The sequence below is a fragment of the Pseudomonas sp. 2FE genome, from assembly GCF_005503735.1.
Classification (GTDB): Bacteria; Pseudomonadota; Gammaproteobacteria; order Pseudomonadales; family Pseudomonadaceae; genus Aquipseudomonas.
This window is the reverse complement of record NZ_SCMO01000001.1, coordinates 681,469-795,425: the sequence shown is the minus strand read 5'-3', so window position 1 is coordinate 795,425 and position 113,957 is coordinate 681,469. Positions and strand designations below refer to the sequence as shown.

Below are 113,957 nucleotides of genomic sequence, written 5' to 3'. Positions count from 1 at the left end.
GTACGCCGCATCGTCCTGCCGGCCGCTATCCCGATGATCTTCACCGGCCTGCGCCTGTCGCTGGCCACCGGCTGGATGGTGCTGATCGCCGCCGAGATGCTGGCGCAGAACCCGGGCCTGGGGAAATTCATCTGGGACGAGTTCCAGAACGGCAGCTCCAACTCGCTGGGGCGGATCATGGTCGCCGTGATTGTCATTGGCCTGATCGGCTTCGTCCTCGACCGTCTCATGCTCATGCTCCAGCGCCACGTCAGCTGGGATAAGAACGCAGACCTGCGCTAAGCGACCATTATTCAGGAGTCCGTCATGAACAATGCACACCTTGAACTGACCGGCGTCGGCATCAGCTTTCCCTCCGACAAGGGCCTGTACTGCGCCCTGCAGAACGTCAATCTGAAAATCGCCAAGGGCGAATTCGTCTCGCTGATCGGCCATTCCGGCTGCGGCAAGTCGACCGTGCTGAATATAGTCGCCGGTCTCTACCAGGCCAGCACCGGCGGGGTGATACTCGACGGCCGCGAGGTCAACTCACCCGGCCCGGAGCGCGCCGTGGTGTTCCAGAACCACAGCCTGCTGCCCTGGCTGAGCTGCTACCAGAACATCGAACTGGCCGTGCGCCAGGTCTTCCAGGGCAAGAAGTCGAAGGCGCAAATGCGCGAGTGGATCGAGCACAACCTCAACCTGGTGCACATGAGCCATGCCCGCGACAAGCGTCCCAGCGAAATTTCCGGCGGCATGAAGCAGCGCATTGGTATCGCCCGTGCGCTGGCCATGCGCCCCAAGGTGCTGCTGATGGACGAACCCTTCGGCGCCCTGGATGCCCTGACCCGCGCGCACCTGCAGGACTCGCTGATGGAGATCCACGCCGAGCTGCGCAACACGGTGATCATGATCACCCACGACGTCGACGAAGCCGTGCTGCTGTCCGACCGCATCGTGATGATGAGCAACGGCCCGGCGGCCACCATCGGCGACATCCTCGAGGTCGAGCTACCACGCCCGCGCGACCGCATGGCACTGGCCCACGACGGGCGCTACCACGAATACCGCGCCGCGGTGCTGGAGTTCCTCTACCAGCGCCAGCAGCGGCCGGCGGCATAAAGGGCTTGACCCGAATGGCCATAAAACCCGGTAACCACAGGCCGGGTTTTATGGGGCAAGCATCAACGGTTCAGCGCAGCCACGGTTTTGAGCGCAGGATCAGGGGCGGGCGCGGCAGTATTCAGGGCATGGATAGTCTGTAGAGCGCAAAGCAAAGGCGCGTAAAATCGCACCTTCGTCCCTCGCACCCGGTAGTTGCCATGGCCCGCCTGACCCTCGACTTTCCCGAAGACCAGTACTGCTACTCCACCCACCTGACCGTACGAGTGACCGATATCAATGCCGCCAACCACCTGGCCAACGACTCGATGATCTCGATGATTTCCGAGGCGCGGGCGCGCTTTCTGTTCGAGTTCGGCATTGCCGAAACCGAGGCCAACGGCACCGGCATCATAGTCACCGACCTCGCCACCACCTACAAAGCCGAGGCCCATGCGCGCGACCAGCTGCTGTTCGAAGTCGGCGTGATGGACTTCAACAAGTATGGCGGCGACATCATCTTCCGCATCAGTCGCCCCGCCGACGGCACGCAGGTGGCCATGGCCAAGTCCGGCTTCGTGTTCTTCAACTACCAGCAGTCGAAGGTGGTGCCGATGCCAGAGGCGCTGCGCAGCAGCTTCCCGCAGGTCAACTGGCTCGACTGAACCTTGCGCACCACAAGCAGGCGCTATGCCGCTAGCGCGCCCCGTTATGCACCACAGAAAACCCAGCACCCCCGACAAACCCGCGCCAAACCGGCACCGAGTAACTTGGCCCAACGCTTGCATTCAAGTAAGCACCGGTAACCAAAGGCGGTTACCTACTCACGACAAAGGCGTCGCCTCTTCCTGCTCCGGCAGTGTTGAGGCGACGCCTTTGTCGTTTCCGCCCCACCGACCGGGGCGGGTGGGTGAGCCGCGATCCGGGCACCCGCCTTGCACCCTTATTGCTCCTGACGTGGCGTTTGCCACATGCGCCGGTCACAAGCCAGCGTTTCCCGGTCACTGGTGGCGGCTTGTCCACGACCAGGCTCAAACCCGTGACCGGGTTCTTTCACAGCCGGTTACGAGGTGTCTGATGAATACAAGTTTCTGGAAAGCTGGCCACGCTCCGACGCTGTTCGCCGCCTTTCTCTATTTCGACCTGAGCTTCATGATCTGGTACGTCCTCGGTCCGCTCGGTGTGCAGATCGCCACCGACCTCGGTTTGACCACTCAGCAGCGCGCCATGATGGTCGCCACGCCCATCCTCGCCGGTGCGGTGCTACGTTTTCTGATGGGCCTGCTGGCCGACCGCACCTCGCCCAAGAGCGCCGGGCTGATCGGTCAGGTCATCGTCATCGGCGCCCTGACCGTCGCCTGGCTGCATGGCGTGCACAGCTATGAACAGGCGCTGCTGCTCGGCCTATTCCTCGGCTTCGCCGGCGCCTCCTTCGCCGTCGCCCTGCCGCTGGCTTCGCAGTGGTACCCGCCGCAGCACCAGGGCAAGGCCATGGGCATCGCCGGCGCGGGCAACTCCGGCACGGTGCTGGCGGCGTTGTTCGCCCCGGTGCTGGCGGCCAGTTTCGGCTGGAGCAATGTGTTCGGCCTGGCGCTGATTCCGCTGCTGCTGACCCTGATCATCTTCGCCGGCGTCGCCCGCAACGCCCCGGAACGTCCGGCGCCCAAGTCCATGGCCGACTATTTAAAGGCCCTGGGTGACCGCGACAGCTGGTGGTTCATGTTCTTCTACAGCGTGACCTTCGGCGGCTTCCTCGGCCTGGCCAGTACCCTGCCCGGCTACTTCCACGACCAGTACGGCTTCGACCCAGTGAAGGCCGGCTACTACACCGCCGCCTGCGTGTTCGCCGGCAGCCTGATGCGCCCACTGGGCGGCGCCCTGGCCGACCGCATAGGCGGCATCCGCTCGCTGCTGGTGGTCTACACCCTCGCCTCGCTGTGCATCGCCGCCGTCGGCTTCAACCTGCCCAGCTCGACGGCCGCCCTGGCTCTGTTCGTGCTCGCCATGCTCAGCCTCGGTGCCGGCAACGGCGCGGTGTTCCAGCTGGTGCCGCAGCGCTTTCGCAAGGAGATCGGCGTGATGACCGGGCTGATCGGCATGGCCGGCGGCATCGGCGGATTCCTGCTGACGGCCGGGCTTGGCGCCATCAAGCAATCGACCGGCGAATACCAACTGGGCTTGTGGCTGTTCGCCAGTCTCGGCATCCTCGCCTGGGTCGGCCTGTATGGTGTGAAGCTGCGCTGGAGAACCACCTGGGGCTCGGCAGCAATGACCGCCGCCCGGGTCTGAACCTACGCCAGTGAAGAGCACTCAATGAGCCTGCGACTAACCTTCGGCGAAGCCACTGCCACCGGCCCCCGGGCGGAAAACCAGGATGCCATCCGCGTGGTCACCCCGGCGCCCGCCCTCGCGACGAGCAAGGGTTACCTGTTCGCCCTCGCCGATGGCGTCAGCCAGTGCGCCGATGGCGGGCTTGCCGCGCGCACCACGCTGCAAGCTCTGGCACTGGACTACTACTCCACCCCGGAAACCTGGGCCGTGGCGCACTCGCTGGATCGCCTGCTGATTGCCCACAACCGCTGGCTGCAAGCCAATGGCGGCGGCCAGCCGCTGCTCACCACCCTCAGCGCCCTGGTCATGCGCGGTCGCCGCTTCACCCTCGCCCATGTCGGCGACTGCCGCGCCTATCGCTGGCATGGCGGGCAACTGGAGCGCCTCAGCGAGGACCATGTCTGGGAGCAACCCGGCATGCAGCATGTGCTCAAGCGCGCGCTGGGGCTCGACCAGCATCTGGTGGTGGACTACCTCGACGGCGAACTGCAACGGGGCGAGAGCTTCCTGCTGCTGACCGATGGCGTCTGGGCCACGCTCGGCGATGCCGGCATCCTGCGCATCCTGCACGACGAACAGGAGCCGACCGCCGCCTGCCAGGCGCTGGTCAGCGCCGCGCACCTGGCCGGCAGCCAGGATAATGCCAGCGCCCTGTTGGTGCGGGTGGAACAGCTGGCGCAGGGTGACCTGGCGGACACCCTGGCCCAACTCAAGCACTGGCCGCTGCCGCCGCGGCTGCGCGAAGGGCAACACTTCGAAGGCTGGGAGGTCGAGCGCCTGCTCGGCGAAACCCGCCAGTCGCTGCTCTATCGCGTGCGCGACTCCCAGGACCGCCGCTGGCTGCTGAAAACCCTGCCACCCAGCCGTCACGACGAACCGCTCGCGGGCCCGGCACTGCTGCAGGAAGAGTGGTTCCTGCGCCGCGTGGCCAGTCGCCACTTTCCGGAAATCCACCCGCAGCCGCAGCGCCAGCACCTCTACTACGTGATGCGCGAATACGCCGGCGAAACCCTCGCCGAGCACCTCCAGCAGAGCGGCCCGCTGGGCCTGTCGGCGTGGCTGGAGTTGGCCCCGCGCCTACTCAAGGCACTCGGCGTGCTGCACCGGCGCAATATCCTGCACCGTGACATCAAGCCGGAGAATCTGCTGTGGGGCGACGACGGCGAGCTGCGCCTGCTCGACTTCGGCCTGGCCTATTGCCCGGGGTTATCCCAGGACACCGCCCACGAACTGCCGGGCACCCCCAGCTATATCGCCCCGGAAGCCTTCGCCGGCGTCGTTCCGGATGCCCGTCAGGACCTCTATGCCGCCGGCGTCACCCTCTATCATCTGCTGACCGGGCACTACCCCTATGGCGAGATCGAGCCGTTCCAGCACCCACGCTTCGGTGCGCCGACGCCGGCCAGCCGCTACCGCCCCGACCTGCCAGGCTGGCTCGACGAACTGCTGCTCAAGGCCGTCGCCAGCGACCCCGGCCAACGCTTCGAAACCGCCGAGGAGTGGCTGCTGGTGCTGGAACAGGGCGAACGCCAGACGCTCAAGGTGCGCCCGCGCCCGCTGCTAGAGCGCGAGCCGCTGAAGGTCTGGCGCACGGTGGCCCTGCTGTCCCTGCTCTTCAATCTGGCGCTGCTGGTGCTCAGCTTTAAATCCTGAGCGGCCCCTAGCAGGCAGTCGCCCCTGCCTGACGAGGCAATGCACCAGAACAGCGCAAACCGCCTCAAAGAGGGGCGCCACTCATCCCTCAGGCCGTTCGAAAATCGCCTAAAACCTTATAAAAATCAGCCATTTGAAAAATTGGCACGGCATCTGCTTTAGCTAACCTAACAATACATAAGAGTGCAGCCCTCAGCGTGGAGAGCGGCACTTCCCGGCAGATCGGGACAAGGACAAAGGCGTCCTCGCTAGGTAACTGGCGGGACGCCTTTTTTGTTTTCCGACTTTCGGTATCCGTGACGGAGAGGAACCATGAAAAAACTCAAACTGGTAATGGTCGGCAATGGCATGGCCGGGGTAAGGACCCTGGAGGAGCTGCTCAAGCTCGCCCCCGATCTCTACGACATCACCGTCTTCGGTGCCGAACCGCACCCGAACTACAACCGCATCCTGCTCTCCCCGGTACTGGCCGGGGAGCAGAAGTTCGAAGAGATCGTGCTCAACGACCTGAACTGGTACAGCGAAAACGGCATCCAGTTGATGCTCAACCGCAAGGTGGTGCAGATCGACCGGATCAAGCGCCGGGTGATCGCCGATGACGGCAGCGAAGCCGAGTACGACCGCCTGCTGATCGCCACCGGCTCCAACCCCTTCGTGCTGCCGATCCCTGGTAACAAGCTCGAGGGCGTGATCGGCTACCGCGACATCGCCGACACCCAGGCGATGATCGACACCGCGCAGACCCACAGCCACGCGGTGGTGATCGGCGGCGGCCTGCTCGGCCTGGAGGCCGCCAACGGCCTCAAACTGCGCGGCATGGATGTAACCGTGGTGCATCTCGGCGACTGGCTGATGGAACGCCAGCTCGACCCCACCGCCGGCAAACTGCTGCAAACCGCCCTGGAAGCCCGCGGCCTGAAGTTCAAGCTGCCCAAGCACACCGCGGAACTGATCGGCAATGAAGACGGCCGCGTCTGCGCCGTGCGCTTCGCCGACGACGAAGTGATACCGGCGGATCTGGTGGTGATGGCGGCCGGCATCCGGCCCAACAGCGAGCTGGCGGAAAAGTCCGGTATCCCCTGCAACCGCGGGATTCTGGTCAACGACACCATGCAGACCTTTGATCCGCGCATCTACTCGGTCGGCGAATGCGCCAACCACCGCGGCATCGCCTACGGCCTGGTGGCGCCCCTGTTCGAGCAAGCCAAGGTCTGCGCCAACCATCTGGCCCAGCTGGGCTTCGCCCGCTATCAAGGTTCGGTGACCTCGACCAAGCTGAAGGTCACCGGCATCGACCTGTTCTCCGCCGGCGAGTTCATGGGCGGCGAAGGCACCGAGACGATCACCCTCTCCGACCCCATCGGCGGCGTGTACAAGAAGCTGGTGATCAAGGACGACATCCTGGTCGGCGCCTGCCTCTATGGCGATACCGCCGACGGCGGCTGGTACTTCCGCCAAGTGCGCGAGAACCACAACGTCGCGCAAATCCGCGACCACCTGATGTTCGGCGAAAACGCCATCGGCGACGTCGGCCACCAGGGCCAGGACAAGACCGCGAGCATGCCAGACAGCGCCGAGATCTGCGGTTGCAACGGCGTGTGCAAGGGCACCATCGTCAAGGCGATCCAGGAAAACGGCCTGTTCAGCGTCGACGAGGTGAAGAAGCACACCAAGGCCGCCAGCTCCTGCGGCTCCTGCGCCGGCCTGGTCGAGCAGATCCTGATCAGCACCGTCGGCGGCGCCGCCGATGTGAAGCCCAAGAGCGAGAAGGCCATCTGCGGCTGCAGCGATCTCAACCATGGGCAGATCCGCGCGGCGATCCGCGAGCAGCACCTGATCAGCATCGCCGACACCCTGCGCGCGCTGCACTGGACCACCCCGAACGGCTGCGCCACCTGCCGCCCGGCGCTGAACTACTACCTGCTCTCGACCTGGCCGGGCGAAGCCAAGGACGACCCGCAGTCGCGCCTGATCAACGAACGCGCCCACGCCAATATCCAGAAGGACGGCACCTACTCGGTGGTCCCGCGGATGTGGGGCGGCGTGACCAACCCGTCCGAGCTGCGGCGCATCGCCGACGTGGCGGACAAGTACAACGTGCCCATGGTCAAGGTCACCGGCGGCCAGCGCATCGACCTGCTGGGGATCAAGAAGGAAGACCTGCCGGCCGTCTGGAAAGAACTGGATATGCCCTCCGGCCACGCCTACGGCAAATCCATCCGCACCGTGAAGACCTGCGTCGGCAGCGAGTTCTGCCGCTTCGGCACACAGAATTCGACCCAGTTGGGCATCGATCTGGAGCACGATCTGTTCAACATGTGGTCGCCGCACAAGGTCAAGCTGGCGGTCTCCGGCTGCCCGCGCAACTGCGCCGAGGCCGGGATCAAGGACGTCGGCGTGATCGGCGTCGACTCCGGCTGGGAGATGTATATCGGCGGCAACGGCGGGATCAAAACCGAGGTCGCGGAGTTCTTCGTCAAGGTGAAAACCGCCGATGAGGTGCGCGAATACAACGGCGCCTTCCTCCAGCTGTATCGTGAGGAAGCCTTCTACCTCGAACGCACCGTGCATTACCTGCAACGGGTCGGCATGGACTACATCAAGCAAGCCGTGGTCGAGGACGCCGAAAATCGCCAGGCGTTGAATGCGCGCCTGCAGTTCTCGCTGTCCTTCGAGCAAGACCCGTGGAAAGAGCGGATCGAGCAGCCGCAATTGAAGAAAGAGTTCGACCGCATTCCGGTAGCAGCCATCTAACGCATTTGCCCCTCTCCCTCCGGGAGAGGGGTCAGGGGTGAGGGAAACACTCACCCCTCTTAAGTAAACAATGCCCGCAGTTTCCCTCATCCGGCCTGCGGCCACCTTCTCCCAGAGGGAGAAGGGAAAAACATGCAGGAGAACGATTTATGAATTGGTTAGATATCTGCGCCCTGGAAGAGATCAACGTGCTCGGCTCGCGCATAGTCGCCGGACCGAAAGGCGATATCGCCATCTTCCGCGCCGCCGACGATGAGGTGTTCGCCCTCGACGACCGCTGCCCGCACAAGGGCGGCCCGCTATCCCAGGGCTTGATCTACGGCAAGCGCGTGGCCTGCCCGCTGCATAACTGGCAGATCGATCTGGAAAACGGCGAAGCCCTGGCCCCGGATATCGGTTGCGCCCACAAACATGCGGCCAAGGTCGAGAACGGTCGTGTGTTTCTGGCGCTGAAGGAAGCAGCGCCATGCGTCTAAATACTGAAACTCAAGTCACCGCATCCACCTGCTGCTACTGCGGCGTCGGCTGCGGCGTGCTGATCGAGCACGACGGTGAGCGTGTGCTGGGGGTAAGCGGCGACCCAGCCCACCCCGCCAACCTCGGCAAACTCTGCAGCAAAGGCGCGACCCTGCACCTGACCGGCGACCTGGCTGCCCGCGCGCAGCACCCGGAACTGCGCCTGGGTAAAGCCCTGGCCCGTTCGCGCACTAACTGGGATTCGGCGCTGGATCACGCGGCCAAGGTATTTGCCGAGACCATCCGCGAACACGGCCCGGACAGCGTGGCCTTCTATGTCTCCGGTCAGTTGCTGACCGAGGACTACTACGCCTTCAACAAGCTCGCCCGCGCCTTGGTCGGCACCAACAACATCGATAGCAACTCACGGCTGTGCATGTCCTCGGCCGTGGTTGGTTACAAACGCAGCCTCGGCGCCGATGCGCCACCCTGCAACTACGAAGACCTCGAGCAGAGCGATTGCGTGCTGATCGTCGGCAGCAATATGGCCTTCGCGCATCCCGTGCTCTTTCGCCGCTTGGAAGAAGCCAAGGCCAAGCGCCCGGACATGCAGGTCATAGTGGTCGACCCGCGACACACCGACACCTGCGAGCTGGCCGACCTGCACCTGGCGATCCAGCCGGGCACCGACGTCGCGCTGTTCCACGGCCTCCTGCATATCCTGATGTGGGAAGGCTGGCTCGACCGGCGCTTTATCGATGCGCACACCGAAGGCTTCGAGGCCCTGAAGACCCTGGTGCGCGACTACAGCCCGCAGATGGTCAGCGAGCTGTGCGGCATCAGCCAGGAGAACCTGCAAGCCTGCGCCAAGCTCATCGGCCAGGCGCCGAGCTTTCTCTCGCTGTGGTGCATGGGGCTGAACCAATCGAGCGCCGGCAGCGCGAAAAATAGCGCGCTGATCAACCTGCACCTGGCCACCGGGCAGATCGGCCGCCCGGGTGCCGGCCCCTTCTCGCTCACCGGCCAGCCGAACGCCATGGGCGGCCGCGAAACCGGCAGCCTGGCCAACCTGCTGCCCGGCCACCGCGAGGCGGCGAATGCCGAACACCGCGCCGAAGTGGCCAGCGCCTGGGGCGTCGATGCCCTGCCGGAAAGCCCCGGCCTGACCGCCATCGAACTCTTCGATGCGGTGCATGCCGGCAAGATCAAGGCCCTGTGGATCGCCTGCACCAACCCGGCCCAATCGCTGCCGGATCAGACCAAGATTCACCAAGCGCTGAGCGCCTGCCCCTTCGTGGTGGTGCAGGAAGCCTTTTTCACCACCGAAACCTGCCGCTTCGCCGACCTGCTGCTGCCCGCCGCCAGCTGGGGCGAGAAGGAAGGCACGGTGACCAATTCCGAGCGGCGGGTTTCCCATGTCCGCCGCGCCGTGCCAGCGCCCGCAGAGGCGCGGCCGGATTGGGCGATCACCGTGGATTTCGCCCGCCGCCTGGAACACCTGCTACGCCCCGGCCTGCCCAGCCTGTTTGCCTTCGACAGCCCGCAAGCGCTGTTCGATGAGTACAAGACACTGACTGCCCAGCGCGACCTGGACCTTTCCGGCCTCAGCTACGCGATTCTGGATGACCAAGGTCCACAGCAATGGCCCTTTCCGGCCGGTGCTAGCGCTGGCACCCCACGCCTCTACGGCAACGGGATTTTCCCCAGCGCGTCCGGACGAGCGAGCTTTATCGCCGAGCCCTATCGCGCGCCGAAAGAAAAACGTGATGCGCGCTTCCCCCTGACCCTGAACACCGGCCGCCTGCGCGACCAGTGGCACGGCATGAGCCGCACCGGCACGGCCGCGCAACTCTTCGGTCATGTCGAGGCCGCCGTGCTCAGCCTGCACCCCGACGAACTGCGGCGCCGGCGCCTGCAAGCCGGCGATCTGGTGAAACTGAAAAGCCGCCGTGGCAGCCTGATTCTGCCGGTGCAGAGCGATGAAGGCGTGCGCTCCGGTCAGGCGTTCTTACCGATGCACTGGGGTGATCGCTTTCTCAAGGGGCTGGGCTGCAACGTGCTGACCCTACCGGCGTTCGATCCGCTGTCGAAACAGCCGGAGCTGAAACACGCCGGCGTCGAGGTGCAAAAGGTCGAGTTGCCCTGGCAACTGTTCGCCCTGGTCGAAGGCGAGGTGCAAACGCGCTTCGAGGCTTTGCGCCCGCTGTGTGAAAGCTTCGACTACGCCAGCCTCGGCCTGGCCGGCCGCGAGCGCCCAGCCCTGCTGATTCGTGCGGCAGCCACCGAGGCCCCCGCCCCCGAACTGCTGGCCCAGATCGATCGCCTACTCGGGCTGCATGAAGGCCCGGTGCTCGCCTATGACGATCCGCGTCGGGCGGTCGGCAAGCGCGTACGCATCGAGCAAGGCCGCATCACGGCGATCCGCCTGGCCGGCGAAACTGCCGCGCGCGACTGGCTCAAGGGCCTCTGGCTGAGCGGTGAAACCGACGCCGACCTGCGCCGCTGGCTGCTGGCACCGATCAGCACGCCGCCCGGCAGCGCTGGCGCCAGCACACTCGGCAACAAAACCCTGTGCAACTGCATGAATGTCAGCGAAGCCGCGGTCTGCGCCGGCATCGCTCGCGGGCTGGACTTGCAAGAGCTGAAACAAACCCTGGGTTGCGGCACTCAGTGCGGCTCCTGCGTCCCGGAAATCAAACGGCTACTGGCGGCACAAGCCCTGCCAGTGGCGGTGAATCAGTGAGGTGCTGACGATGAGTGGAAAAGTCTGGCTGGTGGGTGCAGGCCCTGGTGACCCGGAACTGCTGACACTTAAAGCTGTGCGGGCGCTGCATGAAGCGCACATCGTGATGATCGACGATCTGGTCAATCCCGCCGTGCTTGAACACTGCCCAGCTGCGCGGATAGTCCCAGTGGGTAAACGCGGCGGCTGCCGCTCGACACCCCAGGAATTCATTCATCGACTGATGCTGCGCTACGCCCGTCAGGGTAAATGCGTGGTGCGCCTCAAAGGTGGCGATCCGTGCATCTTCGGTCGTGGCGGCGAAGAAGCCGAGTGGCTAAGCGCCCGTGGCGTAGAGGTTGAGCTGGTCAATGGCATCACCGCCGGTCTGGCCGGTGCGACCAACTGCGGCATCCCACTGACGTTACGCGGCGTCAGCCGTGGCGTGACGCTGGTCACCGCTCACACCCAGGACGACAGCAGCCTCAACTGGCAGGCGCTGGCCCAAAGCGGCAGCACTCTGGTGGTCTACATGGGCGTGGCCAAGCTCGGCGAGATCCGTGACAGCCTGCTGGCCAGCGGTATGTCGGCAAATATGCCGGTCGCCATGATCGAAAACGCCTCCTTGCCGCAGCAACGCGAATGCCGCAGCTCCCTCGGCGAGATGCAACAGGACGCGCTGGCCTTCCAGCTGAAAAGCCCGGCGATTCTGGTGATCGGCGAAGTGGCCGCCAGCGCACAAGCCTTGCCTCTGGCTGCCAGCGCCTAGCCGTTAGCCCTGTGGAGTAAGGCCTTGCTCCGCCTTCGAGCTGGCTTTCTTCAGGCACAGAAAATTTTAGGCAAAGAAAAACCCGGCCGGAGCCGGGTTTTTCTTTGGAGCTAAACCCATTACTTGGCTTGAGCTTCCACTTCAGCTTCTACGCGACGGTTAACCGCGCGACCAGCGTCGGTAGCGTTATCCGCAACCGGCTTGGACTCGCCATAACCAACCGCGTTAACACGCTCACCGCCTACACCGTACTGGTTAACCAGCACGTCACGCACGGCGCTTGCACGACGCTCGGACAACTTCTGGTTGTAAGCGTCAGTACCGACGGAGTCGGTGTGACCTTCAACAGTGGTGGCAGTGGCTGGGTACTGGTTCATGAAGTCAGCCAGGTTCTTGATGTCGCCGTAGCTTTCTTCTTTGACTTTCGACTTGTCGAAATCGAATTTCACGTCCAGCTCAACGCGGACCACCTCGGCAACAGCCGGGCAGCCATCGGCGTCAACGGTGACGTTGGCCGGGGTATCCGGGCACTTGTCGACGTTGTCGCACACGCCATCGTTGTCGCTGTCGGCGCACACTTCAGCCGGAGCTGGAACTGGAGCAGCAGCAGGCTTGGAGCCGCCACCAAAGTTCATGCCGATACCGACGCTTGGAGCCCACTCGGTGTCGCCCTGGTCGATGTTGTACTGAGCTTCAACGCCAGCACGAGCATAGAAGTTTTCGGTGAAGTAGAGCTTGGCACCGCCGCCAACGTTGGCGAAGGTGGAGCCGTTACGACCGCTGCGGCCGGTTTGACCGATGCTCTGGTCCGAGAAACCTGCGGAGACGTACGGACGCAGCGTGTCGCCTGGGTTGTTGAAGTGGTACAGAGCATCCAGGGCGGTGTTCGAGCCCTTGATGTTGCGACCGTCTTCGCCACGAGCGTTGTGCACTTCGTCGTAGCCCAGACGCAATTCAACGTCGTCGGTCAGGAAGTAGCCAATCGAGCCGCCGAACAGGTTGCCGTTGTTTTTGAAGTCACGAGCACTGTCGAACATTTCCTTCTTGGCGAAGCCTTCCACTTCAACCGCACCTTGGCCTTGAGCCAGCGCTTGAAAAGAGGAAGAAGCGATCAGCGAGCCAATGACAACGCCTAAGGTGTTTTTGAATTTCATCCGTAAATCCCTATCTTGGTGGTCAGTAAGTTGTCTGACAAACGCAAGACAACTCAGCCGGCGATTCTAACAGAACTCACCCGCACTGGTTGGAGGTATTTCACCCAACTAAGTTTCGGTAACGCCCGAAAATTTTTCACGCAAGCGGTCAAGAGCACGCTTATAACGCATTTTCGTCGCACTAAGTCCCATGTGCATGATGTCGGCTATCTCTTGGAACTCTAGCTCTGCAACGAATCGCAACACTAAAATTTCACGATCAATCGGGTTCACATGCACCAGCCAACGATCCAGCCCACCTGGCTCAAGCAAGGCCGGGGCCTTCTCCTCCGAGGCCTCCTCTAATGGATCCAAACTAAGTGCATCCATTAAGCGGCGCTTTCTACGCTCTTTACGGTACTGCGTGATGCACTCGTTATAAGTGATGCTATATAGCCATGTTTTGAACTTTGACTTGCCTTCGAAGTTCTTCAAACCATATAGAACCTTGAGCATAACTTCTTGACACACATCATCTGCGTCGCGCTCGTTACCCAAATAACGGGCACAGACGTTAAATAAAGTGCGCTGATAGCGGCGCATCAGCTCTTCATAGGCACGGGTAATGTGAAACAACTCGGCGTGCGCGCGCGCCACCAGCTCTTCGTCCGAGAGCTCGCGGGGGTCGTAACGCGAAGATAGCGATTGGGCTTTATTCAAAACGAGTCGGGCCGACAGTCAGGTGAATAGCCGCCACTGCCCAGAGCATCGGGCGTATTGGGATGGCGGCATACATTAGCAGGGATTGGCGCGTTAGCGACTGCTCACCCGTTGTTCGAGAAGAATACGATTGGCCACCGACACCAGCTCGCCCTCGTCTGTCAGCAGCGTAGTCTTGACCGTGCCAATTTCCTCGATCTGCCCTTCGACATCACCCACCTGAACGTGTTGCCCAACCTGGTACAACTCACGCACATAAATACCGGCAAGGATCTGCCCGGCGATGTCGCGACTGCCCAGGCCCAAGGCCAAGGCCGCAGCCAGGCCAACGGAAATCAGTACGATGGCGATCACGTTGTTCAGCAGGTCGGTCTTCACTTCCAATTGACCGATGGCTACCGAGATACTGATGATGATCACCAAGCCTTGGGCGATACGCCCCAGGCCGCTGGCATAGTCCAGCCCCACCCCTTCGGCGGCACCGCGCACCAGGCCACTGACCAACTGTGCCAAGAGTACGCCGGCGAGCAGCACTAGAGCTGCGCCAAAGACTTTTGGCAGGTACAAGGCGAGCACATCGAGGGTCGCCGAGACCCGCTCCAAGCCCAGCGACTCAGCCGCCGAAACCAGGAAGATCAACAAGACGAACCAATAGACGATCTTGCCGATCAAGGTTGAGACCGGCACTTGAATGCCCGCCCGGCTTAACAGTTTGGTCAAACCTGTGCCGGCCATCAGTCGGTCCAGACCGACTTTACCCAGCAATTTGGAGAGCAAGGTGTCGAGCAATTTGGCTACGACAAAACCCAGCAGCACCAAAATCAGCGCGACAAACAGGTTAGGGATGAAGCCGGCGACCTTAGTCCACAGGGCAGTCATCGCACTCACCAGGCTTTGGGTCCAGGGGTCGAGTTCCATTTCAATCAGCCTTATCAAGAGAGCGAGCGGAAGAAGTACGGCGAGATACCGGCGCGACATGGGCCGAACCGTTACTCAGGGCGATCATCAGCGCTTCGAGCCAATGGCCCATCAGGCTGAACAGATCGCCAGCACCGACTTGGCGGTTGGCAGTCTTCAGTACGCGCCCCAGGCAAGCATCATCGTCATGGTTGGTCGACGAAGACTTGAGCAGGTCACGCAGGGATTCTTCGAATGGATCGTGCATGCGCACCTCAGGGGATCTGTCGGCTAGACGAGGCGAAAGCTCGACAAGTCACATCAAACCCAGCGTAGGCGGCGAAAAAGCCACCACTGAGTGAAGGCCACGCCAGCCAAGATCAGGCAGGCGATCAGAAAGCCGTACGGGCTTTCCGAGCCCGGAATACCGCCGACATTGACCCCCAGCAAGCCGGTCAGGAAAGTCATCGGCAGAAAGACCCCGGTGATAATCCCAAAGCGGTACATGATGCGGTTCATCCGCTCACTCATCCGCCGATGCTCGGACTCGAGCACCAGGCCGACCCGCTCACGAATCAACTCCAGTTCCTCCAGATAGCGCGTCAAACGGTTGTTCAACTCGTTCCAGTAGTCACTCTCGTCATCGGCAAACCAGGGCAGTTTGTTGCGCGTCAGCTGAGCGTAGATATCGCGCTGCGGAGCCAGAAAGCGCCGCAAGCCCGCTGCACGACGGCGGACGTGCAGCATCTGGCCGTGCTCCGGCGCATAACGCTCATCGGCGTCCATCCGCTCTTCCTGGGCATCGACTTGCTCGGAGAGCTCGCCGACCAGGCCATCGACCTTGCCGGTCAGGTGCTGCGCCAAATACAGCATCAGCTCGGACGAGGTCTTCGGGCCCTCTCCCTCGTCCAGCTCGGCAAGCAATTCCTCGGTCGCGCGTAGCGGCCGCAAGCGCAGTGAAATGACCCGCTGAGGCGTGGCAAAGATGCGCACCGAAACCATGTCCTCCGGCTCGGCACCCGGATTGAGATTGACGCCGCGCAGGAACAGTAGGAGCTCGTCATTCGGCAACGGCACTAGCCGCGGCCGGGTGTTCTCCTCCAGCAACAGGTCACAACTGAACTCGTTCAGCCCACTGGAGTTGCGCAACCAGGCATGGGTCTGTGGATGGCTGCGATCCCAATGCAGCCAGAGGCTTTGCTCTGGCATGAGCTCAAGCTCATCCAATTGGTTACGTGCAATCGGCCGCGCGCCGCCTTTACCGTCCAGAACGAAGGCATGCACCAGCCCCCATTGCGCATTGTCTTCCTCGTGCATCCTCACTCCTTTACTGGCTGCCGATTGCCGAACTTAGAAAAAACCCGGCTTGCGCCGGGTTTTAAGACCTTAGGCCGGCATCTCCAGCGGCTTGGGCGAAAGGATGATGCCGTTGTTGTCGGCATACACATACTCACCTGGACGGAAAGTCACGCCACCGAAAGTCACCGGCACGTTCAGATCGCCGATGCCGCGCTTGTCGGTCTTCATCGGATGGCTGGCCAGCGCCTGCACCCCCAGCTCGGTCTGCGCGATGACATCGACGTCACGGATGCACCCATAGACCACCAGACCTTCCCAACCGTTCTTCGCCGCCTTCTCAGCCAGCATGTCGCCAAGCAAGGCGCGACGCAGCGAGCCACCGCCATCGACGACCAGCACTTTGCCTTTACCATTGAGCTCGACCTGATCCTTGACCAGGGAGTTGTCCTCGAAACACTTGATGGTGACGATCTCGCCACCAAAGGAGTCGCGCCCGCCGAAATTGCTGAACATCGGCTCAACCACCTGCACCAGTTCCGGGTAGGCATCGCACAGATCGGGAGTGATGTATTGCATGGAAAAACTCCTACGAGTGAGAAAAGCTGAGTCAGAGATCGACGCCAATGCGGTCGCCATCGTAGACCAGCGTCAGCCGGGTCAGTCCCGCGCAATGGGCATTCAGCGCCTGCCCGGTAAACAGATCGAATTCGGAGCCATGCCGCGCGCAGCGCAGCACCCTACCGAGCACCGTAGCGTTGTGCAAGGGTGCACCCTGGTGCGGACAACGATTCTCCAGTAGCACCGGTTGCTGGTCTACCACCAGCAATAAAAGGCTGCGCCCGGCGACCTGGAAGGTCCGCCGATAGCCTTCTTCTAGATTCAACAGCCGTTCGAGGGCAACGAACATGGCACCTCCAGTGGCAGCAAAAATGACTCTATGCCGTCTTGGCGTCTCATTTTAGCGTTCTGCCGGCCGCGACGGAACGCCTCAGCCGCCGTAAGCCTGCACTCCTTAGCAAATAAACGCCGCTGCCTGGCCCGACTCGCTCGGAAGGGGTTGCTAGCTTCTTCGCCAAGATGCCGAGAAGCAAGGAGCTCCGGTTGAAGAACAGGAGCGTAACTTTATCGCCGAGCATCGACCCGGCTCGCCGATCAAGCGCTTGGCAACGGTCGATGAGGTGGCTGACTTGGTGGTGTATCTGGCTTCTGAGCTGGCCTTGGCCACCTCCGGAGCCGCAATGCGCGTGGATGGCGGCGTGTTACGTTCAATCGCGTAGGCTGGGTAGAAGCGCCGGTGCCTCTACCCAGCCTACGACGCACCGAGCCTAAGGCAAGCTTAGGCCTGCCCTGCGCCTTCCGGCAGCCGCGTCTCCCGCAGCCAATGCTCGGCCAGCGGCCAAACTTCGCGCTGCGCGTGCTTGCTAACCAGCATCTCGACATGTCCGTAATCATCGGCAAAACCGTTTTTCCTGCCGAGGCAGACAAACTCGCGGGTTTGCGAGCCAAACTGTTCCAGCAATTTGCGACAGGCCCAGGCGGGATCCTGCTGATCCCCCACGGCGCCAACGGCCAACAACGGCACCCGCACCTCCGCCAGCCCGGCCCACCAATCGCGCTCGGCGTCGCCGAAACGACCGAACAGACCATGCCAGCGCAGACTTTCCAGCGCCAGACCGATGGGTTCGTCTTCCGGGCCGCGCCTGAGCCGTGAGCCTGACAGCGCGGCGAAACGCTTGAGCAGCAAACGTCCGCCCCACTCCACTGGCGGCACTTTCAGCGGCCAGTAGACGCGACTGATCTGGCTACCGAACAAGGCTGCCGAGGCGACCTCATCCTCACCCAGATAGTGCCCACCGAGCGCTGCCGCCAAGGTGATGCCGCCGAGGGAGTGACCAATCCAGTGCGGGCTCTGCGCCGTCTGCTCGCGGACGAACGCCGCGATGGCCGGCAGGTCATAACGCACATAATCCGCCACTCGATTGTGTCGATAGTTCAGGTTACGCGGCGACAAACCGTGGCCACGCATCTCCGCGATCCATACGTCAAAGCCAACCCGCGCCAGATAGGGGCCGAGGCCAATGCCCTTCGGCGAATACCAGAAACGTCGATTGGAGAAACTGCCATGCAGCAGAATCACCGGCACACCACGCTTGGCTTCCTGGCCCGACTGGCCCAGGCGGGTTAGCGCCAGTTCGACGCTGAAATCGCTGCTGTTACCAGGCTTCAGGCGATAGACGTCTTCGCTCAGATCGCCACGCAGCTCTGCGCTTATCAGCGCGACGGGAAAAAGTTCACTGCTACTTTGCATGCGGCTACTTGCACAAAAAAGGGCGGAATTATGTCCGCCCTTTTTATAGGTGGTTAGAGAAGCGCTGATTCAAGCAGCGCCGGTGCGGAGCAGCTCAGAACGAGTTGATCCGCACCGAAATAAAGCCATCAGGCCGGTTGACCTTCCGCCAGGAAGAACCAGGTTTCCAGCACGGAGTCCGGGTTCAACGAGACGCTTTCGATGCCCTGCTCCATCAACCACCTGGCCAGATCCGGATGATCCGACGGGCCCTGACCACAGATGCCGATGTATTTCCCGGCCTTGTTACAGGCCTGGATGGCATTGGAGAGCAGCTTCTTAACCGCCGGATTACGCTCGTCAAACAGGTGAGCGACAATCCCCGAGTCACGATCCAGGCCCAGCGTCAGCTGAGTCAGATCGTTAGAACCGATGGAGAAGCCATCGAAGAACTCGAGAAACTCTTCGGCCAGAATCGCGTTAGACGGCAGCTCGCACATCATGATGACTTTCAGGCCGTTCTGGCCCCGTGCCAGGCCGTTTTGAGCTAGCAGATCAACGACTTGGCTCGCCTCGCCGAGTGTCCGCACGAACGGCACCATGATCTCGACGTTGGTCAGGCCCATTTCGTTGCGGACCTTCTTCAGCGCGCGGCATTCCAGCTCGAAACAATCACGGAAGGATTCGCTGATGTAGCGCGAAGCGCCGCGAAAGCCCAGCATCGGGTTCTCTTCTTCCGGCTCGTAGAGCTTGCCGCCGATCAGGTTGGCGTATTCGTTGGACTTGAAGTCCGACAGCCGCACTATGACCTTCTTCGGCCAGAACGCCGCGGCCAGGGTGCTGATGCCCTCAACCAGCTTCTCGACGTAGAAGCCAACCGGATCGTCGTAACCCGCGATGCGCTTCTCGACGCTGTCCTTGATCTCCGCCGGCAGGCTGGCAAAGTTCAACAGCGCTTTTGGGTGCACGCCGATCATGCGGTTGATGATGAATTCCAAGCGTGCCAGACCCACGCCGGCGTTCGGCAACTGGGCGAAGTCGAAAGCGCGATCCGGATTGCCGACGTTCATCATGATCTTGAACGGCAGCTCGGGCATCGCATCGACGGAGTTCTTGCGGATATCGAAGCCCAACTCACCTTCGAAGATAAAGCCGGTGTCGCCTTCGGCACAGGACACGGTAACGCCCTGGCCATCCTGCAACACCTGGGTGGCGTTGCCGCAACCGACTACGGCCGGAATTCCCAATTCACGGGCGATGATCGCCGCGTGACAGGTACGCCCGCCACGGTTGGTGACGATAGCGCTGGCGCGCTTCATGATCGGTTCCCAATCCGGGTCGGTCATGTCGGAAACCAGTACGTCGCCCGGCTGAACCTTGTCCATCTCGGCAATATCGTTGATCACCCGCACCTTGCCGGCGCCGATTTTCTGGCCGATGGCACGACCTTCGACCAGGACAACGCCGGTTTCTTTCAGCAGGTAACGCTCCATCACATTGGCGCTGGAGCGGCTCTTCACGGTCTCAGGACGGGCCTGGACTATGTACAGCTTGCCGTCGTCGCCGTCTTTGGCCCACTCGATGTCCATCGGCCGCTGGTAGTGCTTCTCGATGATCAGCGCCTGCTTGGCCAACTCAGTGACCTCGGCATCGCTCAAGCAGAAGCGCGAGCGCTCGGCATGATCGACATCCACCACCTTGACCGACTTGCCGGCCTTGGCTTCGTCGCCGTAGATCATCTTGATCGCTTTGCTACCCAGGTTGCGGCGCAGGATCGCAGGGCGGCCAGCCTCCAGGGTTTGCTTGTGGACGTAGAACTCGTCCGGGTTGACCGCGCCTTGCACCACGGTTTCGCCCAAGCCATAGGCGCCGGTGATAAACACCACGTCGCGAAAGCCCGATTCGGTGTCCAGGGTGAACAGTACGCCGGCGGTGCCGGTTTCCGAACGAACCATGCGCTGCACGCCGGCGGACAGGGCGACCAGCTTGTGGTCGAAACCCTGGTGCACGCGGTAAGCGATGGCGCGGTCGTTGAATAGAGAAGCGAACACTTCCTTCGCCGCACGGATCACGTTGTCCACGCCGCGAATGTTCAGGAAGGTTTCTTGCTGGCCGGCGAATGAGGCATCCGGCAAGTCTTCGGCGGTCGCCGAGGAACGCACGGCCACGGCCATATTCGGGTTGCCCGCCGACATCTCGGCGAAAGCCGCACGGATTTCGGCGTTTAAGCGCTCGGGGAACTCGGCGTCCATCACCCACTGACGGATTTGCGCGCCGGTTTTCACCAGGGCGTTGACGTCGTCCACATCCAGCGCATCGAGGGCGGCGTGGATACGCTCGTTCAGACCGCTCTGCTCGAGGAAGTCACGGTAGGCCTGGGCGGTAGTGGCGAAACCACCGGGAACCGATACACCGGCGCCCGCGAGGTTGCTGATCATCTCGCCCAGGGATGCGTTCTTGCCCCCCACATGCTCCACATCATGGACGCCGAGCTTATCGAGGGAAACTACGTACTCTACCAAGGTGATCTCTCCACTAACGGTGTTGGACAAGCTCAGGCACGGGAAAAGCTCAGGCGGAGCGGCTCCGCGTGATTGTGGCCTGGCCCTGGAAAATAAGTAACAATGCCAACCGGCATGGGCCCATCAAAGGGGGCCTATGATAGCCAAGAATCGTCCTCAGCTTAAGGCCTTCGGTGCAAATGAAACGAACCGCTTTTTTCATCTCCGATGGTACCGGCATTACGGCGGAAACCCTCGGCCAAAGCCTGCTGGCGCAGTTCGAAAACATCACCTTTCACAAGCTCACGCGCCCCTACATCGACACCGTTGAAAAAGCGCGGGCCATGGTACAACAAATCAACAGCGCCGCAGAGAAGGACGGTGTCCGCCCGATCATCTTCGACACCATAGTGAATCGGGACATTCGCGACATTTTGGCGAAGTCCGACGGTTTTATGATTGATATCTTCTCCACTTTCCTGGCTCCGCTGGAGCAGGAGCTGACCTCGCATTCGTCCTACTCAGTCGGCAAATCACACTCCATCAACTCCAACTCCAACTATATGGAGCGGATCGAGGCGGTGAACTTCGCCCTGGACAACGACGACGGCGCCCGCACCCACTACTACGACAAGGCCGACCTGATCCTCGTCGGCGTCTCGCGCTGCGGGAAAACTCCGACCTGCCTGTACATGGCCTTGCAGTACGGCATCCGCGCGGCTAACTACCCGCTGACCGAAGAAGATATGGAGCGCCTGCAACTGCCTGCCGCGCTCAAAGCCTATAAGGACAAGCTGTTCGGCCTGACCATCGACCCCGATCGCCTGACCGCCATCCGCAACGAGCGCAAACCGAACAGCCGCTATGCCAGCTACGCGCAGTGCGAGTTCGAAGTTCGCGAGGTCGAGCAACTGTTACGCCGAGAAAACATCCCCTTCATCAATTCCACGCACTTTTCGGTGGAAGAGATCTCCGCCAAGATCCTGGTGGAAAAAGGCGTGGAAAGAAGACTGAAATAGGTTTCGAAACCTAGGCTGGGCAGAGGCGCTTGTGCCGAAACCCAGCTGGGTTTCGCTAGGCTCTACCCAACCTACATCCGAACTTCAAAGCCATCCCGAAAAACAAAGCCGGCAATGCCGGCTTTGTTTTGTCTTCAGACTTATGGCCTACAGCCCGCCGCCTCAGAACCTGTTCAAGATCGTCGCGAGCGCAGGTCAGGGCCGCACCCGTTCCCTACGGGTCGCGGCATTCCCCACATCCATGTGGGTCACAAGGCGCAACGCAGCGGAGCGGAGTAACAGCCAAAGGCTGGCCCGCAGGGCGAGCGTAGCGAGTCAAACAGGCGAGGAAGCGCAGTTTACGAGTGGTAAATGAGCATTCCGAGCCTGTTTTCAACGCAGCATGACCAAGCGCAGCAGATATTGAACAGGTTCTCAGATCACGAACAGATCCATAAAGCGGTTGACCGGGGTAGCTTCCAGTTTCGCCTGGTCTTTGCACAGGGCGAAAATTTCCGCGCTGCGCTGGCCGGTGAATTTGGTGGCCAGGTTGGCTTTGAACTTCTCTTCCAACAGCGGGATACCATCGGCACGGCGGCGGCGATGGCCAATCGGGTACTCGACAGCCACTTGCTCGGTCGAGGTGCCGTCCTTGAAGAACACTTGGATGGCGTTGGCGATAGAGCGCTTGTCCGCTTCCAGATACTCGCGGGTGTAACGCTCGTCTTCGACTATGACCATCTTCTCGCGCAGCTCGTCGATGATCGGGTTGGCCGCATGGAAGTCGTCTTCGTACTGCTCGGCCACCAGGCTGCCGAAGGCCAGCGGCACGGCGGTCATGTACTGGATGCAGTGGTCGCGGTCGGCGGCGTTGGCCAGCGGGCCGACCTTGGAGATGATGCGGATCGCCGACTCGTGGGTGGTGATGACGATCTTGTCGATCTCGTGCAGGCGGTCTTTGACCTGCGGATGCAGCGTTACTGCGGCTTCACAGGCGGTCTGCGAGTGGAACTCGGCCGGGAAGCTGATTTTAAACAGCACGTTTTCCATCACATAAGTGCCGAACTTCTGCGAAAAGCTGAACTGGCGCTTATCTTCGGGCTTGAGCGCCAGATCTTTGTTGGTGTGGCTGAACAACACGTCGTAGAAGCCCCACTGCGGCGCAGTCAGCACGCCCGGGATGCCCATTTCGCCACGCATGGCGATATCGGCCAGACGCACGCCACGACTGGAAGCATCGCCAGCCGCCCAGGATTTACGCGAGCCGGCGTTCGGCGCATGACGGTAGGTCCGCAGAGCCTGACCATCGACAAAGGCATGCGACAGTGCTGCCAGCAGCTGTTCGCGGGTGGCTCCCATCAGCTTGGCGGTCACCGCGGTCGAGGCTACTTTGACCAGGATCACGTGGTCCAGACCGACACGATTGAAGGAGTTCTCCAGGGCGATCACGCCCTGGATCTCGTGCGCCATGATCACCGCTTCCAGCACCGCACGAATGGTCAGCGGCGCGTCACCGTTGGCGATACGCTTCTGCGACAGGTGGTCCGCGACTGCCAGGATGCCCCCGAGGTTATCCGACGGATGCCCCCATTCGGCTGCCAGCCAGGTGTCGTTGTAGTCCAGCCAACGAACGATGCAGCCGATGTCCCAAGCCGCCTTGACCGGATCCAGACGGAAACTGGTGCCTGGCACGCGGGCGCCGTTCGGCACCACGGTACCTTCAACGATCGGGCCCAAGTGCTTGGTGCACTCAGGGAAACGCAACGCCAGCAGACCACAGCCCAGGGTATCCATCAGGCAGTTACGGGCGGTGTTCAGGGCTTCCTTGGACTCGATCTTGAAGTTCAGGACGTAGTCGGCGATGTCCTGCAGGACCTGGTCGTAGTCGGGGCGGATGTTCAGGTCTACGTTGGCGCTCATCATCGACTCACTCTGCTAACGCGTCGTTAAGTGCAGGTTAAATCAACCACAAGAACCCTGAATGGGTTCTTGTGGATCAAGCGGTAGCACACCTTAGAATGCATCGCCGGGCACGCGGACCCAGCCTTCCATCAGCACTCGAGCGCTGCGGCTCATGATGGCCTTGGTCACCGTCCATTCACCGTTGGCCTGGCTGGCTTCGGCGCCCACGCGCAGGGTGCCCGAGGGGTGGCCAAAGCGCACCGCAGTGCGCGAACCACCGCCGGCCGCGAGATTCACCAGCGTGCCCGGAATCGCCGCGGCGGTGCCGATGGCCACGGCGGCCGTGCCCATCATGGCGTGGTGCAGTTTGCCCATCGACAGGGCACGCACGAGCAGGTCCACGTCACCGGCAGCCACTTGCTTGCCGCTGGAGGCGAGGTAGTCGGTCGGCTTGGCCACAAAGGCAACCTTGGGCGTGTGTTGGCGCTGGGCGGCTTCATCGATGTGCTGGATGAGACCCATGCGCACCGCACCATAGGCGCGAATCGTCTCGAACATGGCCAGGGCCTTGGCATCGCCGTTGATGGCGTCCTGCAACTCGGTGCCCGTGTAGCCGAGGTCTTCTGCGTTCACGAAGATGGTCGGGATGCCGGCATTGATCATCGTGGCCTTGAGCGTGCCCCCTTTCACAACATCAGCCGGCACCTCGAGATCGTCCACGAGGTTGCCGGTAGGGAACATCGAGCCGGCCGCACCTTCTTCGTCGGCAGCCGGGTCCAGGAATTCGAGCTGCACTTGCGCGGCGGGGAAAGTCACGCCGTCGAGCGCGAAGTCACCGGTTTCCTGCACGGCGCCATCGGTGATGGGCACGTGCGCGATGATGCTCTTGCCGATGTTGGCCTGCCAGATCCGCACGGTGGCCACGCCGTTCTCGGGGATGCGGCTGGCATCCACTAGACCTGCGCTGATGGCAAACGAGCCAACCGCCGCAGACAGGTTGCCGCAGTTGCCGCTCCAGTCGACGAAGGCTTTGTCGATGGACACCTGGCCGAACAGGTAATCGACGTCGTGCTCGGGTTTGCTGCTCTTGGACAGGATGACCGTCTTGCTGGTGCTGGAGGTGGCCCCGCCCATGCCGTCAATCTGCTTACCGTAAGGGTCCGGGCTGCCGATCACGCGCAGCAGGAGGGCATCGCGTGCCGCACCCGGCACTTGTGCGCTTTCGGGTAAATCCTGCAGGCGGAAGAACACGCCTTTGCTGGTGCCGCCACGGATATAGGTGGCGGGAATCTTGATCTGGGGTACGTGTGCCATGGGAATATTGTCCTGATAACACTAAAAATCCCTTCTCCCTCTGGGAGAAGGTGCCCGAAGGGCGGATGAGGGGGCGCCGGGTTTACCGCAGCCCCTCACCCCGGCCCTCTCCCAATGGGAGAGGGCGCTAGCCAGCCGCTCCCGGCCTGGCAGCATCGCCAGTCGCCACCGATTCCAGGAAGTCCTGGGCAAAACGCTGCAGCACGCCGCCGGCCTCGTAGATCGACACTTCTTCGGCGGTATCGAGACGGCAGGTCACCGGCACTTCGACCCGCTCGCCGTTCTTGCGGTTAATCACCAGGGTCAGTGTGGTGCGCGGGGTACGCTCGCCGATCACGTCGAAGGTCTCGCTGCCGTCGATGCCGAGGGTCTGGCGATTCATACCCGGCTTGAACTCCAGTGGCAGTACGCCCATGCCGATCAGGTTGGTGCGGTGGATACGCTCGAAGCCTTCGGCCGCGATGGCTTCCACACCGGCCAGACGCACGCCCTTGGCCGCCCAGTCACGGGACGAGCCCTGACCGTAGTCGGCACCGGCGATGATGATCAGCGGCTGCTTGCGCTCCATGTAGGTCTCGATCGCTTCCCACATGCGCATCACCTTGCCTTCCGGCTCGACCCGGGCCAGCGAACCCTGTTTGACCTCGCCGTTTTCCATCACCATCTCGTTGAACAGTTGCGGGTTGGCAAAGGTGGCACGCTGGGCGGTCAGGTGATCGCCACGGTGGGTCGCGTAGGAGTTGAAGTCCTCCTCCGGCAGGCCCATCTTGGCCAAGTACTCACCGGCGGCGCTGTTCAGCATGATGGCGTTGGACGGCGACAGGTGGTCGGTGGTGATGTTGTCCGGCAGCACCGCCAGCGGGCGCATGCCCTTCAGGGGGCGCTCACCGGCCAGCGCGCCTTCCCCCTCTTTAGCCCAATAAGGCGGACGGCGGATGTAGGTGCTCATCGGGCGCCAGTCGTACAGCGGGTCGACCTTCGGACCGGTGTCTTCCTGGATGGCAAACATCGGGATGTAGACCTGGCGGAACTGCTCCGGCTTCACCGAGGCCTTGACCACGGCATCGATCTCTTCGTCGCTCGGCCAGATGTCCTTCAGGCGGATTTCCTGGCCCTTGGCATCCAGACCCAGCACATCCTTCTCGATGTCGAAACGGATGGTGCCGGCGATGGCGTAGGCCACCACCAGCGGCGGCGAGGCCAGGAAGGCCTGCTTGGCATACGGGTGGATACGGCCGTCGAAGTTGCGGTTGCCGGACAGTACAGCGGTGGCGTACAGGTCGCGGTCCACCACCTCTTTCTGGATCACCGGGTCCAGCGCGCCGGACATGCCGTTACAGGTGGTGCAGGCGAAGGCCACCACACCAAAGCCCAGCTGTTCCAGCTCCGGCAGCAGGCCGCCTTCTTCCAGATACAGGGCCACGGTCTTGGAGCCCGGGGCCAGCGAGGACTTCACCCACGGCTTGCGGGTCAGGCCTAGCTTGTTGGCGTTACGGGCCAGCAGGCCGGCGGCCACCATGTTGCGCGGGTTGTTGGTGTTGGTGCAGCTGGTGATGGCGGCGATGATCACGGCGCCGTCCGGCATCTTGCCCGGCTCGTTCTCCACCACGCCGGACACGCCACGGGCGGCCAGTTCGGACACTGGCAGACGGCGGTGCGGGTTGGACGGGCCAGCCAGCGTACGCACCACGGTGGACAGGTCGAACGAGAGCACGCGCTCGTACTCGGCATTCTTCAGGCTGTCGCCCCAGAGGCCGGTTTCCTTGGCGTAGAGCTCGACCAGCCTGACCTGCTCGTCTTCACGACCGGTGAGGCGCAGGTAGTCGATGGTCTGCTGGTCGATATAGAACATCGCGGCGGTGGCACCGAATTCCGGCGCCATGTTGGCGATGGTGGCGCGGTCGCCGAGGGTCAGGTTGGCCGTGCCTTCCCCGTAGAACTCGAGGTAGGCGCCCACTACTTTTTCCTTGCGCAGGAACTCGGTCAGGGACAGCACGATGTCAGTCGCGGTGATGCCCGACTGCGGCTTGCCGGTCAGCTCCACACCGATGATGTCCGGAAGACGCATCCAGGAGGCGCGGCCCAGCATCACGCTTTCGGCTTCGAGGCCGCCCACGCCGATGGCAATCACGCCCAGCGCGTCGACCATCGGAGTGTGGCTGTCGGTGCCGACCAGGGTGTCCGGGAAGGCCACGCCGTCTTTCACCTGCACCACGGGCGACATGCGCTCGAGGTTGATCTGGTGCAGGATGCCGTTGCCCGGAGGGATCACGTCGACGTTCTTGAACGCCTTCTTGGTCCAGTTGATAAAGTGGAAACGGTCTTCGTTGCGGCGGTCTTCGATGGCGCGGTTCTTGGCGAACGCGTCCGGATCGAAGCCGCCACATTCCACCGCCAGCGAGTGGTCGACGATCAGCTGGGTCGGCACCACCGGGTTGACCATGGCGGGGTCACCGCCCTGCTCGGCAATGGCGTCACGCAGGCCGGCGAGGTCAACCAGTGCAGTCTGGCCGAGGATGTCGTGGCAGACCACGCGAGCCGGGAACCAGGGGAAGTCCAGCTCGCGCTTGCGCTCAATGAGCTGCTTCAGGGAGGCGGTCAGCGGGGCGGGATCGCAGCGGCGCACCAGGTTTTCGGCCAGCACACGCGAGGTGTACGGCAGCTTGTCATAGGCGCCGGGCTGGATCGCATCGACCGCGGCACGGGTGTCGAAATAATCCAGTTGGGTGCCTGGCAGAGGTTTGCGGTTTGCAGTGTTCATGGCGTAGGGACTCAATCGAGTAATGTTCAGAACGGCGAGGTCGGGGAGAACGGCGTGTCACGACCAAGTGTCACGGCCTACTCCCCTTTATCCCAATCAGCACTTGTCCAGCGGCGGATAGTCAGAACGGTTGTTCAGATCGGCGTTGGCGCTCACTCGATGTTGGGGTGAAATTTGTACCTCTCCCTTCAGGGAGAGAGAATTCATTACTGCCCGCCACCAAACGAGGGTGTACCAGCTGCACCAACCCTCTCCCGGCCCTGCGGGCCACCCTCTCCCGCAAGCGGGAGAGGGAAATCAAAGCGGCTATCGCTCCGCGATAGGCTTGACCGGCCGCTGCTCAACGCCGACATACTCAGCGCTGGGCCGGATGATGCGGTTGTTGGCGCGCTGTTCGAACACATGGGCGGCCCAGCCGGAGACCCGCGAACAGACGAAGATCGGGGTAAACAGTTTGGTTGGAATGCCCATGAAGTGGTACGTCGAGGCGTGGTAGAAATCGGCATTGGGAAACAGCTTCTTCTGTTCCCACATGGTCCGGTCTATCGCTTCGGAGACGGGATACAGCACGGTGTCTCCGACTTCGTCGGCGAGCTTTTTCGACCAGCCTTTGATCACCTCGTTACGCGGGTCGGACTCTTTGTAGATCGCGTGACCGAAGCCCATGATCTTGTCCTTGCGCTCGAGCATGCCAAGGGTGCCCTTGATCGCCTCTTCCGGCGAATTGAAACGCGCGATCATCTCCATCGCCGCCTCGTTGGCGCCGCCGTGCAGCGGGCCGCGCAGCGAACCGATAGCCGCGGTGACGCAGGAGTACATGTCACTCAGGGTCGAGGCGCAGACTCGCGCGGTAAAGGTCGAAGCGTTGAACTCGTGCTCGGCGTAGAGGATCAGCGACACATCCATCACCTTGACGTGCAACTCGCTCGGCTTCTTGCCGTGCAGCAGGTGCAGGAAGTGGCCGCCGATGGACTCTTCATCGGTGACGCAGTCGATGCGCAGGCCTTCATGACTGAAGCGGTACCAGTAGCACATGATCGCCGGAAAGATTGCCAGCAGGCGGTCGGTCACATCATGCTGCTGCTCGAAGCTGTGCTCCGGCTCCAGGGTGCCGAGGACCGACGAGCCGGTACGCATCACATCCATTGGATGGGCATTGGCCGGAATGCGCTCGAGCACTTCTTTCAACGCCTGCGGCAGGTCACGCAAACCTTGCAGCTTCTTCATGTAGGCCGCGAGCTGTGCCTGGTTCGGCAGCTCGCCGTAAAGCAGCAGATAAGCCACTTCTTCGAAACGCGCAGCGGCGGCCAGCTCTCGTACGTCATAGCCGCGATAGGTCAAACCAGCGCCGGCCAGGCCCACGGTGCACAGCGCCGTCTGCCCGGCAACCTGGCCACGCAGACCCGCGCCACTCAATACTTTTGCTTCAGCCATTGCTCTCTCCCGCTTTGAATTTGTTGTCGGATACTGCAATTTCGATGGAACGAATGAGCTTTTTAATCAGCTCTTCTTTTGCGCGAACAGCGCATCGAGGCTCTGCTCGAAAGCGTGATAATTGATGCGCTCGTACAGCTCCATGCGGGTCTGCATGGTGTCGATCACGTTCTTCTGGGTGCCGTCGCGACGAATCGCGGTGTAGACGTTCTCGGCCGCCTTGTTCATGGCGCGGAACGCCGACAGCGGATAGAGCACCAGGGAGACATCGGCAGAGCGCAGCTCTTCGGTGGTGAACAACGGCGTGGCGCCAAACTCGGTGATGTTGGCCAGGATCGGCGCCTTCACCCTGTCGGCAAACAGCTTGTACATCGCAAGCTCGGTGATGGCCTCCGGGAAGACCATGTCGGCGCCCGCCTCGATGCAGGCCGCCGCACGGTCGAGCGCGGCTTGCAGCCCCTCCACCGCCAGCGCATCGGTACGCGCCATGATCACGAAGCTGTCATCAGTGCGCGCATCGACTGCCGCCTTGATCCGATCGACCATTTCCTGCTGCGAGACGATCTCCTTGTTCGGCCGGTGGCCGCAACGCTTGGCGCCGACCTGATCCTCGATATGGATGGCGGCGGCGCCGAACTTGATCATCGATTTCACGGTTCGCGCGACGTTGAAGGCCGAAGAACCAAAGCCCGTGTCGACATCCACTAACAAGGGCAGATCGCAGACATCGGTGATCCGCCGCACGTCGGTGAGTACGTCGTCCAGACCGGTGATGCCCAAATCCGGCAGGCCCAACGAGCCGGCCGCAACTCCGCCGCCGGATAGGTAGATGGCCTTGAAGCCGGCACGTTTGGCCAGCAGCGCATGGTTGGCATTGATGGCGCCGACCACTTGCAACGGCTGCTCGCTGGCCACCGCATCGCGAAACCGTTGACCCGGACTGCTCTGAACGGAAGAACTCTGACTCATGACTCACCTCGTGGAGTGGCTGTCTTGACGGAGGCGCCTTGCCTGGCGGCAGCCTCCTGGTAGTGGCGCTCGATATTGCGTTTGGAGGCGCCGATGTGACGACGCATCAACAACTCGGCCAGCTCGCCGTCACGCTCGGCGATGGCATCGAGAATCCGGTGGTGTTCGGCGAAGGCCTGACGTGGCCGGTTCGGCACGGCGGAGAACTGGATGCGGTACATCCGCACCAACTGATACAACTCACCGCAGAGCATCTGGGTCAGGGTGCGGTTACCGCTGCCCTGGATGATTCGATAGTGGAAGTCGAAGTCGCCTTCCTGCTGGTAGTAGCCAACACCGGCCTGGAAAGCTGCGTCACGCTCGTGGGTGTCCAGCACCCGGCGCAGCTCATCAATCTCGGCCTGGCTCATGCGTTCGGCAGCCAAACGACAGGCCATACCCTCCAAGGACTCACGAATTTCGTAGAGCTCGATCAGCTCGGCATGGCTCAGCGAGACCACCCGCGCGCCGACATGCGGCACCCGCACCAGCAGCTTCTGCCCTTCCAGACGATGGATCGCCTCCCGGAGCGGGCCGCGACTGATGCCGTAGGTGCGCGCCAGCTCCGGCTCGGAGATTTTACTGCCGGGAGCTATCTCACCCCGGACTATGGCCGCCTGAATACGCCGAAAGACATGCTCCGAAAGCGTCTCGGATTCATCTTGAGCCTTTAGAGGGGATTCGATGACGTCCTGCATATTGTCGACACACCGTTAGATATTTCGGCAAAAACTACCTATAGAGAGGCTGCCTGTCAAACACATCAAGGATATTGTCGACAATCTTTTAATAAGCAAAAGATTTAATTCCACCGAACCTACTTGCAGAAACCCCCATAAGCGCCTGTCGCCGCAGAAAATCCCCATGTTAGAATGCCGCCCGTATGCGCCCGGTCAGGCGCCTTTGTTCTGCCTGCTAAACTTCCATGCCTGGCGCGCCGGACTGACCTGCTACGCCGCCGATACCCTGACCCGATAATCGCGATCCACCTTTAGGACTTATGAGACTCAAGCCCTTAGCCCTGCTGTTTTGCCTGATTCTGTTGCCCGGCATGAGTCTCGCCGCCGACAAGACCATCTATGGTCTGAACGAATACGCTCAACTGCCCGATATCAACCAGCAAGTGGCGGCAAAACTGGATACCGGCGCTAAAACGGCCTCCTTGAGCGCACGCGACATCAAACGCTTCAAGCGTGATGGCGAAACCTGGGTGCGCTTTTATCTAGCCATCGACGATGCCCACGCCCACCCCATCGAGCGGCCGCTGGCACGTATCAGCAAGATCAAACGACGCGCCGGCGACTACGATCCCGACGAAGAAAAAACCTATACCGCCCGCCCGGTGATCGAGCTGGATATCTGTATGGGCAAAGCCTTACGCAGCATCGAAGTGAACTTGACTGACCGCAGCTCCTTCCAATATCCGCTGTTGATCGGTTCCGAAGCACTCAAACGCTTCGATGCACTGGTCGACCCGAGCCTTAAATACGCAGCAGGGAAACCCGGCTGTGCCAGCGACGCAAACTCTGTCGAGAAGGAACCTGCCCCTTGATCAATCATGTCTGTGCCGGAGGCCATTTTTCCGCATGGCAAGGCAGGAGGAGAGAAGTTTGGTTACTCCAAATGAGCGACGACTAACGCAGCCATGCGGAAAAATGGCCCCGTCCCTTCGGGTTGCGCCCCATGACACGCCATGCGCTGTTGCGGGACTTGCCAAGGGAATGCCATTGCCTGCGTCCCGCGCCTTGCCTGGCGTGTCATGGGGCAGCAACTCAGACATGATTGATTAACGGACAGGTTCCCACATGCGCTCTCTTAACCTACATCTGAAAGTCCTGATCACCATCCTGGTGACCTTGGGCATTCTGATTACGGCGTACCAGATCTTTATTGTTGGCATCCCGATCACCGAGGCTGAAACCGATGATCTGTGGAATATCGACGCCAAAGTCGAGTTCCAGGCCAGCCCGAAGAATCCGGTCAAAGTGCAGATGTTCGTGCCGCCGCTGAGCCAGGACTACGTCACCCTTAACGAGAGCTTCATCTCGAATAACTACGGCGTGAGCATTAACCGCATCGACGGCAACCGTAAGGTCACCTGGTCGGCGCGCCGGGCCAGCGGCAACCAGACGCTCTACTACCGCCTGGTGCTGACCAAACGCTACAGCGGCGAGAAGCCCAAGGCCAAGGGCCCGATCTTCCGTGACAGCATTGTCGTAGAAGGCCCGGAGAAGATTGCCGCAGAAGCCCTCCTGGCGCCGATTCGGCAGCATTCCGCGGACGTGGAAACCTTCATCAGCGAGACCATCAAGCGGGTCAACAACGCCAACGACGACAACGTCAAGCTGCTGCTCGCCGGCGATGCGTCAACCCCGAACAAAGCCAAAACCATCGAGTTGCTGCTGTCCATCGCCCATGTGCCGATGGAGCGCGTCCACACCATTCGCCTGATGGCTGATCAACCGCAGAGCCCAGAACTCTGGCTGCGCAGCTTCGACGGTGAAAACTGGCTGTACTTCAGCCCGGAAACCGGCGAACAGGGCCTGCCGACCGACCGTCTGATGTGGTGGACCGGCGATGAACCGCTGATCAACATCGAAGGCGGCAAGAAAGTCCAAGTCAGCTTCAGCCTGAACAACAGCGAGATGAATGCCATCCGCCTGGCCAAGCTGACCGACGAGAGCACCGAAGCCGACTTCCTCGAATACTCGCTGTACGGCCTGCCGCTGCAAACTCAGCAAACCTTCATGATCATGGTGATGATCCCGATCGGCGTGCTGGTGATTCTGGTCTTGCGCAACCTGATCGGCCTGCAGACCCTCGGCACCTTCACCCCGGTGCTGATCGCCCTGGCCTTCCGCGAGACCCAATTGGGCTTCGGCATCGTGCTGTTCACCATCATCACCGCGCTCGGCCTGTCGCTGCGTTCCTACCTTGAGCACCTGAAGCTGCAGATGTTGCCCAGGCTCTCGGTGGTGCTGACCTTCGTCGTGGTGCTGATCGCCGCCATCAGCCTGTTCAGCCACAAGCTCGGCCTGGAGCGCGGCCTGTCGGTAGCCCTGTTCCCGATGGTGATTCTGACCATGACCATCGAGCGCCTATCGATCACCTGGGAAGAGCGCGGCGGTGGTCATGCGATGAAGGTAGCGGTCGGCACGCTGTTCGCCGCTGCCCTGGCGCACCTGCTGATGAGCGTGCCGGAGCTGAATTACTTCGTGTTCACCTTCCCAGCCGTACTACTGATTCTGGTGGGCTTCATGCTCGCGATGGGCCGCTACCGCGGCTACCGCCTGACTGAGCTGTTCCGCTTCAAAGCCTTCCTGAAGGACTGAGCCATGTTCGGCCTGATCAAGACGTGGAAAGCCCTCGAAGCCAAAGGCATCATGGGCATCAATCGGCGCAATGCGGACTACGTGCTGAAGTACAACAAACGGCACCTGTACCCGATTGTCGATGACAAGATCATCACCAAGCAGCGCGCCATCGAGGCCGGTATCCATGTGCCCGAGATGTACGGGGTCATCGAAACCGAGAAGCAGATCGACAAGCTCCACGAAATCATCGGCGAGCGCAGCGATTTCGTGATCAAACCGGCGCAAGGTGCTGGCGGTGACGGCATCACTGTGATCGCCGACCGCTTCGAGGACCGCTACCGCACGGTCTCCGGCAAGATCGTCAGCCATGAAGAGCTCGAGCACCAGATCTCCAGCATCCTCACCGGGCTCTACTCGCTGGGCGGGCATCGCGACCGCGCACTGATCGAATACCGCGTGACACCGGATCAGATCTTCAAAAGCATCAGCTACGAAGGCGTACCCGATATCCGCATCATAGTGCTGATGGGCTACCCGGTGATGGCCATGCTGCGTCTGCCGACTCGGCAGTCCGGCGGCAAAGCCAACCTGCACCAGGGCGCCATCGGCGTCGGTGTCGACTTGGCGACCGGGGTGACTTTGCGCGGCACCTGGCTGAACAACAAGATCAGCAAACACCCGGACACCACCAACGCGGTGGACGGCGTGCAGCTACCGAACTGGGACGGCTTTATGAAGCTGGCCTCCGGTTGCTATGAGCTGTGTGGCCTGGGTTATATCGGCGTCGACATGGTGCTGGATCAGGACAAGGGCCCGTTGATTCTCGAACTCAATGCCCGCCCCGGCCTGAATATCCAGATCGCTAACGACTGCGGCTTGGTCCATCGCGCCCATGCTGTCGAGGCGCGCCTGGCGGAACTGAAGGCCCAAGGCATCCAGGAAACCCCGGAAGAGCGCATGCGCTTCGCCCAGCAGCTGTTCGGCCATGTGCATAAAGCAGAGATCTGATCCGCGAGTTGGTTGGTCCACCACCACAAAAAGCCCGGCCTAGTGCCGGGCTTTTTGCTGTTCACAGCTGGCTGTCCACAGTTGAGGCTAACGCACTATCGCCAACTCGAAACCACCCTGGTCGGCATGTTCATGGGTTTGCATGCCGGCGTCGTTCACTGCCAGGTCCTGCAACGGCCGCTTGAACGGCTTGTTGTCCAGGGTCTGCAGATGACGATCCTCGTCGGTGGTGAGCAGTAACACATAGCGCTCACCTTCCGCGGCCTTGACCGGCACAGTCCCCTCGATAAAGGCGAAGCGGTACCAGGTCTCGCCATGCAGTTGATAGACCGCATCGCTGACCAGGCGAGTCGGGCGTTTGGCCTCATCGAGAAACAGCAGCGAGGGGTACACCACCTGCTTATTCGCGAAGCTGCGGACGCGCAAACCATAAGTGCGCTGCGAACGTGGCAACTTCAGCGCCGCGTAGTAACTGCGGCCCATGGGAAAATCGAAGCTCGGCGAGAAGCGATTGAGCTCCTCGTAGCGCGGCTCTTGCGCCGACAGTTCGGTAAAGGCATCGTCAGGCAGCTGCCCACAGCACTGATCCAATAGGCTTTGATAGAGCCCATCCCCGCCACCCTGGGCGCCTGCCAGTAACGCCTGCATCGCCGCGGTGGGCTGACCATCCAGGGCCGGCAATACCGCCGTCTTGCTGGCAAATTCGATCTGACGACCCTCCGTGTACTCGATCGGCTGCCCGCCACCCGTCGCCTTCTGTCCAGCCCCGCCGCCTGGCGACGGCACCGCCGAGTTGTGCATCCGCCCTTGCTCATCGACCCAGGTGTAGTACGGGCGGCCATGCTCAGGGCGCACGAAGTTGCGCCCCTCCAGCACATCGGCGTCGAGGTACTCACCGGAGCGCTCGCCATTGGGCAGCAGCACATCGCTCGGCCCTGCCGTTTGCTGGGTGCCGGCATAGAAGCTGTTCTGCAGATTGCCACTGGCATCGACCCAGGTGTAATAGCGGCGCTTGCTCTCGCCAGTGTTTTTACTGCCCGGCCAGCGCGTCGCCGCATCATCGCTCATTCGCGCCTGATCGCTCTGGGTGATGCGCCGTGCGGCCTCGCGCTGTTGCTCGGCGTAACGGCCATCGACGAAGGTGTTATGCACCCGCCCCTGGTCATCCACCCAGGTCAGGTACTTGCCATTGCTGGCGTGGGCGGTGCAGGCAAGCAACAGAATCAGCAAGAAAGGCAAGCTACGCATGGCAAATCTCAAAAGGTCGAGGTATAGGTCAGCGCAAGAATGTAGGCCTTGACCGTGGTCTTGATATTCAGATCCGCGTACGGGTTGTAAACCAAATTGTCGATACCTGTGCAGTTCACATTACAGCTGCTGCCTGCCGGAATATTTTGCTTCGACACGAAGTAGTTGAAACCCAAGTCGATCGTGGTGTCCCTATCCCAGCGGTAACCGAAGCCCAGGCCATAGAGATTGGCATCGCCAATGGGGGCCAGGGCATCCGCTTTGTCATCGGGGATAGCCGAAGGACGGTATTCATAACCGGCCCGCAGGGCCAGACGTTCGTTGATCTCGTATTGCACTCCCAGCGCCCAGCTCCACGTGTCCTGATAGCCACGATCGAGCGTGATCGAGCGATCGGTCGCATTGCCTGCGCCGAACACCTTGGCGATGCGCAACAAGTCCAGCTCCCGATCGAATTCGATCTTGAACTCGTTCCAGTCGCTGTAATCGCTCCACTTCAGGTCGAAGTTGAACTGCCATTTTTCAAACGGCCGGAGCTTGATCCCGGTGTTGAAATTGTCCGGGTAGGTCATATCCAAAGAGGCGTTGCCCGTCTCCTCATCGACGTTGCCATAAGGAAACAGAGGACTGAGGACTTGTCCGAACACCGAGCTTTGCAGCCCTGACCAGAAGCCTTGCCAGTCCTGCGAATAGTCGACTCGATACTTACCTTGCAAGTGCATACGCGCCTCGCTCTGGTAAGCCGCGCCCCAGGCGAACCAGTCAGTCGGCTCCCACAGGACGCCCAGGTTATAAGTCGGCGAGAGGCTCTGCTGTAAATCCAGATCCATATTCGCCAGCGTGTCATAGGGGCCAATTTTGCCGTTGCAGACATTGATGAGCCCGCCGATGAGATCTCCCACACCGGGAATACAAAGGGCTTCGCTCAATACACGGGTGACCCCTGTGAGCATCCCCGGATTACGGAAGTCCTGGTTCAACGCCATCGCCTGATGGGAGAAGCCGATGGACAGACCGACAGAGAGCTGGTCGTTGGCCTGATAGCCCAGCGAAGGCGAGAAATAGGTCAGGCGCTGCAGCGCGACTTCTCGCCCCTGATAACGCCCCGGATCATTGTCAGAGTCGCGGGAGTAACCCAACGCCATCGGTGCATAGACGTTAGTAGCGAAGGTGAACTTGGAACCCGGCGGATTGATTGACAGCCCGGCCAGCGGTGCAAGCAAAACCGGAATCTCCGTCATGCCACCCAGCCCTGGCAAATACATCGCCGGAGTCAAGGTTCTACTACTGGAGTTTTTAACCGGGTCATCGCTAAAACCCAGCGCATGACTGCCATAGTTCGCCGGCGCGCTGAATTCCGCGCGAATATCCATGACCCCGGTCAGCATTTTCACCGTGGTCTGGCGGCCTTTGAGCTTGGTCAATGCCGCCGGATTGTAGTGGACCGCATCGATACCACTGGAGTCCGCAGTGATTGCATTGCCCATCGCCATCGCCTTGGGGTTGCCGATGGTGAGGTCATTCGCCAATTGCGCCTGGGCAGTGCCCGCGCAAAGCCAACAGACTCCTGAAATCGCCCGCACAAGCAGCGACATACGCATAATCATGACGTGTTCGCTCGCGAGTTATTGGGCCTTTAGGCCTTTGATATCCAGTGGCATCGACACCCCCAACAACACATCGGGCGAGTCTTCCGTCATGCCAAAACCGGCGTTGATGTTGACGATGTAGTCTGGCGAGGTCCGCAACCCCAGCGAGAAGTTCATCACCGCACTGGTCTGCTCGGTACCCTCGAGCGTCGCATCGGCGAAGCTGTAAGTCGGCTTGAAGGTGTGCGCCATCTGGTAGGAGGTGGAGAGCGACACGTCATAGGACAAGGCATAGGCGAAGCCCATGCTGAACGACAGGGTCGAGCCCGGATCGACTTCTTCCAGCCTTCGTCCACCGCGCACCTGACTGATGTCGGTCACTGGGAGGTTGTAGGTGTACCCAAGCGAACCAAAGAGTACGACCGGGTCAATCACATAGGACAGGTTGGCCCCGCCACCGAGACTGTAATAGCCGCTGCCGGTGGACAGATCCGATTCGCTATTGATGTCATACGGGCTGGTGCCGGTCGGCAAGCCGAGGGTGGCATACAAGGTCGTGACCGGTTTGCCACGCACCGAAGTCCATGGCTGCCAACGCAGACTGGCAGACAGATCACCCAGGCTATAAGCGTTCAGCTCACGTTCGGTGTCGTACTTGGCAATCAACGGCAAGCGCACACTGAAGGTCAGGTTGTCCCACACGCCGTAATCGAAGGTGAACGAGTTGGTGAAGGTGTGCTGCGCCTCACTTTGCCCAACCACGCTGTAAACGTTGTTGTTACCTGTGCGAAATGTCTCGATGACGGTATCGCGAACCAGGGAGTAGTCAAAACCATAGGTCAGTGTGCGCTCGCCTTTCTTGAGCAGTGTGTAACTCTTCTCGGCGGCCTGAAAGACCTGTTCGAGAGCCTTGGCACTGTCGGCGTCGTCATCTTTCTTACTCAAGGCCTCACGGGCTTGATCGACCGAAGGCTCGTCGGCCCAGAGCGGCCCACCCACCACTAGCGTCAGCATGGCGAACCACGCGCACCCCTTTACTCCCATGACGCTATCCCCAGTTATTCTTTTGTTATGCCGGGCATTTCTTGCCGGAGATCGTTATTTGCGGCGGATGTACTGAATATCGCCCCCGGAACCCAGCTCGGTGGCCTGGTTCTCGGTGAACTTGGTGATCTGGGGGAACTCGCGGAAAGCCAGCAGGCTTACCGTGCGGTCATCGATGATGCGCAAATCACGCTCGGTCAAAGCCATCGCGTTATGCGGTTCCTGCCCGCTGGGAAAGATCACGAACAGCACATTCTGATCCCAGATTTCCTCGAAGCGGGTACGGGTAAAACTGATATTGCCGAGGGCCGGGTCGGCGACAAACACGTGGTCGTTATAGACATCACGCACCACCACGAAATGCTTGAAGCCGGCATATTCGATCGGCACCAGCGCCGGATGCTCCAACTCGTCCAGGTCGGAGAAGGCCGCGCGGAAGCCGCCGCTTTTGTAGCCCAACGCGGCGACGAAACGCTTCATGTCCAGCAGCGAGAAACCGCGCCGCGCAACGATCTTGTCCGCCTCGCCATAGCGCAGCAGACCCTCCATCACTTGGCGCTCTTGCAGATTACGGCCAAGGAAATAGTCGAGCATGCTGGTCAGCGCCGCCGAGCCGCAGCTGTAGTCATAGGCCTGACGGATCACATTGCGAAACTGCAGCTGGCTCATCGGTTCCAAGGTCACCGACTCGCGCAGCGGGCCATTGGGCGTCAGCGATTGGGTGAGATTGACCGTGCCTTGCGGCGGCGGCTTGGTATCCACCGCCTCGGTGAAGCCGAGTACGCCGATCAGGCTACCCAGGAGAATCTCGATCATTAGCAGTCCTGATGGAGCGACTTTTATTAGGCGAAAAGCCTTACCAGCCGAGACTGATAAGGCTTTGAAGAGCTAACCGGCGGAGCTGAATCAGTGCCCCCAAACCTTGATGGTAGTACCGGCCATGTTGATGTCGGAAATGGCCAGCGAGCCGATGCTGGCAGCACCGGTGGTAGCGCCGGCGGCATAGGTACCGCCAACATAGATGCCGCCAACAGTAACGGTACCGGTCATGGCTGGCAGGCCGATGGCCAGCTGCTGCGTACCGCCAGCGTTGGTAACCACGTCAACCGTCAACGGGGTGGCGTCGGAGATGGTGAAACCATTGAAGCCGACGTTAGTGATGTTCAGGCTGCCACCACCGATGTCGTTATCGGTGTATTTAACGTTACCAACGCTACCGCCGAAGTTACCGGAGATGCTGATGCCGTCCTGACCGGTCACGGTCGACAGCGCGGAGTCATCCATCGCCTTCAGATCGGCTTGAGCCATGAACGGAGCAGCCAGTACAGCAGCGGCAAGAACCAGTTGTTTGAAGCCTTTCATTGTTGTTTTCTCCAAAGATCACAGGTGGGTTATCCCCGGGCATTGTCAGCGACTCCTGTCACTGGCAACTGGACCGGCTAATGCCGATCTCCAGGTCTGACGTTGCTTCCCTAGTCACATCAGATCTGGATTCGTGAAGCACTGTGCTTCCCGCCCTGGCGACAAAACTACTGGGCCTGCTCCCGCCTGCCAGCCCATCCAAGGGATGGAGCAGGGCCGAGGGCTAGCCCTATCCCGTGATTAGGCCTCGCTCAACAGCCCCAGGCTCTTACCTTTGAGTACCGCTTGCGTGCGGCTGCGCACCCCTAACTTGGCAAACAGGTTATGCAGATGCCATTTGATCGTGGCCTCCGACAAATGCACCGCCTGGGCAATCTCGCGGTTCGACAAGCCCGCCGCCACGAAGCGCAGGATCTCCCGCTCACGATGGCTAACATCTTGATTTTCATTGAAATTTTCAGGATCTACGGCTAGCCGGCGGCACTGTTCACGAAGCATCTCCGCCACCCCTTGCCAAGCGGCTGCACGCTTAGGTTGCGCCGCCCGCCAGGCGTCCCAGAGCGGTAGCAGCCACAATGCGTCATCCTGAAATAGCCGGCGGTAGCCACTGCTCCAGGCGTCTTCGAGGGTTGCCTGGAACAACGCGAAGGCTTTTTCGCTGTTACCTTTGCGCCAATACGCCACAGAAAGTAACAAGGACAGGCGCAAGCGCCGGTCACGTTGGTGCTCCGCGGTTTGTTTCGCCAAGCAGGCTTCCAGGCCGGCCTGAGCCTTATCCGCACGCCGTTCGCAGAGCGCCAGGCGCGCTTCGGAAAGTGCCTGCGCGGTCTCTGCATCGAGGTAACGCCCCGCCGGCAAAACCGCCAGGTGCCGCTGCATTTGCAAGCACACGCGCTCGGCCTCATTCGGCCGTCGCAACCAGAGTAGAAACTGCACCTTGCAGCTCATGCCCAGAGCAAATACGCGCTCGTAACCCGCGCCGTGCAGCTCTGCCAGCCATTCGTCGAGCAGGGCCAGGCCTTGCTCGGGCTCGCCGGCGAAGAAGCGTGCCCGCGCCATGACCAATTTACCCCGGCTAATCAACTCGATCGGCGTCGCCACGTCACGCCAGGTCGTGGCCTGCGGTAATTCGGCGAGAATCGCCGCATGCCGATCCTGCTCGTAGAGCAAATCCGCATAGGCCAGGGCCAATGGCCCGCCGACCCGGCTGCGCCGGCCGAATACCCGTTCCACCCGCCCCCGTGCGGCCTCGGCCAGTACGCGTCCGTGCTCGGGCTCACCGTTCTCCTTGCAGATCAGTGCCTCGATCAGGCTGGTCATCGCATGCAGGTATTCACTTTCGCTCAGGCGCAAGTTGTCACGCGCCAGCGCAATCGACTTGGCGGCTTCCCCGAATTCACCGAGTAGCGTATAGGCCGTGGCTTGCACGCAGGAAAGGCTGGCGCGAAATATCGGCTGATTATCCGGCGCCATCCCCGACCAGTGCCGCGCGACTTTCAAGCAACTTTCCAGCTTGTCCTGATACAGCAGCACCAAGGCCTTGAGCACCTGCGCTGCAGCCAACGATTCCAGCAAGCCGGAGTGCATACCCTTGCCATGGCCTTTACCACGGCCTTGCAGCAAGCGCGCGCAGACCTCCTCGATCAGCGCTTCGGCATCGGCGAACTTTTGCTCGAAAGCCAGTTGCCAGGCATAGAAAATCTGAAACACCGCGTGCTCGCGAATCACCTCAGCGGGCACGCTCTTGAGTATTGCGAGAATGCCGTAAACCCGATTGCTCGCGATCAAGCGCGCGCCTTGCCGCTCCAGCAACCGCGCCGCAAAGGCATAGTCGCGGGCGCGCAAGGCGTATTTGATCGAGCGATCCGGCAGCTCATGGCTCTCACACCAGCGCGCCGCAGCATGCAGCAAGGTCGTGGAATCGCCACGCTTGGCCAAGCGCCCCTGGAGGCATTCGGCAAACAGAGGGTGATAACGGAACCACTCACCCTGTTCGTCCAGCGGGATTACGAACAGCTGTTCGGTCTGTAGCCGCGCCAGCATCTCGAGGCCATCGCGGCTCCCGGTCAAGGCATTGCACAACTGCGCATTGAACTCATCGAGCACCGAAGTCTGCTCGAGAAACAGCTGCAAGCGCTCCGGCAGACTGGCGAGCACGTCCTCCGCCAGATAGTCGGCGATAGTGCGTTCGGTGCCGGACAACCCCGCGAGAAAGGCGGCTCGATCCGGGTGCCGCACCAAGGCCAGCGCCGTCAAGTGCAAGGCGGTGATCCAGCCTTCGCTGCGCGCCTGCAGCCGGGTTAGCTCCGCGCCGCTCAACGACAGCTGTTTAACCTCACGAAAATAGGCTTCGGTCTCGTCACGCGTCAGCCGCAAGTCCTCGGTTTTAAGCCAGAAGGCCCAAGGCTGCAGCGACGGTTCCTCGGCCAACAGCTGTGGCTGGTAGCGCGTGCTGGTGATCAGATGCACAGTCGGCGGCAGATGCTCGATCAGGTAGCGCGCGGCTGGCCCCAGCGCCGGATGACGAATGCGATGGAAGTCATCCAGCATCAGGTAGATATCACCCTCCAAGCGTTTGAGATCGGCGAGGAAAGCGTCAATCAGTGCCTCTTGCGGCCAACTCACATCAGCCTGCAACAGCCCCGCGGTGTTGCTGCCGAAACCCGGCAGCACCGCGTTAAGCGCCGCCACCAGGTATTGCAACAGACGCTGTGGCTCGCTGTCCGACTCATCGCAAGACAACCAGGCGACTCGCGCCCCGGCACTCAGCAGACGCTGGCGATACTGACTGAGCACGGTGCTTTTACCAAAGCCAGCCGGCGCACTGAGGATCACTAAGCGCTGTTCGCGCGCCGCGAATAACCGTTCGATCAAGGCGGCACGCGCCAACTGCGGCCGGCCGCCGGCAGCCGCCGGAATCAGCTTGGTGCGCAACAAGGGAAAAATCTGCAGATGCGGCAAAGGCATGGTCATGACTGGAGCAGCCCCAGCTCGCGGGCGCGACGGATGGCTTGCGTCCGATTGCGCACCTTGAGCTTCTCGTAGATGTTATGCAGATGCCATTTGACGGTGCCCAAGGCCAGCGCCAGTTGCTGGCCGATCTCGTCATTCGACAGCCCCTTGGCGGCCAGCCAGACCACTTCGCGCTCGCGCTCGGTCAGCCCCTCTTCCAACACCTCAAGCGACTTACGCGCATCCTGCCCCGGCCAAACCGCCAACAGGCCACGGATGAAGCCCTGCAACGCCGGCTGCCGCTCGGCCGCTTCCAAGTGCTGCAAGAGCAGGCGGATCGCCTCGCCTTCCTCGATAAACAGGCTGCGCACGCCTTCACGCTCGGCGCCGATCAAACACTGTACCAACAGCGTCTGCGCCCGCTCCTGATAGCCCAGGCGTTGGTAACTGAGCGCCGCCAGCAGATCCAGGCGCAGCCGTTGCAGGCCATGCCAGCCGTTTTGCAACTGGCCACGCAGCTGGGTGATCTCATGCAGCGCTTCGCTGTAATGCGCGCGCGTCTGCTGCAGGCGAATCCGCGTCAAACCCTGTACCCAGAGCACCGGGTTAAAGGCCATATGCCGATAACTGGCGGCCAACTTGCTCCAGTCCACGCTCTGAAAGCGCTGCTCGGCGCGTTTGATCCGGTCCGTCGCCGGCTCCTGCAGAATCAGCGCGATCTCATCACCGACGGCCTGCGCATAGAAGCGCCAGGACTGGTTACGCGCCGCCAGGTTCTGCATCAGCACCAGGCTGGCGAGCGCGTCCTTGGGTTCGTCCTGCATGCGCTGGGTGCGCGCCAGGCTCAGCATGCCCTGGGCATAGAGGTCGATCGGGTTGATCACATCGACGGTCGCCAGCGCCCAGCACAGCTGCTCCGCGACCCCCTCCAAACGCGCCTGATGGTAGGCAATCAGTGCCTCGGTGATGGTCGGTAGCGCCAAGGCCCGCGCTTTTTCCCCAAACCAGGGAATCACCCGCGCGCGCAGTTGCTCGAACAGCAGCTGCGCCTGCTTGACTTGCCCTTGTTCGAGGCACAGCAGAATCTCGACATTCGCCAGCTGCATGTCCAGGTAGCGGCCTTCGAGGAAGTGTTTGCGCTGTTGCGCCAAGGCCAGCAGCCGCCGGGCCTGCTCGGGTTGCGCGAGCATGACCTGGGCCAAGGCGCCGATGATCAGCATGGCCACCTCTAGAAAGGCGGTATGTTGTCCCAGCTGCGCCTCGACCTTGCGTGCCAAGCTGACGCACGTCTCCAGGTCATCCTTCTGCAGGGCCAGCACGGCCTTGATCGCCAGGATGGCCAACACCCTGTCACTCAAGGGACCTGCGGGCTTGTCCTGGCCCCAACGCGCCAGCAACTCATCGAGCATGCCGTTGGCTTGCGGCAACGACAGCTCCGTGGCGCGCGTCCAGACATCGGCCAAAACCAGCACCGGGAAGCGCTCGGCAATCTCATTCGGCACGAGCTGGCGCCAGCGGTAGATCAGGTTAAGCTGACCGCGATTGATCAGCTCCAGGCCGCAACCATCGACCAGCGCGGCGAGCATCTGCGGATCCTCGGCCAGGCACGCGTGTTCGATGGCCAGGTTCTGCATATGGTGGTTGGTAAACCACAGGCTGGCGTTGAAGTGCAGCTGATTGAGCCGCTCCGGGTCGCGCTCCTTCAGCCGCGCACGGAGGAAATCCGCGAACAGGTTATGGAAGCGATACCACTGCCGCTCGCGATCCAGCGGTAGGAGGAACAGTTGCATCGCCTCCAACTGCTCCAGCAAGCCTTGGCCATCCTGGCGGCCGGTCAGTGCGTTAGCCAGATCGCCGCTCAGTTGCCTGGCCACGCCGAGGGCCAAGAGCACTTCCTGCATCTGCACCGACAACTGCTCGAACACACTGCGCAGCAGGTAGTCGCCGACCGCGGCCTGATCGCCGCCCATCTCGGCCATTTGCTGGGAGGCCTGCGGCCGATGGCGCAACCACAAACTGGCCAGATGCACGCCGACCATCCAGCCTTCGGTATGCCCATGGAGTGCCGCGAGTGCCGCTTCGTCCAAGTGCAAGCCGCTGCGATCGAGGTAATCGCGGGTCTCCGACTTGGTCAGGCGCAGCTCTGGCGAACCGATCTCCAGCAGCAATTCCTTGGCCCGCCAGGTCGCCAGATTCAGGGCGGGCTGCGAACGGCTACCGATGGCCAGGACAAATCCGGGCGGGGCGAACTTCACCAGCCGATTGAGACTGCTAAGCAGCTCGGTATCGTGGATCAGATGCAAATCATCGAGCACCAGCAGCAACGGCTGTTCATCCTGGGTCAGGTCGACCAACAGGCTTTCCATCACGGCCGCGACAGGCACCCGCATGGTGTTCTGCAGATAGCCCAGGGCATCCTCGCCGAGCCCAGGAATCGCGGCGCTCAGGGCCTCGATCAGTTGCAGGAAGAAGCGCGAAGGGTCGTCGTCCTCAGGACTCAGCGAAAACCAGGCCACGGCGCTACCGACAAGGCCGCGGGCCTGGGCCATGGCTGCCAGCGCGGTGGTCTTGCCAAAGCCGGCAGGCGCGGAAAACAGCAGTACACGGGCATGCGGATGAGCAGCCAAGGCCGCTTGCACCTGTGGCCGGATCAAATAGTCAGCAGGCACTTGCGGTGGCGTCAATTTTGAGCGCAGTAAGCTACCGGCGGCTGGATCTAGTACTACGTCCATGGCCTGGATCCCTTGATAATTATTGTTATGGTGCGACCGTTCAAACGCTAGGGATCTATCCATACTAATCAGCTCACTATCTCCGAGTAAACCCACGCAGAAGCTCTAGGATGAATGCTGGCGGCGGTCTACAATCGGCTTCCGCGCTCGCCTGACCGCCCCCATGCCTACTTGTTCGCTACACCCACTACCCTATCGTGCAGATCCTGCCGACTACTTTGCCGCCGTGCGCCAGGCGCCCGGCGCGGTGTTGCTCGACGCCGGGCGGCCGCTGTCCCAGCGTGGACGCTATGACCTTATCAGCGCCTGGCCATTGGCAGAGCTGGCGCCGAACGCTGACGAATCGGCCAACGACTTTCTCCAACGCCTACGCACAGGCCTGGCCAGGCTCGGTCCAGCCGCAGCTCCAGCGGATTGCGAGTTGCCATTTATCGGCGGGCTGATTGGCTATCTGGCCTATGACTTTGGTCGCCGCCTGGAGGCACTGCCCGTTCAGGCCGTGGATGATCTGAATTTGCCCGATGCGCACTTCGGCCTCTATGCCTGGGCCTTGATCAGCGATCACCAACTCGGCACCAGCCAGTTGGTGTTCCACCCGGCCCTGGCCGAGGCGGAGCGTGAGCGCCTGCGCGAACTGTTCAGCCAGCCGACGGCCGAACCAGCCCAGCCCTTTCGGCTAGACACCGCGTTCCATGCCAACTTGAGCGAAACGGCCTACCGCCAGGCGTTCGAGCGGATTCAGGCCTATATCCAGGCCGGCGACTGCTACCAAGTGAACTTCGCCCAGCGCTTCCAGGCGCCTTGTCGGGGCGATCCCTGGGCGGCCTATTGCGCCTTGCGGGCGGCCTGCCCGACACCCTTTGCCGGCTACCAGGCGCTGGCCGATGGCGGCGCGATCCTCAGCCTGTCGCCGGAGCGCCTTCTGCGGGTCAGCCAAGGTCAGGTCGAAACCCGCCCGATCAAAGGCACCCGCCCCCGCGGCCTGACGCCGGAAGACGATGTCGCGCAGGCCAACGAGCTGCTGGCCAGCCGCAAGGATCGCGCGGAAAACCTGATGATCGTCGACCTGCTGCGTAACGACCTGGGGCGTAGCTGTAAGACCGGCTCGGTACGAGTGCCGGAGCTGTTCGTCCTGGAAAGCTACCCCAACGTCCATCACCTGGTCAGTAGCGTCACCGGCGAGCTGGCAGCGGGCAAGGATGCGCTGGATCTAATCGCCGGCAGCTTCCCTGGCGGCTCGATCACCGGCGCGCCGAAGATCCGCGCCATGCAGATCATCGACGAACTGGAACCGACGCGCCGGGCGCTTTATTGCGGCTCACTGCTCTATCTGGATGTGCGTGGCGAGATGGACAGCTCCATCACTATCCGCAGCCTGCTGGTGAAAGACGGTCAGATCAGTTGCTGGGGCGGTGGCGGGATAGTCGCGGACTCCAACTGCCAGGCGGAGTATCAGGAATCCATCACCAAGGTTCGGGTACTGCTGGAGACTCTGGAAAACCTCGACTCTCCCGCCATTCCCGCGTAAGCAGCGACGTAGGGTGGATAACGCTCTTTTATCCACCAGCGCAGCAGCCTCGACGCCCCATGGTGGAAAACCGCTTTGCGGATTTTCCATACGCAACTGAACAGGGGCACAACCTAGGTGCCCCCCCTGTAGGAGCGAATTTATTCGCGAACAAAAGCGACTCGGTGCTGCCCCATCGCGAATAAATTCGCTCCTACACACTCAGCTTAGAGGCTGAGTTCGCGCTCGGACGCCTTGAGGAACTCGCGCTTGAGGTCTTCATAAGTGTGCACGGCCGGGAACTGCGGGAACTCACGAATGACGTTTTCCGGCGCATGGAACAGAATGCCGGCGTGGGCCTCGCTGAGCATGGTGGTGTCGTTGTACGAATCCCCCGCCGCGATAACCCGGTAGTAGAGGCTCTTAAAGGCCAGGACCGACTGACGCTTGGGATCCTTCTGGCGCAGCTGGTAACTCACCACGCGGTCGGTTTCGTCGGTGATCAGCTTGTGGCAGAGCAAGGTCGGGAAACCCAGCTGACGCATCAGCGGCTGGGAAAATTCGTAGAAGGTGTCGGAGAGAATCACCACCTGGAAGCGCTCACGCAACCAGTCGACAAACTCCACGGCGCCGTCCAGCGGCTTCAGGGTGGCAATCACTTCCTGGATATCGGCGAGCTTCAGGCCATGCTCATCCAAGATGCGCAGACGCTGCTTCATCAGCACGTCGTAGTCTGGAATATCCCGGGTGGTCGCCTTGAGCGCGTCGATTCCAGTTTTTTCCGCGAAGGCGATCCAGATTTCCGGCACCAACACACCTTCCAGGTCGAGACAGGCGATTTCCACGGGACACTCCTAGAGAGGATTTAAAAGAAGGCGGCACTCTAGCCGCTCGCCCGACGCCGTGCAACGCGCTGTTATGTCCATATATAAGGCGATGCAGGCACTTGGTTATTTAGGCGCGTGACGGCTTTTTGTTACCATCGGCAGCACAGAGCGTTCAGCGCCACTAAAACTTAGGAAGCCTGCCTGATGAGCCCCCCCTTCGACGTCGCCGAACTGGCCGCGACTTACGCCAGCAAATCCCCCCAGGAGATTCTCAAACTCGCCTTCGAGCACTTCGGCGATGAGCTGTGGATTTCCTTCAGCGGCGCCGAGGATGTAGTGCTGGTGGATATGGCCTGGAAACTGAACAAAAACGTCAAAGTCTTCAGCCTGGACACCGGTCGCCTGCACCCGGAGACCTATAGGTTTATCGAGCAGGTGCGCGAGCATTACGGCATTGCCATCGAGCTGATCTCGCCCGACCCGCGTCTGCTGGAGCCCATGGTCAAGGAAAAGGGCCTGTTCAGCTTCTACAAGGACGGTCACGGCGAATGCTGCGGCATCCGCAAGATCGAACCGCTGAAGCGTAAACTCGCCACCGTCAAAGCCTGGGCCACCGGCCAGCGCCGCGACCAGAGCCCCGGCACCCGCAGCCAGGTGGCGGTGCTGGAAGTGGACGGCGCCTTCTCCACGCCGGGCAAACCGCTGTACAAGTTCAACCCACTGGCGAATATGACCAGTGAGGAAATCTGGGGCTATATCCGTATGCTCGAGCTGCCCTACAACAGCCTGCACGAACGCGGCTTCATCAGCATCGGTTGCGAGCCCTGCACCCGTCCGGTACTGCCCAACCAGCACGAACGCGAAGGCCGCTGGTGGTGGGAAGAAGCGACGCAGAAGGAGTGCGGGCTACACGCCGGCAATCTGATCGCGAAACAGTAAGCGCTTGCTGGGCTCGCCAGCTTGAGCCCGCGACCAACAAGAAGCCCGGCACTTGGCCGGGCTTCTTGTTGCTGGAACACCCTCAGTAGGTCGGTAATTGCACGTCGTGGAACAACTCTTCCAACTCGGACTTGTTGTGACACTGCACGGCCTTAGCCATCACATCGCGAGTCAGGTGTGGGGCGAACTTCTCGATAAAGTCGCACATGAAGCCACGCAGGAAGGTGCCGCGACGGAAACCGATCTTGGTCACGCTGGACTCGAACAACTCGCTGGCATCCAGCACCACCAGGTCCGGATCGAGCTTCGCGTCCACGGCCATCTTGGCCACGATGCCCACCCCCAAGCCCAACCGTACATAGGTTTTGATCACGTCGGCATCGGCCGCAGTAAACACCACCTTCGGGGTCAAACCACGGTGGCTGAAGGCTTCGTCAAGTTTGGAGCGCCCGGTAAAGCCGAAGACGTAGGTCACGATCGGATATTCGGCCAAGGCCTCCAGCGTCAGCTTCGGCAGCTTGCTCAGCGGATGCCCTTGGGGCACCACGACGCAGCGGTTCCAGCGATAGCAAGGCATCATCACCAGGTCGTTGAACAACTCCAGCCCCTCGGTGGCAATCGCGAAATCGACGGTGCCGTCCGCCGCCATTTCGGCGATCTGCATCGGCGTGCCCTGGTGCATGTGCAGGGCGACATCCGGATACTGCTTGATAAAGCCGCTGATCACCGACGGCAAGGCATAGCGCGCCTGGGTGTGCGTGGTGGCGATGGACAGCGTGCCCTTCTTCTCATTGGAGAACTCTTGAGCGATCTGCTTGATGCTCTCGACCTTGCGCAGAATTTCCCCAGCAGTGGTGATGATCCGCTCGCCAGCCGGTGTCACCCGAGTCAAATGCTTGCCACTGCGGGCAAACACCTCAACACCCAACTCATCTTCCAGCAGGCGGATTTGCTTGCTGATCCCCGGCTGCGAGGTGTAAAGGCTTTGTGCCGTGGCGGAAACATTGAGGTCGTGGTGCGCCACTTCCCAGATGTAGCGCAATTGCTGGAGCTTCATAAATATCCCTCAAAGCAAATAGACGGCGCTGCGGACGCCAGCGGCGTTATATAACCATATTAATGGTTAGAAGAATAAAGCTAGACGCTTTTTTCAGCCTTGCATGCCATTCGTCTAACAGACGTCAAAGCTCCCCGCGGCCGCGATGCTGCAACATGGGCACCAAATAAACCGGCACCTCGGATAACTGCACCAAGCGCGCGGCCGTCCGCCCCAGTGGAATGTCCTGCGCCGTGCCATGGCTATGGCTGCCTACGACCAGTAAATCCACCGCAAATCTCTGCGCCTCATCGAGAATCACCAGCGGCGGATCACCCTGCACCACGCGCACCGCGCGGATCAGCGCCATGTCCTGCTGAGCCTCGCCCAGCTCATCACGAAAGCCCTCGAACACCCGCTGTTCAATGCTGGCCATGACGGTGCTGAGGCCATTGCTGCGCATGTCCTTGAGGAGGTCTTCGTCCAGGTAGGTCTGTAGCACCGACTCGGCGAACAAGCCCATGGGCTCCACCGCATGCACCACATAGAGTTCGGCATTAAAAGCGCGCGTTAATGCCAGGGCGTGCTGCAAGACGTAGGGGGCGTACAGGCCAAGATCGGTAGCGTAAAGAATTGAATGAACCATGCGGCCTCCTCAACTGCCAGCGTACGGGCCTTGTTTGAGCTTAGCAGCGCTAACCGCAAACCGAGGAAGCGGGAGCCATCCGAGACGAATGGCCGAGCGTGGTTCTACCACTGGACTTGTATATCTACGGGCTTATAACTGCGGCTCGTTGCTGATGCCATGCGGCACATGCCCGGTGGCGACCACCTCACGAGCTTTTTCGCAGTGGCCGGCTTGATCGTCGAAGAACACATCGGCGCCGAAGGTTTCCAGGATCGCCGCCTTTTCCAAGCCGCCGAGAAAATAGGACTCGTCGAGGCGGATATTCCACTCGCGCAAGGTGCGAATGACCCGCTCATGCGCCGGCGCCGAACGCGCCGTCACCAGCGCGGTGCGGATCGGGCAAGCCTCCTCCGGAAACTCTTGTTGCAGGCGATGCAGCGCCGCCAGAAACGGCTTGAACGGCCCGCCCCCCAGCAACTCCCGCGCCGACTCGCGCTCATGGGTCTGGAACGCGGCCAGACCAGCTTGCTGATAAACCCGCTCGGACTCATCGGAAAACAGCACGGCATCACCGTCAAAAGCTATCCGCAATTCGGTACTGGCCGCCCGCCGCGCGCCACCGGAGAGAATCGTGGCCGCACCGAAGCCGGCCTTCAGGGCGCTGCGCACGTCCTCTGCGTGGGTAGAGAGAAACAAGTGGCAACCGAACGCAGCCAGGTAAGGATCAGGGCTACGTCCGCCGACGAAGGCCGCGCGGGAGATGCCGAGGCCATGGTGCTGGATCGAGTTGAACGCACGCAGGCCGGTGTCCGCACTGTTGCGCGAGACCAGAATCACCTCCACCCGCTGCTGGCCCAGCGTGTTGTTCAGGCCGAGCAGTTTCTCCACCAACGGGAAGGCATCGCCAGGCGCGAGGATCTCCTCTTCATGCTCGATCTGATACTGACGATAAGCCTCGACACCCTCGGTTTCGTAAACCCGATGACTCTCGCGCAGGTCAAACAACGCCCGCGAGGAAATCGCCAATACCAGCTTGTCGCCCAGTCCCTTGTTCATATCGACCTCAACTCAAATTGCGCGCGTCAAGAAAAGCTAACGCCTGATACAACGCCTGGATCCGCGGCAACTCGCATCCGGCCTGCCCCGCAGCCGCCAGAGGCGCGGCATAGATGGCCTGCAACTCTAACGGCCGGTGTTGCACGTAGTCGTGGTACATGCTCGGCAAATAATCCGGCATGCGCTCAGTTGCGGCGAGCAACTTGCCGGCAAAACCTTCTGGCAATTGATGGCCGCAGGCCGCTGCGCCCTGCACCACTTCCTGCATGATCGCCAGGATCAGCGCGCGGCTATCGGCATTGGCCATCAACGCCGTGGTGCCCGCATTCAGCAATACCGACAACCCGTTGTACGGCACATTCCAGACCAGTTTCTGCCAACGCGCCTGCTCTAGATTAGGCATGGCGCTGGAGTCCAGCCCAGCGGCTCTGAACAGCTCCGCGCCCTCTTGCACGATATGCTGTTGGACAGCCAGATCGAGCGCAGGCCCCGAGTGATAACCCAGATTCACCCCGCCCAGAGACTGGTGTTCAATCACACCTGGCGCCGCCCGATGGACGCAAATAAAGCAGAGACCGCCGAGCAAATGCAGCGACTCTGGCAACAACGGGCGCAAGGCCTCCTCTACTGCCAAGCCATTCTGTAGCAATACGACCTTGGCACCTGGCGCGGCAACCTGCTCGATAAGCGGCGCCAGCGCCGCATTACTGGTGCTCTTGGCCCCTACCAAAAGCCAATCGCAAGGCGGCATCTCGACGGCCGAACGGTAGGCCTGCACCGGCTTCAGGCTGAGCGCCCCATGCACCGTGCTATTCAACTGCAACCCTTGCTCGGCGACCGCCGCGAACTCGCTGCGCAACAAGAAATGCACATCAAAACCCGCGCGCGCCAACATCAAGCCATAAAACCCACCGATGGCACCGGTGCCGATAATGCCAATACGCGGGCGTTTGAATTCAGACATCAAGGAAGCTCCTCTGCCGAGCGAGTCAAAGCCTCACCCAGGACATTAACTAAATCGACGGTGCTCAAACGCGACTGCACTGCGCCGAAAAACTGACCATCACGCACAATAAACAATGCCGGCAGATGAAATACCCCATAGCGTTCGACCAGACCGCCATTCTCGCCGGCATCGATCCAGCAGAGCCGATCTATCGGCAGGGCCAATTTCGGCAGTTCGCGGCGAGCCCAACGACAACTGGCACAACCTATGCCAGTAAAGATCAGCAGAGAGGTTCCAGACAGATCGAGCAAACGATGGTCCGCATCGAAATCCGTCAGTTCCAGTTCGGCCACTATACTGTTCAAAGCGATGTCCATCTGTCGGCAGTGGGAGTTAGTTGTCATGCGACAGTTTCTGCGTCACCCCAGCGATATGCCCGTGGAGTTGGTTCTGCGCAAACACGCATTCCTACCGCGGCAGCGGCTGCACAATATCAGTCTGGGCGGGGTCGCATGCAACTCCAGCCGAGGCTTTCGCCGCGGTACCGCAGTGGAACTGCGCATTCCGCTGCTCGGCGAGCAAGCGCACTACCCTGGCGTTGTCGCCTGGTGCCGCAAGCAGGCTGATGACTATCTGGTCGGCATTGCCTTTATCGACGAAGACACAGTGTTTCGCGCCCGCATGATCGAGCAAGTTTGCCAAATCGAGCATTACCGCCACCAGCGCGAACAGGAGCTGGGCGAGCAGCTACCGCTCGAAGCTTTTGCCCGCGAGTGGATCGCGCAACATGCCGCAGCATTCTCCAGCGTCAGCCCGAACTAGAAATTTCGCCACTTGCCGCCCGATTAAAGCACCCTCGCCCCATTGTCGAGGCGACCTCTAACGCGCTAAGGTTCCGTTCCCCGTTGCGCTCATTGCTGCGCTCCGCCGCGCGGGGATGGCTGGCGGCCGGCACCCGTGACCTGACGAACTGTGACCTGACGAGTAGCACGATGGCTGATTTACCGATCGATGACCTTAACGTTGCCTCCAACGAAACCCTGATCACACCGGATCAGCTCAAGCACGAAATCCCTCTCACCGACGCTGCCCTGCACACCGTTGTCCATGGCCGCGAGGTGATCCGCAACATCCTCGATGGCACAGACCATCGTCTGTTCGTGGTGGTGGGCCCCTGCTCGATCCACGATATCAAGGCCGCTCACGAGTATGCCGAGCGCCTGAAAGTTCTGGCAGCCGAAGTGTCGGACAGCCTGTATTTGGTGATGCGCGTGTATTTCGAAAAGCCGCGAACCACCGTCGGCTGGAAAGGCCTGATCAACGATCCGTACCTAGATGACTCGTTCAAGATTCAGGATGGCCTGCACATTGGCCGTCAATTGCTGCGCGACCTGGCCGAAATGGGCTTACCGACGGCCACCGAAGCGCTCGATCCGATCTCTCCACAGTATCTGCAAGATCTGATCAGCTGGTCGGCGATTGGCGCCCGCACCACCGAATCGCAGACTCACCGCGAGATGGCCTCAGGTCTGTCCTCGGCAGTGGGCTTCAAAAACGGCACCGACGGCGGCCTGACGGTTGCGATCAATGCCCTGCAATCGGTATCCAGCCCGCATCGTTTCCTCGGTATCAACCAGGAAGGCGGCGTATCCATCGTCACCACCAAGGGTAACGCCTACGGTCACGTGGTACTGCGCGGTGGTAACGGCAAGCCGAACTACGACTCGGTCAGTGTCGCCATTTGCGAGCAAGAGCTGAGCAAAGCCGGCATCCGCCCGAACATCATGGTCGACTGCAGCCACGCCAACTCCAACAAGGATCCGGCCCTGCAGCCACTGGTGATGGAGAACGTCGCCAATCAGATCCTCGAAGGCAACCAGTCGATCGTCGGTCTGATGGTGGAAAGTCATCTCGGCTGGGGTAGCCAGTCGATTCCGAAGGATCTCAGCGAACTCAAGTATGGCGTCTCCATCACCGACGCCTGCATCGACTGGGACAGCACCGAGAAAGCCTTGCGCAGCATGCACGCCAAACTCAAGGACGTACTGCCCAAGCGCCAGCGCGGCTGATAACCGCACACACAAAAACGCCGGGCAATGCCCGGCGTTTTTGTGTGTCTAAACCCAACACCATTCAGCCCTTCGCCGCGTGCCGCTGACGACGCTCCATATAGCGCTCCACGTAGGAGCAGGATGGAATCACCGTATAGCCCATGTTCTCGGCGTACTCCAAAGCCCGCTCAGTCAAGGCGGCAGCGATACCACGACCCCGCAACGAATTCGGCACGAAAGTACGATAGATATCCAGCGTCTGCTTACCCAGATCCATATAGACTAGGTAGGCACGATCACCATCCACAGTGGTCTCGAATCGATGACCAGCCTGGTCATGGTTGATAGACAACGCCTCGCTCATCACTATTCCTCAGCGGGTCTTAAAACATGACCCTTACCTTATCGATCTTTTCCAGGCGAAGAAACATCTCCGCCGATCCTGCGCCAAATTGGACACTGAGATACGCCTTGCCGTTCTCCACCTTGTGCAGCACCCCCTGATAGTAGGCACCATCATGGGTGATGAACTGCAAGCGCTTACCGGAATAATCCGCCAAGCTGGCTACATTGACGAACTCATATTGCGGCGTAGCACCAGATGACTCAACTTTTTCTGCAACCACAACCTCAGCGACCAGCGGCTCCTTATGCGCCGTCGGATCGACCCAGGCAAACCCCAGCGGCGTAACCAACTGCCGATTGATCAGCAAGGTCGGACGCAGCATAGCCAACACATCCTTGGCCTCGAAGAACTGCAGCCCGTCCCAGGTCATGCCTTCACTCGGATTAAGCTCCAAGCGCAGTGACTGCGGGTCTTTTAGATAGCGCTCATAGGCCTCGAGCACCGGCGAATCAAGGGCGACACGCTGGCTGCGCAGTACCCGGTCAAACTGCTCCACCGCCGTTTTCAGGTAGACCTCAGTGGACTGCCCAAGCTTGCCCGCACAGTACTCCTGCACCTTGCGCTGGTATTGGTTGTCGTTTAATTCGACCGTTACCAGCGCCACCTTCGGCGGGTTAACCCGCAGATCGCCGGGCTTTTCAGACATATTAGCCAGCGACAACCCCAGACGCAGCTCACCCATCTCACGGGTATCGGAGGTCAGATTGAAGGTCAGCTTTTGCGCACCAGGCTGGAACAGATAAGAGAACTGCGCATCGGTTTCAAAGGTGCGATAGCCCATATCCAGCAGCTCGGTCGTGCCAATATTACGCACCTTGCCGCACGCCACTTCACTCATCGCCGTGAACACACTGCGCTCAGCGGGAATGTCATACAGCTGTTGCATAAACGGGCCGTGAACATCCAGCGCCAAGCCTTTGAGACTGACGGCCAGCTGTTCAGGGAACTTGCCTTCGGCCAGGCGCTCCTTGAAACGCAGCAGCTCACCCAGACCGTTAAACTTCAGCTCAGCGTGCGCCACTCGTACGCTATCGCGCAGAGCCGGCACTCGCACATCGACTTTCTCCAGGCCGACCCGGCCATCGAAAGAAGACGTGATACCGCCGTAGCTGATGTCCATATAAGGCGACAACTGCCCAATAGCATCGTCCATGATCGCGCGCACCGACAACCAGAGCGACAGTTTGATCAGCACGGCAATGAGCAGCGCAGAGAGCAAGCCCCATTTAAGAATTTTCGACATGTGGACGTCCTTGATGTCTAGCGGCATGCTCACTGCTGTAAGCCTAAGCCCGCGAGCTTAGCAGGCCGGCATATTGCCAGTCACTGCTCAACTCCAAGCAAACTCGCACAGATGGCTTTAATCTCGTGAATGAGGTCAGCACTGGATGAGCGCCCGATAAAGTTATGCATAGTTGCGCTTGCGCTCGCAGCAGCCAAGCACACCCTCAAAACGGATCACCGGCTTACTGCGGCAAGATAATGATGCTTGGGCGAGCCGCGAGCAAAGTTGGATATTTTTTATACAAAGACATTGCGGGTTGCTTACCAAACACCCAATTAACCGAAAAAAGTGTCGCGCTGGCGCTCTGTCAGTTTACTTACTACACGTAATGGGTAGTATGTAGGCCGGCTAATTCCTCGAGCTCGGGGAATTGCTTTTATGGAAAAGTCCACCTTAAGGGGAACACGATGAACAACGTTTTGAAATTCTCTGCTCTGGCATTGGCCGCAGTTCTGGCCACCGGTTGCAGCAGCGTATCCAAAGAAACTGAAGCCCGTCTGACTGCGACTGAAGACGCAGCTGCTCGTGCTCAAGCTCGTGCTGATGAAGCCTACCGTAAGGCTGACGAAGCTCTGGCAGCTGCTCAGAAGGCTCAGCAAACTGCTGACGAAGCCAACGAGCGCGCTCTGCGTATGCTGGAAAAAGCCAGCCGCAAGTAATAGTCTCTCGAGGCTATATAAGCCGACCCGGTTTCTGGGTCGGCTTTTTTTTGCCTGCACTTGGTCAAAAGCCAAGTAAGGCGCAATAAAGAGCCCGCTGCGCGTCACCACGCAGCGGGCTTTTTGCACAGCCTACAGATCAGATCTGGTCGGAAACGTTACTCGCCACTGCCGGGCTAGGCTCGGCGATTTCTACTGGCAGGCCATCTTCGGCAGCCACCACCTCGCGCACCACTTCCCAATCCAGACGCAGGCTGCCGAGCTGATCCTCGCGCTTGAGCAGCGCATTGATCACCGCGGTATGCTTGTCGACCACCGACGGCACACCCTGATCATCCAGCGGCGTGTGAGCCTCGAGATAGACCTTGCCAGCGCTGACGCCAAATTTATAAGGATCGTTAAGGATGCGCACCTTGGTCCCCACCGGAGCCATGCTGGAAAGCTCCAACACATTCTGGTTGAGCATACGGAAGCAGCCGTGACTGACGCGCATGCCGATGCCAAACTTCTTGTTCGAACCATGGATCAAGTAACCCGGTACACCGAGGGTGAACTTGAACGGACCCAGCGGATTGTCGGGACCCGGCGGCACGATTGTCGGCAATGGGTCACCATCTGCCGCATGCTCTTCACGAATCGATTTTGGCGGATACCACGCCGGGTTTGGTGTTTTGGCCGTGATAGTGGTGGCCGCGATGGGCGAGCCCCAGCCTTCACGACCGATCCCCAAGGGGTAGGTGTGTACGACGTTCTGCCCTTGCGGGAAGTAGTACAAACGGTATTCCGCCAGATTGATCACTATGCCTTCGCGCGGGCCAGGCGGCAGCACGAAACGCGTCGGCAAGATGATCTCGGTGCCCTCACCCGGCAGCCAAGGATCAACGCCTGGGTTGGCTGCGACCATTTCCAAGTAGCCCAGATCGTTAGCCACACCGATATCGGCAAAAGTATCTTCATACTTGGCTTTAATCACCTGCACTTGGCCGACGATATCTTCGCCCGGCGGCGGCAAAGGCAGCTCCAGAGCTGCGACTGGGCCGACCGAGAACAGCGCGGCGAGAGACAGGGAACGGGCGACGGCAGGAGCGCGCGACAACATCCGGAAATCCTTGGCGTAATTTAGCTAATTAGAGAAAACGCAATTGTACACTGGCACTTGAGTTGCCGGGAGGGTTCAGACACCCGACCAGACCGGCCGCTCGCCGCCACGCTGCGCTTGCAGGGTGGCATAGCAGGCCGAACAGAGGCGTTTATCGCGCAGCAGCGGCTTTACCACGTCCAACCAGCGCGGCTGCGCCGGCAGCAAACCGCCACACAGCGTGCGATCGGCAAAACCGCTCAACTCAAGCTGGCGGGCAACCAAATGCAAGCGCACTTCACGGCAGGCGAACAGATCAAGCTGCTCGTCTGGCTCGATCAGTTGATAGGCATGCAGAGACCAGGCGGGACGCGGCATTGAGGGCTCCTGAGCGGGCCCGCCACCTTAGCCGAAAGGCGGCGTGCGGAAAAGCCTCAGAGTAAGGGTTTCAGGGCTGGCCAAAGGTTATCCAGCAACCGCGGCTGTGCACTCGCCGCAGGATGAATGCCATCCCCCTGCATCAGCTCCGGTACGCCACCCACCCCCTCAAGGAAAAACGGCACGAGCGGCACCTGTTTCTCCTCAGCCAGCGTGGTGAATACCTGGGCAAAAGCCTTGTTGTAACGTTCGCCATAATTCGCTGGCAGTCGCATGCCCAGTAATAGCACCCGAGCACCCTGGGCTCGGGAGTCGTCGATCATCGCCGCAAGATTCTGTTGCAATTGCGCTGGGGGCTGGCCGCGCAGTCCATCATTGCCGCCCAACTCGATAATGACCACGCTCGGGCGATGCTCTGAAAGCAGCGCCGGTAGGCGCGCCAAGCCACCCGCACTGGTGTCGCCACTGATCGAAGCATTCACCACATTCTGCTCGAAACCATCCTCTACCAAGCGCTTTTGCATCAAGGCTACCCAGCCTTGGCTGGTTTCCAGGCCCAAAGCGGCGCTGATACTATCGCCAACGACCAGCACGGTGTCCGCCGCAGCCCCTTGAGCCCACAGCAACAGCATCAGGGCACTACTTACCCACCACGTACGCATCGGATTCTCCATGAGCGCAAGCATTCTCTCTGCGCGGAACCTTAGCAAAGTGGTTCCCAGCGCGGAAGGCGAGTTGACCATCCTGCACGACCTGTCACTTGATCTCATGCGCGGCGATAGCCTGGCGATTGTCGGCACTTCCGGCTCGGGCAAATCCACCCTGCTCGGCCTTCTCGCCGGCCTGGATCTGCCTAGCGCCGGCGAGGTCACCCTGGCGGGCCACAGCCTGGGCACACTGAATGAAGACCAGCGGGCTCGGGTGCGCGCGGAACATGTGGGTTTCGTCTTCCAGTCCTTTCAGCTGTTGGACAGCCTCAACGCACTGGAAAACGTCATGCTACCGCTGGAGCTGGAGGGTCGCCGGGATGCTCGCGAGCGGGCGCGCAGCCTGCTCGAGCGGGTTGGTCTCGGCCAGCGCCTGAGCCACTCACCGCGCCAGCTCTCCGGTGGCGAACAACAACGGGTCGCCATCGCCCGCGCCTTCGCCGCCGAACCGGATGTACTGTTTGCCGATGAACCCACCGGCAACCTCGACAGCCACACCGGCGAGCGCATCAGCGACCTGTTGTTCGAGTTGAACCAGGAACGCGGTGCCACCTTGGTTCTGGTCACCCATGACGAGCGCCTGGCCCATCGCTGTCAGCGCCTGATCCGCCTCGAGGGCGGTCATCTCGTCGACCGCGTGGAGCCCTGATGGCGCGTTTGCCCTTTGCCCGCCTGCTCGCCCTGGCACTGCGCCAGTTGCTGCGCGATGCCCGCGCCGGCGAGTTGCGCGTGCTGTTCTTTGCCTTGCTCGTCGCCGTCGCCGCCAGCACCGCCATTGGCTATTTCAGTGCCCGCCTGAACGGCGCCATGCTGTTGCGCGCCACCGAGTTCCTCGGCGCGGACTTGCTGCTCAGCGGTAGCTCGCCGGCTAGCGCCGAACAAATTGCCGCGGGCCAACGGCTGAGTTTGCAACACGCGCAAGTGGTGGAGTTTTCCAGCGTCATCGCGACCGATGCAAACATCCAATTGGCCAGCGTCAAGGCCGCCGACAGCGCCTACCCGCTGCGCGGCGAGCTGAAAAGCGCCGCCGCACCTTACCAGGCAGAAACCGTCGGCGGTGGCCCACAGCCTGGCGAAGCCTGGGCCGAGCCACGCCTGCTGGCCGCCTTGAACCTTAAAATCGGCGATAGCATCGAGATTGGTGCCAAGACGTTGCGGCTCAGTCGTGTGCTCACCTATGAACCCGATCGCGCGGGCGACTTTTATAGCCTGACGCCCCGGCTACTGATGAACCTCGACGACCTCGCCGCCACCGGCATCGTGCAGCCCGGCAGCCGTGTGCGTTACCGCGAGTTATGGCGCGGTACAGCCGACGCGCTCACCGGCTACCGCAAGGCGATCAAGCCCACACTCGCCGCACACCAGCAACTGGAGGATGCGCGCGATGGCAACCGGCAGATCGGCGGGGCCCTCGGTCGTGCCGAGCGTTACCTGAACCTTGCCAGCTTGGCGGCGGTGCTGCTCGCCGGTGTCGCGGTGGCGCTCTGCGCGGCACGCTTCGCCGCCCGGCGCTTTGACGCCAGCGCCCTGCTGCGCTGCCTGGGCCTGTCGCGCAGCGAAGCCTTGAGTCTCTACAGCCTGCAACTGGCCATGCTCGGTTTAGCCGCCAGCGGCCTCGGTGCCCTGCTCGGCTGGCTGGCGCAACAGGGGCTGTTTTACTTACTACACGGCCTGCTGCCCGCCGAGATACCGGCCGGCGGCCTGTTCCCGGCCTTGGCCGGGATCGCCACGGGCCTGGTTGCCCTGGCAGGGTTTGCCTTACCGCCGCTGGCCGCCCTTGGGCGCGTACCGCCGCTGCGGGTACTGCGGCGCGATCTGCTCCCGGTGCCGCCGAGCTCCTGGCTGGTCTACGGCGCCGCCCTGCTGGCACTCACCCTGATCATGTGGCGTCTGAGCCTGGATCTGAAACTGACCCTGGCCCTGCTTGGCGGCGGCCTGGTTGCCGCTCTACTGCTCGCATGCCTGCTCGTCTTCGCCCTGCAAGGCCTGCGGCGTTTACTGGCCCGCGCGTCGCTACCTCTGCGCCTGGGCCTCGGCCAGTTGCTGCGCCACCCACTGGCAGCCGCCGGGCAGGCCCTGGCATTCGGCCTGATCTTGCTGGCCATGGCGCTGATCGCGCTGCTGCGCAGCGAACTGCTGGATAGCTGGCAAGATCAACTGCCGAAAGAGGCACCCAATCATTTTGCCTTGAATGTGCTACCGGCCGAGAAGGACGCCTTCGCCGCACGCCTAGCCGTGCTCTCGCCACATCCCGCAGCGCTCTATCCGGTAGTGCCAGGACGCTTGGTGGCCATCAATGGTGAGCCCGTCAAGCAAGTGGTGAGTAAGGATTCGACCGGCGACCGCGCCATCCGCCGCGACCTCAGCCTCACCTGGGCTGCCGAGTTACCGCAAGGCAACCGCCTGAGCGCCGGAAGTTGGTGGAACAGCGCTCACGCCTCTGCGTTACCCGGCGTGTCAGTCGAGACCAAGCTCGCCGCAAGTCTGCAACTGAAACTCGGCGACCGCCTGAGCTTCAGCGTCGGCGGGCTCGCCCGTGATGCCCAAGTCACCAGCCTGCGCGACGTCGATTGGGACAGCTTCCAGCCCAATTTCTATATGGTCTTCGAGCCCGGCACCTTGCAGGATCTGCCGGTCACCTACCTGACCAGCTTCTATCTGCCGCCGCAGCAGGAGCGGCAATTGGTCGAGCTGGCCCGCGCCTTCCCCGCCGTCACGCTGCTGCAGGTCGAAGCACTGTTGGCGCAGCTGCGCAGCATCCTCGCCCAGGTCACTCTGGCGGTGGAGTATGTGCTGCTGTTCGTGCTGGCCGCCGGCCTTGCGGTGCTGTTCGCCGGCCTGCAAGCGACGCTGGATGAGCGGATTCGCCAAGGCGCGCTGTTGCGGGCCCTAGGTGCCGAGCGCGAGTTGCTGATCAAGGCGCGGCGTGCCGAGTTTGGCGTCCTCGGTGCCGCCAGTGGCGTGCTGGCGGCGCTGGGCTGCGAACTGGTGAGCTTTCTGCTCTATCGCTTTGCTTTTGACATGGCCTGGCAGCCGCATCCCTGGTTGTTGCTGCTGCCGCTACTTGGCGCCCTGCTGGTCGGCGGCGCCGGCGTACTGGGCACCCGTCGCTCGCTGAATGCCAGCCCACTCACAGTGCTGCGTGAGGGCTGAGCTTGTTAAACTCGATCTCCCTTATTAGTAACTGAGCATCATGAGCCGTTACCGCCCACCGCGTTCCGCTGGCACCCCGCTGATCACCCCCGAAGGCGAAGCACGGATGCGCGCCGAACTGCACGAGCTGTGGCATGTACGTCGGCCGCAGGTCACCCAGGCCGTCAGCGAAGCTGCCGCGCTCGGTGATCGCTCGGAGAACGCCGAGTACATTTACGGCAAAAAAATGCTGCGGGAGATCGACAGCCGCGTGCGTTTTCTCAGCAAACGCTTGGAAAATCTCAAGGTGGTCAGCGAGCACCCGTCCGACCCGAACAAGGTCTATTTCGGCGCCTGGGTCACGATTGAAGATGAAGAGGGCTTGCAGGCGTGCTACCGCATCGTTGGCCCGGACGAGCTGGACCTTAAACAGCACCTGATCAGCATCGACTCACCGCTGGCGCGCGCCCTGATCGGCAAAGCGCTGGATGCCGAGGTACGGGTTCAGGCGCCGACCGGCGAGAAGACCTGCTACATAGTCGAGATCCAATACCGCTAAACCCAGCCGGTCTTGCTTGCCGGCCAGATAAGCTCGGCGGCGCAAGCCAAGGCCGGCGCTTAGCGCCGGGTAATCAGCCCCTGCCGCGCCACCCGCACCAGTTCCCGCACGACCTCCTGCAAGCGCTCGGCAGTCGGCGCCTGCACCACCGCCAGGTCGAAACTGTCGGTTGCAAAGCGCGCCAGCGACTCGTCATCGCGGGCAAATTGAATCAGGAAGGTGCGTGATCCATCCCAGCGCTTCGGCCAGCCATCGAGATAACGCAGCAATGTCGGCTGGTGATTGCCGCCGAGCAGGATTTTCGGATTGCGTTGAATCAACCCAGAGGTGATCGGGGCCAGGCGAACCAGAGGCTTAGGGTAGAGAGGTTTAGGACAGCTCATACGGTTGTGTCTCCACCTCAAGAATTCCGCTAGGCAGCGGTGAGAGGCGACACCGAACCAGCGCTTTAGCGGTATTTCGAAGCCTTGATGAAAGACTTCTATGAGAAACCTTCATGGAAGGTGCTCGGCGCCCCGCAAGTAGCTGTTTAAATCGGCGCATGGGGCGGAATCCTAGAGAAGCACAGGCAATACTGTCAAGACGCCCCCTTGGAGCAGTCAGCCATGAGCACACCCCCTCTGCGCTTGTTCTTTGCCCTCGCCTGCCCGCCCGAGTTGGCCCGAACCATTGCCGCCTGGCGTGACAGCCTGTACCTGGACGGCCGGCCGGTTGCCGCAGGCAATCTCCATCTGACCCTGGCCTTTCTCGGTAGCCAGCCGCGTGGACGCATAGACGAGCTGAAAGCGCTTGCCGCCAGTCTGCAGGCTCCGGCCTTTAATCTGCCGTTGGAGTCGCTGCACCGCTGGCGCAATGGCCTGCTCTATCTCGCGCCCAGCCAAACGCCAGCCGCACTGCTGACCTTGACCCAGCAGCTGCGCACCGATTTGCTCAACACGGGTTTCAACCTGGAAAGCCGCCCCTTCCACCCGCACCTGACCCTGGCTCGCCACTGCCCCCTATTTACGGTCGATGCCAACCCATCCTTCGATTGGCCAGTGAGCGAGTTTGCCTTGTTCGCCTCGGAAAACACCGCCCGTGGCACGCACTATCGGCTGCTGGAACGCTGGCAATTACTCCCAAGCGGCAGCGCTATCGTTTCACCACGTAACAGCAGCACCAGCTTGCAGCGCCCCTGAAAACTCAAAATTCGCGCGCTAAAGCTCGCCCCAGAGCCGCTGCCTGCGGCTGCCTGAAAATGGCATGAATCGTGCACTGTGCCCTGCGCTGAAGTGCACGCCCTTGGATGGGCGTGCGGCTCGCAAGGATTGCGCTACCCGCCTATTCCCCCCTTACGAGAGCGCACATGAACAACAATAAAACCCTGCTCGCCCTCTGCCTCGCTTCTGGCTTGCTTATCTCAAGCCAAGCCGAAGCAGGCTGGTTCGGCTCATCCGGCTACACCCAAACCAAATACCCTGTGGTGCTCGCCCACGGCATGCTGGGTTTCGACAGCATCCTCGGCATCGATTACTGGTACGGCATTCCCTCAGCCCTGCGCAGCGATGGCGCCAAGGTCTACATCACCGAAGTCAGCCAACTCGACACCTCCGAAGCACGCGGCGAACAACTGCTGGCCCAGGTAGAAGAGATAGTCGCGATCAGTGGCCAGCCTAAGGTCAATCTGATCGGCCATAGCCATGGTGGCCCGACCATCCGTTATGTCGCCGCCGTGCGCCCCGAACTGATCGCCTCCGCCACCAGCGTTGGCGCGCCGCACAAGGGCTCGGCCGCCGCCGACTTCATTCGCCAGGTCCCGCCGGGCTCGGCGGGTGAAACCCTGTTGAACGGGATAGTCAACGGCCTCGGCGGACTGATCAATTTCTTCTCCGCCAGCTCCAGCACCACGCCGCAAAATGCGCTGGGTACGCTGGAGTCACTGAACAGTGCGGGCGCCGCGGTGTTCAACGCCAAGTTCCCGCAGGGCATCCCCACCACTGCGTGCGGCGAAGGCGCGTACAGCGTCAATGGCGTGCGTTACTACTCCTGGGGCGGCACCAGCCCGCTGACCAACCTCCTGGACCCCAGCGACCTGCTGCTCGGCGCCACCTCGCTGACCTTCAACGGCGCCGCCAACGACGGTCTGGTCGGCCGCTGCAGCTCGCACCTGGGCCAGGTGATCCGCGACGACTATCGGATGAACCACCTCGATGAGGTGAACCAGGCCTTTGGTCTAACCAGCCTATTCGAGACCGACCCCACCACGGTTTACCGCCAGCAGGCTAACCGCCTGAAAAACGTCGGCCTGTAAACACCGGCAGCGGGGCCCGGCTGGGCCCCGGCTGTTCGCCGACCACGCTCCTCATGACCCGCTCAACATGACCAACTCAACATGAGTAATACCCGTGAAGAGACTCTTGCTGCTTCTGCCTGTTGCCTTTAGCGCCTGCGTGGCGCTGATGCTCTACCTGCAACCGAGCGCGATACCGACCAACGTGGCCACGACACCAGTTCCAGTCGCTGCGCCCGAACCGTCTAGCACTCCAGCCTCGACCAGTCCAAGCAACCTGCCGGCAGCACCTTTGCCGGCCACGCTACAAGCGCTACCGCCGTCCTTCAAAGGCACACAGGTCGACGGCAGTTTTCATCTCGACGCGGCCGGCAACCTGCTGGTCAGCGAGGACATCCGGCACATCTTCGATTACTTCTTGAGCTCGATTGGCGAGGAGTCATTGCCAAGCAGCGTCAAGCGGCTGCAAGACTACATCGCCGGTCAGCTTGAGCAGCCAGCCGAGAGCCAGGCCCTGGCCCTGCTCGATCAGTACCTGAACTACAAAGCTGAACTGGTGCGGCTGGAGCGCGACATGCCGCAGTTGAGCAGCCTGGATGCGATCCGCCAGCGCGAAGCCGCGGTACAGGCGCTACGGGCGCGACTGTTCAGCCCCGAGGCGCATCAGGCGTTTTTCGCCCAAGAAGAGGCCTACAACCAGTTCAGCCTGCAACGCCTGGCCATCAGCCGTGACGACAGCCTGGATACTGCCGCCAAAGGCGCCGCGCTGGATCGCCTGCGCGAAAGCCTGCCCGCGGAGTTGCAGGACAGCCTGCTGCCACAACTGCAAAACGAACTGCACACGCAGAGCGCACAACTGCTAGCGCAAGGTGGCAGTGCCGAGCAGATCCGCGCGCTGCGCCAGCAGTTGGTAGGCGCCGAGGCCACCGCTCGACTGGAAGCGCTGGATCAACAGCGTGCAGGCTGGAATCAGCGTGTAGCGAACTACAGTGCCGCCAAGGCCAGGATCCAAGCCGAGCCCGGGCTGAGCCCTGTGGATAAGGATCAAGCCATCCGCCAACTGGCCGAGGAACAGTTCAACGAACAGGAACGCCTGCGCCTGGATGCCGCCATCCAGCTCGCCGCCGCCCGCAACCAAGGCAAGCCCTAAAACGTCGAAAGCCCGCACAAGGCGGGCTTTCGTTTGTCGCTGATTGTTCAGCTTCAGCCGGCGATACGGCGATCCAGCGACAGCTTGCCAGCCCCTTCGATCAACAGTACTGCACTGATCAACCCCAGGATCATCGCGTATTCAAAGCCATTCGCGGTGATAAAGAAGCCGTTGACCCAATGCACAGTCAGCACCGCCACCAGCATCGCCACGACCAGCGCCAGCGCCGCCGGGCGTACCAACAAACCAATCACCAGCGCCAGGCCGCCGAAGAACTCCGCACTACCGGCCAACAACGCCATCTGGTAGCCGGGCGTAATACCGATGCTCTCCATCCACTGGCCGACGCCCACCAGGCCATAACCACCAAACCAGGCGAACAATTTCTGCGCGCCATGAGCGGCGAAGGTCAGGCCAGCGACCACGCGGAGAAGGGTGATGCCGTAACCCGCATGGCTAGAAAGCACGGATTTGATCAGGTTATTCATTGCTGCTGTCCTTTTGCTTGAGGGGGGTTGTTGGACGACAGCTTAGAAGATATTTTCGATATTAAAATCGCAAATTATCGTTAATCAGCATTGAATAATTTGATCACTTTCGCAAACTCGCTACCCGGCCCTGCGGCTCCAGTCGATAACGCTCACGGTCATAGGCCAGGTAGTACTTGTTCACCGCGTTGACGTAACTGGCGACGCCCATCCCCACCTGCTCCATGGCTATACGCTCGACCTGGAAGAACCACTGATTAGGGTTCAGACCGCGGCGGCGCGCCTCCGCCCGAAAGCCTTGCACGCGCTGCGGGCCCAGGTTGTAAGCGGCGAGGACAAAGGCCATGCGCTCACGCTCGTTGATCTGGGCGCTGTTGAAAAAACTACGGCGCAGCTTGGCCAGGTACTTGACGCTAGCCTGCACATTGCCGTCCAGCACCTGCACATTACTGACCCCAACGCTGCGCGCCGCCGCCGGGGTGATTTGCATCAACCCGGTGGCACCGCCAGCGCCACGCGCACTCGGGTTCATCGTCGACTCTTTGAAGGCCAGCGCGGCCAGCGTCAGCCAATCGAAGTCATGCTGTTCGGCATAGCGCTGCAACACCGGGCGGACTTTTTCCAAACGCTGTCGATCGGCCCGCGCCAGCGGGTAATGCACCTTGTACAGGCGGCGATAGACACGCTGGAACACCGCGTCTTGATCCGTCGGGTTGCGATAGGTCTTGAGAAAACGGTCGATGCTGGCGCGCAGCATGGGTGCATCACGGCGCACGAACCAGTTGATATCACCTGCGTTAGCCAGCACCAGATGACGCTCGATGCGCAACTTCGGCATGACCTTAAGCCAACGCTCGGCAATCGGTTGCTCGACCGCCGTCAGGCTGAAGATGCCGGCCTGCACCATCTCCAGCACATCCTCTACCGCCAGGCTGGGGTCAACCCACTCGACCACGATGGGCGGCAGTTTGCGTTGCGCCAGCTTCTGGTTAACCGCACGCAGCGCCTCGGCGGCGGCACTGCCCGCCGGCAACGCCAGGCTGCGGCCCGCCAGTTGCTCCAGACGCTGGTAACGCCGATCGCCCTGTCGGCCGACCAAGACCAGGGGCACATCATTGCCAATCGCCACACCTGGGCTGACATCCTGGCCACTGCGAGCACTGAGCAATTCGCCAGGGACAACCAGATCGCCTTCGCCACGCTGCAGAGCACCAAGCAACTGGTCTTTGGCTTTCGGGATGATTTTCAGGGTCAGGCGGCGGCCATCACCAGCGTTGCGGTTGAGGTATTGCTCGAAAGCTCGCAGGCGGTGATATTCGACGCCAATCGCCTGACCCTTCACCTCGCCGGAGCTATTGCGGCTCTGGTTAACCAATACGCGCAATACCCCGCTGCTGCGAATCTGCCCCAGGTCGCGGGCAGCACTCGGTTGCTGCCAGCCTTCCGGCGGCCCAGCCAAGCGCGCAGCCGCCGGTAACGGCAGCAGCGCCAGCAGGCAGAACAGAAGCAGCAGCGGTCGCGTCATCAAGTCTCCAGAAGAGGGTCAGGCTCAGCCAACCTGACCGCCTAAGAGCACTGCGCCCTGGAACAAGTTCCCGGCGCGCGCGGGGCGCGGAGGTTCGCATAGCTCGCCTGCAGATGCCAGTTTCAATATGTATTCGACATTAATAACAAACGCTAAGCGACTGTAACTATTGAATTTATTTATAAATAAACAGCTCTGTTATGCTGCACCGCTCAGCACTGAGGTAGCACCATGCAACTCATCGACATCGGCGTCAATCTGACCCACGCCAGCTTCGCGCAGAAGCATGAAGCCGTCCTCGCTCGCGCCTACGCAGCAGGCGTTGCTCAGTTGGTGCTGACTGGCACCAGCCTGGAAGGCAGCGAACAGGCGCTTGCGCTCTGCCGCCAAGGGGATGAAACCGGCACCCGATTGTTCTGCACCGCCGGCATTCATCCGCATGACGCCAGCAGTTGGAACAGCGCTAGCGCGAGCCAGTTGAGCGCCTTGCTACAGGAGCCAGAAGTGCGTGCCGTCGGCGAATGCGGGCTGGACTTCAATCGCGATTTCTCGCCACGCCCGCAACAGGAAAAGGCCCTGGAAGAGCAACTGGCGCTGGCCGTGGAACTGCAACTCCCGGTGTTCCTGCACGAACGCGAGGCCGACCAGCGCCTGCTCGCGATCCTGCGCGACTACCGTGATCGTCTACCGGCAGCGGTGGTGCATTGTTTTACCGGCGAGAAACGTGCGCTGTTCAACTATCTCGATTTGGATCTGCATATCGGCATCACGGGCTGGATCTGCGACGAGCGCCGTGGCACTCATCTGCATCCATTGATGCGGGAAATTCCCACAGGGCGACTGATGCTGGAAAGCGACGCACCCTTCCTGCTACCCCGCAGCCTGCGGCCGAAACCGAAGAACGGGCGCAACGAGCCGGCCTTTCTGCTCGAGGTGCTGCATGAAATCGCCCGCCACCGCGGAGAAAGCCCAGAACAGTTGGCCGAGCACACGACCGCTTGCGCCCGCGCCTTCTTCGCCCTGCCCGAGATCGCCGACGCCTAGGCTCTAGCCGCTCCCAGCGAGCCCTTGAGCCAACACGAAATAACCAGCAGCAGCCCACGCCCTTTCATCGTGCTTGGCTGCCGCTTCTATTAAGTAGTCCCCTGTCTGGCCGGGCCAGCCATAGGCCAGGCACCCGCGCAAACCTCAACAGCCGCCTAGACTCCCTGCAAACCTTCCGAGGATTGCATCATGGGCAGACACCGCCCCAACCTGCTGACCTGGCAATGGCGCGGCTACGCCGCCACCCACCGCAACCCGATCAACCTGATCGTGCACCTGATTGCCGTGCCGCTGTTTATCCTGGCCAGCCTGATGCTGCTGTCCGCCCTGTTCCAGCTCCGCGTGCTACCGCTGATCCTGGGCGTGATCGGCCTGCTCGCCGCCCTCGCGCTGCAGGAGCATGGCCACCGCCTGGAGGCCAAGGCCCAGGCGCCGTTCAGCGACACGACCGATGCCGTACAGCGGCTGTTGCTCGAGCAGTTCTTTACCTTCCCGCGCTTTGTCCTCAACGGCGGCTGGTGGCGGGCCTGGAAAACCCGTCAGCGGCGTTAAGTGCAGCGGTGCCGACGAGCCTCAGCCGAACACCGATACGGTCTGCCTACTCAGCGCGATCAGCTCGCCATCCGGCGTCCACAGCCCGGCGGCGATATGGCCGTAGCCATCCCGGGCATGCTCGATCTGCGCGCGGTACAGGCACCAATCGAAGGTGCTCAATTTCGGCGTCGGCTGCACGAACTCAATGGTCCAGGTCAGCGAACTCCCAGGCGCCGGGGCGCGTAAATGTGACAGTACTGCGGGCGGCCAGGCATCGACCAACGCCAGAAGATGAGCCGCATCGACCACCTCGGCTTCGGTCTCACCGCGTAAGCGCACCCACCCGCCCATTTCCCGCGCCGGGTTATTGGTGAACGGCATGCCGCCAATACCCCAGCGCATTGCCAGGTAACGGGTGAACTCCGGGGTCACGCCTTCGATATAGGGCAGTTCCTGGCATTCCTCGACGGGTTTGATCAGCGGTGCGGGTTCGGCTACGACGTCGATGGCCGAATCGCGGGAGGCACCGAAGCTGCCCTGCACCAAGGTCACGACTTGGCCGTTCTGCACAGCACGACCGAGCACCTGACTGACCGCCTTACCTTCGCGCAGCACCTCCACCTCAAGGCTCACCGGCGTATCGACGGCTAACGGCCCGACAAAGGAGATCGCCAACGAACGGACCGGGCGCCCTGTCGGCACTTGCGCACGCATGGCTTCGTACACCAGCACCGCCGCCACCCCACCAAAAACCGCGCGGCCCTGGCCCCACTGACTCGGCACCACGACGGACGAGGGATTGGCGCGAACGGCTCTAAGCAACTCGGAAAAGGTCATGCTTGCCTCAAAACAAAAATGCGTCCGCGATCTTAGGGGATAGGCCACCCCTGGCGGTAGCCAGTTAAAGTGCCGGTTAGGCCAATTCAACGGGGAAAATGGGCAACCCTGTAAGCCGCGCTACGTCAACGGCCGGGAAAGTACTGCTGCAACGGCAACAGCGCCTGATCCGCCAGTTGTTCGGCGGCGGCCAGCACCTAACGGTGCGCGTCGAGCGAACGCTGCGCGGTATGCGCCTGTAGCTCGGCCAATAGCACCTCGCTTTAAATGCCCCAACGCAGCGGCAGATTCCAAGGGGTCGTTCTCGATAAGCCCACGCAGCGGTGGTAGCAGGCTGTGTAACTTACGCAGGGCGAAGCGCAGATCGTGCAACGCCTCACCATCGGTGCGTGCAGCCAAGCGCGCACGGCAGGCCTGCAAGTTGATCGCCAACCGCAACACCTGGGCAATCAAGGCATCGACACATCCAGCCATGGCACACGTCCTTGAGTAAGGGGCTTTAGCTTAATCAGGCGCTCGTCACAAACAAGTGATCGATAGTCGCAGGCTCAGCGCTGGGTGTGGGTCAGGCGCCAGGGCAAGGCGCGGCGCAGTTGCGCCAATCGTTGCCGCAGTTCGGCTGGCTCAGCGCTCCGACCAGCATAGCGCTGCGCCTCGAAAGCGGCGGCAAACGCCCGAATCTGCTCGGCCTGCGCCGGCATGGCTTGCCCCGCGCGCTCGGCAAAGGCCCGCGCGCCCTCGCCCGCAGCGCGGCGCAAGCCATGCCGCGCGAGCAAGCGCTCGAAGTGCCGATAGAGGCGCTGCTGCAGATCCCGCTCACGCCGCCAGGGTTTGAACAGTGCTAGCGCCAGCAAGCCCAGCAGCAGCCCGCCACCGCCCACCAGCGCAAGCACTAGATCACGCGCCTCCAAACGGCCAAACCAGCGCTGCAGCAACTGCACCTGCTGCTCCCCCTGGTAGCCCAACACCCAGCGCTGCCAGCCGTGATTGAGGTTATCCCAGCCCATCCGTAGCTGGTTCAGCCAGTTGATATCGCGATAACGCAGCAGCGACAACGGCGAGCCTTCGAGAAAACTCTGCTCCCCGGCGATGGCCTGCTCCAGCCCCTGTTCGATCCGCTCCGGTGCCACCTGAAACGTCGGATCGACACTGACCCAACCCTGTTCCGGCAACCAGTATTCGACCCAGGCATGGGCATCGAATTGCCGCACCTGCAGGTAATTGCCCGTAGCGCTCAGCTCGCCGCCCTGATAACCCGCCACCACCCGCGCCGGTATGCCGGCCGCGCGCAGGACGAAGGTCATGGCTCCGGCGTAATGCGCGCAGAAACCACTGCGGGTGCGAAACAGGAACTCATCGATGCTGTCGGCCCCAACCGGCGGGGGCCGCAGGGTGTAAGCGTAGGGCTCACGGTTGAAATGCCCCAGCAGCGCCTGCACCAACGCCTGCGGCTGCGGGTATTGGCGCTTCAACTCCAGGGCCCAGGCCCGGCTGCGTGGGTCACCCTGCGCCGGTAACTGCAAGGCGCGGCGCAAAGCAGTGCTGGAGTCTGCGGGCTCGCGCAGGGCCTGCGGCCAGGAAGTCACCCGATAGAGCAAGGTCTGCTCCACTGGCTGTTGCCGCTCCAGGCGGAAATCACTCATCAGCCGGGTCTGGGCTAGATCCGTGGTCGCCACATCGAGGCTGAACAACCAGGGCCGCGCGCTGGGCTGCATGATGATGCTGTAACTCAGCGGCTCACCGCGCTGTTCCCAGGCCGGTGGAGCGGCTGACTGCGCGCCGGCGGCCTGCGACCAGCGCCGACCATCGAAGCGTTCCAGGGTCAGGGCGCGCCAGTACAGCTGGTTGCGCGGCGGCGGCGGGCCATCGAAGCTGGCGCGGAAAGCCAACTCGGCGGAGCGGCTCAGCTCGGCAATATCGCTCGGCGCCATGCTGTCGGAAAGCCCGCTGACGCCCTGATCCCTCGGCCCCGGCAGCGACCACAGCGGCCCCAGTCGGGGAAAGAACACAAAGAGCAGCAACATCAACGGCAAGGCTTGCAGGAGTAAACCAGCCGCCAGGCGCAAGGTCGGCCAAGGGTGCATGGCGAACGCACTTTGTTGCAGGCCGATCAGTGCCGCCAGCAGCGCAGTGACCGGCAATAGGCTGAACAGCGCGGCGAGCAGGCTGTCATCGAATAAGTAGGCGGTAACCACCGCGAAAAAGCCGAGCAGGATCAGCACCAACGCATCGCGGCGTGTGCGCATTTCCACCAGTTTGAGGATGAAGGCGGCGATCAACAGCAGCACCCCGGCGTCCAGACCGATCAAACTGCCGCGCGAGAGCAGCACCCCGCCGACGATGCCTACCGCCAGCCCGGCCTTGACCCAGGTGTCCGGGTAACCCGCACGCATGCGGAAAATCTGGATGCGCCAGCCCGCACAGCCCAGCCACAAGCCGATGATCCACAGCGGCAGATGCGCCAGATGCGGGATGATCACCAACGCCTGGGCCACCAGCAGCCAGGTCAGGCTGATCCGGGGAATCGGCTGGGCCGCGCTCATGGCTGCCCCAACCGCCGGTCGAAGACCCTGCCAACTGTCCCCCTGCGCCCGGCTGAGGGCAGGGTAAGGGGCGGCTCGCCGAATAGTGCCAAGGCGCGCAAGCAGGCTTCGCGATGGTTCTCACCGCTGTCCGGCGCCAGCACGCTGCCAGGCAGACTAAGCGCGAAGGGCTGCTGGCGCTCCGACAGGTGCAAGACCCAGTGGCACAGCAGCGACAGACGCGCCTCCACATCGCCTTGCAGCGCCGCGAAGTCCAGCCACAGCTCGCGCCCGGCCAGCGCCGCAAAATCTTTGACCAGTAAACCCTGCCCGCGGGAATAGGCCTTCCAGTACAAACGCCGTTTGGAGTCGCCGGGCTGGTAGCTTTTCAAGCCTTGGAAGTCATCCGCGCCAAGCCCGAGGGTTCGCGCACCGTCATCCTCATCGTCCTCACGGGCACCGGCGGCCAGCGGCAATTCACCCGCGAGCGGGCGTGGATAGACCAGCAGCGCCTGATCCAGATCGACCCAACTCCAGGCCACCAAGATGCCCAAGGGGAAGCGACTCTCCACCCGCAAGCGCCCCGGCCGCAGCCAGCCACGGCGCAGGGCCGGCCGGCTCAATTCACACTCGCTGACGCCCTCTCGCGCCACATCCAGTGCCTGTAGCGCGGCCGGCGGCCAGCCCAGGCCGATGGCTTGATGGGCGCGACCGCGACTTTCCAGACGCACGCGAAAACGCGCCAGCTCACCGACAAACAGCGCAGCGCCACCCCCGGCGTGCAGCGTCAGCCCGGCCAGATTGCGGTAGGTATGCAAGATGGCGACGATAAAGACCGAGGCCAACAGGAAGGTCAGGCCATAGGCCAGGCTGTTCTGGTAATTGATCGCGGCCAGCAGCATCAGCCCCAAGGCCAAACCGAACGCGGCACCGATGCGGGTCGGAATGATGAAGATCCGCCGCTGGGTCAATTGCACGCTGGCCGCCGGCGGAATCCGCCGCAGCAACCAGCGCTGCCAGCGGCTTTTCAGCCGCGCCCTCAAAGCGCCGGCACCTCGCGCAGCAGCCACTGGACTAACGCGCCGCCACCATGCCCCGCCGGGTCGGCCCGCTCACGCAGCCGGTGGCCAACCACGGACGGCAGCACGGCTTGCACATCTTCCGGAATCACATACTCGCGTTCCGCCAGGAAGGCCCAGGCGCGAGCCGCCGCCAGCAAGGCCAAGCTGGCGCGTGGCGAGAGGCCCCAGGCGAACTGCGGCTGAGTGCGGGTGGCTTCCACCAGGCGCAGTACATAGTCCACCAGCGCATCGCTGGCGCGGACTTTCGGAACTTCGGCCTGCAGCGCCGCCAGTTCGACATGGCTGAGAATCGCCGCAAGGCGCGGCAACAGCGCGCGGCGCGCCTCACCCAGCAACAGGGCTTTTTCCGCCACCTTGGCGGGGTAACCGAGGGACAGGCGCATCAGAAAGCGATCGAGCTGCGACTCCGGCAAGGCGAAAGTGCCGCCCTGGCTGACCGGGTTCTGCGTGGCGATGACAAAGAAGGGTTCCGGCAACGGGCGGGTGGCGCCCTCGATGGTCACCTGGCCCTCCTCCATCGCCTCTAACAAAGCACTTTGGCTCTTCGGCGTGGCACGGTTGATCTCATCGGCCAGCACCAGCTCGGCGAAGATCGGGCCGGCATGGAAGACGAACTGCCCGGTGTCCTTATCGAACACCGAGGTGCCGAGGATGTCGCCGGGCAACAGATCGGAAGTGAACTGGATACGCTGGAAGCTCAAACCCAGCACCTTGGCCAGCGCATGACTGAGAGTGGTCTTGCCCATCCCCGGCAGGTCTTCGATCAACAAATGCCCGCGCGCCAACAGGCAAGCCAACGCCAGCCGCACCTGAGGCTCCTTGCCCAACAGCACCTGATTCACCGCGTGCAGACAGGCATTCAGTTTCGTGTGCATGGTCACTCCTTATGATCAGACGCCCGATGCTACCGGTGCGCCGACCAGCGGCAAAGCGCCAGCAACCTTATAGAGTGACGAAACACTGAAACTAGTGGACTGAGCGGTTGATTCGTTACCTCTTGCGGTATCCGTAGGCTGGGTAGAGCCGTTTTTGGCGAAACCCAGCCTACGTGCTAGAGCCGCCCTCTCCCCCGCGCCTCGGTTTGGCCCGGCCTAGCCAGGGCGGGCCATATCGAAACGGTCGCGAGTCGTGCAGTAACGGCTGCCGCCCAGACGCCCAATCAGATCCAGCTTCTGCGGATCGATCCGGCCGTGACCATCCAGAACCCGATCATCGATATGCGCCAACAGCACACGGGCGAAGACCAGGTAACAGTTGGGGTTATCCCGTGGATACGGCTGCACCTCGGCCAGCGCACATTCGAACGCCACCGCCGCGCCGGCCACCCGTAGTGGCTTGACCCGGCTGGCTGGCAGAGTGGCGATACCACAGTGTTCGAATTCACTGACGCCATGCGCCAGCTGTGCCGCCGAGGCATTCATCGCCGTCGCCTGCGCGGCCGAGACCAGCTGGATCACCAACTCGCCGGTGTCCTGCACGTTGCGCAGGGTGTCCTTGAGGCGGCCGTCGTCATGTGCACCGACATTGACCAGCAGGGTCGGCGGCTCATCGCTGATCACCTGGAAAAAACTGAACGGCGCCAGATTACTCACGCCGTCTTTCGCCAGTGTGGAAACCCAGGCGATGGGCCGCGGCGTGACGGTCGAGGCCAACCAACGGTAAACCTCCACCGGGGTCAAGGTTGCGAAATCGAGTTGCATCAACACCTCTCTATCTGAACACCGCACAGCTAAACGCCGAGTCGCCCGCTTTACCAGCGTAAATACCTACAACGCCCTGATCAGGCCCGCAACAAGCCGATCAGGGCGTCTCCCGCCAGCGCCCTCAGCTCCCGGCACGCGACTCGCGGATGTAGAAGCGGGCTTTCTGCGCTTTAGCCGCGCAGCCTTCAAAGGCTTCGAACTGCTGCTGGGTCTTTGCCGCAGTGAGCAGCGAAAGGGCTTTGGAATAGCTCACGGTACCGGCAAAACCCTCGGCCTTGGCGAGATCCAGTTCCCGCCAGGCGGCATCCAGTTGACTACCACAGCTATCACGGTAGGCGGTTTTACCGGCACAACCGGCCAGCGCCAAGACCATCAGGGGTAAGCAGATCCAAGCTTTCATCAACAACGCTCCTCGAGAAGGGAAAACGGCAAGAGTCTAGTCTGTCAGTAGGACGACGTGGAACCGGAAAAGTGCAGTTCGTGACGCAACCGGCAAGCGTCCGTTAACCCGCGGCCAACGAATCGGCTGACACAAGGGAGCGCTGTTGACTGACGACGGCTGACCGTCGTTTTTAACCTAGCCACCTTGGCGCAGCCAGAGGGCACGCGTATGGTCTAAGACACAGCGTTACGGGGGAGCAGCCATGAGCAAACGAGTAGCCCTAGTTCTGGGTTCAGGGGGCGCGCGCGGTTACGCGCATATCGGCGCGATCGAAGAGTTGGAGCGGCGCGGCTATGACATCGCCTGTATCGCCGGCTGTTCGATGGGTGCGGTGATCGGCGGGATCTATGCCACCGGCAAGCTGAAAGAATACCGCGAGTGGATCGAGAGCCTGGACTACCTGGATGTGTTGCGCCTGCTCGACGTCAGTTTCCGCCTGGGTGCCATCCGCGGCGAGAAGGTGTTTGGCAAGATTCGCGAGATCGTCGGCGAGATCAAAATCGAAGACCTGCGGATTCCCTACACCGCCGTCGCCACCGACCTGACCAACCAACAGGAAATCTGGTTCCAGGAAGGCTGCCTGCATCAGGCCATGCGTGCCTCGGCGGCGATTCCAAGCTTGTTCACGCCGGTCATCCAAGGCAAGCGCGTGCTGGTCGACGGCAGCCTGCTTAATCCGTTGCCGATCATCCCGGTCGTCTCCAGCCATTGCGACCTGATCATCGCGGTCAACCTCAACTCGACCAACCAAAAGCAATACCAGTTGCCGGTCATCGAGCGGCCGCCGGCGATCAAGAGCCGCATAGACCTGCTGATGGGCTCGCTCGGCGCGCGCCTGCCCTTCCTGCGCAAAACCGAAGGCACTGGCGAGGAGCTTTTGCTGCTGCAAGAGCAGGCCCTACTCGCCAGTACGGCCAGCCGTAACCCCTGGCTCGGCGAACGGCGCGCAGCGCAGGCGAACGGCACGCCCAAGTCCGCCAGCGGTTCGCGGGTGGCCGACACCAACGGCCCGGCGTCGCTGCTGGAGCTGGTCAACCAAAGTTTCGAGGTGATGCAGACCTCCTTGGCGCAATACAAGATCGCCGGCTACCCGCCGGATATCCTGATCAACGTGCCCAAGCGGGTCTGTAGCTTCTTCGAGTTCTACAAGGCGCCGGAGCTGATTCAGCTGGGCCGGCAGATCACCAGCGATACGCTGGACAAATACGAAGCGGATGACTGAGCAGAAACCCTAGGAACTCATCGAACCGCCCTAAGAGCCTGTTCACGATCTCGCGAGCTAAGGTCAGGCAAGGCGAAATCGGGCGAAAAAGCGCAGTTTACAAGTGGTAAATGAGCATTTTGAGCCCGATTTCAACGCCGCATGGCCGACGCGCAGCAGATCATGAACAGGCTCTAAGCCAAATCAAAAAATCGACCAGCCGATCCTGCCGGAGAGCTTCTCCAGCGCCGCCATCCCGGCCAGCGAGTTGCCGGACGGGTTGAGCTCCGGCGACCACACGCACACGGTGAAGCGTCCCGGCACCACCGCGACTATGCCGCCGCCCACCCCGCTCTTGCCCGGCAGGCCGACCCGGTAGGCGAAGTTGCCGGCCTCGTCGTACAGGCCGCTGGTGGCCATGATCGCGTTGACCTGCTTGACCTGGCGTGGGCTCAGCACTTGCTCGCCACTGTGCCGGCAGCGGCCCTGGTTGGCCAGGAAGCTGAAGGCCCGGGCCAGGTCGGCGCAGCTCATGCGCAGGGCGCAATGGTGGAAGTAGCTGCGCAGCACCTCCTCGACCTCGTTATGGAAGTTGCCGAAGGACTGCATCAGGTAGGCCATGGCCGCGTTGCGCGCGCGGTGCTGGTATTCCGAGCGGGCCACCAGCTCGTCGGAGACCACGTGCGGGTTGCCGCTCAGGCGCCGGGCGAGGTCACGCAGCGACTGCGCCGGGGCGGCGAAGCGCGACTGATTGATGTCGCAGATCACCAGGGCGCCGGCGTTGATAAAGGGGTTGCGCGGAATACCGCGCTCGAACTCCAGCTGCACCAGGGAGTTGAACGGCTGGCCGGAGGGCTCGTGGCCCAGGCGCTGCCAGATCTCCTCGTCGGAATGCTGAATCGCCTGGACCAGGCTGAAGACCTTGGAGATGCTCTGGATCGAGAACGGCACCAGGCCGTCGCCGGCGCAGTACAGCTCGCCCTCGTTGCTGTACACCGCGATGCCCAGCTGCGCCGCCGGCACCTTGGCCAGCGCCGGGATGTAATCGGCCACCTTGCCCTGCCCGATCAAGGGTCTGACTTCGGCGAGAATCTCGTTCAACAGTTCCTGCATGATGTCCTTCGCTCAAGCCCGCGTGGAGGGTTTCCGCGCCACTAGTCGCTAGACGCCAACCAGGGGGAAGGAATCACAGCCGCTCAACTCTCGCGCAGACGATAACCAACCCCGGCCTCGGTGACGATAAAGCGCGGGTTAGCAGGATCATCCGCGAGTTTCTGCCGCAGATGACCGACCACCACGCGCAGGTAGTGGCTGTCCTCGACATGGGTTGGCCCCCAGATGTCTTTCAACAGCTGCTGCTGGGTCACCACCCGCCCGGCATGCCGCGCCAGCTGCGCCAGCACCGCGTACTCCTTACGCGTCAGGCTGACTTCGGCACCATCCAGGCTGACCTGACGGTAGGCGAAATCCACGCTCAGCGGGCCAATAGTCACCACCACTTGCGGGCTGTCGCCGGCTTGCGCCTGGCGCAGCAAAGCCCGTACGCGGGCGAGAAACTCCTGAATACCGAAGGGCTTGGTCACATAATCATTCGCGCCGCTGTCCAGCACCTGGACTTTCTCGGCCTCACCGGCGCGCACGGAAAGAATCAGCACCGGCACCGGCGACCACTCGCGCAGCTCCTTGAGCAGGCTATGGCCGTCCATATCCGGTAGACCGAGATCGAGCACCAGTAGATCCGGCTTGCCCAGCGCGGCTTGGGCCAGACCCTCGGTGCCATTGCCGGCTTCGATGACCTTGTAGCCCTGGGCCGCCAGGCTGATGCGCAAAAACTTGCGAATCTGCGGTTCGTCGTCGATGACCAGGATGGTCGGTTGGTTGGTCGTCATAGACTCTCGAATCAGAAGCGGCGGATACAGAGTGTAGGGCGCACAAGGCTGCGCCATGTCTCCTTATAGGTCATCCTCCGAATCGGGTTGTGGAAGTAACGGCAGATGAAGGGTCAGACTTGCACCCCGGCCGTCCAACCCCTCGCCCACCGTCACGCGGCCACCATGGGCGCCGAGCATGCCCTGGCAGATGGCCAAGCCTAAACCCGTACCCTGCCCGCCGCGATCACCGCGGGCGGCGGTGTAGAACATGTCGAAGATTTTCTCCCGCTCGGCCTCGGGGATTCCTGGCCCCTGGTCACTGACGACGATGCGCAGCTCCCTCCCCTCGTACAGGGCCTCGCCATCAGCTTCAACCGCTATGCGCAGACGACCACCGGCTGGCGAAAAGCGCGCGGCGTTTTCCAGCACATTGATCAGTGCCTGCTCGATCAATGCCGGATGCACGTAGAGCAACGGCAACTCGGCCGGCACCTCGGTTTCCACCACCAGTGGCGCCAGCAGCGGACGCAACCGTTGCAGAGCGCTGGCGACGATATCCACCGGCGCCACCCAGTCACGCGCGAGTTTCAGGCCGCCGTGACCAAGACGGGTCATGTCCAGCAGGTTCTGGATATATCGATCGAGCCGCTCGGCTTCATCGCGGGTGCTTTCCAGCAGCTCGCGACGGTCTTGCGGGCCAATCTGCTCATCCAACGTCAGCAAACTGTCGATGGCGCCGCGCATGGCCGTCAGCGGTGTGCGCAGGTCATGCGACACCGAGGCGAGCAAGGCACTGCGCAGTTGCTCGGTTTCACCATGCAAACGCGCCGCTTCCAGATCCTCCGCCAACTGCGCACGCGCCAAGGCCTGAGCCAACGGCTGGCCGAGCGCCGAGAGCAAACGCCGGCGATCGGCCGCTAATGGCTGCTCGTCTTTCGGGCTGACCCCGAGCAGTGCCAGCGGGCCATCTTCGCCAGACAACGGCCACCACCACCAGCGCCCGCTGGGCAAGGTGTCGGTGCCGAGACCGGCCGGTTGATCATGCTGCCAGGCCCATTGCGCCGCGACCCGCTCGGCGTCGCTGAGCAACCGCGAGACACCCGCCTCGACCTTCCAGCCGCCATCGCCGCTACGACCGAGCAGACAAATATCCAGGTCACTCCAACCGGCGAGCTGCTGGCCTGCGGCAGTCAGCACCGCCTGGCGATCGGTGGCAGCGGTGAGTTTGCGAGATAGATCGAGCAGCGCGCCGGTTTCGCTCTGGGTCTCACGCAGGGCCTCTAGTTGCCGACGCTGGAGGGCGGCCAGGTTACCGGTCAGGGCGGCCATCAGCAGGAAGAACAACAGGGTCAGCACATCCTCCTGACGGTGAATCGTCAGTGAGAAAACCGGCGGAATGAACAGGAAATCGTAAGCGAGAAACGACAGCACCGCGCAGGCCAATGCCGGGCCGAAACTGGTGCGTACCGCCACCAACAGCACGGCTGCGAGCAGCACCAGGGAAATATTCGGCAACTCGAGAACATGCGACACGCCCCAGGCCAAGGCAGTCGCCAGCAGCGTGGCGAAAAACGCCAGGGCATAGTCGCCCAGGCGTGCTGGATAGCGTGGACGGGACGTCGCCGGCACTCGATCGGCCTCGGTATCCAACACGCTGACTTCCAAACCTTCGGCATGCCGCAGCAAACGCTCGGCAACGCCCAGGCCGAACCAGCGGCGGCGCCAGCGCTGCCGGCTACGACCGACCAGCACCAGACTGGCCTGGCGCTCATAGGCATGCTGGATCAAGGTTTTCGCCACTTCACCGGCACGCAAGCCAACCACCTCGCCGCCGAGGCGTTCAGCCAGTTGCTGGGCCGCTTGCAGGTGCGCGCGCGCGACCTCATTGCGCACCCCGCCGGTATCCACATGCACCAGACTCCAGGGCAGGTGGCGGCGTTCGGCCACCCGACAGGCGTGGCGTACTAGGCGCTCGGCCTGCTCGTCCCCATCCACCGCCACCAGCAGGCGGCCGCGTACGGTCGGGGCTTCCTGACCCAACTGGCGATAACGCTGGTTGAGGTCGGCATCCACCCGCGCCGCGGCGGTCTGCATCGCCAATTCGCGCAGGGCGGTGAGATTGGTCTGGCTGAAGAAGGCATCGATCGCCGCCCGCGCCTGCTCCGGGACATAGACCTTGCCCTCGCGCAGGCGCTCCAGCAGTTCGCGCGGCGGCAGGTCGATCAGCACCAGCTCGTAGGCCTCCTGCAGTACCCAGTCCGGCACCGTCTCGCGCACCTGCACGCTGGTGATATCGCGCACCTGGTCGTTGAGGCTTTCGATGTGCTGCACGTTGACCGTGGTGTAGACGTCGATGCCGGCCGCCAGCAACTCCTGGATATCCTGCCAGCGCTTGGCGTGGCGGCTACCGGGGGCGTTGCTGTGGGCCAGCTCGTCCACCAGCGCCAGCTTCGGCGGCTTGGCCAGCAGGCCGTCGAGGTCCATCTCGGCCAGCTTGATGCCACGGTAGAGGCTGCGTAGCGGCGGCTGTTGCGGCAGGCCGGCGAGCAACGCCTCGGTTTCGGCGCGGCCGTGGGTTTCGACCACCCCGACGCGCAGATCGACGCCCTGACGCTGCTGTGCCTGGGCCGCCAGCAGCATGGCGTAGGTCTTGCCGACCCCCGGCGCGGCGCCGAGAAAGACTTTGAGCCGGCCACGGCCGCCACGGTTATCCCGATCGGGCGGCAGATCCGCCAGAAAAGCCTCGGCACGGCCGGCATCACTCATCGATGAATTCCCTCGAGGGCTAGGTTAAGCGCCAGCACGTTGACCACCGCCGGCCCCACCAACGGACGTTCGGTATGGCTCTCGACCAGGCGCTCGAGCGATTCGCTCGACAGCTTGCGCGCGGCGGCGATGCGCGGGATCTGGTAGCTGGCGGCAGCCGGCGGCAGATGCGGGTCCAGGCCGCTGGCGGAGGTGGTGACCAGCGCCAAGGGTACCGGAGCACCGGTGCCATTGGCCAACGCCGCGGCGTCCTTGCCGATGCGTTCGGCCAGGGCCGGGTTGGATTGCGCCAGGTTACTCGCACCGCTGGAGACGGTGGCGTAGGCGGCCGCCGAGGGGCGCACCTGGAACCAGTCGTCACCCTCGAAAGGCTGGGCGAGCAAGCTGGAGCCACGGATCTTGCCCTCGCTGTCGGCGACCAGGCTGCCACCCGCCTGCGCGGGGAAGGCGAGCTGGGCCACGCCGGTGACAGCCAGGGGATAGGCAACGCCAGTAATCAGGGTCATCAGGGCCAATAGGCTCAGGGCGGGACGGAGTTGGTTAAGCATAATGTTCTCCAAAATCTGTTGGAGTATCCCGGATTGCATCCGGGCTACGGACTTCAACTTGTAGGGTGGACAACGCTTTGCTTGTCCACCAGTGCAAGGCCTGGTCGGTGGAAAACGCTTCGCGGTTTTCCACCCTACCCCCAGGCCTAAGCCAGCCCCACCGCGGTCAGCAGCAGGTCGATCAGCTTGATCCCGACGAAGGGCGCGACAAGCCCGCCCAGGCCATAGATCAGCAGGTTGCGCGCCAGAAGATGGGAGGCGCTCGCCGCCTTCACCTTGACCCCGCGCAAGGCCAGCGGGATCAGCGCGACTATGATCAGCGCGTTGAACACGATCGCCGAGAGGATCGCGCTCTGCGGGCTCGCCAGCTGCATGAGGTTGAGCACGCCGAGCTGCGGGTAGAGGCTGGCGAACAGCGCCGGCAGGATGGCGAAGTACTTGGCCACGTCGTTGGCGATCGAGAAGGTGGTCAGCGCGCCACGGGTGACCAGCAGTTCCTTGCCGACCTGCACCACGTCCAGCAGCTTGGTCGGGTCGGAATCGAGGTCCACCAGGTTGGCCGCCTCGCGGGCGGCCTGGGTGCCGTCGTTCATCGCCATGCCGACGTCGGCCTGGGCCAGAGCCGGGGCGTCGTTGGCGCCGTCGCCGCACATGGCGACCATCTTGCCGTCGGCCTGTTCGGCACGGATGCGCTGGAGTTTCTTCTCCGGCGTGGCTTCGGCGATCACGTCATCGACACCGGCTTCGGCCGCAATCGCAGCAGCGGTCAGCGGGTTGTCGCCGGTCACCATGACGGTGCGAATACCCAACTGGCGCAACTCGGCGAAACGTTCGCGAATGCCCGGCTTGACCACGTCCTTGAGGTGGATGACACCGCGCAGCTTGCCGTCGGCTGTTACCAGCAACGGCGTGCCGCCGCTCTTGGCGATCCTGTCGATTTCCCGCGACAAGGGCGCCGGCACCGCGCCACGCTCGAGGCCGATGAAGACCATGGCCGCATCGACTGCACCTTTACGGTAGACGTGACCATTCCAGTCGACCCCGGACAGACGCGTTTCGGCACTGAACGGAATGGTGTCGATCTCGGTCCGCGCCGGCTCAGCCATCGGCTGCAGGCCACGCAGGTATTCGACTATGGACTTGCCTTCCGGCGTGTCATCGGCCAGCGAGGCCAGCAGCGCAGCCTCGGCCAGTTCCTTGGAGCTGACCCCGGGCGCGGTGTAGACCGCGCTGCAGCGACGGTTACCGAAGGTGATGGTGCCGGTCTTGTCCAGCAACAGCACATGCACGTCACCGGCGGCCTCGACCGCACGGCCGGACTTGGCGATCACGTTGAGGTGCACCAGGCGATCCATACCGGCGATACCGATGGCGGACAGCAGGCCGCCGATGGTGGTCGGGATCAGGGTCACCAGCAGTGCCACCAGAAACACCAGCGGCAACTTGCCGCCGGCGAAGATGGCGAACGGCTGCAGGGTCACCACCACCAGCAGGAAGATCAGGGTCAGGCCGATCAGCAGTATGTCCAGCGCCACCTCGTTAGGGGTCTTCTGCCGCTTGGCGCCCTCCACCAGGGCGATCATGCGGTCCAGGGTCGACTCACCCGGGTTCACGCTGATTTTCACCAGCAACCAGTCGGACACCAGGCGGGTATTGCCAGTGACCGCCGAGCGATCGCCGCCGGACTCGCGGATCACCGGCGCGGATTCGCCGGTGATGGCCGCCTCGTTGACCGCGGCGACGCCTTCGATCACCTCGCCGTCGCCGGGGATCAACTCGCCGGCCTGGACGCGCACCACGTCACCCTTGCGCAGGGTGCTGGCGGCCACGGTTTCGAACTCACCGCTGGCCTTGCGGCGACGCGCGCTGAGGCCCTGGCTGCCAGCCCGCAGGCTATCGGCACGGGCCTTGCCACGACCTTCGGCGAGCGCCTCGGCAAAGTTGGCGAAGAGCACGGTGAACCACAGCCAGAGGGCCAGTTGCACCGCCACTGCGGTATCCACGGCGGGGTTCGGCACTAAGCACAGAAGGGTGGTCAGCACCGCGGTCAGTTCGACCACCAACATCACCGGCGACCGTAGCAGTACCCGTGGGTCGAGCTTGACGAAGGCCTGCACCAGCGCCACGCGCCAGAGCGAACTGAGCGGGGCAGTCTGGATTTTCGCGTGATGTTTCAACACTTGAGTCTGAGCGTTCATCTCAATCATTCCTTAGAAGCCAATGCTCAGTTGTTCGGCCAGCGGGCCCAGGGCCAGGGCCGGCAGGAAGGTCAAGCCACCGACCAGCAGAATGGTCAGGGTGAGCAAGGTGACGAACAGCGGGCCATGGGTGGGGAAGCTGTTGGGGCCGAGCGGTGCGGTCTTCTTCGCCGCCAGGCTACCGGCAATGGCCAGTACCGGCAGGATGTAGCCGAAGCGACCGATAAGCATGGCCAGACCGATCATCAGGTTGTGGAACGGCGTGTTGGAGCCGAAGCCACCGAAGGCCGAGCCGTTGTTGGCGGCGCCGGAGGTATAGGCATAGAGCAGTTGGCTGAAACCATGCGGGCCGGGGTTTGTCACCGAGGCCAGCGGCCCAGGCAGAGTCGCGGCGAAGGAGCCAAGCACCAACACGCCGACCGGCATCACCAGCAAGGTGGCGACCAACAGGCGCACTTCCTTGGCCTCCAGCTTCTTGCCGAGGTACTCCGGGGTACGACCCACCATCAAACCGGCAAGGAACACCGCGATCAGGACGAACAACAGCATGCCGTACAGACCCGCGCCGACGCCGCCGAAGATCACTTCGCCAAGCATCATGTTGATCATCGGGACCATGCCGCCAATGGCGCTCAGACTGTCGTGCATGGCGTTCACCGAACCGTTTGACGCAGCGGTGGTGGTCGCGGCCCAGAGCATCGAGGCGGTGACGCCGAAACGGCTCTCCTTGCCTTCCAGCGAACCGCTCTGCTCAATCGGCAAACCGGCCAGGGCGGCGTTCGGCTGGTACTCGGCGACCAACGCGGCGCCAAGGCCAAGCATAAATAGCACCAGCATGCAGGCCAGGATGGCGCGGCTCTGGCGCAGGTCCTTGACGTAGTGGCCGAAGGTGAACACCAGCGCGGCCGGGATCAGGATGATCGAGGCCAGCTCGAACAGGTTGCTCCAGGCCGTGGGGTTCTCGAACGGGTGCGCGGAGTTGACACCGAAGAAGCCGCCGCCGTTGGTACCGAGCTGCTTGATGGCGATCTGGCTGGCTGCCGGGCCGAGCGGCACGACCTGGTCGGCACCCTGCAGGGTGACGGCGTTGACGTACTCGGCAAAGGTCTGCGGCACGCCCTGCCAAACCAGGAACAGTGCCAGCAGCAGGCACAGCGGCAGCAAGCCGTAGAGCGTGCCGCGAGTCAGGTCGACCCAGAAGTTACCCAAGCTATTACTCGAGCGGCGAGTCAGGCCGCGGCACAGCGCGACCAGTACGGCCAGGCCGGTGGCGGCGCTGACGAAGTTCTGCACGCCTAGGCCGACCATCTGGCTGAAGTAACTCAGCGCGGCTTCGCCGCTATAGGCCTGCCAGTTGGTGTTGGTGACAAAGCTCACCGCGGTGTTGAACGCCAGGGTCCATTCCAGGCCCGACAGTTTCAGCGGGTTGAGCGGCAACATGCCTTGCAGCATGAGGATGGCGAACAACAGCACGAAACCGGCCAGGTTGAAGGCCAGCAGCGCCAGACAGTAGGTCTTCCAGTCCTGCTCGGACTGCTCGTCGACGCCGGCTACGCGGTAGCAGAAACGCTCCACCGGCCCCAGTACAGGCGACAGAAAGGTCCGTTGCCCCTCCATCACCCGGTAGTAGAAGCGCCCTAGGAAGGGCGCCGACACTAGCACCAGCGCCAGGAAGGCCAGAATCAGCAGAATATCTTGGCTGTTCATGACTACTCCTAGGAACGATCGGCGCGCAGCAGCGCCGTCAGTAGATAAATGAACAGTCCCGTGGCCATAGCCAGGGACAACCAATCCAGAACGGTCATGGAATTTCTCTCCTTTGCGCGGTTTTTCCGCTTGGGAGAAATTCTCCGCTGGGTGGCGTAAAGGAACGAGACGAAGAGGTCGGGAGCGGCGTAAAGAAGGCGTAAAGACCCAGCCTGTCGGGCGTCGTAGCGGGCCGCCAGCAAGCGGCCGGGAGCATCACGGGTGCAGGAGCTAGAGCTGCGCGATGCGAATAGAGCGGGAGTGAAGCAAATCACGAAACCCAGGCTGGGTTTCGGCTAAAAAGCGCCTCTACACCAGCCTACAGACCAGGATCGGTGAACCCGTAAACCGAACGGACTAAGGCTTGGGCGGCGCCTCTTCCTTGCGCGGGTTGGCCACCCAGTCAGTCACCAGGCTGAATGCCACCGCCAGCAAGGTCGGGCCGAGGAACAGGCCCATAAAGCCGAACGCGAGCAAACCACCGAAGACCCCCAGCAGCACGACCACCAACGGCAGGTTGCCACCCCGGCTGATCAGGTAAGGCTTGAGCACGTTGTCCACGCCACTGACGATGAACATGCCCCAGATCCCCAGGAACACGGCATAACCGTAGTCGCCCTGCCACACCAACCAGGCGGTGGCCGGAATCCACACCAACGGCGGGCCCATGGGAATCAGGCTGAAGACGAAAGTGAGAATACCCAACACCAACGCCCCCGGAATCCCGGCGATCCAAAAGCCGATTAGCGCCAGCACAGCCTGTGCCGCAGCAGTACCTATCACCCCATTGACCACGCGCTGCACGGTGCCGGCCACCAGCTCGAGATAGTGCTCTGCCCGTTCGCCGATCAGTCGCTGCAGGCCACTCTGGACCAGCTCGGCCATCCGCGGGCCGTCGCGGTAGAAGAAAAACACCAGGACCAAACTCAGCGCCAGCTCCAGAACGCCACCGCCAATCTGCGCGCTACGCGCCAACAGCCAATTACCCACCTGGCCCATATAGGGTTTCAAGCTCGCGAAGAAGGCCGTGCCCTGCTGATCGATGGCCTGCCACAGGCCGACTAGACGCTCGCCCACCAGCGGCATAGCCGCCAGCCATTCGGGCGGCTGCGGCAGGCCCTGCACTTGCAGATCCTTGAACAGATTCAGCGCATCACGGACATGATCCGCCAAGTTAAAGCCCAGCCACACCAGCGGCACCGCCACCAAGACCATCCAGCCCAAGGTGAGCAAACCTGCGGCCATGGCCGCGCGCCCGCCCAGCCAGCGCGTTAGCAGGGTCATCAGCGGCCAACTGGCGAATGCCAGTACGGCAGCCCAGAACAGCGCCGACCAAAACGGTGCCAGCACCCAGAGGCTGGCACCGAGCAGCGCCAGCAGCAGAATCTGCACCAGTAAGCGGTCGTTATTGGGCATGTACGTGCTCCATGCAAAAGAGGAAGAAACAGCTCTAGTGACCTGTTTGCTTAGTTTATTAATTCATGCGAGTGCGGAGCCTGCTCGTCGCCCCTCTCCCACCGGGAGAGGGGCTGGGGGAGAGGGAGGCTCTAGCACGGCAGCGTTGAATGTCCACTTGCTGGGTTTCGCTGCGCTCTACCCAGCCTACAGATACCGCAATAGGTTAACGAATCAATTAACGCAACACCTTCAAAAGCAAGCCGCTCCCCCCAGCCGCATCCAACTCCAGCCGCGCAGCTCGCACCCTTTGCGCGATCAGGGCTTCGCGCCAGGCCTCCGCCTTGGCCCCGGAGAGGCTGACGCGCAAGGTGCTATCCAGGTTCAGACTGCGCGCAAGCAACTCGACCCAAGGCGCTAGCGGCTCGGCATTCAGCTTCGGCAGGACCAACTCGCCGGTGCTTTTCAACTGGCGGAGCAAGGTGCTTGGGCTGGGTAACAACTCGCCGAGTGGCGCTGCGGCGTCCAGCTGTTCGACATGCAGATACGCCCGGCGGTTGCCGCGGGTGATGCTGTACAGCGCCACGAGGCTGTCCTGCCGTGGCTCGGCCAGGCGCAGCAACAGGTACGCCTGCTGATCGTCGGCGCCATACAGCTTGGCGTTGCCGAATACCGAGTTGGCCCACAGGCTGCTGGAGCCGCAGTCACGGCTCTCGCACCAGTACAACAACTCGGCGCCCTGCGCCTGCAAGGCTTCGCGGGCCGCGTTGAAGGCCTGCCCGGAGGAGTGTTCGCGGGGGAGTTCGTAAGTCACCGAACGCAGTTGCCCTTGGGTCGGCACTTCCCGCTCGAAGCGTAACTGGCCGCTGATCCGGCGGATCGAGCCCAGCGGATAGATCCGCTCCTGCGCGCCGGCCTCACGAAAATCGACGATCTGCGCGCGCGGGAAACGCGCTAACACCTCGAGGTCATGGCTACCGGGCAAGTCGGCGGCCAGCAGCGTGCCGCTGAGCATAAGCAAGCTGAGAACACCCAACAGCCGCATACAGTTCCTCATCGAACCAGGATGCTTTGCGCGGACTTCACCAGTTTTTCGGCGTCCTCTTCCATGGGTTTCGGTACCAGCAAACCGCGCTGCACCGCCGGCCGCTCGGCGATGGCCGCGAGCCAACGCTGCAGATGCTCCAGCCCCTCGACCGACACCCCGGCCCAGTCATACAGGCGCACCCAGGGGAAGGTGGCGATGTCGGCAATGCTGTACTCCCCGGCCAGGTACTCCACCTCACTCAGGCGGGTATTGAGCACTTCGTAGAGGCGGCGGGTTTCGTGCTGATAGCGGTCGATCGGACCCTGGAGCTTCTCCGGGAAATAGCGGAAAAACACATTGGCCTGGCCCTGCATGGGGCCGACGCCGCCCATTTGGAACATCAACCACTGGATCACCCGCGAGCGGCCTTTGACATCCTGCGGCAGCAGTTGCCCGGTCAGTTCGGCCAGGTAGATGAGGATGGCGCCGGACTCGAACACCGCAAAATTGTCGTTGCCCCGATCGACGATGGCCGGAATCCGCCCGTTGGGATTGATCTTCAGAAACGCCGGGGTCTTCTGTTCTTGCTTGTCGAAGCTCAGCACCTGCACCTGGTAAGGCAGGCCGAGTTCTTCAAGCGCGATGGAAACCTTGTGGCCATTGGGGGTAGCGGCGGTGTACAGGTCGATCATGCGTCTCTCCTCCCTCTCTGCTGCCCTGTGGCAATCCGCTCAGCCTCCCCAGTTGGCCCGGGCAAGTCAAGGCACGGCGAAGAACCGATTGAAACAGTCTGCTACGGCCTGGGCACCCGCCTCGTCGTCCAGATGCAGATGGTGCCCGCCAGCCAGTTGATGCAGCTCGAACGGCAAGCCCTTGAGCATGTCGGTAAACCGCGGTTGTTCCAGCAGCATGCCCTGCTCGGCCAACACCAGGCTGACCGGGCAGCTCAAGCGCTGGATAAACGCCTGGGTGTGGGCGCGGGTCAGGCGCAGGGGCGATGGCAAGGTCAGGCGGCTGTCGGTGCGCCAAGTGTAACCACCAGGCACCGGCATCAAGCCGCGCTGCGCTAAGAGTTCGGCGGCTTCGCGGGTCACCGCGCCGACGCCCTTCATGCGCGCCTCCACCGCTCGCTCAAACTTCTCGTACACCGGTTTGCGTTTGCCGGCCAAGGCCAGCTGCGCCTTAAGCGCTTCGCCGAGTTTTTCCGGCGCGGTCTCGGCTTCGCCGGTGTAGGGGATCAGCCCGTCGATCAGGGCCAGGCGCTCGACTCGCTCCGGCATCGCCCCCGCCAGCAACACCGCAACAATCGCGCCCATGGAGTGACCGAGCAGAGAAAAACGCTGCCAACCGAACTGTTCAGCGACCTGCAGCACATCGTGGGCGTAATCCCACAGCGCATAGCCGCCCCCCGCCGGGCGGTGATCGGAATGGCCATGCCCGGCAAAATCCAGCGCCACGATGCGCAGCCCTTCCAGCTTGGGCGCCAGGCGGGCGAAGCTCATGGCGTTATCCAGCCAACCGTGCAGGGCAAGCACCGGCTGACCATCTAGCGGGCCAAACACATGGGCCGCCAGTTCGATGTGCGGCAGGCTCAGGCGGACTTCTTCGAAGGGTAGGTTCATGCGCACTCCTGCTCGGCCCTGCGGCCATCCCAGCGGCTGAAGAGTTGCTTCAGCAACTCGGCGGTGTCCTGCGGGCGCTCCAGTGGGAACATATGGCCGCCGGGCAATGTCAGGTATTCGCCCTGCGGCACCCGCCGAATCAGCCGGGTGTGGTGCGGCAGCACCACGCGGCTATGGCGCCCACGAATCATCGCCAACGGCACCTTGAGCTGCTGCGGCCGCCCCGGGCTGGTATGCGGCACGCTGCGGTAGATGCTGATCTCGGTAGCCGGATCGAAACGCAAGCGCAGGCTCTCGCCAGTGCTGTGCAGCCCGTGCTGCACATAGGCATCCAGGCATTCCGGATCGAAACGGCGGAACAGCGCCTTGGCGGAAAAATAGCTACGCGCTTGCGCCAGGTCGGCGAATTCTTCGCGGCGACCCAGGGTGCGTCCGGCCGGGGTGATACGGTCGATAAAACCAAAGCGCTTGGCCGCGCGAATGACAAGGCGGTCGGCCAGGGTCAGCACCGGCGAGTCGAGCATCACCACGCCACGGTAAAGCTCTGGACGCAGCAGGGCGGCGTGATAATGCAGCACCCCGCCCAGCGAATGCCCGACGCCCCAGACCGGCTCGGGTTGCGCCTGTAGATGATGCAGCAACTCGTCGACCAGGTTGCCCCAGTTATCATTGACCGGGAAGCGCGGGTCATGGCCGTGCTGCTGCAAGTGCTGCACCTGATAGTCCGGCGCCAAGGCGGCAAATAACTTGCCGTAAGTGGCCGAGGGAAAGCCATTGGCATGGGCAAAAAACACCTGCTGCTGCATACACACACATCCGTCAGGAAAACCCGACCGATTGTCCGCAAGCCGCGCCCCTGCGGCAATGACCGTAACTGCCAGGAAGGGTGACAGTCCGGCCATCGGCACTCAAACCTTTGGCGGCCGCTCAGCCAACGGCACAACCGCCATGGTCAGCCGCGAGATGCAGCTGGGCTTACCGTCGTCACCGCTCAGGCGGATATCCCAGACATGCGTGGTGCGGCCCAGATGTATCGCCCGTGCGACCGCCGTCACCCGGCCGCTACGCAGACCGCGCAGGTGGTTGGCGTTGACCTCCAGCCCCACGCAGTAGAACTTAGAACTGTCGATACACAGGTAGCTGGCCATGGAGCCGAGAGTTTCCGCCAGCACCACCGAAGCGCCACCATGCAGCAGGCCATAGGGCTGATGAGTGCGCTTATCGACCACCATGCTGGCGCTGATGGACTCGTCATCGAAGGCTTCGAAGCGAATATCCAACAGCTCCCCAATGGTGTTCTTCTGAAAACTATTGAGCTGCTCCAAATCTGGAGTACTGCGCCATAAGCTCATACCGGCTCCTCGGATCAATCATGCCAAACCAGCGCCTCACGGCGTTCGGCCCACTCCTGGAAACGTCCAGCGTAGGCGCCTTCCACCACATTGCGCTTGATCTTCAGGGTTGGGGTCAGGAAGCCGTTATCGACCGCCCAGACCTCTTTGAGCAAAATCAGCCCGCCCAGCCGCTCATGCTTGTCGAGTGCGCCGTTCACCTCGTCGAGCAACGCCTTGAGGCTAGCTTCCAGCTCCACACGCGAGCCGTTCGCCGATTCCTGTCGCCCGGCTTCGGACAACACACAGAGCGCCAACGGCTGCGGCATGCCGTCGCCGACCACGCAGACCTGCTCGATCCGCGAATGTACCGCCAAGCGGTTCTCGATCGGCGCCGGGGCCACATATTTGCCCTTGCTGGTCTTGAAGATTTCCTTGATCCGCCCGGTCAGGCGCAGATAGCTGTCGGCGTTCTGTTCGCCCTTGTCGCCGGTGCGTAAGAAGCCATCCTCGGTCAGCGCTTCTGCGGTCCTTTCCGGGTCCTTGTAATAGCCCTGCATAGTCGCGGCGCTGCGCACCAGCACTTCGCCCAGCTCGCTGATCCGCACTTCAACACCCGGGCTGGCCTGGCCAATCCAGCCGGCCTTGGCCTTACCTTTGCGGCAAATATGCGAGTAGCCGCAGTTCTCGGTCATGCCATACACCTCGAGCACGTCGAGCCCCAGGCGCTGGTACCAATCGAGCAGCGCCTCCGGCACCGGCGCCGCACCACACAGGGCATAGCGCACGGCATCCAGCCCCAGCCCAGCGAGCACCCTGCGCCCGATGAGCTTGCCGAGGATAGGTAGCTTGAGCAGGAAGTCGAGACGCGCGGCCGGCATCTTGGCGTACACCCCCATCTGGAACTTGGTCCAAATGCGCGGCACGCCAAACATCAGGGTCGGCCGCGCACGCTTCAGATCGTCCAGAAAGGTTTCCAGGCTTTCGGCGAAGAATACGGTTTGTCCGCCATAGATCGAGGCCAGTTCGACAAACATGCGTTCGGCGACATGGCAGAGCGGCAGGTAGGAGAGCAGCCGATCCTCTTCCGACGCCTCGAACAACTGCAGACCATGGGCGGCGGCGAAGGCGAAGTTACTGAAGTTGTGCATCACCCCTTTCGGTGTGCCGGTGGTGCCCGAGGTGTAGATGATGGTGGCGAGCTGATCGGCTGCCGGGCTTGGGTTGTCGCGGATCGGCGTGCAGGCCTGCAGCTCGCTCCAGTGCAGATCGAACTGCCCCTCTGGGTGCAGCGGCAAGGCCACGGTGCGGATGCCCTCGGGCACCCCCGCGGCCATCGCCGGCCAATCGTCCAGTTTGCCGACGAAGACCAGGGCCGACTCGGAGTGTTCCAGCACTTGCCGCGCCGAGTCGGCGGTCAGATTCGGGTAGAGCGGCACCGAGACGTAGCCGGCCATCCAGATCGCCAGATCGGCGATGATCCAGTGCGCACAGTTCTTCGAAACCAGCGCAATGCGGCTGCCTTGCGGCAGCTCCAGCCTGCGCAACCAGTTGGCCGCGCGGCGTGCTTGATCGCCCACATCCGACCAGCTCAGCTCTTGTAGCTGTCCGCCGGGAAGGGGCTGCACCAGGTAGTGTTTATGCGGGTGACGGGCTTCACGCTCGTAAAACACCTCGAGCGGCAAACGGACAGCATTAGCCACAGGGCCTCCTCCTTATTCTTCTTGTGGGGAAACAACCAAGCACTTGCTTGGCCGGACTATTCCACGCACACAGACGAGGCGCAAGTAGAGAAATGTTTCGGTGTGTAGTTGGCTTTTAGCCGTGCTGCGGATGCACCAGCGCCAGTAAATCCATCAGTCCGGCAGCCGGAAAATCACCCTCCAACTCGGCCAGACTGGCCGTGCGCATCGGTAACGGCTCTTGGCGATGGCCGTGAATCAGCAGCCCTGCCAGATCGCCGAGCAGGGGCTGGTGGCTGACTAGCAACAGCTCGGCCTCGCCACGCTCATCCAGATAGCGCAGCACCTCACACGGGTCACTGTCGGGCGTCAGCCAGGGTGCGGTGCCGATCGCCGCGGCAAAACCCACCGCCTCGCGGACCAGTTCGGCGGTCTGCTGCGCTCGCACGTATGGACTGGCAAGAATCGCGCTAATCGGCCGCCCACTGAGTTGGGCGGCACTCTGCAGCACTTCCTTGCGGCCGCGCTTGGTCAAGGCTCGCTCGGCATCAGTGCGCGCCTGTGGCTCTGCTTCACCGTGGCGTAATAACCAAAGCCTCATGGCTGTTTATGCTCCCCGCTCAAGTGTTCTGTCTCTGAAATACGTTCAAGAGTTGGCGAGTGGATTTTGTTGCCAGACAAGACGCCGCGACGAGTCATAGCCCAGCTATGGCGAGGAGTGGCAACACAGTATGGCGGCAAAAGACGCCGCCAAAATTGAACAGCTATTTTTGGGACAGCGCACTAAAGCTTGGGCTCTTCATCGTGCACCGGGTGCGGCGCCGCGGGCACTTTGTGGGCAGCTTCACCTTGCGCGGCCTGGGCGGTCGGCCAATCGGCGAACGGCCAGGGCTTCTCGTCGCTATTGAAGGTGCCAAACCGACCGATTTGCGCCAGATACTGGCTCAGGCTGTCGCCAAACGTCAGCAGGCCGGCGTTCGGCGCGCCGTAAAACAAGCGATACCCGAGCTGCAGCAACACAGTGCCAGCGAGCAGCAGTTCAGCCACTTGCCAGACCATGCTGAACAGCAGCATCCACAGAATGCGCAGCAAAATCGACTCGCGCTGCAACTCGTCAGTGGGTTCACTCATGGGAATCTCCTTATTCGACTGGATTGGTTTAGGTAGCCCGGCAAAACGCCGCAGCTCCCTTTGTGTGGAACGCGGGGTAAATCCGATAACTTACCCGAAAAAGTTTAGCGGCTATTTGAAGCAGTCATTATCCGGCATTCCCGCGCAGGGCGAACCCAGGTGCCAGAGCGCAGTTGGATTAGTTCGATGGGCCCTTAAAAACCACTGGTAGGGATAAAGTCGACATCGGTCTTCGGCTCGGCGCGCATCAGCAGTTCAATCACCTGGGCCAGCGTACGCCCCTCAAAAAGAATGGCATGCAGACCCGCGACCAGCGGCATGTAGATCTGCAGTTCTTCGGCCTTGGCCTTGAGCACCTTGAGGGTATTGACTCCTTCCGCGACTTCACCGAGGCGCGCAACCGCTTCCTCCAGGCTCAAGCCCTCGCCCAGAGCAAAGCCGACCTGATAATTGCGGCTTTTCGCCGACGAACAGGTGACGATCAAATCGCCGACCCCGGCCAGGCCCAGGAACGTCATCGGATTGGCACCCAGCTTGACGGCAAAGCGGGTCATCTCCGCCAGCGCGCGGGTGATCAGCATGCTCTTGGTGTTCTCGCCCATCCCCAGCGCCGCTGCCATGCCGGCAATGATTGCGTAGACGTTTTTCAGCGCACCACCCAGCTCGACACCAAAGCGATCGCCACTGGCGTAAACCCGGAAAGTGCGGCCGTGCAAGGCGGCCTGCACACGCTGGCAGAGCGCATCGTCTTCGCTGGCGATCACGCTGGCGGTCAACGCATGTTCGGCAATTTCTCTCGCCAGGTTGGGCCCGGACAGCACGCCAATGCGGGCCTGCGGGGCAATATCCTCAAGAATCTGGCTCATCAGCTTGAAGCTCTGCGCCTCGATGCCCTTGGTCAGGCTCACCAGCAGCTTGCCTGCCAGCTGCTCGGCAAACGGCTGCAGCGCAGTGCGCAAAGCATTCGAGGGCAGCGCGACAAACACCAGCTCGCAGGCTGCCAGGCTGGCGGCCAGATCGGTCACAGGTTCCACACCTGGGTGAATCTTCACGCCTTTGAGATAACGCGGATTCTCACGATTGACGCGGATCGCTTCAGCCTGCTCGGAATCACGCATCCACTGCTGCACACGTTGGCCGTTCTCGGCCAGAAGATTGGCAATCGCGGTGCCGAAGCTCCCGCCACCTAGCACCGCGATGGGTTGCTGTTCAGTCATAACACATCCGTATTGAGCCATTGCGCATGGCGGTCTGCCGGCATTATACGGTGCGACCGGCCAGCAGCCAGTCCTGAGCGACGGCGTTGCCCCAGACAGGTTTAAATTAAGCAGAATTACCCGAGCTTGCTCAGCTGCCAACAGGCAAAACCGCTCGGCTCGGTTAACATGCCGCAATCCTCAGCCTGAACAAGGTTGTTTCATGCACATTGGCTTAGACAAGCACGCGCCGACCCGGCGTACACAGCTCTGCGGCAAAGGTCAAGGGCTGTATTTCAGTGTGCGGTTAGAGTTCCAGGATGCGTTATAACTTCTCAAGGACGAACTCCCCACGAGGCCCACGGATGCGCCGTTTATCCCTACTAGGTTGCTATCTACTAAGTTGCTGCCTGCTCAGTGGCTGCCTGCTGTTCGCCGCACCACTCTGGGCCGCCGCAGTAGTGCTCAGTGGTGGCGCCGACCGCTCGGCACTGCGCGCCCTCAGTCGCGCCTTGGGCAGCGAACTGGCCGACGACGCTGAACTGACGCGGCAATTGGCTGCAGGCGAGAAGATCCCATGAACCTGCGCCGAGGCTGGGACATCCACACCCGCACGCAGCTGATCAGCGTTGGCCCGGCCCTGTTGCTGACCCTGCTGCTGACCGGTTTTTTCACCTTTGTGCGCCTGCAGGATCTGCGTCAGGAGCTGAACCACAACGGCCAACTGATCGCCAATCAGCTCGCCCCGGCCACTGAGTACGGCGTCATCGCCGGTAACCTGCAGGTGCTGGACACCTTGCTGCAAGCCACCCTGAGTACCCCGCATGTGCGTTTCCTCGAGGTCCGCGACCGCGAAGACAAGATCCTGGTGTATATCGAGCAGCCCAGTAGCCAGAGCAGCCCGCAGGTCGAGGTGTTTCACGCGCCGATCCGTCTGCAACGCATCGCGTTGGACAACGAACTCCTGCACTCCTCCAACGACAGCATCAGCCAACTCGGCAACGATTATCTCGGCCGCGTCGTGGTCGGCATGTCTAACGATGCGTTCAGCAGCCGCCAGCAGGTGATTCTGTTGAAAGCCACGGTGCTGGCGGTGTTTGCCCTGCTGCTGACCTTTCTGCTGGCGCGCCGCTTGGCGCGTCGGCTGTCGCAGCCGATCAGCGCCATGGGCGAAGCCGTGGAAGCCATCCAGGCCGGCAACTACCGCACGGCGTTGCCGGCAGTCGACGACGGTGAGTTGGGCGACCTGGCACGGCACATCAATAATCTGGCCAGCGGGCTCGAGCAGGCCAGCCACGAGCAGCAGCAAGCCATCGCCCAACTGATCAAGGCACGTGAAGAATCCGAACAGGCTAACCGCGCCAAGTCAGACTTCCTGGCGATGATGAGCCACGAACTGCGCACCCCGATGAATGGCGTGCTGGGCATGCTGCAACTGCTGGAAACTACCGAGATGACCGACGAGCAAGCGGAATACTCGGCGCTGGCGGCCGAGTCCACCGAGCATCTGTTGAAGGTGATCAACGACATTCTCGACTTCTCACGCATCGAACGCGGCGCGCTGGAGCTGGAACGCATCCCGTTCAGCCTGCTGGAACTGATCCAAGGCTCGGCGCAGGTATTCCAGCACAGCGCACAACAACGTGGCCTGGAGCTGCAACTGGACACTCAGGCCGGCCTGGAACAGCTCGAGGTACGGGGCGACCCCACGCGTATCCGGCAGATTCTGGTCAACCTCTTGGGCAACGCGCTGAAATTCACCGAAGACGGCAGCATCCGCATCGAGACCCGCTGGCAAGCGCTCGACAACGAGGTGCTCTGGTTCAGCTGCGCGGTGCATGACAGCGGTATAGGTATTTCACCTGAACGTCTGGAGCACATGTTCGATGCGTTCCAGCAGGCCGACACCTCGATCTCCCGGCGCTATGGCGGCACCGGACTCGGCCTGCCCATCGCCCGCACTCTGGCCGAGCGCATGGGCGGCACCCTGCGGGCCGAGAGCCATGAGGGTCGCGGGTCGATCTTCACCCTGGAAATCCCCCTACCCTTTTGCCAGCAGGCTCCCGCCCCCCTGCACCGGGCAGCGCAAGACAGCATCAGCGGGAATGGCCAAGAAGTCCTGCTGGTCGAGGACAACCCGGTCAACCAAACGGTCATCGAGGCCATGTTGCGCAGCCTCGGTTATCGGGTCAGCCTGGTTGGCGACGGCGCCCAGGCGCTGCACAGTGTCGAGCGCTATAGCTTCGCCGCCATTCTGATGGATTGCCGACTACCGGTAATGGACGGTTACGAGGCAACACGGCAGATTCGTCAATTAGCGGGCCGCGCCGAGGTGCCGATTATTGCGCTGACCGCCAATGCCCTGCAGGGTGACCGCGAGGCTTGCCTGCTAGCCGGGATGAACGACTACCTGGCCAAACCGTTCAAACGAGCCGACCTGCAGCGGGTACTGCAACGCTGGCTACCACCCCGACCTTTGGTGAGTGGCCAGGAGTGTTAAAGTGCTCCAAGCTAGCCTGGCGCAAAGTGCTAGGGCCTAACTGTTGCGACGAGCGTCAGCGAAACTGGTGCACAATTGCGCTCGCTACGCTGTGACTTTCACCACAACGCAACAGTCTACGACTAGGCTGCCAACGACGCCCTTCGCGCCGGGCCAGCTTAGATGATTCGCTTAGCCCTGCCGCACGGGGATTATTGAGGAGCTCGCATGTCCAAACAAAACGCTTTTACCCGGGAAGATCTGCTGCGCTGCAGTCGCGGCGAGCTATTCGGCCCAGGTAATGCGCAATTGCCCGCCCCCAACATGCTGATGGTTGATCGCATCACTCACATCAGTGAGACCGGCGGCAAATATGGCAAGGGTGAACTGGTTGCCGAGCTCGATATCAACCCGGATCTGTGGTTTTTTGCCTGCCACTTCGAAGGTGACCCAGTAATGCCGGGCTGCCTGGGCCTCGATGCCATGTGGCAACTGGTGGGTTTCTACCTGGGTTGGCAAGGTAACCCGGGCCGCGGTCGCGCACTGGGCTCGGGTGAAGTGAAATTCTTCGGCCAGGTACTTCCGACGGCCAAGAAAATCACTTACAACATTCAAATCAAACGCACCATCAACCGCTCGCTGGTCCTGGCTATCGCCGATGGCACCGTTAGCGTCGATGGCCGCGAGATCTACAGTGCCGAAGGTTTGCGCGTCGGCCTGTTCACTTCCACTGACAATTTCTAAGGGTTATCCGCATGCGTCGCGTCGTGATCACCGGTCTGGGCATCGTTTCCTGCTTGGGCAATGATAAAGACACCGTCTCCGCCAACCTGCGCGCTAGCCGTGCCGGTATCCGCAAAAACCCGTCCTATGCCGAAATGGGCTTGCGCAGCCAGGTTTCCGGTTCGGTCGACCTGAACCTCGAAGAGCTGATCGACCGCAAGGTTTACCGCTTCATGGGCGACGCCGCGGCATTCGCCTACCTGTCGATGGAACAGGCGATCAAGGATTCCGGCCTGACCCCGGAGCAGGTTTCCAACCCGCGCACGGGCTTGATCGCCGGCTCCGGCGGCGCCTCAACCGTCAACCAGATGGAAGCCATCGACACCCTGCGCGAGAAAGGCGTCAAGCGCATCGGCCCATACCGCGTGACCCGCACCATGGGCAGCACGGTATCCGCCTGCCTGGCCACGCCGTTCCAGATCAAAGGCGTGAATTTCTCGATCTCCTCTGCTTGCGCCACCAGTGCCCACTGCATTGGCCAGGCCATGGAGCAGATCCAGCTGGGCAAGCAGGACGTGGTCTTCGCCGGCGGCGGTGAAGAAGAACATTGGAGCCAGAGCTGCCTGTTCGATGCCATGGGTGCCCTGTCCACCCAGTACAATGACACTCCGGAAAAAGCCTCGCGCGCTTACGATGCCAAGCGTGACGGCTTCGTCATCGCCGGCGGTGGCGGCATGGTGGTGGTCGAGGAACTGGAGCACGCGCTCAAGCGCGGCGCCAAGATCTATGCGGAAATCGTCGGCTACGGCGCCACTTCCGATGGCTACGACATGGTCGCCCCGAGCGGTGAAGGCGCGATCCGCTGCATGCAGCAGGCGCTTGCCACCGTCGAAGGCCCGATCGATTACCTGAATACCCACGGCACTTCCACCCCGGTCGGCGACGTTGCCGAGATCAAGGGCGTACGCGCTGTGTTCGGTGACAAGGCGCCGCCGATCAGCTCGACCAAGAGCTTGTCCGGCCATTCCCTGGGCGCCGCCGGCGTGCAAGAGGCGATCTACTGCATGCTGATGATGGAAGGTAACTTCATCGCCGGCTCGGCCAACATCGAAGAACTGGATCCTGAAGTGGCCGATCTACCGATCGTCCGCAAGACCCAGGAAAACGTCACGCTGAACACCGTAATGAGCAACAGCTTCGGCTTCGGCGGCACCAACGCCACCCTGGTACTGAAACGCTGGACCGGGAAGTAAGCTAAGCACTCCGCATACGACAAGGGCGCCAAATAGGCGCCCTTGTCGTTTCTGGCCTGCGCACTCACGCACTCAGGCCTCAAGCCAGCTCACTGGCGTTCTCATCCTGCCGTGGCTGTTGGCCAAAGCGTGGCAGCAGCATCGGCACCTGCTGGCGATAACGGCGATACTCGGGATGCGCCGTCAGCAGGTCGCGTTCCTCCAGCCGGATAGCGATCAAGATATAGACCGTGGTCAGCAACGCGAACAGCAGGTGCGCCGCGCTCATACTTGGGGTCGCCCAGAAGCACAGCAGCCAGCCGGCATAGAGCGGATGACGCACCAGCGCATAAGCGCCAGAAGCCTGCAACGGCAGCGGCTCATAGGCTTTACCCAGCAGTTGCAAGCTGACCTGACGCAGACCGAACAGCTCGAAGTGATTGAGCAGGACGCTACTGTAGAGCAACAGCGCCCAGCCGAAACCAAAGGTTGCGCCCAGCACCAGGCGCCCGGAATGGTTGTCCACCTGCCAGATCAGCCCGCCCAGCGGCTGCCAGAAGCTGAACAGCAAGATCAGCGCCAGGCTGGAGAACAGCACATAGGTGCTGCGCTCGGCGGTCTGCGGGATGACCCGGGTCAACCAGCGTTTGAAAGCCGGTCGCGCCATGCCACTGTGCTGCACGACAAAGATTCCCAGCAGCAGCACGTCCACCCCCAGAGCACTCCAGAACCCCAGCCCGGGCGTGCCGTCGATGCTGTTCGGCACCTGCGGCAGGTTGCCGACAAAGCCGATGGCATAGAGGAAGGTGACGAAGAAGATCGCATAACTGGCGACGCCATACAGGAAGATCGCTAAGCGTTTCATGGTGGTAGTCCTGCCTCAGTGATGAATATCTGCAAGGCTTTCTGCAGTTGAGGTCAGGTTGCACCGGCGCTGTATCAGCTCGATGGCCAACAAGGCATAGTTTGTATCAGCTTGGTTGCAGCAGGTTTCCGGCCGACTCAAGCCAGTGGTAGATGGGCACGCAACAGGGCGTGCAATTGCACCTGATCCAGCGGCTTGTGCAGCAAGGCCTTGAGCCCTTGGGCGATCACCTCGGCCTCGGTCAGCTGGTCGCTGAAACCGCTGTAGAGCGCAATCGGCATATCGGCCCGCGCGGCCAGCAGGCGCCGCGCCAGTTGCAGGCCGGTGAGGCGCGGCATGCTCTGGTCGAGGATGACGAAATCCCAGGCATAGGGGTCGGCCAGCAACAGTGCCGAGGCCTCTTGCGCATCAGAGAAGACCCGCACCTCGGCGCCCCATTGCGCCAGGCGTTCGGCCATGAACTCAGCCACCAGCGGCTCATCGTCGACCACCACCACCCGCCCGCTCAGCGGCGGCAAGAGCGCATCCGGGTCCATCAGCCTGTGTGGCTCAGCACTGCAGCTGCTGGTGCCGGCCATGGGTGGAAGCAGCACCTGAAACCCCGTGCCCTGCCCTGGTGCGCTCTGCAACAGGATGTGCCCGCCATATTCGTGGACGATGCCATGCACCATCGACAAGCCCATGCCGCTGCCCTGCCCCAACGCCTTGGTGGTGAAGAACGGTTCGAACATGCGCGTCTGCACCGCCGGGTCGATGCCGGGTCCGCTGTCCTGCACCGAGAGCAGCAGATAGTCACCGGCGAAAGCCTGCTGACAGGAGGTGCAGACGGCGGCCGGATAAGCGCGGCGTTGCAGGCCGATATGCAGTTGGCCGACGCTGCCCATGGCATCACGGGCATTGATACACAGGTTCATCAGCACCTGTTCCAGCTGCACCGGGTCGACCAGCACCAGCGGCAGACCCTCGCCCAGTTGGGTATCGATCTCCACCGTTGCCGGCAGGGTCGATTCGAGCAGGCGGATGAAGTCGCCGATCAGGCTATCCAGGGCCACCGGTTGCGGCTGGCCACGGCTGCCGCGGCTGAAGGTGAGCATCTGCTGGATCAGGTCGCGGGCCTTCTCCGCCGAGCGCTGCACCCGCCCCAGGTACTGCCCCAGGCGCTCGTCACCGAGGCGCTCGGCATGTTCCTCGGCCATCACCGTGTAACCGAGCATGCTGGTCAGCAGGTTATTGAAATCATGGGCGATGCCCCCGGTCAGGTGGCCGATGGCCTCCATCCGCTGCGCTTGCCGCAGTTGCCGTTCCAGGCGCTCGCGTTGCTCCTCGGCCTCCTTGCGCTCGGTGATATCGCGCAGGTAACAGATAAAACTCGGCCCCTCGGCTTCCTGGACCACGGAAATCGCCAGCTCCGCAGGAAACTCCTCGGCATTGGCGCGCTGCGCGCTGAGCTCGACGCGGCGCCCGAATAGCGGCCCATCACCCTCCTGCAGGTGGCTGACCAGCGCCTTTTTATAGGTTTCGCGCAAGCGCTCCGGGATCATCAACTCGGCCCAGGGCTGGCCAAGCGCCTGTTCCCTGCTGTAGCCGAAACACTGCTCGGCCGCGGGGTTGAAGGTCGTGATGCGCCCATGACTGTCCATGCCGATGATGCAGTCCAGCGCCGTACTGACGATGGTGCGGTACTGCTGTTCGCTGGCGCGCAGGGCCTGTTCGGCCTCCTTGCGCTGGGTGATCTCGCGGGTGAAGGCGAGAATCCGCTCGATCCCGCCGATGGTGGCCCGCTTGAGGAACACCTCGTCCCAGTGCAGACCGCCATCGCGGTTGCGCCGGTGCCATTCGAAACGCTGCGGTTCGCCCTCCCGCGCCCGCGCCAGCCAGCCGGCCGCATCGACATCGGTGTAGGGCGGATAACCGGCGCTGAAGGTATCCACTCCCAGGCTGAGCATTTCCTCATAGCTGTAACCGTAGGCCTGGCAAGCCCGCGGGTTGACGTCGACCAGCGCGCCGCTGTGCAAGTCGAGGACGAAAATAGCGTCTTCCGAAGCTTCGAAAATCGCCCGGTAGCTGGCCTCGGCATCCAGCCGCTGCAATTCGGCGGCGGCGCGCACCGAGAAGATCCGCAGCACCGACTCGACCCGACTGCGGTCCTCTTGCAAAGGGCTGCAACGTCCGGCGGCGATCAGGCCCAACGGCCGCCCATCACTGGCGAAGAGCGGATAGCCGGCATAGCTCTGCACCCCGATCGACGCCAGGACGCTGTCGCTTGGATAGAGCTCAAGCAGCTTACTGCCGACGAAGTGGAACGTGCCGTTGAACACTTGCTCGCAGGGAGTGCCCGCCAGCTCGTAGCTAGCATTCCTGTGGAGTTTGCCGTTGTAATACAGGGCCAGCGTGGTCAAGCGCTGCGGCCCCTCATCGCTGACCCGGCTGACAAAGGCGAAATCGGCTTGCAGCGAGCGCGCCAGATAGCGGGCAATGGCCTCGAACACCTCGGTACCGGTGGCCGCCGACACCCCCAGCGCGACATAACGCAGGGCATCCTCGACCTTTTCCCGATCGCTGATATCGGTCGAGATGCCACACACTGCGGTCACCCGGCCCTCGGCGTCGAACAGCGGGAATTTACTCGACAGGTAGGTCGAGGCCCGTTCGCCGACCTGCAACTGCTCCTCGAATTCGCGCGACTGGCCAAGATGCGCCACGTTCAGGTCGTTGGCCCGCAGGCTAGCGGCCATGCTTTCCGGGAACAGTTGGTGATCGGTCTGCCCCAGCACCTGCGCGGCGGACAGCTGGAAGAGATTTTCGAAGGCACGGTTGACCAGACGATAGCGACCCTGCAGATCCTTCACGTAGATCACCGCATTGCTGTTATCGATGATCTGCCGCAACTGGTGTTCCGCCGCGATGGCGCCGGCACCTGGGGCGGTGACAATCGGGCTTGGCAGTGGTTGGCTCATGCAATGGGCTCCGCTTCAGGGGCTTTCCTGCCGAGTATAGAGTTGGCCGCTGGCGCTCAAGCAGCCGAACAACCAGGCTGAAACAATTGAAACACTCGGCGTACCTAACGCTGAGGCCCGGGCACGCACATATAGCCCACCCCGCGCACGGTACGGATAATCTGCGGCTTGTCCGGGTCGGCTTCCAGCTTGCGCCGCAGGCGGGCAATGCGAATGTCGATGGAACGGTCAAACGGGTTCCAGTCGCGATTCTGGGTCAGGTTGAGCAATTGATCGCGGGACAGCGGGCGGTTCGGCCGCTGGGCGAACGCCTGCAGCAGGTCGAATTCCATGACGGTCAAGGCGATCTCCGTGCCGTTTTCATCGAGTAACTGATGACTGTCCAGATCCAACTGGTAGCGCCCCAATTGCACACGATGGGCCGCCTTGCCGGCATCCTGCTGCGCGGCCGGGGTGCGTTGATAGCGACGCAGCACGGTCTTCAGCCGGGCCAACAGCTCGCGCGGATCGAAGGGCTTGGCCAAGTAGTCGTCGGCCCCGACCTCCAGGCCGATGATGCGATCCAACGGGCTGCCCGCCCCCGAGATCATGATCACCGGCAGGTCATGCCGTTCACGCAGAAAGCGCGCGAGGCTGAGGCCATCCTCGCCCGGCAGGCCGACATCCAGCAGCACCACATCCGGCAGCTGGCTAGCCAGCTTTTCCCGCAGCTCGGCGCTGCTGCCCACGCTCTGCACCGCGTAACCCTGAGCGCCGAGATAGTCTTCCAGCAATTGGCGCACCTCGGGCTCGTCATCCACCACCAGCACCTGAATGCTCTCGCTCATGCGCAAACCTCAAGCCGTCATCGGCAACGTCAACGTCAACAGCATAGCCGGCCGACCATCATGCGCCGTGCTGCTGGTCGTAGCCACAGGTCGACCGAGGCCCAAAACTGCAACCTCAGAGTGCTAAATTCAGAGCTTTGCCCGCTCCACGGTCATCCGTGAGGCCCATAAAAAAGCCCGAGCCGTATGCCGGCTCGGGCTTTGCTAAACAACGGTACGAATCAACGCACGTTAAAGCGTTGCTCCGCCAACAGACGGTCACCCTGGAACACCATAAAGCGCCACTCGCCCGGCACGACCTCATGGTTCTCGGTGAACTCAAACGCCATCACGTCTTGCGGCGCGCCGACCACCAGCTTTTGCACCAGTTCAAACTTGTCGTGCCGTTTGCCGTCCGGCGAAAGCATTCCGGGGGTGAAATACAGCAGGGTCAACGGCGTGTCGTCAGCCTGTTTGCCGCTCAGGCTGTAGCGCATGCCGAACTTGGTACCGAGCTTCGCGGGTATCACGTCGGTCTGTTTGATCTGCTGGTTGCTGCGCATCAGCACTCGCTCGCCGGGCTGCAGGTTCTGCGCGCTGCTCTCGAAAATGCCGTACTCGACCGGCCCTTCGACACGCACTTCGGCATTGGCCAAGCCGGCAAACAGCATCAGCGCAGCCAGCGCACTCAAACGGGTGTATTGCATATCGCGCTCCTTGATTGGGATGCCGCGAGCCTATGACGCTGGCATGACAGGCTGATGACAGAGCCACTGCAACGCTGGCGCCTGAGTACCACAAGCCCGTGCTTAACCACCTGGCGGCGCGATGAATCTAGCGGCAGCGGCACAACCCTGCTCAACTTAGCGACACTTGGTTGCGTGCAGGCGCCTGCTGCGCGGTGCCCAGCGCTCTCGGTAAGAAACGCCCTACCACCAGAGGGCATGTCGCATAGCCCATTGCGAGAGTCCACCATGCCCAGCCTTATTCTCATCCGCCCCCGTGCCGAGGACGTCGAAGGTCAGCCGATCCTGCGCCCCCTGCCCTCGGCCCAGTGCCGCAGCGTTGGGCCCTTCGTGTTCTTCGACCACATACTGGCCAACACCTTTGCGCCGGGTAACGGGATGAATATCCGCCAGCATCCGCATATCGGCCTCTCCACCCTCACCTACCTGTTCGAAGGCGAAGTGCTGCACAAGGACAGCCTCGGCTCGGATCAACGGGTGCAAGCTGGATGACCGCAGGCAGCGGCGTGGCCCATGTCGAGCGGACCCCGGCCGAACTGTTTAAAAGCGGTTCGCGGCTGCATGGTTTGCAGATTTGGCTAGCGCTGGTGCCTGGGGAAACCGAGCGCATCGAGTTGCCGCGTTGAAACGACCTGCCCCTGACGGCCTGCGACCAGTCGCTGGCAAGCCTGCCCGACACGCGAGGTGATGTGGCAGGCCTGCCAAGCGGTACTCGCCACGGCTACGGCGCGGCAAGCACCTCATCGAACAGATCATTCATGGCCTTGAAGGCACGGCTAGCCACCAGCGGATGGTACTGGTTGCGTCCCGGCACATTGGCCAGCGGGTTGGTGAAGGAATGCACCGCCCCGCCATAGCTGACCAGTTGCCAATCGGTTTTCGCCGCTTTCATCTCGGCGATAAAGCCATCGACCTGCGCCTGTGGCACCGACGGATCGTTCGCGCCATGCAGCACCAGCACCGGTGCCTTGATGTTCTGCGCATCCGCCGGGTTCGGCGTATCCAGGTTGCCATGGAAAGACACGAAGCCTTTCAGCGGCGCACCCGAGCGGGCCAACTCCAGCACCGAGCCGCCACCGAAGCAGAAGCCGATCGCCCCGAGTTTGCCGGTGTCGACCTGCGGCGCCTGGGCTTTGAGCACCTCGACCGCGGCCTGAGCGCGCTTGCGCATCATGGCCCGATCCGCACGCACCAGGGTGGCTGCGGCTTTCGCCTCATCCGGGTTGGACGGGCGCACCGCCTTGCCGTACATGTCCGCCATGAATACCACGTACTTGCTGCCAGCGGCGCGAGCGGCCAGCTTGGCCGATTCCTCGGTCACACCGAGCCAGTCGGGCACCATCAACAGCCCTGGACGCGGGCTGGTCACCGCATTGTCATAGATCAACATGCCTTCGAAGGCCTCGCCGTCGATCTCGTAAGGCACCGCCTTGGTCACCACAGCGGCCTCGGCCAGCCCGACCAAGCCAACCAACGCCAGGGGTATAAATGACTTCTTCATCGACCGTACTCCTGTTGAATGAATAGCCTTTCAACAATAGCCCCGGGCATCGAACAGCCCAAAAAAAAGCCCGCAATGCGGGCTTTTTCTTTTCGTCGCCTGTCAGGCAGAGAGTTCCACCAACAGCTTGTTCAGCCGGCGCACATAGGCCGCCGGGTCTTTCAGGCTATCGCCAGCCGCCAAGGCAGCCTGATCGAAGAGGATGTGCGACAGGTCGCCAAAACGCTCTTCGCTCTGCTCGGCATCCAGCTTCTCGATCAGCGGATGCGCCGGGTTGAACTCGAAAATCGGCTTCGAGTCCGGCACCTTCTGCCCACTGGCTTCGAGGATCTGGCGCATCTGCATGCCCAAGTCCTGTTCGCCAATCGCCAGAATCGCCGGCGAGTCGGTCAGGCGATGAGAAACCCGCACCTCACTGACTTGGCTGCCCAACGCCGTTTTCAGGCGCTCGACCAGGCCTTCTTTGGCCTTGGCCGCCTCTTCCTGGGTTTTCTTGTCTTCTTCCGAATCCAATTTACCCAGGTCCAGATCGCCACGGGCGACGTCGACGAAGTGCTTACCGTCGAACTCGGTGAGGTAGCTCATCAGCCACTCGTCGATACGGTCGGTGAGCAGCAACACTTCGATGCCTTTCTTGCGGAAGACTTCCAGGTGCGGGCTGTTCTTCACCTGGGCGTAGCTTTCGCCGGTCAGGTAGTAAATCTTGTCCTGACCCTCTTTGACGCGACCGAGGTAGTCGGCCAGGGCGACGCTTGGCTCGCCACTGTCATCGCTGGTGGAGGCGAAACGCAGCAGGCCGGCGATCTTCTCCTTGTTGGCGAAGTCTTCCGCCGGGCCTTCCTTGATCACCTGGCCGAAGTTCTTCCAGAAGCCTTTGTATTGCTCGGGCTCGTTCTTCGCCAGCTTCTCGAGCATGTCCAGCGCACGCTTGGTCAGCGCCGACTTCATCGAGTCGATCACCGGGTCCTTCTGCAGGATCTCGCGGGAAATGTTCAGCGACAGGTCGTTGGAATCGACCACGCCCTTGATGAAGCGCAGGTACAGCGGCAGGAATTCGTCGGCCTGATCCATGATGAAGACGCGTTGCACATACAGCTTCAAGCCGTGCGGCGCTTCACGCTGGTACAGATCGAACGGCGCACGCCCCGGCACATACAAGAGCGAGGTGTATTCCAGCTTGCCTTCGACCTTATTGTGGCTCCAGCCCAGCGGGTTCTCGAAATCGTGGGCGACGTGCTTGTAGAACTCCTGGTATTCCTCGTCCTTCACCTCGGTGCGCGGGCGAGTCCAGAGTGCACTGGCGCGGTTGACGGTTTCCCACTCAGGCTCGGCCGGGGTCTCTTCGCCATGCTGCTCTTTAGGTAGTTCAATCGGCAGGGCGATATGGTCGGAGTACTTCTTGATGATGTTGCGCAGGCGCCAGCCGTCGGCGAACTCGGTTTCGCCACTCTTCAGGTGCAGCACGATGCGCGTACCGCGCTCGGGCTTGTTGATGCTGGCGATACTGAATTCACCCTCGCCATGGGACTCCCAATGCACCCCCTCGCTGGCCGGCAGGCCGGCACGGCGAGTGAAGACATCCACCCGGTCGGCAACGATAAAGGCCGAGTAGAAACCCACGCCGAACTGGCCGATCAGGTGCGAATCTTTCTTCTGATCGCCCGACAGATGCTTCATGAAGTCGGCGGTGCCGGACTTGGCGATGGTGCCCAGATGCGTGACCGCATCCTCGCGGCTCATGCCGATGCCGTTGTCTTCGAGGATGACGGTATTGGCGTCTTTATCGAAGCTGACCCGGATCTTCAGCGGATCACCGCCTTCCAGCAGGTCCGGCTTGGCCAGGGCCTCGAAGCGCAGCTTGTCGGCCGCATCGGAGGCGTTGGAGATCAATTCGCGAAGGAAGATTTCCTTGTTGGAATACAGCGAATGGATCATCAGGTGAAGCAATTGCTTCACCTCGGTCTGGAAGCCCAGGGTTTCTTTTTGAGTTTCCACACTCATGGTCGTCTAACTCCACTCAGATGGCATAAGCCGCGATTGCGGCGGATGTCATGCAGATGGGGGCAACGACAGAGATTTCAAGTGTTTAGAACCTGTTCAATAACTGCTGCGCTTGGCCATGCTGCGTTGAAAACAGGCTCGGACTGCTCATTTACCACTCGTAAACTCCGCGTCCTCGCCTGTTTGACTCGCTACGCTCACCCTGCGGGCCAGCCTTCGGCTGTTACTCCGCTTTGCTGCGTTGCGCCTTGTGACCCACATGGATGTGGGGAATGCCGCGACCCGTAGGGAACGGGTGCGGCCCTGACCTGCGCTCGCGACGATCTTGAACAGGTTCTTAGCCCATCAGGGTTCGAGCAGTTCAATCGTCTTGATCTCTTGCGGCCGCACGGCAAAGCTGGCCTCGCCCTGCCCGCTCAGATTGCTCCGGATGACGATGCGGCCGTCCGGGTTAATACCGGTGAAACGACCTTCGGCCAGGCTGCCGCGCTCAGTCACGATCCGCATGCTCAAGTTCTGATAACGACTCGGGCTGCTTTGCAGGCGCTGTAAGGTGAAACCCAAACGCCTATCCAGTGAAAGGCCGGCCTGCTCCGAGGCGGGCATTGGATTCCCCGTGGCGGCCTGGCGGCTGCCGACGCTAGTCGCTGATTCGGCTGGCAGGGGCGAAAAATGATCCCCTTGCACCACCCAGCCCTGCGATTGGCTTTTTTTCAGCTGCAACGGCACATGTTGAGGCCGGCCATTGATCTGCGCATCGACTTCCAGCTCAACATTAGTGGCTGGCAAAGTCACCGCTGGCAAGCTGGCCAACTGCACCAATCGAGTCGCAAAGCGGCGTTTCAGGTAGTCCTCGATCACATAGGCCAGGGTATCGCGCGAATCGAAACGGGTATCGACTTTAGCGTCGAGGTAACGCAGACGATCACTGAACAACTCGACCTTACCGCTCAAGGTGGTCTTGAATTGCGGCGGCAAGACCAAGTGGAAGTCGCCCACCAGCTTGTTCGGTGCCAGGGGTTTGAGATCCAGATGCAGGGTGTAGCCGTGGCTCAGGCGGCGCGCCTCGGGTAACTCCTGCTCGGGCAGCAACCAGCTGACCTGCACTTCCGGTAAGGAGCCGCGATCTTGCGGTAGCACGTCCACCCGCACGGCACCGCTGACCGGTTGCGGCAGACGGATGCTGATTTCGCGGCGGGCGAAAAAGTCTTGCCCCTCACGCAGGCTCAAGCTGCCGTCAATCAACTCGCCTTGCTGCGGGGCAAACGGCTGGCCATTCAGCTCGCCACGCAAGTGAATGGCCAACTCGACCGGCGCCTGTGCCTCAGGCTTAAGCCAATTCAGGCTGAGAATGGCTTCCAGCCGCTGCGCATCGTGATTGGCGAGCAAGGTCAAACCGACCACCAGAGGAATAAAGCCCAGCGCGCTCAGCACTACCGCTTTGCGCGCGACACGCCAGTAACGCAGTACATACACCAGGGTAAGCGGCAGCAACAAACTGCCCAAACCCCAGAACAGGCTGGTACCGAAGGCCAGCATGACCAGCCAGACCAGCCCGACCAGAATCAGCAGCAAGCCACCGAGAATCAGCAACGCATCCATCCAGAATTCCTTATTCTTAAACCGCGCTCGGCCTGCGGTAATCGCGCAGCTTAAGGTTCGTCGACCTTGAAGTGGGCCCGTGCGGTGGCAATCGGCTCGGCTTGAGTGGTCTGCCAGGCCGTAATCGCAACGTTGGCGACGCGACGGCCTTGGCGCCACACCTGACATTGGGCATAGGTGTCACGATAATGGCCGGCGCGCAGGTAATCTATCGAGAAGTCGATGATTTTCGGCAAATGTGGAATACCCATGAACATCAGCAGATGGAGCATGGCGCCATGCTCCATAAAGCCGGCGATCACCCCGCCATGCAGTGCGGGCAGCAGCGGATTGCCGATGTTGTCCTTGTTCGCCGGCAGCCGAAAGACCACGTCATCGCCTAGCCGTACACACTCGATACCGAGCAACTTGGCATAGGGAATCAGGCTGAGCAGCCCGTCGTAGTCATTCTGCTCGTGCGCTTCGCGCACCAATTGGTTGAGGTTCAGGGCTCTCATGCAGCACCGCCTTGAATATCCCGCTTAAGTTCTTTGCCACCCTGGGCACCCTTGCCCATGCGCATAAAGGTCCCGACCACATGGGCGATCGGCTGCTGCGGGTCGTCCTGATAGGCGAAACCACGGGTGAAGATGATATTCGGCGTCACTCGGTAGCATTCGGCGACCCCATAGACATCCTTGTTCGGCTCGGCCGGGTGCATGTAGTCGATACGCAGGTCGAGAGTCGGGCACACCTCGAATTCCGGCAGCACACAGACAATGGAAATACCGCAGGTGGTGTCCATCAGCGTGGTAATGGCGCCGCCATGGATCACGCCAGTTTCCGGATTACCAATAATTTGCGGGCTGTAGGGCAGGCGCAGGGTCAGGCCCTGGCTGTCCGCAGCATGCACCTTCATGGCGAGTACCTGGCAATGGCGCAAGGCCGAGAGAAAGCGCTGGGCGCGCTCAAAAATGGGGTTTTCCGGCATGACAGCAACCTTGGCGGGTACATAGCAAAGAGCCGCATGATACCCTGCCCCCGTCTGAGCTTCAGCCTCGGACTAGGCGATAATCTGTCAGATTGCGCATGGACGTGCGATTCTTCCTACGCGCAGTGGAACTTAATGTAAAACCTGAAGTTCAAAAGTGCTATCAACGAAGAAAGCCACAATGGAGGCTCAAAGATGAAAAACACCCTGTCCCTTGCCCTGCTCCTGGCCGCCAGCCTTGGTCTTGCTGCCTGCGATAAGAAGGAGGAAGACAAAGTCCAGGCCCCGGCAGCTCCGGCAACTGAAACCATGCCGAGCGCACCCGCCCCTGAAGCCACCACGCCGCAGCCGAGCACACCTGCTCCGGCCGCTCCAGCCACCGCACCGGAAGAACAACCGGCGGAAAGCCAGTAAGGTTTACCGCCTCCTGGAAAGCACAAGGCCCGCAGTTGCGGGCCTTGTGCTTTCTGCTCTCAGAGCGCCGGGCTGAGCATCAGCAGCAGGCAGCAGACCAGGCCGACCACCCAGACCAGACTGCGCAACTGGTGCTTGTCGTTCCAGTAGAGGAACAGGTACAGCACTCGCGAGACGACGAAGAGCACCGCCAGCAGGTCCACCAGATGGCCCTGGGTCTGGGTGACATGGGCCATCAGCACGCCGGCGGCGAAAAGCGGGAATATCTCGATGCTGTTCTGATGCGCGGCCAGGGCCCGCGCGCCGAAGCCACTCAGTCGCGCCTGCTGGGATCGCGGGTGACGGTTGTCATAGCCAACGCCCTCTTCCTTCATCGCCTTGGCGACCGGGATCTTGGCCACAAAGATCAGCACGGCACTAATAAACACACACCAAAACGGCAGACTCATTCGTTCCTCTCCTTGGCCGGCTCAACCACCGGGGTTGGAGTGTAAACCATCACTTCCAACACATCGGAATGAAACTCTCGGCGGTACAACACCAGCACCACGCCAGTGGTGACCAACATGAAGAACCAGGGGTTGATGAACCAGGCCAGGGTCGCCATGCCGAAATAATAGGCACGCAGGCCAAGGTTGAACTGGTTGGCGGCCATCGAGATCACCCGCGCAGCCCGCTCGGCGAACGCCTTACGCTCCACCTCGGTCACGTGCCGCTCACCTATCATTGGCGCAGAGCCGATCAGTACCGCGGCAAAGTTGTACTGGCGCATACACCAACTGAAGGTGAAGAACGCGTAGACGAACACCACCGCCAGACAGAGCAGCTTGATCTCCGAGACCCCACGGCTGACCGGTTCGACCAGGGGTAGATCCGCCAACAGCGACACCGCACGATCGGATGAGCCCAGCACAGTAAGAATACCGGCCAGGATAATCAGGGTGCTGGAGGCGAAGAACGAGGCGTTGCGCTCAAGGTTACCGATCACACTGGCGTCGGCGATGCGATTGTCGCGCAGCAACAAGCGGCGCATCCAGTCTTCACGATAAAGATGCAGCACGCTGGCCAGACACGGTGTATCGCGGCCCTTCCAAATGGCATAACGCGAGTAACCACCCCAACAGATGATGAACCAGAGGACGGCAAGCAAATGCGCTAGATAACTCTCGCTGATGAACATGCAAACTCCTTGTGAATCCGCCGTGATTATACCCAGCCGAAGCTTTCGCCAGGCCGCCCGAAGGCGGCCTTTCACCGGCACCGGACTTAAACCAGCACTTCGCCGCGCTCGCCCAGCAAACGATCGAGCACCGAGGCCACGGCCAAGGTGAGCACCGCCGGTACCAACCAGGCCAAACCTTGCTCGGCTAACGGCAAATGCGCCAACCACTCGGGCATCCACTGAGCCAAACCGGCGGCCTTGATGCCATCGATGATGCCGAACAGCAACGCGACCAACATCACCGGGGCGATGACACGACTCGAGGCATGCCAAAACTCGCGACAGAAACTCAACGCCACCAAGACGATGCACGGCGGATAGATCGCCGTCAGCACGGGCACCGAAACCTGGACCAACAGGGTCAAGCCCAGATTCGAAACCAACAGTGAGAAACCCGCCAATAAGATAACCAGGGAGCGGTAGGACAGCGGCAAGACTCCGCTGAAGTACTCGGCACAAGCACAGGTCAGACCGACCGCCGTCACCAGGCACGCCAGGCAGATCAGCGCGGCCAGGAACACACTGCCCAACGAACCGAAGGTGTGTTGCACATAGGCATGCAGCACCGCCGCGCCGTTACTCGCGCCCGCGGCGATGGCATGGCTGCCGGCGCCCAGGCGGAACAAGCTTATATACACCAATGCCAGACCCAGCCCGGCAATCAGCC

At 61.9% G+C, this 113,957-nt stretch carries 105 protein-coding genes and 1 pseudogene (2 of these 106 only partly in view); 35 read left to right on the top strand and 71 right to left on the bottom strand.

The window, feature by feature from the left end:
* The 9 genes from FFS12_RS03795 to cobA all read left to right on the top strand — a co-directional run.
* Positions 1–282: the 3' end of an ABC transporter permease gene (locus FFS12_RS03795; RefSeq protein ID WP_137885589.1), read on the top strand. 708 nt of this gene lie to the left of the window's left edge; only the last 282 of its 990 coding nucleotides appear in the window; the start codon falls outside the window, past its left edge; its stop codon occupies positions 280–282.
* A 24-nt stretch (positions 283–306) separates the two neighbouring features.
* Positions 307–1,101, top strand: coding sequence for an ABC transporter ATP-binding protein (locus FFS12_RS03790; protein WP_137817142.1), 795 nt, complete (start codon positions 307–309; stop codon positions 1,099–1,101).
* Between the two features lie 200 nt (positions 1,102–1,301).
* Positions 1,302–1,745 carry a thioesterase family protein gene (locus FFS12_RS03785; RefSeq protein WP_137817143.1) on the top strand — a complete coding sequence of 148 codons (444 nt, stop codon included), beginning with the start codon at positions 1,302–1,304 and terminating at the stop codon, positions 1,743–1,745.
* Between the two features lie 412 nt (positions 1,746–2,157).
* Entirely contained in the window at positions 2,158–3,369 is a 1,212-nt protein-coding gene (locus FFS12_RS03780) for a nitrate/nitrite transporter (protein ID WP_137885588.1), read from the top strand.
* Between the two features lie 24 nt (positions 3,370–3,393).
* Positions 3,394–5,064, top strand: a complete 1,671-nt coding sequence (locus tag FFS12_RS03775; protein ID WP_137885587.1) for a bifunctional protein-serine/threonine kinase/phosphatase — start codon at positions 3,394–3,396, stop codon at positions 5,062–5,064.
* 312 nt (positions 5,065–5,376) lie between these two features.
* The gene (gene nirB, locus FFS12_RS03770) at positions 5,377–7,818 is read left to right on the top strand and encodes a nitrite reductase large subunit NirB (RefSeq protein ID WP_137885586.1); all 2,442 of its coding nucleotides are present in this window, start codon (positions 5,377–5,379) and stop codon (positions 7,816–7,818) included.
* Between the two features lie 149 nt (positions 7,819–7,967).
* Positions 7,968–8,294, top strand: a complete 327-nt coding sequence (nirD, locus tag FFS12_RS03765) for a nitrite reductase small subunit NirD (protein WP_137817147.1) — start codon at positions 7,968–7,970, stop codon at positions 8,292–8,294.
* The gene (locus FFS12_RS03760) at positions 8,285–11,017 is read left to right on the top strand and encodes a nitrate reductase (RefSeq protein WP_137885585.1); all 2,733 of its coding nucleotides are present in this window, start codon (positions 8,285–8,287) and stop codon (positions 11,015–11,017) included. Before nirD ends, FFS12_RS03760 begins: the two co-directional genes overlap by 10 nt.
* A gap of 10 nt (positions 11,018–11,027) precedes the next feature.
* Positions 11,028–11,765, top strand: a complete 738-nt coding sequence (gene cobA / locus FFS12_RS03755) for a uroporphyrinogen-III C-methyltransferase (protein ID WP_137817149.1) — start codon at positions 11,028–11,030, stop codon at positions 11,763–11,765.
* 119 nt (positions 11,766–11,884) lie between these two features.
* Here cobA and FFS12_RS03750 read toward each other — a convergent pair whose 3' ends face one another.
* From FFS12_RS03750 to FFS12_RS03720, 7 genes are all read right to left on the bottom strand, one after another.
* A complete protein-coding gene (locus FFS12_RS03750; RefSeq protein ID WP_137885584.1) occupies positions 11,885–12,919 on the bottom strand; it encodes an OmpA family protein in 1,035 nt (344 codons plus the stop codon).
* 108 nt (positions 12,920–13,027) lie between these two features.
* Positions 13,028–13,618, bottom strand: a complete 591-nt coding sequence (sigX, locus tag FFS12_RS03745) for an RNA polymerase sigma factor SigX (RefSeq protein WP_137885583.1) — start codon at positions 13,616–13,618, stop codon at positions 13,028–13,030.
* Between the two features lie 93 nt (positions 13,619–13,711).
* Positions 13,712–14,536 (bottom strand): mechanosensitive ion channel domain-containing protein, encoded by an 825-nt coding sequence (locus FFS12_RS03740; protein WP_137885582.1) that lies wholly within the window; start codon positions 14,534–14,536, stop codon positions 13,712–13,714.
* A gap of 1 nt (position 14,537) precedes the next feature.
* Positions 14,538–14,789, bottom strand: a complete 252-nt coding sequence (locus tag FFS12_RS03735) for a CrfX protein (RefSeq protein ID WP_171011802.1) — start codon at positions 14,787–14,789, stop codon at positions 14,538–14,540.
* A 47-nt stretch (positions 14,790–14,836) separates the two neighbouring features.
* A complete protein-coding gene (locus FFS12_RS03730) occupies positions 14,837–15,832 on the bottom strand; it encodes a zinc transporter ZntB (protein WP_137885580.1) in 996 nt (331 codons plus the stop codon).
* 69 nt (positions 15,833–15,901) lie between these two features.
* Positions 15,902–16,390, bottom strand: coding sequence for a ribonuclease E activity regulator RraA (gene rraA, locus FFS12_RS03725; protein WP_137885579.1), 489 nt, complete (start codon positions 16,388–16,390; stop codon positions 15,902–15,904).
* Between the two features lie 31 nt (positions 16,391–16,421).
* Positions 16,422–16,721 (bottom strand): Rieske (2Fe-2S) protein, encoded by a 300-nt coding sequence (locus FFS12_RS03720; RefSeq protein WP_137885578.1) that lies wholly within the window; start codon positions 16,719–16,721, stop codon positions 16,422–16,424.
* A 253-nt stretch (positions 16,722–16,974) separates the two neighbouring features.
* Here FFS12_RS03720 and FFS12_RS20085 point away from each other — a divergent pair, with 253 nt between their 5' ends.
* Complete coding sequence (locus FFS12_RS20085) at positions 16,975–17,091, top strand: SDR family oxidoreductase (RefSeq protein ID WP_256657258.1); 117 nt, start codon at positions 16,975–16,977, stop codon at positions 17,089–17,091.
* A 59-nt stretch (positions 17,092–17,150) separates the two neighbouring features.
* Here the strand turns inward: FFS12_RS20085 and FFS12_RS03710 are convergent, their stop codons facing one another.
* Together FFS12_RS03710 and ppsA are read right to left on the bottom strand one after the other, a co-directional pair.
* Complete coding sequence (locus tag FFS12_RS03710) at positions 17,151–18,122, bottom strand: alpha/beta fold hydrolase (RefSeq protein WP_137885577.1); 972 nt, start codon at positions 18,120–18,122, stop codon at positions 17,151–17,153.
* Positions 18,123–18,250: 128 nt separating this feature from the next.
* The gene (gene ppsA / locus FFS12_RS03705) at positions 18,251–20,623 is read right to left on the bottom strand and encodes a phosphoenolpyruvate synthase (protein ID WP_137885576.1); all 2,373 of its coding nucleotides are present in this window, start codon (positions 20,621–20,623) and stop codon (positions 18,251–18,253) included.
* A 179-nt stretch (positions 20,624–20,802) separates the two neighbouring features.
* Here ppsA and FFS12_RS03700 point away from each other — a divergent pair, with 179 nt between their 5' ends.
* On the top strand, positions 20,803–21,621 hold the full coding sequence (locus FFS12_RS03700) for a pyruvate, water dikinase regulatory protein (RefSeq protein WP_137885575.1): 819 nt from the start codon (positions 20,803–20,805) through the stop codon (positions 21,619–21,621).
* 414 nt (positions 21,622–22,035) lie between these two features.
* Here the strand turns inward: FFS12_RS03700 and prpD are convergent, their stop codons facing one another.
* The 6 genes from prpD to FFS12_RS03670 all read right to left on the bottom strand — a co-directional run bounded on the left by prpD (position 22,036) and on the right by FFS12_RS03670 (position 30,717).
* Positions 22,036–23,520: a 2-methylcitrate dehydratase gene (gene prpD, locus FFS12_RS03695; protein ID WP_137885574.1), complete on the bottom strand. Its 1,485-nt coding sequence runs from the start codon at positions 23,518–23,520 to the stop codon at positions 22,036–22,038.
* A gap of 93 nt (positions 23,521–23,613) precedes the next feature.
* The gene (prpF, locus tag FFS12_RS03690; protein ID WP_137885573.1) at positions 23,614–24,816 is read right to left on the bottom strand and encodes a 2-methylaconitate cis-trans isomerase PrpF; all 1,203 of its coding nucleotides are present in this window, start codon (positions 24,814–24,816) and stop codon (positions 23,614–23,616) included.
* 127 nt (positions 24,817–24,943) lie between these two features.
* Positions 24,944–27,577, bottom strand: coding sequence for a Fe/S-dependent 2-methylisocitrate dehydratase AcnD (gene acnD / locus FFS12_RS03685; RefSeq protein WP_137885572.1), 2,634 nt, complete (start codon positions 27,575–27,577; stop codon positions 24,944–24,946).
* Between the two features lie 306 nt (positions 27,578–27,883).
* Positions 27,884–29,011, bottom strand: coding sequence for a 2-methylcitrate synthase (gene prpC / locus FFS12_RS03680; protein ID WP_137885571.1), 1,128 nt, complete (start codon positions 29,009–29,011; stop codon positions 27,884–27,886).
* Between the two features lie 66 nt (positions 29,012–29,077).
* Complete coding sequence (prpB, locus tag FFS12_RS03675) at positions 29,078–29,980, bottom strand: methylisocitrate lyase (protein WP_137885570.1); 903 nt, start codon at positions 29,978–29,980, stop codon at positions 29,078–29,080.
* Positions 29,977–30,717: a GntR family transcriptional regulator gene (locus tag FFS12_RS03670; protein ID WP_137885569.1), complete on the bottom strand. Its 741-nt coding sequence runs from the start codon at positions 30,715–30,717 to the stop codon at positions 29,977–29,979. The genes prpB and FFS12_RS03670 overlap by 4 nt, the downstream gene beginning before the upstream one ends.
* A 302-nt stretch (positions 30,718–31,019) precedes the next feature.
* Here FFS12_RS03670 and FFS12_RS03665 point away from each other — a divergent pair, with 302 nt between their 5' ends.
* From FFS12_RS03665 to FFS12_RS03655, 3 genes are all read left to right on the top strand, one after another.
* Positions 31,020–31,571, top strand: coding sequence for an ATP-dependent zinc protease (locus tag FFS12_RS03665; protein WP_137885568.1), 552 nt, complete (start codon positions 31,020–31,022; stop codon positions 31,569–31,571).
* 253 nt (positions 31,572–31,824) lie between these two features.
* Positions 31,825–33,351, top strand: a complete 1,527-nt coding sequence (locus tag FFS12_RS03660) for an inactive transglutaminase family protein (RefSeq protein ID WP_137885567.1) — start codon at positions 31,825–31,827, stop codon at positions 33,349–33,351.
* A gap of 3 nt (positions 33,352–33,354) precedes the next feature.
* On the top strand, positions 33,355–34,341 hold the full coding sequence (locus FFS12_RS03655; RefSeq protein ID WP_137885566.1) for an alpha-L-glutamate ligase-like protein: 987 nt from the start codon (positions 33,355–33,357) through the stop codon (positions 34,339–34,341).
* A gap of 87 nt (positions 34,342–34,428) precedes the next feature.
* Here the strand turns inward: FFS12_RS03655 and FFS12_RS03650 are convergent, their stop codons facing one another.
* The 7 genes from FFS12_RS03650 to FFS12_RS03620 form a co-directional block, all read right to left on the bottom strand.
* Positions 34,429–35,589 (bottom strand): MalM family protein, encoded by a 1,161-nt coding sequence (locus tag FFS12_RS03650; RefSeq protein WP_137885565.1) that lies wholly within the window; start codon positions 35,587–35,589, stop codon positions 34,429–34,431.
* A gap of 8 nt (positions 35,590–35,597) precedes the next feature.
* The gene (locus tag FFS12_RS03645; protein ID WP_137885564.1) at positions 35,598–37,196 is read right to left on the bottom strand and encodes an outer membrane protein transport protein; all 1,599 of its coding nucleotides are present in this window, start codon (positions 37,194–37,196) and stop codon (positions 35,598–35,600) included.
* Positions 37,197–37,214: 18 nt separating this feature from the next.
* The gene (locus tag FFS12_RS03640) at positions 37,215–38,222 is read right to left on the bottom strand and encodes a transporter (RefSeq protein WP_137817171.1); all 1,008 of its coding nucleotides are present in this window, start codon (positions 38,220–38,222) and stop codon (positions 37,215–37,217) included.
* Positions 38,223–38,276: 54 nt separating this feature from the next.
* Positions 38,277–39,038, bottom strand: a complete 762-nt coding sequence (locus FFS12_RS03635; RefSeq protein WP_137885563.1) for a C39 family peptidase — start codon at positions 39,036–39,038, stop codon at positions 38,277–38,279.
* A 90-nt stretch (positions 39,039–39,128) separates the two neighbouring features.
* Positions 39,129–39,584: a DUF6160 family protein gene (locus FFS12_RS03630; protein WP_137885562.1), complete on the bottom strand. Its 456-nt coding sequence runs from the start codon at positions 39,582–39,584 to the stop codon at positions 39,129–39,131.
* 240 nt (positions 39,585–39,824) lie between these two features.
* The gene (locus FFS12_RS03625) at positions 39,825–42,557 is read right to left on the bottom strand and encodes a LuxR C-terminal-related transcriptional regulator (protein ID WP_137885561.1); all 2,733 of its coding nucleotides are present in this window, start codon (positions 42,555–42,557) and stop codon (positions 39,825–39,827) included.
* Positions 42,554–45,268 (bottom strand): LuxR C-terminal-related transcriptional regulator, encoded by a 2,715-nt coding sequence (locus tag FFS12_RS03620; protein WP_171011801.1) that lies wholly within the window; start codon positions 45,266–45,268, stop codon positions 42,554–42,556. The genes FFS12_RS03625 and FFS12_RS03620 overlap by 4 nt, the downstream gene beginning before the upstream one ends.
* A 163-nt stretch (positions 45,269–45,431) precedes the next feature.
* Here FFS12_RS03620 and pabB point away from each other — a divergent pair, with 163 nt between their 5' ends.
* Positions 45,432–46,796 (top strand): aminodeoxychorismate synthase component I, encoded by a 1,365-nt coding sequence (gene pabB / locus FFS12_RS03615; protein ID WP_137885560.1) that lies wholly within the window; start codon positions 45,432–45,434, stop codon positions 46,794–46,796.
* Between the two features lie 206 nt (positions 46,797–47,002).
* Here pabB and thrH read toward each other — a convergent pair whose 3' ends face one another.
* Positions 47,003–47,620: a bifunctional phosphoserine phosphatase/homoserine phosphotransferase ThrH gene (gene thrH / locus FFS12_RS03610; protein WP_137885559.1), complete on the bottom strand. Its 618-nt coding sequence runs from the start codon at positions 47,618–47,620 to the stop codon at positions 47,003–47,005.
* Between the two features lie 186 nt (positions 47,621–47,806).
* On the opposite strand from thrH, the gene FFS12_RS03605 reads away from it, so the two are divergent.
* Positions 47,807–48,541, top strand: coding sequence for a phosphoadenylyl-sulfate reductase (locus FFS12_RS03605; RefSeq protein ID WP_137885558.1), 735 nt, complete (start codon positions 47,807–47,809; stop codon positions 48,539–48,541).
* A gap of 82 nt (positions 48,542–48,623) precedes the next feature.
* Here the strand turns inward: FFS12_RS03605 and cysB are convergent, their stop codons facing one another.
* From cysB to FFS12_RS03580, 5 genes are all read right to left on the bottom strand, one after another.
* Complete coding sequence (gene cysB, locus FFS12_RS03600; RefSeq protein WP_137885557.1) at positions 48,624–49,598, bottom strand: HTH-type transcriptional regulator CysB; 975 nt, start codon at positions 49,596–49,598, stop codon at positions 48,624–48,626.
* Positions 49,599–49,722: 124 nt separating this feature from the next.
* Complete coding sequence (locus FFS12_RS03595) at positions 49,723–50,223, bottom strand: universal stress protein (RefSeq protein WP_137817179.1); 501 nt, start codon at positions 50,221–50,223, stop codon at positions 49,723–49,725.
* A gap of 132 nt (positions 50,224–50,355) precedes the next feature.
* A complete protein-coding gene (locus FFS12_RS03590; protein WP_137885556.1) occupies positions 50,356–51,261 on the bottom strand; it encodes a 5'-nucleotidase in 906 nt (301 codons plus the stop codon).
* A 7-nt stretch (positions 51,262–51,268) separates the two neighbouring features.
* Complete coding sequence (locus tag FFS12_RS03585) at positions 51,269–52,225, bottom strand: putative 2-dehydropantoate 2-reductase (protein ID WP_137885555.1); 957 nt, start codon at positions 52,223–52,225, stop codon at positions 51,269–51,271.
* Positions 52,225–52,611, bottom strand: coding sequence for a thioredoxin family protein (locus FFS12_RS03580; RefSeq protein WP_137885554.1), 387 nt, complete (start codon positions 52,609–52,611; stop codon positions 52,225–52,227). Before FFS12_RS03580 ends, FFS12_RS03585 begins: the two co-directional genes overlap by 1 nt.
* Between FFS12_RS03580 and FFS12_RS03575 the strand changes: the two genes are divergently transcribed.
* Complete coding sequence (locus FFS12_RS03575) at positions 52,610–53,029, top strand: PilZ domain-containing protein (protein ID WP_137885553.1); 420 nt, start codon at positions 52,610–52,612, stop codon at positions 53,027–53,029. The genes FFS12_RS03580 and FFS12_RS03575 overlap by 2 nt on opposite strands.
* A gap of 170 nt (positions 53,030–53,199) precedes the next feature.
* A complete protein-coding gene (locus FFS12_RS03570; protein WP_137817184.1) occupies positions 53,200–54,276 on the top strand; it encodes a 3-deoxy-7-phosphoheptulonate synthase in 1,077 nt (358 codons plus the stop codon).
* A gap of 64 nt (positions 54,277–54,340) precedes the next feature.
* Here the strand turns inward: FFS12_RS03570 and FFS12_RS03565 are convergent, their stop codons facing one another.
* Complete coding sequence (locus FFS12_RS03565; protein ID WP_137885552.1) at positions 54,341–54,622, bottom strand: GNAT family N-acetyltransferase; 282 nt, start codon at positions 54,620–54,622, stop codon at positions 54,341–54,343.
* Between the two features lie 19 nt (positions 54,623–54,641).
* Positions 54,642–55,907: a hypothetical protein gene (locus FFS12_RS03560; protein WP_137885551.1), complete on the bottom strand. Its 1,266-nt coding sequence runs from the start codon at positions 55,905–55,907 to the stop codon at positions 54,642–54,644.
* A gap of 449 nt (positions 55,908–56,356) precedes the next feature.
* Between FFS12_RS03560 and oprI the strand changes: the two genes are divergently transcribed.
* Positions 56,357–56,608 carry an outer membrane lipoprotei OprI gene (oprI, locus tag FFS12_RS03555; RefSeq protein WP_003448337.1) on the top strand — a complete coding sequence of 84 codons (252 nt, stop codon included), beginning with the start codon at positions 56,357–56,359 and terminating at the stop codon, positions 56,606–56,608.
* Positions 56,609–56,747: 139 nt separating this feature from the next.
* Here the strand turns inward: oprI and FFS12_RS03550 are convergent, their stop codons facing one another.
* The 3 genes from FFS12_RS03550 to FFS12_RS03540 all read right to left on the bottom strand — a co-directional run bounded on the left by FFS12_RS03550 (position 56,748) and on the right by FFS12_RS03540 (position 58,726).
* Positions 56,748–57,707, bottom strand: coding sequence for a L,D-transpeptidase family protein (locus FFS12_RS03550; protein WP_137885550.1), 960 nt, complete (start codon positions 57,705–57,707; stop codon positions 56,748–56,750).
* Positions 57,708–57,782: 75 nt separating this feature from the next.
* Positions 57,783–58,064, bottom strand: a complete 282-nt coding sequence (locus FFS12_RS03545) for a hypothetical protein (RefSeq protein WP_137885549.1) — start codon at positions 58,062–58,064, stop codon at positions 57,783–57,785.
* Positions 58,065–58,120: 56 nt separating this feature from the next.
* On the bottom strand, positions 58,121–58,726 hold the full coding sequence (locus tag FFS12_RS03540; protein ID WP_137885548.1) for an arylesterase: 606 nt from the start codon (positions 58,724–58,726) through the stop codon (positions 58,121–58,123).
* A gap of 10 nt (positions 58,727–58,736) precedes the next feature.
* Here FFS12_RS03540 and FFS12_RS03535 point away from each other — a divergent pair, with 10 nt between their 5' ends.
* The 3 genes from FFS12_RS03535 to greB are packed head-to-tail and all read left to right on the top strand — an operon-like array spanning position 58,737 to position 62,462.
* The gene (locus tag FFS12_RS03535; protein WP_137885547.1) at positions 58,737–59,420 is read left to right on the top strand and encodes an ABC transporter ATP-binding protein; all 684 of its coding nucleotides are present in this window, start codon (positions 58,737–58,739) and stop codon (positions 59,418–59,420) included.
* Entirely contained in the window at positions 59,420–61,924 is a 2,505-nt protein-coding gene (locus tag FFS12_RS03530; RefSeq protein WP_137885546.1) for an ABC transporter permease, read from the top strand. Before FFS12_RS03535 ends, FFS12_RS03530 begins: the two co-directional genes overlap by 1 nt.
* A gap of 40 nt (positions 61,925–61,964) precedes the next feature.
* A complete protein-coding gene (greB, locus tag FFS12_RS03525; protein ID WP_137885545.1) occupies positions 61,965–62,462 on the top strand; it encodes a transcription elongation factor GreB in 498 nt (165 codons plus the stop codon).
* Positions 62,463–62,521: 59 nt separating this feature from the next.
* Here greB and FFS12_RS03520 read toward each other — a convergent pair whose 3' ends face one another.
* A complete protein-coding gene (locus FFS12_RS03520; protein WP_137885544.1) occupies positions 62,522–62,845 on the bottom strand; it encodes a hypothetical protein in 324 nt (107 codons plus the stop codon).
* 222 nt (positions 62,846–63,067) lie between these two features.
* Here FFS12_RS03520 and thpR point away from each other — a divergent pair, with 222 nt between their 5' ends.
* From thpR to FFS12_RS03505, 3 genes are all read left to right on the top strand, one after another.
* Positions 63,068–63,640, top strand: a complete 573-nt coding sequence (gene thpR, locus FFS12_RS03515; RefSeq protein WP_137885543.1) for an RNA 2',3'-cyclic phosphodiesterase — start codon at positions 63,068–63,070, stop codon at positions 63,638–63,640.
* Positions 63,641–63,807: 167 nt separating this feature from the next.
* The gene (locus FFS12_RS03510) at positions 63,808–64,752 is read left to right on the top strand and encodes a triacylglycerol lipase (protein ID WP_137885542.1); all 945 of its coding nucleotides are present in this window, start codon (positions 63,808–63,810) and stop codon (positions 64,750–64,752) included.
* A 94-nt stretch (positions 64,753–64,846) separates the two neighbouring features.
* Positions 64,847–65,881: a lipase secretion chaperone gene (locus FFS12_RS03505; protein WP_137885541.1), complete on the top strand. Its 1,035-nt coding sequence runs from the start codon at positions 64,847–64,849 to the stop codon at positions 65,879–65,881.
* A gap of 53 nt (positions 65,882–65,934) precedes the next feature.
* Here the strand turns inward: FFS12_RS03505 and FFS12_RS03500 are convergent, their stop codons facing one another.
* Both FFS12_RS03500 and FFS12_RS03495 read right to left on the bottom strand, forming a co-directional pair.
* Positions 65,935–66,369: a DoxX family protein gene (locus FFS12_RS03500; RefSeq protein ID WP_137885540.1), complete on the bottom strand. Its 435-nt coding sequence runs from the start codon at positions 66,367–66,369 to the stop codon at positions 65,935–65,937.
* 103 nt (positions 66,370–66,472) lie between these two features.
* A complete protein-coding gene (locus FFS12_RS03495) occupies positions 66,473–67,894 on the bottom strand; it encodes a transglycosylase SLT domain-containing protein (RefSeq protein ID WP_137885539.1) in 1,422 nt (473 codons plus the stop codon).
* A 231-nt stretch (positions 67,895–68,125) separates the two neighbouring features.
* Here FFS12_RS03495 and FFS12_RS03490 point away from each other — a divergent pair, with 231 nt between their 5' ends.
* Both FFS12_RS03490 and FFS12_RS03485 read left to right on the top strand, forming a co-directional pair.
* Entirely contained in the window at positions 68,126–68,938 is an 813-nt protein-coding gene (locus FFS12_RS03490) for a TatD family hydrolase (protein ID WP_137885538.1), read from the top strand.
* 189 nt (positions 68,939–69,127) lie between these two features.
* On the top strand, positions 69,128–69,490 hold the full coding sequence (locus FFS12_RS03485; RefSeq protein ID WP_137885537.1) for an Mpo1-like protein: 363 nt from the start codon (positions 69,128–69,130) through the stop codon (positions 69,488–69,490).
* 21 nt (positions 69,491–69,511) lie between these two features.
* Here FFS12_RS03485 and FFS12_RS03480 read toward each other — a convergent pair whose 3' ends face one another.
* Positions 69,512–70,309 carry an acyl-CoA thioesterase II gene (locus tag FFS12_RS03480; RefSeq protein WP_137885536.1) on the bottom strand — a complete coding sequence of 266 codons (798 nt, stop codon included), beginning with the start codon at positions 70,307–70,309 and terminating at the stop codon, positions 69,512–69,514.
* 98 nt (positions 70,310–70,407) lie between these two features.
* Between FFS12_RS03480 and FFS12_RS20080 the strand changes: the two genes are divergently transcribed.
* Entirely contained in the window at positions 70,408–70,551 is a 144-nt protein-coding gene (locus FFS12_RS20080; RefSeq protein ID WP_256657256.1) for a hypothetical protein, read from the top strand.
* A 306-nt stretch (positions 70,552–70,857) separates the two neighbouring features.
* On the opposite strand, the gene FFS12_RS03470 is transcribed toward FFS12_RS20080, so the two are convergent.
* The 5 genes from FFS12_RS03470 to FFS12_RS03450 form a co-directional block, all read right to left on the bottom strand.
* Positions 70,858–72,852, bottom strand: a complete 1,995-nt coding sequence (locus tag FFS12_RS03470) for a DUF3488 and transglutaminase-like domain-containing protein (protein WP_137885534.1) — start codon at positions 72,850–72,852, stop codon at positions 70,858–70,860.
* Complete coding sequence (locus FFS12_RS03465) at positions 72,849–73,874, bottom strand: DUF58 domain-containing protein (RefSeq protein ID WP_137885533.1); 1,026 nt, start codon at positions 73,872–73,874, stop codon at positions 72,849–72,851. Before FFS12_RS03465 ends, FFS12_RS03470 begins: the two co-directional genes overlap by 4 nt.
* Positions 73,871–74,788: a MoxR family ATPase gene (locus FFS12_RS03460; protein WP_137885532.1), complete on the bottom strand. Its 918-nt coding sequence runs from the start codon at positions 74,786–74,788 to the stop codon at positions 73,871–73,873. The genes FFS12_RS03465 and FFS12_RS03460 overlap by 4 nt, the downstream gene beginning before the upstream one ends.
* Positions 74,789–75,004: 216 nt before the next feature.
* Positions 75,005–75,613, bottom strand: coding sequence for a flavin reductase family protein (locus FFS12_RS03455; protein ID WP_137885531.1), 609 nt, complete (start codon positions 75,611–75,613; stop codon positions 75,005–75,007).
* 124 nt (positions 75,614–75,737) lie between these two features.
* On the bottom strand, positions 75,738–76,016 hold the full coding sequence (locus tag FFS12_RS03450) for a hypothetical protein (protein ID WP_137885530.1): 279 nt from the start codon (positions 76,014–76,016) through the stop codon (positions 75,738–75,740).
* A gap of 244 nt (positions 76,017–76,260) precedes the next feature.
* Here FFS12_RS03450 and FFS12_RS03445 point away from each other — a divergent pair, with 244 nt between their 5' ends.
* The gene (locus FFS12_RS03445; protein WP_137885529.1) at positions 76,261–77,280 is read left to right on the top strand and encodes a patatin-like phospholipase family protein; all 1,020 of its coding nucleotides are present in this window, start codon (positions 76,261–76,263) and stop codon (positions 77,278–77,280) included.
* A 183-nt stretch (positions 77,281–77,463) separates the two neighbouring features.
* Here FFS12_RS03445 and glsB read toward each other — a convergent pair whose 3' ends face one another.
* From glsB to FFS12_RS03360, 17 genes are all read right to left on the bottom strand, one after another.
* Entirely contained in the window at positions 77,464–78,372 is a 909-nt protein-coding gene (gene glsB / locus FFS12_RS03440) for a glutaminase B (protein ID WP_137817209.1), read from the bottom strand.
* A gap of 83 nt (positions 78,373–78,455) precedes the next feature.
* Positions 78,456–79,148, bottom strand: a complete 693-nt coding sequence (locus tag FFS12_RS03435) for a response regulator (protein ID WP_137885528.1) — start codon at positions 79,146–79,148, stop codon at positions 78,456–78,458.
* 63 nt (positions 79,149–79,211) lie between these two features.
* A complete protein-coding gene (locus tag FFS12_RS03430) occupies positions 79,212–81,896 on the bottom strand; it encodes a sensor histidine kinase KdpD (protein ID WP_137885527.1) in 2,685 nt (894 codons plus the stop codon).
* The gene (kdpC, locus tag FFS12_RS03425) at positions 81,893–82,444 is read right to left on the bottom strand and encodes a potassium-transporting ATPase subunit KdpC (protein WP_137885526.1); all 552 of its coding nucleotides are present in this window, start codon (positions 82,442–82,444) and stop codon (positions 81,893–81,895) included. Before kdpC ends, FFS12_RS03430 begins: the two co-directional genes overlap by 4 nt.
* A gap of 146 nt (positions 82,445–82,590) precedes the next feature.
* On the bottom strand, positions 82,591–84,642 hold the full coding sequence (gene kdpB, locus FFS12_RS03420; protein WP_137885525.1) for a potassium-transporting ATPase subunit KdpB: 2,052 nt from the start codon (positions 84,640–84,642) through the stop codon (positions 82,591–82,593).
* A 12-nt stretch (positions 84,643–84,654) separates the two neighbouring features.
* Entirely contained in the window at positions 84,655–86,349 is a 1,695-nt protein-coding gene (kdpA, locus tag FFS12_RS03415; RefSeq protein WP_137885524.1) for a potassium-transporting ATPase subunit KdpA, read from the bottom strand.
* 8 nt (positions 86,350–86,357) lie between these two features.
* Positions 86,358–86,447 (bottom strand): K(+)-transporting ATPase subunit F, encoded by a 90-nt coding sequence (locus FFS12_RS03410; RefSeq protein ID WP_119955337.1) that lies wholly within the window; start codon positions 86,445–86,447, stop codon positions 86,358–86,360.
* A 298-nt stretch (positions 86,448–86,745) separates the two neighbouring features.
* Complete coding sequence (locus FFS12_RS03405) at positions 86,746–87,804, bottom strand: AI-2E family transporter (protein ID WP_137885523.1); 1,059 nt, start codon at positions 87,802–87,804, stop codon at positions 86,746–86,748.
* 217 nt (positions 87,805–88,021) lie between these two features.
* A complete protein-coding gene (locus FFS12_RS03400) occupies positions 88,022–88,828 on the bottom strand; it encodes a DUF4892 domain-containing protein (RefSeq protein ID WP_137885522.1) in 807 nt (268 codons plus the stop codon).
* An 8-nt stretch (positions 88,829–88,836) separates the two neighbouring features.
* The gene (locus FFS12_RS03395; protein ID WP_137885521.1) at positions 88,837–89,502 is read right to left on the bottom strand and encodes a glutathione S-transferase family protein; all 666 of its coding nucleotides are present in this window, start codon (positions 89,500–89,502) and stop codon (positions 88,837–88,839) included.
* A 66-nt stretch (positions 89,503–89,568) separates the two neighbouring features.
* Entirely contained in the window at positions 89,569–90,432 is an 864-nt protein-coding gene (locus FFS12_RS03390) for an alpha/beta fold hydrolase (RefSeq protein ID WP_137885520.1), read from the bottom strand.
* Positions 90,429–91,238, bottom strand: coding sequence for an alpha/beta fold hydrolase (locus FFS12_RS03385; RefSeq protein WP_137817219.1), 810 nt, complete (start codon positions 91,236–91,238; stop codon positions 90,429–90,431). Before FFS12_RS03385 ends, FFS12_RS03390 begins: the two co-directional genes overlap by 4 nt.
* 102 nt (positions 91,239–91,340) lie before the next feature.
* A complete protein-coding gene (locus FFS12_RS03380; RefSeq protein ID WP_137885519.1) occupies positions 91,341–91,784 on the bottom strand; it encodes a hotdog fold thioesterase in 444 nt (147 codons plus the stop codon).
* 14 nt (positions 91,785–91,798) lie between these two features.
* Positions 91,799–93,466, bottom strand: coding sequence for an AMP-binding protein (locus FFS12_RS03375; protein WP_137885518.1), 1,668 nt, complete (start codon positions 93,464–93,466; stop codon positions 91,799–91,801).
* Between the two features lie 115 nt (positions 93,467–93,581).
* Positions 93,582–94,046 (bottom strand): phosphohistidine phosphatase SixA, encoded by a 465-nt coding sequence (gene sixA / locus FFS12_RS03370; RefSeq protein WP_137885517.1) that lies wholly within the window; start codon positions 94,044–94,046, stop codon positions 93,582–93,584.
* Positions 94,047–94,228: 182 nt separating this feature from the next.
* Positions 94,229–94,576: a DUF4389 domain-containing protein gene (locus FFS12_RS03365; RefSeq protein WP_137885516.1), complete on the bottom strand. Its 348-nt coding sequence runs from the start codon at positions 94,574–94,576 to the stop codon at positions 94,229–94,231.
* Positions 94,577–94,770: 194 nt separating this feature from the next.
* Positions 94,771–95,793, bottom strand: coding sequence for an NAD(P)H-dependent glycerol-3-phosphate dehydrogenase (locus tag FFS12_RS03360; protein WP_137885515.1), 1,023 nt, complete (start codon positions 95,791–95,793; stop codon positions 94,771–94,773).
* Positions 95,794–96,137: 344 nt separating this feature from the next.
* Here FFS12_RS03360 and FFS12_RS03355 point away from each other — a divergent pair, with 344 nt between their 5' ends.
* From FFS12_RS03355 to fabB, 4 genes are all read left to right on the top strand, one after another.
* Positions 96,138–96,353 (top strand): hypothetical protein, encoded by a 216-nt coding sequence (locus FFS12_RS03355; RefSeq protein ID WP_137885514.1) that lies wholly within the window; start codon positions 96,138–96,140, stop codon positions 96,351–96,353.
* Positions 96,350–98,272 carry an ATP-binding protein gene (locus tag FFS12_RS03350; protein WP_137885513.1) on the top strand — a complete coding sequence of 641 codons (1,923 nt, stop codon included), beginning with the start codon at positions 96,350–96,352 and terminating at the stop codon, positions 98,270–98,272. Before FFS12_RS03355 ends, FFS12_RS03350 begins: the two co-directional genes overlap by 4 nt.
* Positions 98,273–98,479: 207 nt before the next feature.
* Positions 98,480–98,995, top strand: coding sequence for a 3-hydroxyacyl-[acyl-carrier-protein] dehydratase FabA (gene fabA / locus FFS12_RS03345; RefSeq protein WP_119955353.1), 516 nt, complete (start codon positions 98,480–98,482; stop codon positions 98,993–98,995).
* Positions 98,996–99,006: 11 nt separating this feature from the next.
* Positions 99,007–100,227 (top strand): beta-ketoacyl-ACP synthase I, encoded by a 1,221-nt coding sequence (fabB, locus tag FFS12_RS03340; protein WP_137885512.1) that lies wholly within the window; start codon positions 99,007–99,009, stop codon positions 100,225–100,227.
* 79 nt (positions 100,228–100,306) lie between these two features.
* Here fabB and mddA read toward each other — a convergent pair whose 3' ends face one another.
* The 4 genes from mddA to FFS12_RS03320 form a co-directional block, all read right to left on the bottom strand.
* Positions 100,307–101,071 (bottom strand): methanethiol S-methyltransferase, encoded by a 765-nt coding sequence (mddA, locus tag FFS12_RS03335; protein ID WP_137817228.1) that lies wholly within the window; start codon positions 101,069–101,071, stop codon positions 100,307–100,309.
* A gap of 137 nt (positions 101,072–101,208) precedes the next feature.
* The gene (locus FFS12_RS03330; RefSeq protein ID WP_137885511.1) at positions 101,209–104,028 is read right to left on the bottom strand and encodes a PAS domain S-box protein; all 2,820 of its coding nucleotides are present in this window, start codon (positions 104,026–104,028) and stop codon (positions 101,209–101,211) included.
* Between the two features lie 104 nt (positions 104,029–104,132).
* Complete coding sequence (locus tag FFS12_RS03325) at positions 104,133–104,855, bottom strand: response regulator (RefSeq protein WP_137885510.1); 723 nt, start codon at positions 104,853–104,855, stop codon at positions 104,133–104,135.
* Between the two features lie 221 nt (positions 104,856–105,076).
* On the bottom strand, positions 105,077–105,541 hold the full coding sequence (locus tag FFS12_RS03320) for a DUF3859 domain-containing protein (protein ID WP_137885509.1): 465 nt from the start codon (positions 105,539–105,541) through the stop codon (positions 105,077–105,079).
* Positions 105,542–105,808: 267 nt separating this feature from the next.
* Between FFS12_RS03320 and FFS12_RS03315 the strand changes: the two are divergent.
* A pseudogene (locus tag FFS12_RS03315) lies at positions 105,809–106,164 on the top strand (pirin family protein); the annotation flags it as partial.
* Positions 106,165–106,301: 137 nt separating this feature from the next.
* Here the strand turns inward: FFS12_RS03315 and FFS12_RS03310 are convergent.
* From FFS12_RS03310 to FFS12_RS03290, 5 genes are all read right to left on the bottom strand, one after another.
* Positions 106,302–107,081 carry a dienelactone hydrolase family protein gene (locus FFS12_RS03310; RefSeq protein WP_137885508.1) on the bottom strand — a complete coding sequence of 260 codons (780 nt, stop codon included), beginning with the start codon at positions 107,079–107,081 and terminating at the stop codon, positions 106,302–106,304.
* A 102-nt stretch (positions 107,082–107,183) separates the two neighbouring features.
* The gene (gene htpG, locus FFS12_RS03305; RefSeq protein ID WP_137885507.1) at positions 107,184–109,082 is read right to left on the bottom strand and encodes a molecular chaperone HtpG; all 1,899 of its coding nucleotides are present in this window, start codon (positions 109,080–109,082) and stop codon (positions 107,184–107,186) included.
* A 345-nt stretch (positions 109,083–109,427) separates the two neighbouring features.
* Positions 109,428–110,684 carry an MFS transporter gene (locus tag FFS12_RS03300; protein WP_137885506.1) on the bottom strand — a complete coding sequence of 419 codons (1,257 nt, stop codon included), beginning with the start codon at positions 110,682–110,684 and terminating at the stop codon, positions 109,428–109,430.
* A gap of 50 nt (positions 110,685–110,734) precedes the next feature.
* Positions 110,735–111,181 carry a PaaI family thioesterase gene (locus FFS12_RS03295; protein WP_137885505.1) on the bottom strand — a complete coding sequence of 149 codons (447 nt, stop codon included), beginning with the start codon at positions 111,179–111,181 and terminating at the stop codon, positions 110,735–110,737.
* Positions 111,178–111,654, bottom strand: coding sequence for a PaaI family thioesterase (locus FFS12_RS03290; protein WP_137885504.1), 477 nt, complete (start codon positions 111,652–111,654; stop codon positions 111,178–111,180). Before FFS12_RS03290 ends, FFS12_RS03295 begins: the two co-directional genes overlap by 4 nt.
* A 195-nt stretch (positions 111,655–111,849) precedes the next feature.
* Between FFS12_RS03290 and FFS12_RS03285 the strand changes: the two genes are divergently transcribed.
* Positions 111,850–112,068: a hypothetical protein gene (locus FFS12_RS03285; RefSeq protein WP_137817236.1), complete on the top strand. Its 219-nt coding sequence runs from the start codon at positions 111,850–111,852 to the stop codon at positions 112,066–112,068.
* Positions 112,069–112,127: 59 nt separating this feature from the next.
* On the opposite strand, the gene FFS12_RS03280 is transcribed toward FFS12_RS03285, so the two are convergent.
* The 3 genes from FFS12_RS03280 to brnQ form a co-directional block, all read right to left on the bottom strand.
* Entirely contained in the window at positions 112,128–112,517 is a 390-nt protein-coding gene (locus FFS12_RS03280) for an MAPEG family protein (protein ID WP_137885503.1), read from the bottom strand.
* Complete coding sequence (locus FFS12_RS03275) at positions 112,514–113,248, bottom strand: DUF599 domain-containing protein (RefSeq protein WP_137885502.1); 735 nt, start codon at positions 113,246–113,248, stop codon at positions 112,514–112,516. The genes FFS12_RS03280 and FFS12_RS03275 overlap by 4 nt, the downstream gene beginning before the upstream one ends.
* Positions 113,249–113,334: 86 nt before the next feature.
* Positions 113,335–113,957 carry the 3' end of a branched-chain amino acid transport system II carrier protein gene (gene brnQ, locus FFS12_RS03270; protein WP_137885501.1) on the bottom strand. 691 nt of this gene lie beyond the right edge of the window, so the window shows 623 of its 1,314 coding nt (coding positions 692–1,314); its start codon lies off the right edge, out of view; the stop codon is at positions 113,335–113,337.

Coding starts and splice junctions, on each gene's coding strand:
- htpG (WP_137885507.1), bottom strand. CDS start 109,082: ATGAGTGTGGAAACTCAAAAAGAAACCCTGGGCTTCCAGACCGAGGTG.
- FFS12_RS03635 (WP_137885563.1), bottom strand. CDS start 39,038: ATGATCGAGATTCTCCTGGGTAGCCTGATCGGCGTACTCGGCTTCACC.
- FFS12_RS03665 (WP_137885568.1), top strand. CDS start 31,020: ATGAGACTCAAGCCCTTAGCCCTGCTGTTTTGCCTGATTCTGTTGCCC.
- FFS12_RS03550 (WP_137885550.1), bottom strand. CDS start 57,707: ATGTTGTCGCGCGCTCCTGCCGTCGCCCGTTCCCTGTCTCTCGCCGCG.
- FFS12_RS03625 (WP_137885561.1), bottom strand. CDS start 42,557: ATGACCATGCCTTTGCCGCATCTGCAGATTTTTCCCTTGTTGCGCACC.
- FFS12_RS03450 (WP_137885530.1), bottom strand. CDS start 76,016: ATGAAAGCTTGGATCTGCTTACCCCTGATGGTCTTGGCGCTGGCCGGT.
- FFS12_RS03470 (WP_137885534.1), bottom strand. CDS start 72,852: ATGAGCGCGGCCCAGCCGATTCCCCGGATCAGCCTGACCTGGCTGCTG.
- FFS12_RS03460 (WP_137885532.1), bottom strand. CDS start 74,788: ATGCACACGAAACTGAATGCCTGTCTGCACGCGGTGAATCAGGTGCTG.
- cobA (WP_137817149.1), top strand. CDS start 11,028: ATGAGTGGAAAAGTCTGGCTGGTGGGTGCAGGCCCTGGTGACCCGGAA.
- FFS12_RS03400 (WP_137885522.1), bottom strand. CDS start 88,828: ATGCGGCTGTTGGGTGTTCTCAGCTTGCTTATGCTCAGCGGCACGCTG.
- sixA (WP_137885517.1), bottom strand. CDS start 94,046: ATGAGGCTTTGGTTATTACGCCACGGTGAAGCAGAGCCACAGGCGCGC.
- FFS12_RS03395 (WP_137885521.1), bottom strand. CDS start 89,502: ATGATCGACCTGTACACCGCCGCTACCCCCAATGGCCACAAGGTTTCC.
- FFS12_RS03785 (WP_137817143.1), top strand. CDS start 1,302: ATGGCCCGCCTGACCCTCGACTTTCCCGAAGACCAGTACTGCTACTCC.
- FFS12_RS03405 (WP_137885523.1), bottom strand. CDS start 87,804: ATGCCCAATAACGACCGCTTACTGGTGCAGATTCTGCTGCTGGCGCTG.
- rraA (WP_137885579.1), bottom strand. CDS start 16,390: ATGCAATACATCACTCCCGATCTGTGCGATGCCTACCCGGAACTGGTG.
- FFS12_RS03410 (WP_119955337.1), bottom strand. CDS start 86,447: ATGACCGTTCTGGATTGGTTGTCCCTGGCTATGGCCACGGGACTGTTC.
- FFS12_RS03360 (WP_137885515.1), bottom strand. CDS start 95,793: ATGACTGAACAGCAACCCATCGCGGTGCTAGGTGGCGGGAGCTTCGGC.
- FFS12_RS03480 (WP_137885536.1), bottom strand. CDS start 70,309: ATGACCTTTTCCGAGTTGCTTAGAGCCGTTCGCGCCAATCCCTCGTCC.
- FFS12_RS03595 (WP_137817179.1), bottom strand. CDS start 50,223: ATGGTTCATTCAATTCTTTACGCTACCGATCTTGGCCTGTACGCCCCC.
- glsB (WP_137817209.1), bottom strand. CDS start 78,372: ATGCAGGAACTGTTGAACGAGATTCTCGCCGAAGTCAGACCCTTGATC.
- FFS12_RS03290 (WP_137885504.1), bottom strand. CDS start 111,654: ATGCCGGAAAACCCCATTTTTGAGCGCGCCCAGCGCTTTCTCTCGGCC.
- FFS12_RS03605 (WP_137885558.1), top strand. CDS start 47,807: ATGAGCCCCCCCTTCGACGTCGCCGAACTGGCCGCGACTTACGCCAGC.
- FFS12_RS03530 (WP_137885546.1), top strand. CDS start 59,420: ATGGCGCGTTTGCCCTTTGCCCGCCTGCTCGCCCTGGCACTGCGCCAG.
- kdpA (WP_137885524.1), bottom strand. CDS start 86,349: ATGAACAGCCAAGATATTCTGCTGATTCTGGCCTTCCTGGCGCTGGTG.
- FFS12_RS03490 (WP_137885538.1), top strand. CDS start 68,126: ATGCAACTCATCGACATCGGCGTCAATCTGACCCACGCCAGCTTCGCG.
- FFS12_RS03560 (WP_137885551.1), bottom strand. CDS start 55,907: ATGTCGAAAATTCTTAAATGGGGCTTGCTCTCTGCGCTGCTCATTGCC.
- FFS12_RS03295 (WP_137885505.1), bottom strand. CDS start 111,181: ATGAGAGCCCTGAACCTCAACCAATTGGTGCGCGAAGCGCACGAGCAG.
- FFS12_RS03500 (WP_137885540.1), bottom strand. CDS start 66,369: ATGAATAACCTGATCAAATCCGTGCTTTCTAGCCATGCGGGTTACGGC.
- kdpB (WP_137885525.1), bottom strand. CDS start 84,642: ATGAACGCTCAGACTCAAGTGTTGAAACATCACGCGAAAATCCAGACT.
- mddA (WP_137817228.1), bottom strand. CDS start 101,071: ATGAAACGCTTAGCGATCTTCCTGTATGGCGTCGCCAGTTATGCGATC.
- acnD (WP_137885572.1), bottom strand. CDS start 27,577: ATGAACACTGCAAACCGCAAACCTCTGCCAGGCACCCAACTGGATTAT.
- FFS12_RS03495 (WP_137885539.1), bottom strand. CDS start 67,894: ATGACGCGACCGCTGCTGCTTCTGTTCTGCCTGCTGGCGCTGCTGCCG.
- FFS12_RS03350 (WP_137885513.1), top strand. CDS start 96,350: ATGAACCTGCGCCGAGGCTGGGACATCCACACCCGCACGCAGCTGATC.
- kdpC (WP_137885526.1), bottom strand. CDS start 82,444: ATGCTTAACCAACTCCGTCCCGCCCTGAGCCTATTGGCCCTGATGACC.
- cysB (WP_137885557.1), bottom strand. CDS start 49,598: ATGAAGCTCCAGCAATTGCGCTACATCTGGGAAGTGGCGCACCACGAC.
- FFS12_RS03435 (WP_137885528.1), bottom strand. CDS start 79,148: ATGACGACCAACCAACCGACCATCCTGGTCATCGACGACGAACCGCAG.
- prpD (WP_137885574.1), bottom strand. CDS start 23,520: ATGAGCGCCAACGTAGACCTGAACATCCGCCCCGACTACGACCAGGTC.
- FFS12_RS03330 (WP_137885511.1), bottom strand. CDS start 104,028: ATGAGCCAACCACTGCCAAGCCCGATTGTCACCGCCCCAGGTGCCGGC.
- fabA (WP_119955353.1), top strand. CDS start 98,480: ATGTCCAAACAAAACGCTTTTACCCGGGAAGATCTGCTGCGCTGCAGT.
- FFS12_RS03590 (WP_137885556.1), bottom strand. CDS start 51,261: ATGAACAAGGGACTGGGCGACAAGCTGGTATTGGCGATTTCCTCGCGG.
- nirB (WP_137885586.1), top strand. CDS start 5,377: ATGAAAAAACTCAAACTGGTAATGGTCGGCAATGGCATGGCCGGGGTA.
- FFS12_RS03325 (WP_137885510.1), bottom strand. CDS start 104,855: ATGAGCGAGAGCATTCAGGTGCTGGTGGTGGATGACGAGCCCGAGGTG.
- FFS12_RS20080 (WP_256657256.1), top strand. CDS start 70,408: ATGGGCAACCCTGTAAGCCGCGCTACGTCAACGGCCGGGAAAGTACTG.
- FFS12_RS03750 (WP_137885584.1), bottom strand. CDS start 12,919: ATGAAATTCAAAAACACCTTAGGCGTTGTCATTGGCTCGCTGATCGCT.
- FFS12_RS03380 (WP_137885519.1), bottom strand. CDS start 91,784: ATGAGCTTATGGCGCAGTACTCCAGATTTGGAGCAGCTCAATAGTTTT.
- FFS12_RS03485 (WP_137885537.1), top strand. CDS start 69,128: ATGGGCAGACACCGCCCCAACCTGCTGACCTGGCAATGGCGCGGCTAC.
- FFS12_RS03630 (WP_137885562.1), bottom strand. CDS start 39,584: ATGAAAGGCTTCAAACAACTGGTTCTTGCCGCTGCTGTACTGGCTGCT.
- FFS12_RS03310 (WP_137885508.1), bottom strand. CDS start 107,081: ATGAAGAAGTCATTTATACCCCTGGCGTTGGTTGGCTTGGTCGGGCTG.
- FFS12_RS03300 (WP_137885506.1), bottom strand. CDS start 110,684: ATGGATGCGTTGCTGATTCTCGGTGGCTTGCTGCTGATTCTGGTCGGG.
- FFS12_RS03710 (WP_137885577.1), bottom strand. CDS start 18,122: ATGCAAAGTAGCAGTGAACTTTTTCCCGTCGCGCTGATAAGCGCAGAG.
- FFS12_RS03445 (WP_137885529.1), top strand. CDS start 76,261: ATGAGCAAACGAGTAGCCCTAGTTCTGGGTTCAGGGGGCGCGCGCGGT.
- FFS12_RS03580 (WP_137885554.1), bottom strand. CDS start 52,611: ATGACAACTAACTCCCACTGCCGACAGATGGACATCGCTTTGAACAGT.
- FFS12_RS03355 (WP_137885514.1), top strand. CDS start 96,138: ATGCGCCGTTTATCCCTACTAGGTTGCTATCTACTAAGTTGCTGCCTG.
- FFS12_RS03655 (WP_137885566.1), top strand. CDS start 33,355: ATGTTCGGCCTGATCAAGACGTGGAAAGCCCTCGAAGCCAAAGGCATC.
- FFS12_RS03620 (WP_171011801.1), bottom strand. CDS start 45,268: ATGGACGTAGTACTAGATCCAGCCGCCGGTAGCTTACTGCGCTCAAAA.
- FFS12_RS03700 (WP_137885575.1), top strand. CDS start 20,803: ATGAAACGAACCGCTTTTTTCATCTCCGATGGTACCGGCATTACGGCG.
- FFS12_RS03385 (WP_137817219.1), bottom strand. CDS start 91,238: ATGCAGCAGCAGGTGTTTTTTGCCCATGCCAATGGCTTTCCCTCGGCC.
- FFS12_RS03660 (WP_137885567.1), top strand. CDS start 31,825: ATGCGCTCTCTTAACCTACATCTGAAAGTCCTGATCACCATCCTGGTG.
- FFS12_RS03640 (WP_137817171.1), bottom strand. CDS start 38,222: ATGGGAGTAAAGGGGTGCGCGTGGTTCGCCATGCTGACGCTAGTGGTG.
- FFS12_RS03720 (WP_137885578.1), bottom strand. CDS start 16,721: ATGTTCGTTGCCCTCGAACGGCTGTTGAATCTAGAAGAAGGCTATCGG.
- FFS12_RS03455 (WP_137885531.1), bottom strand. CDS start 75,613: ATGCAACTCGATTTCGCAACCTTGACCCCGGTGGAGGTTTACCGTTGG.
- FFS12_RS03390 (WP_137885520.1), bottom strand. CDS start 90,432: ATGAACCTACCCTTCGAAGAAGTCCGCCTGAGCCTGCCGCACATCGAA.
- FFS12_RS03510 (WP_137885542.1), top strand. CDS start 63,808: ATGAACAACAATAAAACCCTGCTCGCCCTCTGCCTCGCTTCTGGCTTG.
- FFS12_RS03780 (WP_137885588.1), top strand. CDS start 2,158: ATGAATACAAGTTTCTGGAAAGCTGGCCACGCTCCGACGCTGTTCGCC.
- FFS12_RS03280 (WP_137885503.1), bottom strand. CDS start 112,517: ATGAGTCTGCCGTTTTGGTGTGTGTTTATTAGTGCCGTGCTGATCTTT.
- FFS12_RS03570 (WP_137817184.1), top strand. CDS start 53,200: ATGGCTGATTTACCGATCGATGACCTTAACGTTGCCTCCAACGAAACC.
- FFS12_RS03775 (WP_137885587.1), top strand. CDS start 3,394: ATGAGCCTGCGACTAACCTTCGGCGAAGCCACTGCCACCGGCCCCCGG.
- FFS12_RS03585 (WP_137885555.1), bottom strand. CDS start 52,225: ATGTCTGAATTCAAACGCCCGCGTATTGGCATTATCGGCACCGGTGCC.
- FFS12_RS03275 (WP_137885502.1), bottom strand. CDS start 113,248: ATGTTCATCAGCGAGAGTTATCTAGCGCATTTGCTTGCCGTCCTCTGG.
- FFS12_RS03670 (WP_137885569.1), bottom strand. CDS start 30,717: ATGCAGGACGTCATCGAATCCCCTCTAAAGGCTCAAGATGAATCCGAG.
- FFS12_RS03565 (WP_137885552.1), bottom strand. CDS start 54,622: ATGAGCGAGGCGTTGTCTATCAACCATGACCAGGCTGGTCATCGATTC.
- FFS12_RS03740 (WP_137885582.1), bottom strand. CDS start 14,536: ATGGAACTCGACCCCTGGACCCAAAGCCTGGTGAGTGCGATGACTGCC.
- FFS12_RS03535 (WP_137885547.1), top strand. CDS start 58,737: ATGAGCGCAAGCATTCTCTCTGCGCGGAACCTTAGCAAAGTGGTTCCC.
- FFS12_RS03365 (WP_137885516.1), bottom strand. CDS start 94,576: ATGAGTGAACCCACTGACGAGTTGCAGCGCGAGTCGATTTTGCTGCGC.
- FFS12_RS03430 (WP_137885527.1), bottom strand. CDS start 81,896: ATGAGTGATGCCGGCCGTGCCGAGGCTTTTCTGGCGGATCTGCCGCCC.
- FFS12_RS03545 (WP_137885549.1), bottom strand. CDS start 58,064: ATGCCGCGTCCCGCCTGGTCTCTGCATGCCTATCAACTGATCGAGCCA.
- FFS12_RS03650 (WP_137885565.1), bottom strand. CDS start 35,589: ATGCGTAGCTTGCCTTTCTTGCTGATTCTGTTGCTTGCCTGCACCGCC.
- prpB (WP_137885570.1), bottom strand. CDS start 29,980: ATGAGTCAGAGTTCTTCCGTTCAGAGCAGTCCGGGTCAACGGTTTCGC.
- FFS12_RS03575 (WP_137885553.1), top strand. CDS start 52,610: ATGCGACAGTTTCTGCGTCACCCCAGCGATATGCCCGTGGAGTTGGTT.
- FFS12_RS03520 (WP_137885544.1), bottom strand. CDS start 62,845: ATGAGCTGTCCTAAACCTCTCTACCCTAAGCCTCTGGTTCGCCTGGCC.
- greB (WP_137885545.1), top strand. CDS start 61,965: ATGAGCCGTTACCGCCCACCGCGTTCCGCTGGCACCCCGCTGATCACC.
- FFS12_RS03320 (WP_137885509.1), bottom strand. CDS start 105,541: ATGCAATACACCCGTTTGAGTGCGCTGGCTGCGCTGATGCTGTTTGCC.
- nirD (WP_137817147.1), top strand. CDS start 7,968: ATGAATTGGTTAGATATCTGCGCCCTGGAAGAGATCAACGTGCTCGGC.
- prpC (WP_137885571.1), bottom strand. CDS start 29,011: ATGGCTGAAGCAAAAGTATTGAGTGGCGCGGGTCTGCGTGGCCAGGTT.
- prpF (WP_137885573.1), bottom strand. CDS start 24,816: ATGGCACACGTACCCCAGATCAAGATTCCCGCCACCTATATCCGTGGC.
- FFS12_RS03730 (WP_137885580.1), bottom strand. CDS start 15,832: ATGCACGAGGAAGACAATGCGCAATGGGGGCTGGTGCATGCCTTCGTT.
- pabB (WP_137885560.1), top strand. CDS start 45,432: ATGCCTACTTGTTCGCTACACCCACTACCCTATCGTGCAGATCCTGCC.
- fabB (WP_137885512.1), top strand. CDS start 99,007: ATGCGTCGCGTCGTGATCACCGGTCTGGGCATCGTTTCCTGCTTGGGC.
- FFS12_RS03645 (WP_137885564.1), bottom strand. CDS start 37,196: ATGATTATGCGTATGTCGCTGCTTGTGCGGGCGATTTCAGGAGTCTGT.
- FFS12_RS03790 (WP_137817142.1), top strand. CDS start 307: ATGAACAATGCACACCTTGAACTGACCGGCGTCGGCATCAGCTTTCCC.
- FFS12_RS03285 (WP_137817236.1), top strand. CDS start 111,850: ATGAAAAACACCCTGTCCCTTGCCCTGCTCCTGGCCGCCAGCCTTGGT.
- FFS12_RS03540 (WP_137885548.1), bottom strand. CDS start 58,726: ATGCGTACGTGGTGGGTAAGTAGTGCCCTGATGCTGTTGCTGTGGGCT.
- oprI (WP_003448337.1), top strand. CDS start 56,357: ATGAACAACGTTTTGAAATTCTCTGCTCTGGCATTGGCCGCAGTTCTG.
- thpR (WP_137885543.1), top strand. CDS start 63,068: ATGAGCACACCCCCTCTGCGCTTGTTCTTTGCCCTCGCCTGCCCGCCC.
- FFS12_RS03760 (WP_137885585.1), top strand. CDS start 8,285: ATGCGTCTAAATACTGAAACTCAAGTCACCGCATCCACCTGCTGCTAC.